The 114352-nt window shown below is 59.2% G+C and carries 110 protein-coding genes and 5 tRNA genes (2 of these 115 only partly in view); 46 read left to right on the top strand and 69 right to left on the bottom strand.

What is annotated here, in order from left to right:
- The 10 genes from JTJ32_RS13330 to JTJ32_RS13285 all read left to right on the top strand — a co-directional run.
- Positions 1-708, top strand: partial view of a KpsF/GutQ family sugar-phosphate isomerase gene (locus JTJ32_RS13330; RefSeq protein WP_099226331.1) — the 3' portion only. The gene continues 267 nt to the left of window position 1, outside the view; the window shows 708 of its 975 coding nt (coding positions 268-975); the start codon falls outside the window, past its left edge; its stop codon occupies positions 706-708.
- Positions 709-1248, top strand: a complete 540-nt coding sequence (locus JTJ32_RS13325; RefSeq protein WP_210042325.1) for a KdsC family phosphatase — start codon at positions 709-711, stop codon at positions 1246-1248.
- 9 nt (positions 1249-1257) lie between these two features.
- Positions 1258-1830: an LPS export ABC transporter periplasmic protein LptC gene (gene lptC / locus JTJ32_RS13320; RefSeq protein ID WP_099226332.1), complete on the top strand. Its 573-nt coding sequence runs from the start codon at positions 1258-1260 to the stop codon at positions 1828-1830.
- Entirely contained in the window at positions 1817-2365 is a 549-nt protein-coding gene (gene lptA / locus JTJ32_RS13315; RefSeq protein WP_099226333.1) for a lipopolysaccharide transport periplasmic protein LptA, read from the top strand. Before lptC ends, lptA begins: the two co-directional genes overlap by 14 nt.
- On the top strand, positions 2365-3090 hold the full coding sequence (gene lptB, locus JTJ32_RS13310) for an LPS export ABC transporter ATP-binding protein (protein ID WP_099226334.1): 726 nt from the start codon (positions 2365-2367) through the stop codon (positions 3088-3090). The genes lptA and lptB overlap by 1 nt, the downstream gene beginning before the upstream one ends.
- A 195-nt stretch (positions 3091-3285) precedes the next feature.
- Positions 3286-4779, top strand: a complete 1494-nt coding sequence (locus JTJ32_RS13305) for an RNA polymerase factor sigma-54 (RefSeq protein WP_025996319.1) — start codon at positions 3286-3288, stop codon at positions 4777-4779.
- A 74-nt stretch (positions 4780-4853) separates the two neighbouring features.
- Positions 4854-5162, top strand: a complete 309-nt coding sequence (hpf, locus tag JTJ32_RS13300) for a ribosome hibernation-promoting factor, HPF/YfiA family (protein WP_004881551.1) — start codon at positions 4854-4856, stop codon at positions 5160-5162.
- 12 nt (positions 5163-5174) lie between these two features.
- Positions 5175-5639, top strand: coding sequence for a PTS IIA-like nitrogen regulatory protein PtsN (gene ptsN / locus JTJ32_RS13295; RefSeq protein ID WP_004881552.1), 465 nt, complete (start codon positions 5175-5177; stop codon positions 5637-5639).
- A 2-nt stretch (positions 5640-5641) separates the two neighbouring features.
- A complete protein-coding gene (gene rapZ / locus JTJ32_RS13290) occupies positions 5642-6499 on the top strand; it encodes an RNase adapter RapZ (RefSeq protein WP_099226335.1) in 858 nt (285 codons plus the stop codon).
- 16 nt (positions 6500-6515) lie between these two features.
- Positions 6516-6788 carry an HPr family phosphocarrier protein gene (locus tag JTJ32_RS13285; protein ID WP_099226336.1) on the top strand — a complete coding sequence of 91 codons (273 nt, stop codon included), beginning with the start codon at positions 6516-6518 and terminating at the stop codon, positions 6786-6788.
- A 28-nt stretch (positions 6789-6816) separates the two neighbouring features.
- Here the strand turns inward: JTJ32_RS13285 and JTJ32_RS13280 are convergent, their stop codons facing one another.
- From JTJ32_RS13280 to pmbA, 6 genes are all read right to left on the bottom strand, one after another.
- Entirely contained in the window at positions 6817-7704 is an 888-nt protein-coding gene (locus JTJ32_RS13280) for a ZIP family metal transporter (protein WP_210042324.1), read from the bottom strand.
- Between the two features lie 28 nt (positions 7705-7732).
- The gene (locus JTJ32_RS13275; RefSeq protein WP_210042323.1) at positions 7733-8344 is read right to left on the bottom strand and encodes a superoxide dismutase; all 612 of its coding nucleotides are present in this window, start codon (positions 8342-8344) and stop codon (positions 7733-7735) included.
- Position 8345: 1 nt separating this feature from the next.
- Positions 8346-8807, bottom strand: a complete 462-nt coding sequence (locus JTJ32_RS13270) for a DUF2753 family protein (RefSeq protein ID WP_099226339.1) — start codon at positions 8805-8807, stop codon at positions 8346-8348.
- A gap of 32 nt (positions 8808-8839) precedes the next feature.
- Positions 8840-10216, bottom strand: a complete 1377-nt coding sequence (locus JTJ32_RS13265; RefSeq protein ID WP_210042322.1) for a class II fumarate hydratase — start codon at positions 10214-10216, stop codon at positions 8840-8842.
- Positions 10209-10604, bottom strand: a complete 396-nt coding sequence (locus JTJ32_RS13260) for a FagA protein (RefSeq protein ID WP_210042321.1) — start codon at positions 10602-10604, stop codon at positions 10209-10211. Before JTJ32_RS13260 ends, JTJ32_RS13265 begins: the two co-directional genes overlap by 8 nt.
- A 334-nt stretch (positions 10605-10938) precedes the next feature.
- Positions 10939-12285: a metalloprotease PmbA gene (gene pmbA, locus JTJ32_RS13255; protein ID WP_099226342.1), complete on the bottom strand. Its 1347-nt coding sequence runs from the start codon at positions 12283-12285 to the stop codon at positions 10939-10941.
- Positions 12286-12392: 107 nt separating this feature from the next.
- Here pmbA and yjgA point away from each other — a divergent pair, with 107 nt between their 5' ends.
- Positions 12393-12914: a ribosome biogenesis factor YjgA gene (gene yjgA / locus JTJ32_RS13250; protein WP_024687484.1), complete on the top strand. Its 522-nt coding sequence runs from the start codon at positions 12393-12395 to the stop codon at positions 12912-12914.
- A 45-nt stretch (positions 12915-12959) separates the two neighbouring features.
- On the opposite strand, the gene tldD is transcribed toward yjgA, so the two are convergent.
- The 8 genes from tldD to mreB form a co-directional block, all read right to left on the bottom strand.
- Complete coding sequence (tldD, locus tag JTJ32_RS13245; RefSeq protein ID WP_099226344.1) at positions 12960-14399, bottom strand: metalloprotease TldD; 1440 nt, start codon at positions 14397-14399, stop codon at positions 12960-12962.
- Between the two features lie 2 nt (positions 14400-14401).
- Entirely contained in the window at positions 14402-15247 is an 846-nt protein-coding gene (locus JTJ32_RS13240) for a carbon-nitrogen hydrolase family protein (protein ID WP_210042320.1), read from the bottom strand.
- Between the two features lie 48 nt (positions 15248-15295).
- Positions 15296-19111, bottom strand: a complete 3816-nt coding sequence (locus tag JTJ32_RS13235; RefSeq protein ID WP_210042319.1) for a YhdP family protein — start codon at positions 19109-19111, stop codon at positions 15296-15298.
- Between the two features lie 196 nt (positions 19112-19307).
- Positions 19308-20765 carry a ribonuclease G gene (gene rng, locus JTJ32_RS13230; RefSeq protein WP_004881565.1) on the bottom strand — a complete coding sequence of 486 codons (1458 nt, stop codon included), beginning with the start codon at positions 20763-20765 and terminating at the stop codon, positions 19308-19310.
- Complete coding sequence (locus JTJ32_RS13225; protein ID WP_210042318.1) at positions 20762-21364, bottom strand: Maf family protein; 603 nt, start codon at positions 21362-21364, stop codon at positions 20762-20764. The genes rng and JTJ32_RS13225 overlap by 4 nt, the downstream gene beginning before the upstream one ends.
- 63 nt (positions 21365-21427) lie before the next feature.
- The gene (gene mreD, locus JTJ32_RS13220) at positions 21428-21919 is read right to left on the bottom strand and encodes a rod shape-determining protein MreD (protein ID WP_004881567.1); all 492 of its coding nucleotides are present in this window, start codon (positions 21917-21919) and stop codon (positions 21428-21430) included.
- Positions 21912-23030: a rod shape-determining protein MreC gene (mreC, locus tag JTJ32_RS13215; RefSeq protein ID WP_210042501.1), complete on the bottom strand. Its 1119-nt coding sequence runs from the start codon at positions 23028-23030 to the stop codon at positions 21912-21914. The genes mreD and mreC overlap by 8 nt, the downstream gene beginning before the upstream one ends.
- A 178-nt stretch (positions 23031-23208) precedes the next feature.
- Entirely contained in the window at positions 23209-24246 is a 1038-nt protein-coding gene (mreB, locus tag JTJ32_RS13210; protein WP_002555108.1) for a rod shape-determining protein MreB, read from the bottom strand.
- Positions 24247-24452: 206 nt separating this feature from the next.
- On the opposite strand from mreB, the gene gatC reads away from it, so the two are divergent.
- From gatC to JTJ32_RS13180, 6 genes are all read left to right on the top strand, one after another.
- Positions 24453-24740 (top strand): Asp-tRNA(Asn)/Glu-tRNA(Gln) amidotransferase subunit GatC, encoded by a 288-nt coding sequence (gene gatC / locus JTJ32_RS13205; RefSeq protein WP_004881569.1) that lies wholly within the window; start codon positions 24453-24455, stop codon positions 24738-24740.
- Between the two features lie 14 nt (positions 24741-24754).
- The gene (gene gatA, locus JTJ32_RS13200; protein WP_099226348.1) at positions 24755-26206 is read left to right on the top strand and encodes an Asp-tRNA(Asn)/Glu-tRNA(Gln) amidotransferase subunit GatA; all 1452 of its coding nucleotides are present in this window, start codon (positions 24755-24757) and stop codon (positions 26204-26206) included.
- Between the two features lie 10 nt (positions 26207-26216).
- Positions 26217-27662: an Asp-tRNA(Asn)/Glu-tRNA(Gln) amidotransferase subunit GatB gene (gatB, locus tag JTJ32_RS13195; protein WP_210042316.1), complete on the top strand. Its 1446-nt coding sequence runs from the start codon at positions 26217-26219 to the stop codon at positions 27660-27662.
- A gap of 187 nt (positions 27663-27849) precedes the next feature.
- On the top strand, positions 27850-28221 hold the full coding sequence (locus tag JTJ32_RS13190; protein ID WP_184321237.1) for a septal ring lytic transglycosylase RlpA family protein: 372 nt from the start codon (positions 27850-27852) through the stop codon (positions 28219-28221).
- 53 nt (positions 28222-28274) lie between these two features.
- The gene (locus JTJ32_RS13185) at positions 28275-29306 is read left to right on the top strand and encodes a calcium/sodium antiporter (RefSeq protein WP_210042315.1); all 1032 of its coding nucleotides are present in this window, start codon (positions 28275-28277) and stop codon (positions 29304-29306) included.
- Positions 29307-29346: 40 nt separating this feature from the next.
- Complete coding sequence (locus JTJ32_RS13180) at positions 29347-29730, top strand: carboxymuconolactone decarboxylase family protein (RefSeq protein ID WP_210042314.1); 384 nt, start codon at positions 29347-29349, stop codon at positions 29728-29730.
- A gap of 13 nt (positions 29731-29743) precedes the next feature.
- On the opposite strand, the gene JTJ32_RS13175 is transcribed toward JTJ32_RS13180, so the two are convergent.
- The 5 genes from JTJ32_RS13175 to ptsP form a co-directional block, all read right to left on the bottom strand.
- The gene (locus JTJ32_RS13175; protein WP_099226353.1) at positions 29744-30685 is read right to left on the bottom strand and encodes an AEC family transporter; all 942 of its coding nucleotides are present in this window, start codon (positions 30683-30685) and stop codon (positions 29744-29746) included.
- A 94-nt stretch (positions 30686-30779) separates the two neighbouring features.
- The gene (locus JTJ32_RS13170; RefSeq protein WP_099226354.1) at positions 30780-32354 is read right to left on the bottom strand and encodes an alkaline phosphatase D family protein; all 1575 of its coding nucleotides are present in this window, start codon (positions 32352-32354) and stop codon (positions 30780-30782) included.
- 140 nt (positions 32355-32494) lie between these two features.
- The gene (locus JTJ32_RS13165; RefSeq protein WP_210042313.1) at positions 32495-34237 is read right to left on the bottom strand and encodes a PTS fructose-like transporter subunit IIB; all 1743 of its coding nucleotides are present in this window, start codon (positions 34235-34237) and stop codon (positions 32495-32497) included.
- A gap of 12 nt (positions 34238-34249) precedes the next feature.
- Positions 34250-35191, bottom strand: a complete 942-nt coding sequence (pfkB, locus tag JTJ32_RS13160) for a 1-phosphofructokinase (protein ID WP_210042312.1) — start codon at positions 35189-35191, stop codon at positions 34250-34252.
- The gene (gene ptsP / locus JTJ32_RS13155) at positions 35191-38058 is read right to left on the bottom strand and encodes a phosphoenolpyruvate--protein phosphotransferase (protein ID WP_210042311.1); all 2868 of its coding nucleotides are present in this window, start codon (positions 38056-38058) and stop codon (positions 35191-35193) included. Before ptsP ends, pfkB begins: the two co-directional genes overlap by 1 nt.
- Positions 38059-38395: 337 nt before the next feature.
- On the opposite strand from ptsP, the gene cra reads away from it, so the two are divergent.
- Both cra and JTJ32_RS13145 read left to right on the top strand, forming a co-directional pair.
- Positions 38396-39391: a catabolite repressor/activator gene (gene cra / locus JTJ32_RS13150; RefSeq protein ID WP_184321257.1), complete on the top strand. Its 996-nt coding sequence runs from the start codon at positions 38396-38398 to the stop codon at positions 39389-39391.
- Positions 39388-40176: a TatD family hydrolase gene (locus tag JTJ32_RS13145; RefSeq protein ID WP_210042500.1), complete on the top strand. Its 789-nt coding sequence runs from the start codon at positions 39388-39390 to the stop codon at positions 40174-40176. Before cra ends, JTJ32_RS13145 begins: the two co-directional genes overlap by 4 nt.
- A 7-nt stretch (positions 40177-40183) precedes the next feature.
- On the opposite strand, the gene ampE is transcribed toward JTJ32_RS13145, so the two are convergent.
- The 3 genes from ampE to JTJ32_RS13130 form a co-directional block, all read right to left on the bottom strand.
- A complete protein-coding gene (ampE, locus tag JTJ32_RS13140; protein ID WP_210042310.1) occupies positions 40184-41020 on the bottom strand; it encodes a regulatory signaling modulator protein AmpE in 837 nt (278 codons plus the stop codon).
- A gap of 15 nt (positions 41021-41035) precedes the next feature.
- A complete protein-coding gene (gene ampD, locus JTJ32_RS13135; RefSeq protein ID WP_099226361.1) occupies positions 41036-41584 on the bottom strand; it encodes a 1,6-anhydro-N-acetylmuramyl-L-alanine amidase AmpD in 549 nt (182 codons plus the stop codon).
- A 165-nt stretch (positions 41585-41749) separates the two neighbouring features.
- Entirely contained in the window at positions 41750-43990 is a 2241-nt protein-coding gene (locus JTJ32_RS13130) for a DUF1631 domain-containing protein (protein WP_210042308.1), read from the bottom strand.
- Positions 43991-44324: 334 nt separating this feature from the next.
- On the opposite strand from JTJ32_RS13130, the gene nadC reads away from it, so the two are divergent.
- Genes nadC through JTJ32_RS13115 form a run of 3 tightly spaced genes read left to right on the top strand, consistent with a single transcriptional unit; the run spans position 44325 to position 47623 of the window.
- On the top strand, positions 44325-45173 hold the full coding sequence (gene nadC, locus JTJ32_RS13125; RefSeq protein ID WP_099226363.1) for a carboxylating nicotinate-nucleotide diphosphorylase: 849 nt from the start codon (positions 44325-44327) through the stop codon (positions 45171-45173).
- Between the two features lie 57 nt (positions 45174-45230).
- Positions 45231-46319, top strand: a complete 1089-nt coding sequence (locus JTJ32_RS13120; protein WP_210042306.1) for an AIM24 family protein — start codon at positions 45231-45233, stop codon at positions 46317-46319.
- Between the two features lie 53 nt (positions 46320-46372).
- The gene (locus JTJ32_RS13115) at positions 46373-47623 is read left to right on the top strand and encodes a VWA domain-containing protein (RefSeq protein ID WP_210042305.1); all 1251 of its coding nucleotides are present in this window, start codon (positions 46373-46375) and stop codon (positions 47621-47623) included.
- Between the two features lie 70 nt (positions 47624-47693).
- Here the strand turns inward: JTJ32_RS13115 and JTJ32_RS13110 are convergent, their stop codons facing one another.
- The 13 genes from JTJ32_RS13110 to JTJ32_RS13050 all read right to left on the bottom strand — a co-directional run bounded on the left by JTJ32_RS13110 (position 47694) and on the right by JTJ32_RS13050 (position 59242).
- Positions 47694-48272, bottom strand: coding sequence for a TerD family protein (locus JTJ32_RS13110; RefSeq protein ID WP_099226365.1), 579 nt, complete (start codon positions 48270-48272; stop codon positions 47694-47696).
- 36 nt (positions 48273-48308) lie between these two features.
- Positions 48309-48884: a TerD family protein gene (locus tag JTJ32_RS13105; RefSeq protein ID WP_099226366.1), complete on the bottom strand. Its 576-nt coding sequence runs from the start codon at positions 48882-48884 to the stop codon at positions 48309-48311.
- A 29-nt stretch (positions 48885-48913) separates the two neighbouring features.
- Positions 48914-49948, bottom strand: coding sequence for a TerC/Alx family metal homeostasis membrane protein (locus tag JTJ32_RS13100; RefSeq protein WP_099226367.1), 1035 nt, complete (start codon positions 49946-49948; stop codon positions 48914-48916).
- 26 nt (positions 49949-49974) lie between these two features.
- Positions 49975-50424 (bottom strand): tellurite resistance TerB family protein, encoded by a 450-nt coding sequence (locus JTJ32_RS13095; RefSeq protein ID WP_099226368.1) that lies wholly within the window; start codon positions 50422-50424, stop codon positions 49975-49977.
- 52 nt (positions 50425-50476) lie between these two features.
- Positions 50477-51706, bottom strand: a complete 1230-nt coding sequence (locus JTJ32_RS13090; RefSeq protein ID WP_210042304.1) for a TerD family protein — start codon at positions 51704-51706, stop codon at positions 50477-50479.
- Complete coding sequence (locus JTJ32_RS13085; protein WP_099226370.1) at positions 51703-52296, bottom strand: TerD family protein; 594 nt, start codon at positions 52294-52296, stop codon at positions 51703-51705. The genes JTJ32_RS13090 and JTJ32_RS13085 overlap by 4 nt, the downstream gene beginning before the upstream one ends.
- Before the next feature lie 47 nt (positions 52297-52343).
- Positions 52344-53048: an HAD family hydrolase gene (locus JTJ32_RS13080; RefSeq protein WP_069145044.1), complete on the bottom strand. Its 705-nt coding sequence runs from the start codon at positions 53046-53048 to the stop codon at positions 52344-52346.
- Entirely contained in the window at positions 53049-53999 is a 951-nt protein-coding gene (locus JTJ32_RS13075; RefSeq protein ID WP_099226371.1) for an HpcH/HpaI aldolase/citrate lyase family protein, read from the bottom strand.
- Positions 53999-55093 (bottom strand): cysteine protease StiP family protein, encoded by a 1095-nt coding sequence (locus tag JTJ32_RS13070; RefSeq protein ID WP_210042296.1) that lies wholly within the window; start codon positions 55091-55093, stop codon positions 53999-54001. Before JTJ32_RS13070 ends, JTJ32_RS13075 begins: the two co-directional genes overlap by 1 nt.
- Positions 55086-55844 carry an HAD family hydrolase gene (locus tag JTJ32_RS13065; protein WP_099226373.1) on the bottom strand — a complete coding sequence of 253 codons (759 nt, stop codon included), beginning with the start codon at positions 55842-55844 and terminating at the stop codon, positions 55086-55088. The genes JTJ32_RS13070 and JTJ32_RS13065 overlap by 8 nt, the downstream gene beginning before the upstream one ends.
- A complete protein-coding gene (locus JTJ32_RS13060; protein ID WP_210042295.1) occupies positions 55837-56970 on the bottom strand; it encodes a phosphoribosyltransferase domain-containing protein in 1134 nt (377 codons plus the stop codon). Before JTJ32_RS13060 ends, JTJ32_RS13065 begins: the two co-directional genes overlap by 8 nt.
- A gap of 76 nt (positions 56971-57046) precedes the next feature.
- Positions 57047-58189 (bottom strand): trypsin-like peptidase domain-containing protein, encoded by a 1143-nt coding sequence (locus JTJ32_RS13055; RefSeq protein WP_210042294.1) that lies wholly within the window; start codon positions 58187-58189, stop codon positions 57047-57049.
- Positions 58190-58243: 54 nt separating this feature from the next.
- On the bottom strand, positions 58244-59242 hold the full coding sequence (locus JTJ32_RS13050) for an ATP-grasp domain-containing protein (RefSeq protein ID WP_099226376.1): 999 nt from the start codon (positions 59240-59242) through the stop codon (positions 58244-58246).
- Between the two features lie 119 nt (positions 59243-59361).
- Here JTJ32_RS13050 and JTJ32_RS13045 point away from each other — a divergent pair, with 119 nt between their 5' ends.
- Positions 59362-59913, top strand: coding sequence for a DUF1523 family protein (locus JTJ32_RS13045; protein WP_210042293.1), 552 nt, complete (start codon positions 59362-59364; stop codon positions 59911-59913).
- Between the two features lie 60 nt (positions 59914-59973).
- Here the strand turns inward: JTJ32_RS13045 and JTJ32_RS13040 are convergent.
- Together JTJ32_RS13040 and JTJ32_RS13035 are read right to left on the bottom strand one after the other, a co-directional pair.
- A tRNA-Thr gene (locus tag JTJ32_RS13040) sits at positions 59974-60050 on the bottom strand.
- A 44-nt stretch (positions 60051-60094) separates the two neighbouring features.
- Entirely contained in the window at positions 60095-60514 is a 420-nt protein-coding gene (locus JTJ32_RS13035; RefSeq protein WP_210042291.1) for a pilin, read from the bottom strand.
- Positions 60515-60740: 226 nt separating this feature from the next.
- Here JTJ32_RS13035 and pilB point away from each other — a divergent pair, with 226 nt between their 5' ends.
- Genes pilB through yacG form a run of 5 tightly spaced genes read left to right on the top strand, consistent with a single transcriptional unit; the run spans position 60741 to position 65361 of the window.
- Positions 60741-62441, top strand: coding sequence for a type IV-A pilus assembly ATPase PilB (gene pilB / locus JTJ32_RS13030; RefSeq protein WP_210042289.1), 1701 nt, complete (start codon positions 60741-60743; stop codon positions 62439-62441).
- A gap of 2 nt (positions 62442-62443) precedes the next feature.
- Positions 62444-63661: a type II secretion system F family protein gene (locus tag JTJ32_RS13025; RefSeq protein ID WP_210042287.1), complete on the top strand. Its 1218-nt coding sequence runs from the start codon at positions 62444-62446 to the stop codon at positions 63659-63661.
- A 1-nt stretch (position 63662) separates the two neighbouring features.
- On the top strand, positions 63663-64535 hold the full coding sequence (locus tag JTJ32_RS13020; protein WP_210042286.1) for a prepilin peptidase: 873 nt from the start codon (positions 63663-63665) through the stop codon (positions 64533-64535).
- Positions 64532-65155: a dephospho-CoA kinase gene (gene coaE, locus JTJ32_RS13015; protein ID WP_210042285.1), complete on the top strand. Its 624-nt coding sequence runs from the start codon at positions 64532-64534 to the stop codon at positions 65153-65155. The genes JTJ32_RS13020 and coaE overlap by 4 nt, the downstream gene beginning before the upstream one ends.
- Complete coding sequence (yacG, locus tag JTJ32_RS13010) at positions 65152-65361, top strand: DNA gyrase inhibitor YacG (protein ID WP_099226382.1); 210 nt, start codon at positions 65152-65154, stop codon at positions 65359-65361. The genes coaE and yacG overlap by 4 nt, the downstream gene beginning before the upstream one ends.
- A gap of 293 nt (positions 65362-65654) precedes the next feature.
- On the opposite strand, the gene JTJ32_RS13005 is transcribed toward yacG, so the two are convergent.
- Complete coding sequence (locus JTJ32_RS13005) at positions 65655-66116, bottom strand: hypothetical protein (RefSeq protein ID WP_180274223.1); 462 nt, start codon at positions 66114-66116, stop codon at positions 65655-65657.
- A gap of 124 nt (positions 66117-66240) precedes the next feature.
- On the opposite strand from JTJ32_RS13005, the gene JTJ32_RS13000 reads away from it, so the two are divergent.
- The 5 genes from JTJ32_RS13000 (at position 66241) to JTJ32_RS12980 (ending at position 70023) form a co-directional block, all read left to right on the top strand.
- Positions 66241-66870 (top strand): DUF1780 domain-containing protein, encoded by a 630-nt coding sequence (locus JTJ32_RS13000; protein WP_004884092.1) that lies wholly within the window; start codon positions 66241-66243, stop codon positions 66868-66870.
- Entirely contained in the window at positions 66867-67412 is a 546-nt protein-coding gene (locus JTJ32_RS12995; protein WP_099226383.1) for an MOSC domain-containing protein, read from the top strand. The genes JTJ32_RS13000 and JTJ32_RS12995 overlap by 4 nt, the downstream gene beginning before the upstream one ends.
- Positions 67413-67425: 13 nt before the next feature.
- The gene (locus tag JTJ32_RS12990) at positions 67426-67599 is read left to right on the top strand and encodes a DUF3094 family protein (protein ID WP_099226384.1); all 174 of its coding nucleotides are present in this window, start codon (positions 67426-67428) and stop codon (positions 67597-67599) included.
- Positions 67600-67662: 63 nt separating this feature from the next.
- The gene (locus JTJ32_RS12985; RefSeq protein ID WP_210042284.1) at positions 67663-68961 is read left to right on the top strand and encodes an NAD(P)/FAD-dependent oxidoreductase; all 1299 of its coding nucleotides are present in this window, start codon (positions 67663-67665) and stop codon (positions 68959-68961) included.
- Between the two features lie 282 nt (positions 68962-69243).
- Positions 69244-70023 carry a substrate-binding domain-containing protein gene (locus JTJ32_RS12980; RefSeq protein WP_210042283.1) on the top strand — a complete coding sequence of 260 codons (780 nt, stop codon included), beginning with the start codon at positions 69244-69246 and terminating at the stop codon, positions 70021-70023.
- Positions 70024-70231: 208 nt separating this feature from the next.
- Here JTJ32_RS12980 and JTJ32_RS12975 read toward each other — a convergent pair.
- The 7 genes from JTJ32_RS12975 to rluD all read right to left on the bottom strand — a co-directional run bounded on the left by JTJ32_RS12975 (position 70232) and on the right by rluD (position 75396).
- A tRNA-Pro gene (locus tag JTJ32_RS12975) sits at positions 70232-70308 on the bottom strand.
- A 97-nt stretch (positions 70309-70405) separates the two neighbouring features.
- Positions 70406-70481 (bottom strand) — tRNA-Lys (locus tag JTJ32_RS12970).
- 5 nt (positions 70482-70486) lie between these two features.
- A tRNA-Pro gene (locus JTJ32_RS12965) sits at positions 70487-70563 on the bottom strand.
- Positions 70564-70592: 29 nt separating this feature from the next.
- Positions 70593-70668, bottom strand: a tRNA-Asn gene (locus tag JTJ32_RS12960).
- Between the two features lie 296 nt (positions 70669-70964).
- Positions 70965-73529, bottom strand: a complete 2565-nt coding sequence (gene clpB, locus JTJ32_RS12955) for an ATP-dependent chaperone ClpB (protein ID WP_099226392.1) — start codon at positions 73527-73529, stop codon at positions 70965-70967.
- Between the two features lie 179 nt (positions 73530-73708).
- Positions 73709-74437, bottom strand: a complete 729-nt coding sequence (pgeF, locus tag JTJ32_RS12950) for a peptidoglycan editing factor PgeF (RefSeq protein ID WP_210042282.1) — start codon at positions 74435-74437, stop codon at positions 73709-73711.
- On the bottom strand, positions 74434-75396 hold the full coding sequence (gene rluD / locus JTJ32_RS12945; protein ID WP_099226394.1) for a 23S rRNA pseudouridine(1911/1915/1917) synthase RluD: 963 nt from the start codon (positions 75394-75396) through the stop codon (positions 74434-74436). The genes pgeF and rluD overlap by 4 nt, the downstream gene beginning before the upstream one ends.
- Before the next feature lie 149 nt (positions 75397-75545).
- On the opposite strand from rluD, the gene JTJ32_RS12940 reads away from it, so the two are divergent.
- The 4 genes from JTJ32_RS12940 (at position 75546) to JTJ32_RS12925 (ending at position 79858) form a co-directional block, all read left to right on the top strand.
- Complete coding sequence (locus JTJ32_RS12940; RefSeq protein WP_099226395.1) at positions 75546-76568, top strand: outer membrane protein assembly factor BamD; 1023 nt, start codon at positions 75546-75548, stop codon at positions 76566-76568.
- 125 nt (positions 76569-76693) lie between these two features.
- Complete coding sequence (locus JTJ32_RS12935; RefSeq protein WP_099226494.1) at positions 76694-76933, top strand: PP0621 family protein; 240 nt, start codon at positions 76694-76696, stop codon at positions 76931-76933.
- Positions 76923-78515, top strand: coding sequence for a sensor histidine kinase (locus tag JTJ32_RS12930; RefSeq protein ID WP_210042280.1), 1593 nt, complete (start codon positions 76923-76925; stop codon positions 78513-78515). The genes JTJ32_RS12935 and JTJ32_RS12930 overlap by 11 nt, the downstream gene beginning before the upstream one ends.
- A gap of 2 nt (positions 78516-78517) precedes the next feature.
- Positions 78518-79858, top strand: a complete 1341-nt coding sequence (locus JTJ32_RS12925) for a sigma-54-dependent transcriptional regulator (RefSeq protein ID WP_099226397.1) — start codon at positions 78518-78520, stop codon at positions 79856-79858.
- A 187-nt stretch (positions 79859-80045) separates the two neighbouring features.
- Here JTJ32_RS12925 and thiO read toward each other — a convergent pair whose 3' ends face one another.
- Genes thiO through JTJ32_RS12890 form a run of 7 tightly spaced genes read right to left on the bottom strand, consistent with a single transcriptional unit; the run spans position 80046 to position 87023 of the window.
- Entirely contained in the window at positions 80046-81158 is a 1113-nt protein-coding gene (thiO, locus tag JTJ32_RS12920; RefSeq protein ID WP_210042278.1) for a glycine oxidase ThiO, read from the bottom strand.
- Positions 81159-81185: 27 nt separating this feature from the next.
- Positions 81186-81587, bottom strand: a complete 402-nt coding sequence (locus tag JTJ32_RS12915) for a type IV pilin protein (RefSeq protein ID WP_210042276.1) — start codon at positions 81585-81587, stop codon at positions 81186-81188.
- Between the two features lie 11 nt (positions 81588-81598).
- On the bottom strand, positions 81599-84814 hold the full coding sequence (locus tag JTJ32_RS12910) for a pilus assembly protein (protein ID WP_210042274.1): 3216 nt from the start codon (positions 84812-84814) through the stop codon (positions 81599-81601).
- Complete coding sequence (locus JTJ32_RS12905; RefSeq protein WP_210042273.1) at positions 84801-85310, bottom strand: pilus assembly PilX family protein; 510 nt, start codon at positions 85308-85310, stop codon at positions 84801-84803. Before JTJ32_RS12905 ends, JTJ32_RS12910 begins: the two co-directional genes overlap by 14 nt.
- Positions 85311-85321: 11 nt before the next feature.
- Positions 85322-86026 (bottom strand): PilW family protein, encoded by a 705-nt coding sequence (locus JTJ32_RS12900; RefSeq protein WP_210042272.1) that lies wholly within the window; start codon positions 86024-86026, stop codon positions 85322-85324.
- Complete coding sequence (gene pilV, locus JTJ32_RS12895; RefSeq protein ID WP_184321330.1) at positions 86023-86541, bottom strand: type IV pilus modification protein PilV; 519 nt, start codon at positions 86539-86541, stop codon at positions 86023-86025. Before pilV ends, JTJ32_RS12900 begins: the two co-directional genes overlap by 4 nt.
- Positions 86541-87023: a GspH/FimT family pseudopilin gene (locus JTJ32_RS12890; protein ID WP_210042271.1), complete on the bottom strand. Its 483-nt coding sequence runs from the start codon at positions 87021-87023 to the stop codon at positions 86541-86543. The genes pilV and JTJ32_RS12890 overlap by 1 nt, the downstream gene beginning before the upstream one ends.
- Positions 87024-87154: 131 nt before the next feature.
- Here JTJ32_RS12890 and JTJ32_RS12885 point away from each other — a divergent pair, with 131 nt between their 5' ends.
- Positions 87155-87655 carry a GspH/FimT family pseudopilin gene (locus tag JTJ32_RS12885; RefSeq protein WP_099226405.1) on the top strand — a complete coding sequence of 167 codons (501 nt, stop codon included), beginning with the start codon at positions 87155-87157 and terminating at the stop codon, positions 87653-87655.
- Between the two features lie 6 nt (positions 87656-87661).
- On the opposite strand, the gene ispH is transcribed toward JTJ32_RS12885, so the two are convergent.
- The 6 genes from ispH to murJ all read right to left on the bottom strand — a co-directional run bounded on the left by ispH (position 87662) and on the right by murJ (position 95094).
- Positions 87662-88609 carry a 4-hydroxy-3-methylbut-2-enyl diphosphate reductase gene (gene ispH, locus JTJ32_RS12880; RefSeq protein ID WP_004884061.1) on the bottom strand — a complete coding sequence of 316 codons (948 nt, stop codon included), beginning with the start codon at positions 88607-88609 and terminating at the stop codon, positions 87662-87664.
- Positions 88610-88667: 58 nt separating this feature from the next.
- Positions 88668-89144 (bottom strand): FKBP-type peptidyl-prolyl cis-trans isomerase, encoded by a 477-nt coding sequence (locus JTJ32_RS12875; RefSeq protein ID WP_004884060.1) that lies wholly within the window; start codon positions 89142-89144, stop codon positions 88668-88670.
- Positions 89137-89652, bottom strand: coding sequence for a signal peptidase II (gene lspA, locus JTJ32_RS12870; protein ID WP_004884059.1), 516 nt, complete (start codon positions 89650-89652; stop codon positions 89137-89139). The genes JTJ32_RS12875 and lspA overlap by 8 nt, the downstream gene beginning before the upstream one ends.
- On the bottom strand, positions 89645-92476 hold the full coding sequence (ileS, locus tag JTJ32_RS12865; protein WP_210042270.1) for an isoleucine--tRNA ligase: 2832 nt from the start codon (positions 92474-92476) through the stop codon (positions 89645-89647). Before ileS ends, lspA begins: the two co-directional genes overlap by 8 nt.
- Complete coding sequence (gene ribF / locus JTJ32_RS12860) at positions 92473-93423, bottom strand: bifunctional riboflavin kinase/FAD synthetase (RefSeq protein ID WP_025995625.1); 951 nt, start codon at positions 93421-93423, stop codon at positions 92473-92475. Before ribF ends, ileS begins: the two co-directional genes overlap by 4 nt.
- Positions 93424-93555: 132 nt before the next feature.
- Positions 93556-95094, bottom strand: coding sequence for a murein biosynthesis integral membrane protein MurJ (gene murJ, locus JTJ32_RS12855; protein WP_210042269.1), 1539 nt, complete (start codon positions 95092-95094; stop codon positions 93556-93558).
- Between the two features lie 251 nt (positions 95095-95345).
- On the opposite strand from murJ, the gene rpsT reads away from it, so the two are divergent.
- Positions 95346-95624: a 30S ribosomal protein S20 gene (gene rpsT / locus JTJ32_RS12850; RefSeq protein ID WP_003344603.1), complete on the top strand. Its 279-nt coding sequence runs from the start codon at positions 95346-95348 to the stop codon at positions 95622-95624.
- Positions 95625-95762: 138 nt separating this feature from the next.
- On the opposite strand, the gene JTJ32_RS12845 is transcribed toward rpsT, so the two are convergent.
- The 5 genes from JTJ32_RS12845 to rplU all read right to left on the bottom strand — a co-directional run bounded on the left by JTJ32_RS12845 (position 95763) and on the right by rplU (position 99533).
- Positions 95763-96233, bottom strand: a complete 471-nt coding sequence (locus JTJ32_RS12845; RefSeq protein ID WP_184321341.1) for a CreA family protein — start codon at positions 96231-96233, stop codon at positions 95763-95765.
- A gap of 30 nt (positions 96234-96263) precedes the next feature.
- Positions 96264-97382, bottom strand: a complete 1119-nt coding sequence (proB, locus tag JTJ32_RS12840; protein ID WP_210042496.1) for a glutamate 5-kinase — start codon at positions 97380-97382, stop codon at positions 96264-96266.
- A gap of 90 nt (positions 97383-97472) precedes the next feature.
- Entirely contained in the window at positions 97473-98696 is a 1224-nt protein-coding gene (gene cgtA, locus JTJ32_RS12835; RefSeq protein WP_004884053.1) for an Obg family GTPase CgtA, read from the bottom strand.
- Between the two features lie 216 nt (positions 98697-98912).
- Positions 98913-99188, bottom strand: coding sequence for a 50S ribosomal protein L27 (rpmA, locus tag JTJ32_RS12830; RefSeq protein ID WP_002551972.1), 276 nt, complete (start codon positions 99186-99188; stop codon positions 98913-98915).
- Between the two features lie 33 nt (positions 99189-99221).
- Entirely contained in the window at positions 99222-99533 is a 312-nt protein-coding gene (gene rplU / locus JTJ32_RS12825) for a 50S ribosomal protein L21 (protein WP_002551971.1), read from the bottom strand.
- Positions 99534-99773: 240 nt separating this feature from the next.
- Between rplU and JTJ32_RS12820 the strand changes: the two genes are divergently transcribed.
- Together JTJ32_RS12820 and JTJ32_RS12815 are read left to right on the top strand one after the other, a co-directional pair.
- Positions 99774-100742 (top strand): polyprenyl synthetase family protein, encoded by a 969-nt coding sequence (locus JTJ32_RS12820; RefSeq protein ID WP_029243818.1) that lies wholly within the window; start codon positions 99774-99776, stop codon positions 100740-100742.
- Between the two features lie 251 nt (positions 100743-100993).
- Positions 100994-101236 carry a PA4570 family protein gene (locus tag JTJ32_RS12815; RefSeq protein ID WP_004884051.1) on the top strand — a complete coding sequence of 81 codons (243 nt, stop codon included), beginning with the start codon at positions 100994-100996 and terminating at the stop codon, positions 101234-101236.
- Positions 101237-101315: 79 nt separating this feature from the next.
- On the opposite strand, the gene JTJ32_RS12810 is transcribed toward JTJ32_RS12815, so the two are convergent.
- From JTJ32_RS12810 to JTJ32_RS12790, 5 genes are all read right to left on the bottom strand, one after another.
- Positions 101316-101933: a BamJ family beta-barrel-assembly machinery protein gene (locus JTJ32_RS12810; protein ID WP_025995629.1), complete on the bottom strand. Its 618-nt coding sequence runs from the start codon at positions 101931-101933 to the stop codon at positions 101316-101318.
- A 152-nt stretch (positions 101934-102085) separates the two neighbouring features.
- Positions 102086-102394, bottom strand: coding sequence for a DUF6482 family protein (locus JTJ32_RS12805; protein WP_004884049.1), 309 nt, complete (start codon positions 102392-102394; stop codon positions 102086-102088).
- Between the two features lie 145 nt (positions 102395-102539).
- Positions 102540-103046, bottom strand: a complete 507-nt coding sequence (locus JTJ32_RS12800; protein WP_099226412.1) for a TIGR00645 family protein — start codon at positions 103044-103046, stop codon at positions 102540-102542.
- Between the two features lie 93 nt (positions 103047-103139).
- Positions 103140-103472 carry a PA4575 family protein gene (locus tag JTJ32_RS12795; protein WP_210042268.1) on the bottom strand — a complete coding sequence of 111 codons (333 nt, stop codon included), beginning with the start codon at positions 103470-103472 and terminating at the stop codon, positions 103140-103142.
- Between the two features lie 173 nt (positions 103473-103645).
- Positions 103646-106081 carry a Lon protease family protein gene (locus JTJ32_RS12790; RefSeq protein WP_210042266.1) on the bottom strand — a complete coding sequence of 812 codons (2436 nt, stop codon included), beginning with the start codon at positions 106079-106081 and terminating at the stop codon, positions 103646-103648.
- Between the two features lie 286 nt (positions 106082-106367).
- Between JTJ32_RS12790 and JTJ32_RS12785 the strand changes: the two genes are divergently transcribed.
- The 4 genes from JTJ32_RS12785 to JTJ32_RS12770 all read left to right on the top strand — a co-directional run bounded on the left by JTJ32_RS12785 (position 106368) and on the right by JTJ32_RS12770 (position 109948).
- A complete protein-coding gene (locus JTJ32_RS12785) occupies positions 106368-106856 on the top strand; it encodes a DUF3015 domain-containing protein (protein WP_099226415.1) in 489 nt (162 codons plus the stop codon).
- A gap of 61 nt (positions 106857-106917) precedes the next feature.
- A complete protein-coding gene (locus tag JTJ32_RS12780; protein WP_210042264.1) occupies positions 106918-108771 on the top strand; it encodes an Lnb N-terminal periplasmic domain-containing protein in 1854 nt (617 codons plus the stop codon).
- Between the two features lie 243 nt (positions 108772-109014).
- Positions 109015-109368: a hypothetical protein gene (locus JTJ32_RS12775; RefSeq protein ID WP_210042262.1), complete on the top strand. Its 354-nt coding sequence runs from the start codon at positions 109015-109017 to the stop codon at positions 109366-109368.
- A gap of 79 nt (positions 109369-109447) precedes the next feature.
- Entirely contained in the window at positions 109448-109948 is a 501-nt protein-coding gene (locus tag JTJ32_RS12770; RefSeq protein WP_210042260.1) for a GreA/GreB family elongation factor, read from the top strand.
- 42 nt (positions 109949-109990) lie between these two features.
- On the opposite strand, the gene ettA is transcribed toward JTJ32_RS12770, so the two are convergent.
- Positions 109991-111655, bottom strand: coding sequence for an energy-dependent translational throttle protein EttA (gene ettA / locus JTJ32_RS12765; RefSeq protein ID WP_004884041.1), 1665 nt, complete (start codon positions 111653-111655; stop codon positions 109991-109993).
- Between the two features lie 383 nt (positions 111656-112038).
- On the opposite strand from ettA, the gene JTJ32_RS12760 reads away from it, so the two are divergent.
- Positions 112039-114352: the 5' portion of a sensor domain-containing protein gene (locus tag JTJ32_RS12760; protein ID WP_210042258.1), read on the top strand. It continues 1523 nt past the right edge of the window; the window shows 2314 of its 3837 coding nt (coding positions 1-2314); it begins with the start codon at positions 112039-112041; the stop codon falls past the right edge of the window.

Raw genomic sequence — 114352 nt, 5'->3', positions numbered from 1 at the left:
ACCCGGGACGATATAATCCTGAGCCTCTCCAACTCAGGGACGACCAGCGAGATCCTCACCCTGCTGCCTTTGATCAAGCGTTTGGGTATCAGCATGATCAGCTTGACCGGCAACCCTGACTCGACGCTTGCCAGGGCCGCTGACGTAAATCTGAATGTCAGCGTACTGCATGAGGCATGCCCGCTGAATCTGGCACCCACCTCATCCACCACCGCCGCCCTTGTGATGGGCGATGCGCTGGCCGTGGCACTGCTTGAAGCCCGTGGTTTTACCGCCGAGGATTTCGCCTTTTCTCATCCAGGCGGCGCACTGGGTCGGCGCTTGCTGCTCAAGGTCGAGCACGTGATGCACTCGGGAGATGCACTGCCTACAGTCAAGCGTGGCATCCCGTTGCGCGATGCGCTTCTGGAGATGACCCGCAAGGGTCTTGGCATGACGGCGGTGCTGGAAACCGACGGTAGACTGGCAGGCATCTTCACCGATGGAGATCTGCGACGCACACTCGATCGTGCCTTCGACATACGTGAAACCACCATAGACGAAGTCATGACGATTCACGGCAAAACGGTGAATGCGGACATGCTCGCTGCAGAAGCGCTGAAAATAATGGAAGATAACAAGATCAGCGCCCTGGTCGTTGTTGACGAAAACGATCACCCGGTCGGGGCATTCAACCTGCAGGATCTCCTGCGCGCGGGAGTGATGTAAATGCAGACCCAGGCAGCGAACAGCGAACTCATGCAACGCGGCAAAGCCATCAGACTGGCGGTCTTCGACGTCGACGGCGTACTGACCGATGGTCGGCTGTACTTTCTTGAAGACGGCAGCGAATTCAAGACATTCAATACACTCGACGGCCAAGGCATCAAAATGCTGATAGCCTCCGGAGTGACCACGGCCATTATCAGCGGCAGAAAGACACCCGTGGTTGAGCGCCGGGCAAAGAATCTGGGCATCGAGCACCTTTATCAGGGTCGCGAAGACAAGCTGGTGGTGCTGGACCAATTGCTGGCCGAATTGAACCTGAGTTACGAACAGGTCGCCTATCTGGGCGATGATCTGCCAGACTTGCCAGTCATACGCCGCGTCGGTCTGGGCATGGCGGTTGCCAATGCGGCCGGTTTTGTCCGTCAACACGCTCACGGCGTTACACAGGCGCGCGGCGGCGAAGGGGCTGCACGCGAATTCTGCGAACTGATCCTGAGCGCGCAAGGCAACCTTGAAGCGGCCAACTCCGCCTATCTATAGAAGCCATTTATGTTCAGCAAAAAAATTCGAAAACTGATGTTTTTCGGAGTCGTGGTACTGTTGTTCGGTGCCGTAGGCTATTGGAACATTAACCCGGAAAGCTTCATGGACCAGCCAGTGAGCCCGGTCGACGAGACCGCCATTGATTACTATGCGGTCAATACGCACACCCATCAGTACCTGCCGGACGGTGGCCTTCAATACGAAATGACGGCTGACAAGGTTGAGCATGTCAAGGCCACTGACGTGACCCTGCTGACCACACCCGACCTGCAGATGTACCGCGGCACCGAGTTCCCCTGGCATGTGCAGAGCAAGCAGGGCGAGGTCTCCCCCGGAGGCGAGCAGGTGGAATTGATCGATTCGGTTCGCGTTGCGCGCACCGACGAAAAACAACGTACGACTATCATCACCAGTAGTCGCATGACCGTATTCCCACAGAAGCAATATGCGCAGACCGACCAAGACGTTAGAATCGACGCCGCTGGCGGTGTCACTACGGCCAAGGGAATGAAAGCATATTTGAAAGACAGCAGGATGGACCTGCTGTCCAACGTCAGAGGACAGTATGAGGCTCGTTAAAACTCTTCCTTTTTTGCTCGGCCTGGGCGCAGCACTGGGAAGCGCGAGCGCCTGGTCCCTGCCAACTGACCGCGATCAGCCGATCCACATTCAGTCCGATGATGCGCAGCTTGATGACAAGAAAGGCGTGGCCACCTACAAGGGCAACGTCATCATCACGCAAGGTTCGATGAAGATCACCGGCAATACGGTGACCATCACGCGCAACGCTCAGGGCGAAGTGGATATCTTCACGTCTGTCGGCAACCTGGCCTACTACGAGCAAAAGCCGGCGGTCGACAAACCGATCGTGCAGGCGTACGCCGTCACCATTCAGTATTACGCCGCTCAGGACCGTATCGTCCTGATCGACAAGGCCAAGGTTGTCAACGACGGCAACACATCCGAGGGCGAGAAGATCGTCTACGACACAGTCAGGCAGGTTGTCAGCGCAGGCCGTGCCAACGGTGGCGCTAAAGTGACCACGCCACGCCCACGGATCGACATGGTTATCCAGCCGAAAAAGAAAACCGATCAACCGCAGAAGGCCCAGTAATGGCAACGCTTAAAGCCCAGCATCTGGCTAAAAGCTACAAAAGCCGTCAGGTCGTGCGCGATGTGAGCATTTCCATCGAAAGCGGCCAGATTGTCGGCCTGCTGGGCCCCAACGGTGCCGGCAAGACCACCTGCTTCTACATGATTGTCGGACTGGTACAGGCTGATCAGGGCCGTGTACTGATCGACGACCTGGACGTCAGCCATCAGCCCATGCATGGCCGCGCTCGTGCAGGCATCGGTTATCTGCCGCAGGAAGCCTCGATCTTCCGCAAGCTGTCGGTGGCCGACAACATCATGGCCATCCTCGAGACCCGCAAGGAACTCGACACCGCTGCCCGGCGCAAGGAACTGGAAGGCCTCCTCCAGGAATTCCACATCACGCATATCCGCGACAACCTCGGCATGAGCCTTTCGGGCGGCGAACGTCGCCGTGTCGAGATTGCACGCGCTCTGGCGACAGCGCCCAAGTTCATCCTTCTGGACGAACCCTTCGCAGGCGTGGACCCTATTTCGGTAGGCGACATCAAGCAGATCATTCATCACCTCAAGGCCAAGGGCATTGGCGTGCTGATCACCGACCACAACGTTCGCGAAACGCTGGATATCTGTGAAACAGCCTACATCGTCAATGACGGACAACTGATCGCAGAAGGCGACTCGCAAACCATTCTGGCAAACCAGTTGGTTAAAGAAGTCTACCTGGGTCACGAATTCCGCCTGTAAAAGCCGCCTTTGAAAAAGCCGCATCCGGCCCTTCAAGGCCGCCAATACCGATGCGGCTTATTGACAAGACATTATTTCTCGTAACGCTCTAGGCAAACGCTGTGCTTTCAGGCATATAATTTGCTTAAGTTGGCGTTTCGGCGCCTGTAGTGGATGGCGCGTGAGCGCCGGCGAATAAGGTGTTTAGCCCCTGCCATGAAACCATCGCTAGTCTTGAGAATGGGCCAGCAGCTGACGATGACACCGCAGCTGCAACAGGCAATCCGCTTACTCCAGCTATCCACACTGGACCTCCAGCAGGAGATCCAGGAGGCGCTGGAATCGAACCCCATGCTGGAACGCCAGGAGGAAGGCGACGACTTCGATAACTCCGACCCGATGGCGGACAACATCGAACAAAAGCCCAATCCCGATGTTCAGGAACCGACCTATCAGGAATCTGCGCCTACCGTAGACAACCTCGAGGAAGGCGAATGGAACGAGCGCATTCCCAATGAGCTGCCTGTCGATACAGCCTGGGAAGACATCTACCAGACCAGCGCCAGCAGCCTGCCCAGCAATGACGATGATGAGTGGGACTTCACCACCCGTACATCCGTCGGAGAAAGCCTGCAAAGTCACCTGCTCTGGCAGCTCAATGTTGCCCCGATGTCCGACAAGGATCGCCTGGTCGCCGTCACGCTGATCGACTGCATCAACAATCAAGGCTATCTCGACGAGACTCTTGAAGAGATTCTCGAATCCTTCGACCCCGAGCTGGATATCGAGCTTGATGAGATCGAAGCCGTCCTGCACCGCATCCAGCAATTCGAACCGGCCGGCATCGGTGCGCGCACTCTGAGCGAATGCCTGCTGCTGCAACTGCGCCAGCTACCGGCAAAGACGCCCTGGCTGAGCGAAGCGCAGCGCCTGGTCACCGATTACATCGACCTGCTGGGCAGCCGTGACTACGGCCAGCTCATGCGTCGCATGAAAATCAAGGAAGACGAACTTCGTCAGGTTATCGAACTGGTGCAGAGCCTGAATCCGCGCCCAGGCTCGCAGATCGAATCCACCGAAGCCGAGTACGTCATTCCAGATGTCATCGTGCGCAAGGACAACGAACGCTGGCTGGTCGAGCTGAACCAGGAATCGGTACCGCGCCTGCGAGTCAATCCGCAGTATGCAGGCTTCGTACGCCGTGCAGACACCAGCGCCGACAACACCTTCATGCGCAATCAGTTGCAGGAAGCCCGCTGGTTCATCAAGAGCCTGCAGAGCCGCAACGAAACGCTGATGAAGGTCGCCACTCAGATCGTCGAGCATCAGCGCGGCTTCCTGGAGTATGGCGATGAGGCCATGAAGCCGCTGGTACTGCACGATATCGCCGAGGCGGTGGGCATGCATGAATCAACGATTTCCCGCGTGACCACGCAGAAGTTCATGCACACGCCACGCGGTATTTACGAGCTGAAATACTTCTTCTCCAGTCACGTCAGCACCTCAGAAGGCGGCGAGTGCTCATCCACGGCAATTCGCGCAATCATCAAAAAACTGGTTGCGGCGGAAAATCAGAAAAAGCCGTTGAGTGATAGCAAGATCGCTGGTTTACTGGAGGCACAAGGCATTCAAGTAGCCCGTCGCACAGTTGCCAAATACCGCGAATCTCTTGGGATTGCACCGTCCAGCGAGCGCAAGCGACTGATGTGATGCAGGCCGAGCCACAGCGTTCCAGTGGCAGGCACTACGCCTGCCTCTTTATGCACTGGCAAAGGAGAAGCTGTATGCAAGTCAACATCAGTGGACACCAACTGGAAGTGACCAAGCCACTTCGTGAATACGTTGAGCTCAAGCTCAAGAAGCTCGAAGGGCATTTTGACAAGATTACAAACGTGCAGGTCACGATGGCGGTCGAGAAACTGAAACAGAAGATCGAAGCCACGCTGCATATCCACGGTGGAGAGGTAGTTGCCAATGCTGAACATGACGACATGTACGCGGCCATCGACCTGCTCACTGACAAGCTCGACAGACAATTGCTCAAGCATAAGGAAAAGCAGCAAAGCATCCTCAAGGGTGCAAACGCTCGCTGACGCTCACCACACATGATCCGACTTGAAGAAATCCTGACCCCCGGCCGTTCCGAAGTGAACGTGCCGGGCGGCAGCAAGAAAAGCGTACTCGAACATATTGCCCGACTGATTGGCCGCGAAGTACCGGGGCTTGATTGGGAAACAGTATTCAAGGCCCTCGTCGCCCGTGAAAAACTTGGCTCTACCGGTTTCGGCAATGGCATTGCCATCCCTCATTGCCGTCTCGCCACCTGTGGCGAACCTGTCAGTGCCGTCATTCATCTCAACGATTCCGTAGACTTCGATGCCATCGACGGCGCGCCTGTCGATCTGCTGTTCGTGCTGCTGGTCCCGGAGGCTGCCACGGACAAGCATCTGGAGCTGCTGCGCCAGATCGCCAGCATGCTTGATTCCAAGGATGTCCGGACACGCCTGCGCAGCGCCAAGACCAATGAAGCGCTCTATCAAGTGGTGCTAGACGTGCAGAACGGCAACTGACCATGCGCATGATCATCGTGAGTGGCCGCTCCGGCTCGGGCAAGAGCACGGCGCTCGATGTACTGGAAGACAGCGGCTTCTACTGTGTCGACAACCTGCCTGCCGGATTGCTTCCGGAGCTTGCCGAACGAGCCTTGATCAACACCGAACTGGCCGAACCGCTGCTGGCGGTTTCCATCGATGCCCGCAATCTGCCCAGTCACCTGACCCGTTTCCCGGCCATGCTCGACGAGGTACGTGCGCGCAATATCCAGTGCGATGTGTTGTATCTGGATGCCGACGAAGCCACCCTGCTGAAGCGCTTTTCCGAGACCCGCCGGCGCCATCCGCTGAGCACATCGGACCGTTCGCTGGCCGAGGCCATACGTGACGAGACCGCGCTGCTGGGGCCGATCATCGATCTGGCCGACCTCAAGATCAACACCACTCACCTCAATCTTTACCAACTGCGCGACACGCTCAAGCTGCGCCTGTTGAACAAGCCGGAACCCGGCACGGCGTTCCTGATCGAGTCGTTCGGTTTCAAGCGCGGCATGCCGGTCGATGCAGACCTGGTCTTCGATGTGCGCTGCCTGCCCAATCCGTACTGGAAGCCTGAGCTGCGTGATCATTCGGGACTCGAACAACCTGTCATCGATTATCTGGCGGCACAGCCCGACGTTGAAGAAATGTTCCAGGACATCTCTTCCTACCTCACCAAGTGGCTGCCTCGTTTCGCTGCAAGCAATCGGTCCTATGTGACCATTGCCATTGGCTGCACGGGCGGGCATCACCGGTCTGTCTATCTGACAGAGCGGCTGGGGCAGGTTCTGCAACCATCACTCAAGAACGTTCAGGTTCGCCACCGCGACCTCAGCTGAAAGGAACACCTCTGCGATGCCCGCTCGTCAAATCACCATCATCAACAAACTGGGCCTGCATGCCCGCGCAGCCGCCAAGTTCGTAGGGGTCGCAGGCAAACACGCTTGCCAGATAAGAGTTGGCCGCTCGCCGGAGAGCATGGTCGACGGCAAAAGCATCATGGCCGTGATGATGCTGGCGGCAGGCAAAGGTACCGAAATTCATCTTTCGACTGAAGGTGAAGATGAGCAGGAAGCACTGGATGGCCTGGTCGAGCTGATCAACAACAAGTTTGACGAAGGCGAGTAAGACACTTCTTACACGCCCCACTCAACTGTCAGACCAGCGCTGTATCCATCACCATCATCAGACAGAACCCGGCAATCAGCCCCAGACTGGCAATCCTGTTGTGTCCGTTGAGACGTGATTCCGGGATGATTTCGTGGGTCACCACCAGCAGCATGGCGCCTGCGGCAAGAGCCAGACCGAATGGCAGCAAAGGCTCGGCGATTGCGACGAGCCAGGCCCCCAGCAATGCGAACAGCGGCTCCACCAGCCCGGACGCGGCGCCGATCAGAAACGCCCTGACCCGCGACATCCCCGCCCCCGCCAGCACCATCGCGATTACCAGTCCTTCAGGCACATCCTGCAAGGCAATACCGATGGCCAGACTGTCAGCTTCCGACAAGCCTCCGCCTGCCGATACACCAATTGCCATGCCCTCTGGAATGTTATGCGCCACGATGGCGATCACGAACAGCCAGATACGCGGCGCAATTGCCGGGTGATCCTGAATGCTTCCAGACTGCGCGCCTTGGGAAACACTGTAATCCACCGCGAACAGGCCTAGGGCACCCAGAACGATCCCAAGACTGATCAGGCCGCCAGCGCCCCACGGCGTGAACCCCAGGCCCTCGGCAGCTGCGAGGCCCGGCACGATGAGTGAGAATGCCGTCGCGGCCAGCATCACCCCGGCGCCGAAGCCCAGCAGACCGTCCGACACCATGATCGGCATCTTGCGGATCACCAACACTGGCACCGCCCCCAGCGCAGTTCCCAGAGCGCAGATCGCGCCACCTTCCAAGGCACGCAGCAGGCGCGGCTCAAGGTTCAGCCAGGCCAGCCCTTGAGCCACCAGTAAAGCCATACCCGCCAAGAGCAGCACGGTGCCTACTGCAAGACGAAACAACCGGACACTGCTGACAGCGAGTATTTCAGAACGCATAGACGGCCTTGGTTCGTGTTGAGGAATATCAGGCCACAGCGGCCTGATAACGCCGGGACACCTCGTCCCAGTTGACGACGTTGTAGAACGCATTGATGTATTCAGGACGACGGTTCTGGTAGCGCAGGTAGTAGGCGTGCTCCCATACGTCGAGACCCAGAATCGGCGTGTTGCCGCTCATCAACGGGCTGTCCTGATTACCGCTGCTTTCCACCACAAGCTTCTTGTCCGGCGTAACGCTCAGCCAGGCCCAGCCGCTGCCAAAGCGAGTCAGCGCCGCCTTGGTGAAGGCTTCCTTGAAACTGTCGAAGCCGCCCAACTGGGCGTCGATGGCTTTAGCGACCTCACCTTTTGGCAGACCACCACCGCCGGGCACCATGACTTCCCAGAACAGCGAATGGTTGGCATGACCGCCGCCCTGATTGATCACTGCGGGGCGAAGGCTCTCGGGTAATTGCTTGACGCTGGCGACCAGCTTTTCGATGGGCCATTCGGCGTATTCGGTACCGTCGACGGCCGCATTGAGGTTGTTGATATAGGTCTGGTGGTGCTTGGTGTAATGGATCTCCATGGTCTGCGCATCAATATGCGGCTCCAGGGCATCGTAGGCGTAAGGCAGTTCGGGCAAGGTGTAAGGCATTTCAATGTGCTCCGTAGAAAAGGCCAGGGTTGGCCGCAGAATCGCGCTGCAATGACGAGCGCGTGTGTTCGCTGCTGCTGTTCAGGAGTCGATGCGTGCGCGGGTATTCGCCGTGTTCACTGATGAAGCCCAACAGCTCGACGTAGGTTTTGCTGCTGTGCCGCAACGCAGCATCGCGCAATGCGGGCTGCAGACGCTGGTCTTGCATGGTCTGCAGCAAATGCTGGTGAATGGCGCACAGGTATTCGGCACTCTCCTCCGGCTGCCCCAGACTCAAATGCAGGTCGGCGAGGTTGTGATGGGAAATTACACAGGCCGCGACGGCTTCGTCGGCATCCGGCCAGCGCTCGAACAGGACCTGTGCCAGCGCCAGCGCCTGGAGGTACAACTCACGGGCCTCGACCCATTCGCCGAGGTTGAAACAGCGATTGGCCTGTTCAATGGTGCGTTTCCAATGCTGCATGACATACCTCCAGATGCGTTGGCCGGACCGAATCAGAGGCCGCCGGCGGTGAGTTTTTCGGGGTTGAGCAACACTTCCAGCTGGCTGCGCTGCAGATCGGTGTGCTCCAGCGCGACGTCAATCACCGGGCGGCCTTCCTGATAGGCTTTCTTGGCGATTTCGGCGGCTTTCTGGTAGCCAATGATCGGGTTGAGCGCAGTGACCAGAATCGGATTGCGCGACAGCGCCTCTTTGAGTTTGGCCTCGTTGACCTTGAAGCTGGCGATCGCCTTGTCAGCCAGCAGCCGGCTGGAGTTGGCAAGCAACTCAAGGCTGCTGAGCAGGTTCTGGGCGATGATCGGCAGCATCACATTCAGCTCGAAGTTGCCGGACTGACCTGCCACGGTGATGGTGGCGTCGTTGCCGATGACCTGCGCGGCTACCATGGCGGTGGCTTCCGGAATCACTGGATTGACCTTGCCCGGCATGATCGAAGAACCCGGTTGTAGCGCCTCCAGCTCGATCTCACCGAGACCGGCCAAAGGGCCGGAATTCATCCAGCGCAAATCATTGGCGATCTTCATGAGCGAAACGGCGGTTGCCTTGAGCTGACCCGAGACAGCAACGGCGGTGTCTTGCGAGCCGATCAGCGCGAACAAGTCCTTGCCCTGCGTAAACGTGACGCCACTCAGTGTGCCGAGGTGCGCGCTGAATCGGGCAGCGAACTCGGGATGCGCATTGATCCCGGTGCCGACTGCCGTACCGCCCTGCGCCAGGGACTGCAGGCTGGGTTGCAGGCCTTCGAGATGTTCGATGTTGGCCCGAATCTGCTGCGACCAGCCGTTGAGCACCTGACTCATGCGCACCGGCATGGCGTCCATCAGGTGCGTGCGGCCAGTCTTGACGAAGGCGTGAACCTGCACAGCCTTGTGCTCGATAACCTGGACCAGGTGATTCAGGGCGGGTAGCAACTGCTCATGCAGCGCCAGCGCAGCGCTGACATGAATCGTCGTCGGAATGATGTCGTTGCTGCTTTGCCCGCAATTGACGTGATCGTTGGGATTGACCGGCTCGCCCAGGATGCGGGTGGCAAGCGTGGCGATCACCTCGTTGGCATTCATGTTGGTGCTGGTGCCGGATCCGGTCTGAAAGATATCCACCGGGAAATGGGTCATGAAGTCGCCACTCAACAATTGCTCGACCGCGGCGACAATCGCCCTGCTCTGCCCTTCGCTGATCTGCTCCAGTTCAAGATTCGCGTGAGCCGCTGCAGCCTTGGCCAGCAACAGTGCACGAACGAATTGCCGGGGCATGCGCTGATGGCTGATCGGAAAGTTATCCACCGCACGCTGAGTCTGTGCGCCATACAGGGCGTCGGCCGGCACCTGCAAAGGGCCCATGCTGTCGCGTTCGATACGGGTATTACTCATCGCAATGTCCTTGCACCAGTTCAGAGGGAGAAATTGAGGGTTGCAGCACGCAGGACGCCAGTTGATGAACACAGGCTTCCCAGCGCTGACGACGGGCAGGCGTGGAGGCAAGCGCCTCGACATCGCGCAGCGGGCGCCAGGCCTGGTCCAGACACAGGCAGCGCCAGTGCCAGGGCAGCATCGTGTCGCGGGCAGTGTCCATCAGCAGACGGAAGGAGGTTTCTGCGATCAGCGCGTGAGGCGTGGCGGTGAAACGCGCCAGATATCGCCCTTCGGCCAGGTAATGCTCGATCAGACGCGGCTCGTCAGGCTCAAGGGCGCAGCGAATCCGGAGACTCAGATCGCGCCAGTTTTCCAGATAAGGCAGCTCGTGCAGAACAGATCCCATGACCGCGACTCATTGTGAAATGAGATTCATTATTGAATGAGATCGAGAATCAAAACAAGAGAAGAGTTGGATCGGGGTGACCAGAGGGGAGGGATATCCCTATCAAACGCTGATCTGATGGGACGTGACTAAGCCTTTATAGCTATATACAAGTCATCTGGCGCTCAGGTGAGACAGCAACGCTTTTGACGCGATAATGCGTACACCACCGATTGCGACTGAGCGACGGCTGAATCAGTGTCAGGACGAAGGAGCCCCGGCGAAGCGTTGCACCACGCAATCCATGCCCACGCGCAGCGATGGGCACGGAACCTCGGCACCTTCAATGATCGGATCAGCTACCCGCAACCGTCATGCGCTCGATCAGCACCGAGCCGGTGCGGATGTTGCTGCGCAACTCGACATCGCTGCCAACGGCGACGATCTGCTTGAACATGTCACGCATATTGCCGGCAATGGTCACTTCCTGGACCGGAAATTGAATCTCGCCGTTCTCGACCCAGAAGCCCGCAGCGCCGCGTGAGTAATCGCCTGTCACCATGTTCAGGCCGCTGCCCATCAGCTCGGTCACCAGCAGGCCACGGCCCATGCGCCGGATCAGCGCGTCCTGATCTTCCGTGCCATGGGTCACGAACAGATTGTGCACGCCGCCTGCGTTGGCGGTGCTCGGCAGGCCAAGTTTGCGTCCCGAGTACGTACTGAGGATGTAGGAGACCAGATCGCCGTTCTCCACGAATGGCTTGGCGTAGGTCGCCAGGCCATCGCTGTCGAACGCCGAACTGCCCATGGCGCGCATCAGGTGGGGACGCTCGTCAATGGTCATCCATTCCGGGAACAGTCGCTGGCCTAGCGAGTCCTGCAGGAAGGAGGATTTGCGGTACAGCGTGCCGCCGGAAATCGCGCCCAGCAGGCTGCCAAACAGACCGCCAGCCAGCTCTGCTGAAAACAGCACGGGCACTTCGCAGGTCGGCACGGGACGTGCGCCCAGACGACTCGCGGCCCGCTGCGCAGCCTTGCGGCCGATGCTCTCGGCGTCCGCGAGCAATTGGCCCTGACGGTTCACGTCGTACCAGTAATCGCGCTGCATCTGGCCTTCGCCTTCAGCAATCATCACGCAACTGAGGCTGTGCCGGGTCGACGCGTAGCCGCCGATGAAGCCGTTGCTGTTGCCGTAGACGCGACAACCCTGGTGAGTATTGAGCGTGGTGCCGTCGGCGTTCTTGATGCGAGGATCTGCGTCAAAGGCGGCCGCCTCACAGAGCAGCGCTTTCTCGATGGATTGCTCGGGCGTGATGTCCCAGGCGTGGTAAAGATCGAAATCCTGAATGTCTCTGGCCATCAACGCAGCGTCAGCAAGACCCGAGCTTTTATCTTCCGACGTATGCTCGGCAATCGCCAAGGCTGCAGCGACCGTTTCGCGAATCGCGTCAGCGCCGGTGGCCGAGGTACTGGCCGAACCTTTGCGCTGACCGACGTACAAGGTGATGCCGAACCCCTGATCGCGGTTGAACTCGACCGTTTCAACTTCGCGCTGACGCACCGAGGTCGACAGTCCCTGCTCCAGCGACACCGCGACTTCACAGGCGCTGGCGCCCTGACGTCTGGCTTCGGCAATGATCTGTTCGACCTGCTCCTGCAGTTCAGGCAAGGCCTGTGGGCCGACGCTTTGGGTTGCACTCATGATTTTCTCCATCAAATTCTGCTTTCGGCACAGGCCGAATACCGACCGGGCCGGACAAGCGGCCCTCGACTGGTTATCATGGCGGCGTTTCTTTGCGGACTGCCCCCATGGTTGATTCTTACGACGACTCCCTCGACGGGGAGAAAAGCAAAACCCAGGTCAAACGAGAGCTGCACGCTCTGGTTGATCTCGGCGAGCGACTGACGACACTCAAAGCCGATGTGCTGGCCAAGCTGCCGTTGACCGATGCCTTGCGCAAGGCTCTGGCCGAAGCGCCCAAGCACACGGCCAACATTGCGCGAAAGCGGCACATCCTGTTCATCGGCAAGCTGATGCGCGATCAGGATCAGGAAGCCATTCTGGTTTTGCTGGACCAACTCGATGCCTCCACTCGCCAGTACAACGAACGTTTTCACGGTCTGGAGCGCTGGCGAGATCGCCTGATCGCGGGCGATGACAGCGACCTCGAAAAATTCGTGGTCGAATACCCGGATGCCGACCGCCAGCAACTGCGCTCCTTGATCCGTCAGGCTCAACACGAAGTTGCACGCAACAAACCGCCGGCTACCAGCCGCAAAATCTTCAAATACATTCGTGAGCTGGACGAAATTCAACGCGGTCTGCGTTGATCTCGACCTCGGGGCTGGCCAGCATCGGCCAGTCCCGGCTCATGTTCAGTTACCCGTACCGCCAACCGTGATCGCGTCGATTTTCAGCGTAGGCTGACCCACGCCAACCGGCACCGATTGCCCGTCCTTGCCGCAGGTCCCGACACCGCTGTCCAGCGACAGGTCGTTACCCACCATCGAAACCCTGCTCATGGCTTCCGGCCCATTGCCGATCAAGGTGGCACCTTTGACAGGCGCGGTGATCTTGCCGTCTTCGATCAGATAGGCCTCACTGGTCGAGAACACGAACTTGCCGCTGGTGATGTCCACCTGACCGCCGCCCAGATTCGCGCAGTAGATACCGCGCTTGACCGACGCAATGATTTCCTGCGGATCGCTCTGGCCGCCCAGCATGTAAGTGTTGGTCATGCGTGGCATCGGAAGATGCGCATAGGATTCGCGACGACCGTTGCCGGTGCGCGCCACACCCATCAGGCGAGCGTTCAATTTGTCCTGCATATAGCCCTTGAGCACGCCGTTTTCGATCAGGGTCGTGCATTCGGTCGGAGTGCCCTCGTCATCGACACTCAACGAGCCGCGACGGCCAGCCAGCGTGCCGTCATCGACGATCGTGCACAGTTTGGACGCCACCCTCTCGCCCATCCGGCCACTGTAGGCCGAACTGCCTTTACGATTGAAGTCACCTTCCAGGCCATGTCCCACGGCCTCATGCAGCAGAACGCCCGACCAGCCGGAACCCAGCACGACTGGCAACGTGCCTGCAGGTGCAGGAATGGCTTCAAGATTGACCAGCGCCTGACGCAACGCTTCGCGGGCATAACCCATGGCGCGGTCATCGGTCAGGAAATAACGGTAGTCGGTACGACCGCCACCACCATGGCCGCCGCGCTCGCGACGACCGTTCTGTTCGACGATGACGCTGACGTTGAAACGCACCAGCGGTCGTACATCGGCGGCCAGGCTGCCGTCAGCCGCAGCCACCAGAATCCGCTCCCAGACGCCGGCCATGTTGACCGAAACCTGCTGAATGCGTGGGTCCAGCGCGCGGGTCGCTACATCGATACGCTTGAGCAACTCGACCTTCTCGGCGCGAGTCAGTACTTCAAGCGGGTTATCTGGCGCATAAAGCTGAGCCACGTCCTGCGACGTGAAGGCCTGCACGCTGCCGTTCTGACCGGCACGAGAGATGGAGCGTGCCGCGCGCGCGGCGGTGAGCAACGCTTCCTCGGTGATTGCATTGCTGTAGGCAAAACCGGTTTTCTCACCGGACTGGGCACGCACGCCCACACCCTGATCAAGGTTGAAGCTGCCTTCCTTGACGATGCCGTCTTCGAGCGCCCAGGACTCGGAGATCATCCCCTGAAAATACAGATCAGCGGCATCGATACCCGGCCCGGCCAGCTCGCCCAGCACCGATTGCAGGCTGTCCAGACTCAGGCCGCCGGGGGCCAGAAGGTGTTCACTGACTGAGGACACGTCACTCATATTCACTCCGAAGCAGGCCGCAAGGCGTCCTGCGAAAAAAAGCGCCGGTGACTGGACACCGGCATCCGCGCCCGTATGGACGCCTGTTCTTCACTGTCACGCGTGGCCAGCAGCACGGCTTCACCCTGCGCCTGCTGAGCCAGGACCCGCCCCCATGGATCGATGATGGCCGCGTGTCCGTATGTTTCCCGAGGCCCGGGATGCACCCCGCCTTGTGCGGCTGCCAGCAGATAGCACTGGGTTTCGATGGCACGCGCCCGGATCAGGATGTCCCAGTGCGCGGCACCCGTCACCGCCGTGAAGGCTGATGGCGCAGTGATCAGCTCAGCGCCGGCTTCACGCAGTGCGGTGTAAAGCTCCGGAAAGCGCAGGTCATAACAGACGCTCAGTCCGAGCCGTCCGACCGGAGTGTCGGCCACCACCACGTTGTTTCCATGATCATAGTCATCCGATTCCCGGTAGCGACCTCGATTGTCTGCGACGTCCACATCGAACAGGTGAAGCTTGTCGTAACGCGCAACCTGCTGGCCATGCTCATCGATCAGTAACGAGCAGGCCGTGACCTTGCCATGGGGCTGATCATCGGGCGGGAGGGGAATCGTTCCGGCAACTATCCATAACTTGAGGTCACACGCGGCCTGTTTCAACCACGGAAGGATCAATCCCTGACCTGCGGCTTCGGCGCGACCGATGTCGGCAGCGTCCCGACGGCCCATGGCGGCAAAGTTCTCGGGCAGCACCGCAAGCCGGGCGCCGCCCTCGGCGGCCTGTTCCAACAAGGCGCGTGCACGGGTCAGGTTACCCGCGACGTCGCTCTGGCTGACCATCTGAATCACTGCAAAAGACATGGCGACCCTTTTTTGAATGGCATGGGCACCACTGTACTCCATGACGCGCTATTGAGGCTTTTCAAAAGGCTTGTCGAAGGTAATCTTCGGCTCTTTCCACGGCCCCTCGACTTTGTATTGCACGCTGGCGAACCGAGCCACCTTGTCACCCAGCAGCTTGTCCACCAGAAACAGCGCACCTCCGATGGCTGGCGCGCCAACGATCAGCGCAGCAATCGGCAGGTTGTTGGTTACCGGCAGTGTCACCAGCAACTTGGCGTCGACCCGGTCCTTGACCATGTCCAGCGTACCGTTGAGTTCGAGGTTACTGGACGGCCCAGTCAACGTGATCGGGTTGCGGGTGACATACACACCCTCACTCGCCACCAGCAGCCCCTTGACCCGGTCGTAGCTGAGCCCTTTGCCCAGCAGGTCAGAGAAATCCAGACGCAGACGGCGGCCGATGGAGTTGAAGTTCAACAATCCGAACACCCGCAGCGCCTGCGCGCCGCCTTCGACCTCGACGAACTGACCGTTGCGCAAGGTGGCATCGAGGCTGCCGGAGTAGCGCTTGAGTCCCACCCACGCCGGAGAGCCTGGCCAGCGACCGTCGAAATTCATCTCGAACGTCTCACTGGTGACGGTAGGCGCAAAATTCCATGCTTTCAGCACATCGGCGAGATTCTTGCCTCCCAGCTGCCCTTTGAACCAACTGCTGCTCGATCCGGGAGCGCCCTCCCAGACACCCTCGCCTTCCAGCAGAATGCCTTTGAGCCCCAGGCTCATATCGGTCATGCGAATGCCGGTTGCGGTAGGCCGAATTTTCAGTGCCCATGCACCCAACAGTTGATCACCCTGGAACAGTTGGGAAATCTTTACGTCCAGCGCAGGAATCTTGCTGGGATCTATGTCGGCCAGCGGATCTGGCGCGTTCTCGACCACGACTGCTTTCGGGTCGGTCGCGGGCAGTTTCACGTAAAGCAGGTTGATGCCGATCGGTGCGGACTTGGCGTCAGGCAGGGAGGCGCTGCCCTTGACCAGCGCACTGTCCAGCGACAGCAGCCATGCAGCGGCACTGCGTTGCAGTTGAACGCGCACATCGTCCAGCGTGGTCCCCATGGCTGTGAGCTTGCCGATCTGCAGATCCACGCTGCTGAGCAACTGTCGAGCGTTACCGCCCGGGTCGCCGCCGGAATAACGATCGACAATCGCCTGCCAGGGCGCCACGTCCAGCTCGTTCAGACTGCCGCTGACCCGTAACCCTTTGGCGTCCGGCACGATTGCACCGCCCTGCCCCAGAAACAGTTCACCACGTCCGTCGGCAAATTTTCCCGCCGGTGCAGTGAATGCGAGGTTGGCGATTTCACTGTAAGCAGCGCCAAAGCGGCGTTCCGCGCCCTGCAGGGTCATGCGGAACTCACTGTCGCGCTCCTGCTCGGCCGTCTTGCCGAACGGGGCTGGCAGGTCGATCGCAACGCCTTTCAGGGCGGACGTGATCAACAGCGGACTGTCCTTGCCGTCCAGCGTCAGTTGCAGTTGGAACGGAAGGTCGCCAGAGACGGGCAATGCCTGTTTGATATCCAGCCAGTCGGTCAGCTTCTTGATCGTGATCTGCGCGTTGGCCACGATACGGGTCACATTGGCTCCCGGCTTGCCTTCGGCAGCAATCTGCGCCGTGACAGGCCGGTCGAATGCCTGGGCGCGAATGTCTTTGCCGCTGAGGCCCTTGTCGCTGTCGAACCGGAAGTCGCCCTTGAGCTTCGTCAGCTCCAGCACCGGATCGACCAGTTTCAGACGCGCATCACGGGTGCTGAAGTCCACCACGACCTTTGGCTCCACACCCTTGGCCAGCGGAATATCCAGTTTAAGCTTGCCCTCCAGCGGCCCCTCGCCCTGCCACCCGGCAAAGGTGCTGCCGGTGCCGATCGGCGCTTCCTGAAGAATCTTCAGGCCATCGGCCACGGTGCCGGAAACGTTGCCATCCACCAGCAGATGGCTGTCCTTGCCGGACTCGACGTGAGGAATATTGACCAGCACGTTGCTGACCTTTGTATTCAGAATCTGCCCTTTGCTGGCCTTGACCCGCACGCCGCTGTTCTCGACATACACCTTGCCATCGACACCGGTCAGCGAAGGCCAGCCTGGCTGAAAGGCGAGCGTTGCGTTGCTCACGTCGAAAAACAGGCTGATGACTCGCGCCGTATCCGGAGAGCTTTTGTTCAACGAGCCCTGATACTGGAAGAAGCCCTGATTGACCGCGCCGCTGACAATCGCCGTGCGCAGCCAGTGGTCCAGTTCCGGGCTCAGCACTGCAGGCAGGTACTTGCTGGTGTAGCGGCCATCCCCGTCGACCATGCCGACCCGCAAGTCCATGTAATCTTCCTGGTCGTGCTTGAGGTGGATACGAATGAGAAAGTCCGCCGCGATTTTACCTTCATCGCCCTGCACCTTGATGTATGGGGCGATCAGGGTGAATGCCTGATCGTCCAGCTTCCAGGTCAGACGCGCATTGGCTTTCTGATAGCGCCAGGGTTTGGCGAAGATCGGGTCCAGGTGCAGCATGAAATCGCTGGTATCCAGACGCAGTTCGCCCTGCCCCAGATCGCCGCTGATCGCGCCACTGACGTTCGCCGCAGCAGGTGCGTCGTGATAGGCATTGAAGCTTACTTTGTCGAGGTTGGCGGCAAAGCCCAGACGCTTGTCGCCTTCGGCCTGGGGTCGGTAATCGAGTAGAACGTTACGCAACCCGCCCTTCACCTTCAAACCATCGACAACGGCCATCACCTTGTCCGGCAGGGGTGCCAGCGAGTCGATCAGCGGGGTCAATGGCGTCAGGTCCAGACGGTCGGCCTGCACGTGCCACAGCTCTTCATTGTCGGGCGTTGCGGCTGTCTGCGTGGCCTGCAGACGGCTTTCCCAGCGATTGCTGCCAAGGCTCATGGCCAGCGAATCCAGTTTCAGGTCCATGCCCTTGTCGGTGCGCTCGAACCAGGCATTCAGAGCAAGATCATCGATGGTCGACGGCTTGCGTCCTGCATACACACCCTTGAGTTGTGGCGCATGCAGCCGGGCGACCGCGCTCTTCACGCCGCCCCGGCTCCAGCTCAGCCAGAACTCGCCACCCGCTTTCAACGTGGAAACGGTCCATTCCCGGGTCAGGCTCTTGGGCAGCCACTTGGCCCAATCGCTCTGGGGCAGGCTGGCATAGAGATCGGCTTCGCCTTCTTTCCAGCGACTGGCCTCGATACGCGTATTCAGGTTCAACGCCAGCGGCTGACCATCAGGCAGCGTCAGGCGCGCGTCCAGGCGCTGGTGATAACTGCCTGTGGCCAGGCTCAGATTGACGTACGTCAGGGTCAGCGGAGATTCATCAAACGGGTGAAGAGTGACCTGACTGTTGAGCAATGACAGGCGCGAGACCCTCTGCAGTTGCGTGAGGATCTGCTGCGGATCGACCGGGCTGTCATCTTTGACCGGCAGACCCTGCACCGACCATTTGCCGTCCTGAGCCTGTCGAATGATGACCTGCAAGCCATCGACTTCAAGGTGGGCAAGCCGCACATCGCGCGCCAGCAGGCTCTCCCACAGGTCGGGGACCACCCTGACGTTGTCCAGACGCAACGCACTGCTGCCTTCACCGAGCATGACGTCGTGAGCCTGCACCACTGGCGCAAAACCGCTCCAGTTGCCCTCCAGGCTGCCAATGCTGACAGGCATGCCCAACGCCGTGCTGACGCGGGTTTCGACATCGACACGGTATTCCGCAACCATCGGGGCCAACTGACGACCCAGGCTCACATAAAGCGCGGCCAGCACCAGCAACAGCGCGCAGAGGCCCAGGCTCCAGCGGGTGATGCCGGCAACGACACGTGGAAGACGCTGCATATCAGCATGTCCTCCGCAGCACACATGGCCCATGACGATGCACGGCGAGAACCCGACTCAAACAGCCTGGCAGGATCAGGTACAGGTTTTGCTCATTCGCCACGCATCATTCTCGATATAAGGGTAGACCTGCCAGAACCCCGCCGGGCGCTTGTTGCAAACGGTCGAACGGTCGAACGGTCGAACGGTGACAATCTCAGAGCAATACGACGTCGTATTGTTCCTGCGAGTACATGGTTTCTACCTGAAAACGGATGGTGCGACCGATAAAACTCTCGAGTTCCGCCACATTGCCGGATTCTTCATCAAGCAGACGGTCAACCACACGCTGGTTGGCCAGCACTCGGTAACCTACCGCCTGATAGGCGCGGGCTTCGCGCAGAATCTCACGGAATATCTCGTAGCACACGGTTTCAGGCGTCTTCAGCTTGCCGCGACCCTGACAGCAGTGGCATGGCTCGCACAGCACTTGCTCCAGGCTTTCGCGGGTGCGCTTGCGCGTCATCTGTACCAGCCCCAACTCGGTGATGCCAATGATGTTGGTCTTGGCGTGGTCGCGCTCCAGCTGTTTTTCCAGCGTACGCAGCACCTGCCGCTGATGCTCGGCGTCTTCCATGTCGATGAAATCGATGATGATGATGCCGCCCAGATTACGCAGGCGCAGCTGCCTGGCGATGGCTGTCGCCGCCTCCAGGTTGGTCTTGAAAATGGTCTCTTCCAGATTGCGATGACCGACGAACGCGCCCGTATTGACGTCGATGGTACTCATCGCCTCCGCAGGGTCGACCACCAGATAACCGCCCGACTTGAGCGGCACCTTGCGCTCCAGCGCTTTCTGGATTTCGTCCTCGACGCCATAGAGGTCGAAGATCGGTCGCTCGCCGGGATAATGCTCAAGCCGGTCGGCTATTTCCGGCATCAGTTCGGCAACGAACTGCGTGGTTTTCTGGAAGGTCTCCCGCGAGTCGATACGGATCTTCTCGATGCGCGGGCTGACCAGATCGCGCAAGGTACGCAGGGCCAGCCCCAGGTCTTCGTAGATGACCGTCGGCGGACTGACCGTCTTGATCTGCTCGCCGATCTGATCCCACAGCCTGCGCAGGTAACGGATGTCCATGAGGATTTCGTCAGCGCCAGCGCCTTCTGCCGCGGTGCGCAGGATGAAACCGCCCGCTTCCTTGATGCCTTCCAGCGCTACGCAATCGCTGACGACCTTTTTCAGACGCTCGCGCTCGGCCTCGTCTTCGATCTTCAGGGAAATGCCCACATGCGCCGTGCGCGGCATGTAGACCAGGTAACGGGACGGGATCGACAACTGAGTGGTCAGCCGCGCGCCCTTGCTGCCGATCGGGTCCTTGGTGACTTGCACCACCAGACTTTGACCGTCATGCACCAGCGAAGCGATGCTTTCGACGGCAGGCCCTTCACGCATGGATATTTCCGAAGCATGAATGAACGCTGCGCGGTCGAGGCCGATATCGATGAACGCGGCCTGCATGCCGGGCAATACGCGCACCACCTTGCCTTTGTAGATATTGCCCACGATGCCACGACGCTGGGTCCGCTCGACGTGGACCTCCTGCAGCACACCGTTCTCCACTACCGCTACCCGTGATTCCATCGGGGTGATGTTGATCAGAATCTCTTCACTCATGGCTCGTTACCTTCCAGGTATTGCCAACAGGGTATGCCGAAACCAGCGAGCAATTCTGCGGTTTCGCACAGAGGCAGACCAACCACTCCAGAATAGCTGCCGTGCAGATCGGCCACGAAGATGGCCGCCAGGCCCTGAATGGCGTAGCCGCCCGCCTTATCCTGCGGCTCGCCGCTGGCCCAGTAGGCCTGGGCTTCGTGTGGCTGAATGGGGCGAAAACGTACGCGACTGGTGACGATGCGGGTTTCGCTGCGCTGCTGATCGACCAGCGCGACGGCGGTCAATACTTCATGTTCGGTGTCCGACAACGCCGCCAGCATGCCCAGCGCGTCGGCTTCATCCAACGGCTTGCCGAGAATCCGGCCGCCCAGCACCACCGCCGTATCGGCTCCCATCACGCACACCGGCTGATCGGGCGCCAGCAGCGCGAGCCCGGCCTGCGCCTTGCCCAGCGCGAGGCGTTCAACGTAGGCGGCAGGAGATTCGGAATCCAGGGGGGTTTCGTCGATCTGCGCACTCAGCACCGTGAAGGGAACACCGATCTGAGTGAGCAATTCTCGGCGGCGCGGTGAGCCAGAAGCCAGATAGAGCGAGGGCATAAGGACATCTCCGTGTCGGTGACGGCGAACGCGTACGCTTCAGGCGCCGCGATCGCGTTGCGCTTAATTGATTTTCAAACGTATGCGCAATCCACGCAGGCCGTAACTGACCCAGGGCCATAGCAAGGCACTGACCAGAGCCGGCAGAACCAGCGCCAGTGTGGGCTGACGGTTGCCGGTCAAAGCGCTGAGCCACAGCTGTGCAAGCTGCGCCAGACCGAAGACCACCAGCAACACCAGGCATTGCTGCCACATGGGGAACATTCGCAAACGCTGCTGCAACGACATGACCAGGAACGTAATGAGGGTCAGGATCAGCGCGTTCTGGCCCAGCAGCGTGCCATACAGCACGTCTTCCATGAGACCCAGAATCCAGGCGGTGGCCATGCCGTATTTATGAGGCAGCGCCAGCACCCAGAACGTTAGCAGCAAGGCCAGCCAGAGCGGACGAAAGATTTCCATGAACTGCGGCAGCGGTGAAATGCTCAACAGCAAACCGATGGCGAAGGTCAGCCAGACGACCCAGCCATTGCGTCCGGAAACATGACTAACCATCGATACGCTCCCGAATGCTGGAAGGTGAAGAAGCCGAGGGCTGCGAAGCGGCAGGACGCGAGGCAGGACGCGCAGCAGGCGTTGCCGGTGTGGCGGCAGGTGCCGGTGCAGTACTTTGAGATGCCGGCTTGTGCGTGGTCGTGCCGACCGGGAATACCGGAGCAACGGGTTGCGGCCACATTGGAAACGCCGGCGTCGGTGGCGGCAGGGTCGGGATCGCAGCAGGCTCGAGTCCCTTGTCGAACGACTCCTGAGCCTGTGCGGCATCGGCGGCACGCTCTTCCGGCGTGCGGCTGTCGGAGAACACCAGCAGCAGGTTGCGACTGCGATTCAAGGCAGCGGTCGGCACAGCACGCACGATCGCGAACGGCTGACCAGAGTCATGAATGACTTCCTTGACCGTCGCCACCGGATAACCGGCCGGGAAACGCTGCCCCAGACCTGAACTGACCAGCAGGTCGCCTTCCTTGATGTCTGCGGTGTCGGCTACGTGCCGCAACTCCAGACGCTCCGGGTTGCCGGTGCCGCTGGCAATGGCGCGCAAACCGTTGCGGTTGACCTGAACGGGAATGCTGTGGGTGGTGTCGGTGAGCAGCAGGACACGCGAGGTGTAAGGCATCAGCTCGACCACCTGCCCCATCAGGCCACGCGCATCGAGCACCGGTTGACCCAGCACGACACCGTCACGCTCCCCCTTGTTGATGATGATGCGGTGGGTGAACGGATTCGGGTCCATGCCGATCAGCTCGGCGACCTCGACTTTCTCGTTGACCAGCGCAGAAGAATTCAGCAACTCGCGCAGACGCACGTTCTGCTCGGTCAACGCCGCCAGTTTTTGCAGGCGACCTTGCAGGAGGAGGGCTTCGGTCTTGAGTTTTTCGTTTTCGGCGATCAGTTCGGTGCGGCTGCCGAACTGGCTGGCAACACCCTGATAGAGACGCTGTGGCAGATCGACGATCCAGTAGGACTGCATCAACACCAGTGACATCTGACTGCGCACGGGCTTGAGGACCGTGAAGCGGGCGTCAACCACCATCAACGCCACAGACAACACAGCCAGCACCAACAGACGTACGCCCAGCGATGGGCCTTTTGCGAAAAGCGGTTTAATAGGCCGCTCCTCCCGGGCATGCAATCGACGGATCAAGCTTCAATTGGCTGTTATTCATGCGGTATGGAACCGGCCTGGACAGATGAAAGAAATAGGCACCATTTTAATCAGCCTCACGCATACAGGTAGCACAAGTGCTACCCGTATACAAAAAGCCAATGAGCGGCACCCCGGCGAATTACTCGCTGGAGAGCAGATCCATGGTGTGCTTATCCATCATTTCCAGCGCACGGCCACCGCCACGCGCCACACAGGTCAGCGGGTCTTCGGCAACAATGACCGGCAGACCGGTTTCCTGAGCCAGCAGCTTGTCCAGATCGCGCAGCAGCGCACCACCACCGGTCAGCACCAGACCACGCTCGGCGATATCCGAAGCCAGTTCCGGCGGCGACTGTTCCAGGGCGCTTTTCACGGCCTGAACGATGGTCGCCAGCGATTCCTGCAAGGCTTCAAGTACTTCATTGGAATTCAGCGTGAAGGCACGCGGAACGCCTTCAGCGAGGTTACGGCCACGCACGTCGACTTCACGCACTTCACCACCTGGATAGGCCGTACCGATTTCCTGCTTGATGCGCTCGGCAGTGGATTCGCCGATCAGGCTGCCGTAGTTGCGACGCACGTAAGTGATGATTGCTTCGTCGAAACGGTCACCGCCTACACGTACTGATTCGGCATAGACAACGCCATTCAGGGAGATCAGCGCAATTTCAGTGGTACCGCCGCCGATGTCGACAACCATCGAACCGCGTGCCTCTTCAACCGGCAGACCGGCACCGATGGCAGCAGCCATGGGCTCTTCGATCAGGAATACTTCACGGGCGCCTGCACCCAGGGCCGACTCGCGAATGGCGCGGCGCTCAACCTGAGTGGATTTACACGGAACGCAGATCAGCACACGAGGGCTGGGCTGCAGAAAGCTGTTTTCGTGGACCTTGTTGATGAAGTACTGAAGCATCTTCTCGCAGACGCTGAAGTCGGCGATGACGCCGTCCTTCATGGGGCGGATGGCCGCGATGTTGCCTGGAGTACGGCCCAGCATGCGCTTGGCTTCTGTACCGACGGCCACGACGCTCTTCTGGTTGCCGTGAGTACGAATGGCAACGACAGAGGGCTCATTCAGAACGATACCGCGCTCACGCACGTAAATAAGGGTGTTGGCAGTGCCCAGGTCGATGGATAGATCACTGGAAAACATGCCACGCAGTTTCTTGAACATGGGAAAGGGACCCTAGGGAACGCGTGGGTAAAAAAGTGCGGCAAACTCTAACAACGACAGGGATTTTGGGCAAGGAGCCAATATGTTAAATTGGCGCTTTTACAAACACGACCCTCGACGTTAGCGGCTTGAGACCGCAGAAACACGATAGTGTTCCGCATCTGGTCACAAAGCAAATTCGCTCGTATTCCACAGGAGATCCCCCCATGGCGCTTGAACGCTCCGACGTGGAAAAGATCGCTCATCTGGCCCGACTGGGCCTCAATGACGCCGATATCCCACGTACCACTGAAGCCCTCAACAGTATTCTCGGGCTGGTCGATCAGATGCAGGCGGTCGATACCACCGGCATCGAACCCCTGGCCCACCCGCTGGAAGCCTCTCAGCGCCTGCGTGATGACGCCGTAACCGAACGAAATCGTCGCGACACTTACCAAGCCATCGCACCAGCCGTCCAGGACGGGCTTTATCTGGTTCCGAAAGTCATCGAGTAAGGGAAAGAGCCTGCATGCATCAAATGACTCTGGCCGAGATCGCCCGCGGACTCGCCGAAAAGAAGTTTTCCTCTGAAGAACTGACCCGAGTCCTGCTGTCGCGCATCGCGCAGCTCGACCCTCAGCTCAACAGCTTCATCAGCCTCACCGAAGACCTGGCCATTACTCAGGCCCAGGCCGCGGACGCACGCCGTGCCGCCGGTGAGCATGGCGCCCTGCTCGGTGCCCCGCTGGCTCACAAGGACCTGTTCTGCACGCAAGGCATCCGCACCAGCTGCGGCTCGCTGATGCTCGACAATTTCAAGGCTCCGTACGACGCCACCGTGGTTTCCCGACTGGCTTCGGCCGGTACGGTGACGCTGGGCAAGACCAACATGGACGAATTCGCCATGGGTTCTGCCAACGAGTCGAGCCACTATGGCGCCGTGAAGAACCCCTGGAACCTTGAATGCGTGCCTGGCGGCTCGTCCGGCGGTTCCGCTGCGGCCGTTGCCGCGCGCCTGTTGCCTGCCGCGACTGGCACTGACACCGGCGGCTCGATTCGCCAGCCTGCCGCACTGACGAACCTGACGGGTCTGAAGCCGACCTACGGCCGCGTGTCGCGCTGGGGCATGATCGCCTACGCGTCCAGCCTCGATCAGGCTGGCCCGATGGCCCGTACCGCTGAAGACTGCGCCCTGCTGCTGCAAGGCATGGCCGGTTTCGACGCACAGGATTCCACCAGCATCGACGAGCCTGTTCCGGATTACTCGGCAACCCTCAACGCCTCGCTCAAGGGCCTGCGTATCGGTTTGCCCAAAGAGTATTTCAGTGCAGGTCTTGACCCGCGAATTGCGCAACTGGTCCACGAAAGCGTCAAGGAGCTTGAAAAGCTCGGCGCCATCGTCAAGGAAATCAGCCTGCCCAACCTGCAGCACGGCATCCCGGCCTATTACGTCATCGCACCGGCAGAGGCATCGTCCAACCTGTCGCGCTTCGACGGCGTGCGTTTCGGCTATCGCTGCGAAAACCCGAAAGACCTGACCGATCTGTACAAGCGTTCGCGCGCCGAAGGCTTCGGTCCGGAAGTGCAACGTCGCATCATGGTCGGTGCCTACGCCCTGTCGGCAGGCTATTACGACGCCTACTACCTGCAGGCACAGAAGATCCGTCGCCTGATCAAGAACGACTTCATGAGCGCTTTCGCCGAAGTGGACGTGATCCTCGGCCCGACCACGCCTAACCCGGCCTGGAAAATCGGCGCCAAGACCAACGATCCGATTGCCGAATACCTGGAAGACTTCTACACCATCACCGCCAACCTCGCGGGCCTGCCGGGCCTGTCGATGCCAGCGGGCTTCGTCGAAGGTCTGCCGGTGGGCGTGCAACTGCTCGCACCGTATTTCCAGGAAGGCCGTCTGCTCAACGTCGCGCACCAGTATCAACAGGTCACCGACTGGCACACTCGCGCACCTGAAGGCTTCTGAGGAGAAACACATGCAATGGGAAGTCGTCATCGGGCTGGAGATTCATACCCAGCTTTCGACCCAATCGAAGATTTTTTCCGGCAGCTCCACGACGTTCGGTTCCGAGCCTAATACCCAGGCCAGCCTCGTCGATCTGGGCATGCCGGGCGTATTGCCGGTCCTGAACAAGGAAGCCGTGCGCATGGCCGTCAAGTTCGGCCTGGCGGTGGATGCTGAAATCGGCCAGCACAACGTGTTCGCCCGCAAAAATTACTTCTACCCTGACCTGCCCAAGGGCTATCAGATCAGCCAGATGGAACTGCCTATCGTCGGCAAGGGCCACCTGGACATCACCCTGGAAGACGGCACGGTCAAGCGCATCGGCATCACGCGCGCGCACCTTGAAGAAGACGCGGGCAAAAGCCTGCACGAAGATTTTCAGGGCATGACCGGCATCGACCTGAACCGTGCCGGTACGCCGCTGCTGGAAATCGTTTCCGAGCCGGACATGCGCAGCGCCAAGGAAGCCGTGGCTTACGTCAAGGCGATCCATGCGATGGTTCGCTACTTGGGCATCTGCGACGGCAACATGGCTGAAGGCTCGCTGCGCTGCGACTGCAACGTGTCGATCCGCCCGAAAGGTCAGGTCGAGTTCGGTACCCGCTGCGAGATCAAGAACGTCAACTCGTTCCGCTTCATCGAGAAGGCGATCAACAGCGAGATCCAGCGCCAGATCGACCTGATCGAAGACGGTGGCAAGGTTATCCAGCAAACCCGCCTGTATGACCCGAACACCAACGAAACCCGCGCCATGCGCAGCAAGGAAGAAGCCAACGACTACCGTTACTTCCCCGACCCTGACCTGCTGCCGGTGATCATCGAAGACTCGTTTCTGGAAGAAACCCGCGCCACCCTGCCGGAATTGCCGCCGCAGAAACGCGAACGCTTCCAGAGCCAGTTCGGCCTGTCGACCTACGACGCCAGCGTGCTGGCTTCCAGTCGCGAGCAGGCGGACTATTTCGAACAGGTGGTCCACATCAGCGGCGACGCCAAACTGGCCGCCAACTGGGTCATGGTCGAACTGGGCAGCCTGCTGAACAAGCAAGGTGTCGAGATCGAGCAGTCGCCGGTCAGCGCCGAACAACTGGGTGGCATGCTCAAGCGCATCACTGACAACACGATCTCGGGCAAGATTGCCAAGATGGTGTTCGAAGCGATGGCCAATGGCGAAGGCAGTGCCGATGAAGTCATCGAGAAACGCGGCCTGAAGCAGGTGACTGACAGCGGCGCCATCGAGTCGATGCTGGACGAGATGCTCGCTGCCAACGCCGAACAGGTCGAACAGTACCGCGCCGCAGACGAAGCGAAACGCGGCAAGATGTTCGGTTTCTTCGTCGGCCAGGCGATGAAAGCCTCCAAAGGCAAAGCCAACCCGCAGCAGGTGAACGAACTGCTCAAGGCCAAGCTGGAAGGTTGATACCTGCGAAAGATGCGCAGCCGCCTCGCACAGATTGTGGGAGGCGGCTTGCCGGCGATGCATCTTTCAGGCGACAACCTGGTGACTGGCCTGACGCCTTCGCCGGCAAGCCGCCTCCGACAAATAGCCGGGCCACATGGAATTGCGTTACAGCCGCGCTCACCCACAGGCACTCAGGACCCGACCCATGCGCCGACTTCTCTCCGCCTGCAGTCTGCTGACCTTACTGGCCGGTTGCTCCAGCAACAGCCTCATCGACCCCCACGGTTACGACGAAACCGGACGCGCCTCGTATTACGGCTCGCAGCATCACGGCAACCGCACTGCCAGCGGCGAACCTTTCAACCAAAACGCCTTGACCGCCGCTCACCGACGACTGCCCTTCGGCACGCGTGTCAAAGTGACCAATCTCGACAATGATGAATCCGTCGTTGTGCGCATCAACGATCGCGGCCCGCATACCCGGGGTCGATTGATCGATGTGTCTCGCAAGGCAGCCGAACAACTGGGTATGCTGCGCAGCGGCACCGCCCCCGTACGCATTCAGGCCCTCGACTAAGGACGCCCGCAATTCTCCAGCTATCGACACTGCCCGCCCCTGCCCTGATCCAGTTGGTCTTCGGCCTTCTTTTGCTGCTGATTGGCGCTGAGCTGTCGGTTCGATCAGCCGTCCACCTTGCAGCCCTGTTCAAGATCAGACCTCTGATCATTGGCCTGACCGTCGTGGCGATGGGCACCAGCGCACCGCAAATGGCGGTCAGCCTGCAGGCCGCATTCTCCGACAACACCGACATCGCCGTGGGCAGCGTGATCGGCGGCAACATCTTCAACGTACTGGTCATTCTGGGCCTGTGCGCGCTGGTGACTCCGCTGCGGGTGGCGCGCCAGGTACTGCGTGTCGACATTCCACTCATGATCGGCGCCTGCCTGCTGGTGATCGCCCTGTCATTGACCGGTGAGTTCAGTAAGCTCGACGGCGTCCTGCTGATCGCGGGTCTGCTGGCCTGCCTGTTCGTCGTGGTTCGTCAGGGCGGCCACGTACCTCGCCACGGCCACGCAGAAACGATAGAAAAGCCACGCACCCTGACGCGTATCGCCATGCTTGCAGGCGGCTTGCTGCTGTTGACGTCAGGCGGGCACCTGCTGGTTGACGCATCAGTCGTGATCGCCATCAACCTGGGGCTGTCCGAGCGCATCATCGGCCTGACGGTGATCGCCATCGGCACCTCGCTACCCGCCCTCATGACTTCGCTGATCGCAGCAATGCGTGGCGAGCGTGACATTGCCGTGGGTAACGTGATCGGCAGCAACCTGTTCAATCTGCTCGGTGTGCTGGGGCTGACCGCGCTGGTCGCGCCGGTGCCGCTGACCATTTCGCCCAACGCACTGGTTTTCGACCTGCCGATCATGCTGGGCGTCGCAGTGCTGTGCGTGCCGCTGTTCTATTCCGGCTACCGGATAGACCGCATCGAAGGCCTGTTTCTGTTGTCGCTGTACCTGACCTACGGCCTGCATATCGTATCGATCAGCACCGGCATGCTGCTGGCCGAACGACTTGAAGGCATGATGCTCAGGTTCATTGTGCCGCTGCTCGGGGTTATCGTTGCCTTTGGCGTGGTTCGCGCATGGCGACGGCAGCACTGACTCACAGACGTCCGCCCACAAACGCCACAGGAGAAATGCCATGACAGACAAAACGATCAGCGATGGCGAGCAGATTCGTCGCCAGGTGATGGGCGATGCCTACGTTGACCGCGCACTGGGCAACGCTACCGACTTCAGCCAGCCGTTGCAGGACTTCGTCAACGAGCACGCGTGGGGCAGCGTCTGGAGCCGGGAAGGCCTGCCGCTGAAAACCCGCAGCCTGATCACCCTAGCGACCCTGACCGCTCTCAAATGCTCGCAGGAACTGAAGGGCCATGTACGGGGCGCGCTGAATAATGGCTGCACGGTGGAAGAGATTCGCGAAGCGCTGCTGCACTGCGCCGTGTACGCAGGCGTACCGGCTGCCATCGAAGCTTTCCGCGCCGCGCAGGAAGTGATCGACAGCTACGTGAAGCTTGAATGACGCCGTAAAGCGGCTAGATCCAACCGCCCCACTGCAGAACGAATATCCCGATGTTGGTCGTCACGGCGGCGGCCAGCGTCGTGAGCACAATGATTGCCGCAGCCAGCTCATAGTTGCCATTGGCGGTGCGCGCCATGATGTAGCTGGCGGCGGCCGTCGGGCTGCCGAAGTATAAAAACAGAATCCCCAGTTCCGCACCGCGAAAGCCCACCAGCCACGCCGCGAAGGTGCACAGCACCGGCAGCCAGACCATCTTCACCAGACTGGCGCTGACCGCCAGTTTTCCGCTCTTGCGCAGCGAGGCCAGCGACAGCGTGCCACCGATACAGATCAGCGCCAGCGGCAAAGTCATCTGCGCCAGAAGAGAGCCGGAAGTCTCCAGCCACTTGGGCAGGCCGATGCTGAAGTAGGCGAACGGCGAGGCGACGAGCACGCTGATGATCAGCGGGTTGGCCAGCACGCTCTTGAACACACTCCACGGGTCGGATTTGATCACCGGGCTGTAGACCGCGAGCACCACAGTGGACAGCGTGTTGTAAAAGACGATGACCAGCGCCGCGAGAATCGCGCCCAGGGAAATGCCGTAAGAGCCATACATGCTGGCGGCCAGCGCCAGACCGATTACCCCGTTGTTGCCACGAAATGCGCCCTGGACATAGACCCCGCGATCTTCATGCGGGCAGCGCCAGATGGCCCAACCCCAAGTGGCCGCGAAACTCAGAAGCGTGGCGACACCAAAAAAGATCAGCAGTCTGGGTTGCAGCGCTGCGCGCAGATCGGCGTGAATGATGCCCAGAAACAGCAGCGCAGGCATCGTGACGTTAAACACCAGCCCCGATGCGGCAACGATGAACGCATCGTTGATTGCACGAATGCGCTTGAGGAACACGCCAAGAAACAGCATGGCGAACACCGGGGCGGTGATGTTCAGTGTTTCAAGAAAGATAGCCAGCATGCAACGCACCCGGTCCCGTCGATAGGTAGCTAATGATAAGCCACCCATACCGGGTGTGTTGCAAGGATTTTCGGAAAACCGCCGGTGCGAGGCGTCAGACGAGACGACTGACCTCCACCACCGGCTGCAATTTACGCTCGAACACCGACACGCCATCCAGGTCGCGCAGGTTTACGGTCATTTCGCCGCTTTGACCATCGATATTCACTTCGCCGAAAAACTGGAAACCGGCGAACGGTGAAGTGTTCTGCGCGGGCGGGGCTTTCTGAAACACCAGCTCGGGACCAAAGGTCTTGTCCAATACGTTTGGCCCGAAGCTGCCTGCGTTCAATGGCCCTGCGACAAACTCCCAGAACGGGTCGAAGTCCTGAAACACCGCACGATCCGGCTGGTAGTGATGCGCGGCGCAGTAATGCACGTCGGCCGTCAGCCACACGCAGTCGCGAATCTTCTGCGCGTGCAGATACGCCAACAACTCAGCGACCTCCAGCTCACGCCCCAGCGCAGGGCCGTCGTTGCCATTGGCAATCGCTTCCCAGCGCGCAACGCCGGGGCTCACTTCGCCGTCCGGCACGCCGAGGCCGACCGGCATGTCGGCGGCGATGATTTTCCATTGTGCCCTCGACCCCTTGAGTTCGCGCTTGAGCCAGTCCAGCTGTTCGCGCCCGAGGAAGGCCGTGGTTGGACCCGGCTTGTCGGCCAGATTGGCATCGTTGCCATCGCGATAGCTGCGCATGTCCAGAACGAACACATCCAGCATCGGACCGTAGGGAATCTTGCGATAGATCCGCCCGCCGTTGTCGGCTTCCTGCAGACGCAGCGGCGCGTATTCCAGATAGGCCTGACGGGCGCGAGAGGACAGCAGTTGAATGTCCTTGACCTTGTAACGGTCATCCAGCTGTTTGCTTGGCGACCAGTTATTGGTCACTTCGTGGTCGTCCCATTGCCAGATCTGCGGCACCTCGGCGTTGAATCGGCGCAGGTTTTCATCCATCAGGTTGTAACGATAATTGCCGCGGTATTCGTCCAGCGTTTCGGCGACTTTGCTTTTCGCCTCGGTGGTGAGGTTGCGCCAGATGCGCCCATCCTCGACCGTCATCTGTGCCGGGACCGGGCCGTCGGCGTAAATGGTGTCGCCGCTGTGGATAAAAAAGTCCGGCAGGCGCAGGCGCATGGCCTCGTAGATGCGCATGCCACCCACGTCCGGGTTGATACCGAAGCCCTGCCCGACCGTGTCACCGCTCCACACAAAGCGAATATTGCGACGCTGTTGCGGCATGCTGCGCAAATGGCCGAACCAGGGTTCGCTGGCAACACCGCTCTGCGCATCTTCGAACGACACGCGATAGAAAATCGTTTGATCCACCGGCAAACCGGTGAGCTCGACGCGAGCGGTGAAATCAGTACGTTGATCGGCCAGCGCCGACACCACACGCCGGGGCTGAGTGAACATGCTGCGCGTGTCCCACTCGACAATCATGCGCGAAGGGCGGTCGCTTCGACTCCAGACCATTGCGCGGTCGCCCAGCACATCGCCCGACTGCACACCGTCAGTCATCTTCGGGCGATCCTGCACCGACGCAATGACCGCCGGCGCAAGCCCCGGCAACAACAACCCGGCCCCGACGGCCTGAATGACACGACGACGCTTGAGATCGAACTGGCTCACGGTAATCCCCTCGCAGACAGGCAAAAGAGCAACCTAGCAGGGGAATGTTGGGGGAGTGTGACAGTGATGCCGATCAGCGGACGCAGAGCGGCAAGAACGGGCTACCACGCCGGAGCGTGGCAGCCATCATCTTCAGGGCTTCAAGCGCTGGCCGGGGCGACATCCAGTTCGACGGCTTCCGGCCGCTTGAGCACCGCATACACCACGCCCGTCACCACGCTGCCTACTGCGATTGCCAACAGATACAGCAGCGCATGGTTGATGGCGTTGGGGATCAGCATGACGAACAGGCCGCCGTGCGGGGCCATGAGTTTGCAGCCGAAGTACATCGACAGCGCGCCGGTCAGCGCTCCACCAACGACGCTCGCCGGAATCACGCGCAACGGGTCCTTGGCCGCGAACGGAATCGCACCCTCGGAGATGAAGCACAACCCCAGTACAAACGCGGCCTTGCCTGCCTCTCGCTCACTCTGGGCGAACTTGCGACGCGCCAGAATCGTGGCAATGCCCATGCCGATGGGTGGAACCATGCCCGCGGCCATCGCAGTGGCCATTGGCGCGTAGCTCTGCGAGGCCAGCAGGCCAACCGAGAATGCATAAGACGCCTTGTTGATCGGCCCACCCAGGTCAACACACATCATCGCACCCAGCACCACACCCAACAGAATGGCGTTGGTGGTCCCCATGCTGTCGAGGAACTGGGTCAGGGCTTCGAGCATGCCTGCAACTGGCTTGCCGACCACATAGATCATCACCAGACCGGTGAACAGGCTAGACAGCAACGGGATGATCAGGATTGGCTTGAGCGCTTCGACACTGGCGGGCAGGCGTGCGTAGCGATTGATCGCTGCGGCGCTGTAGCCCGCCAGAAAGCCTGCCACGATACCGCCGATGAAACCGGCACCCAGCGTGCTCGCCAGCAAGCCGCCGATCATGCCCGGCGCAAGGCCCGGACGGTCAGCGATGGAGTATGCAATGTAACCGGCCAGCAACGGCACCATCAGTTTGAACGCTGCTTCACCCCCGATCTGCATCAACGCAGCCGCCAGCGTGCCCTGCTCCTTGAACGCCGTGATGCCGAACACGAACGACAGCGCAATCAGCAGACCGCCGGCTACGACCATCGGCAGCATGAACGACACGCCGGTCAGCAGGTGCTTGTAAACACCGGTCTTCTCCTGCCTTGCAGGCGACTTGGCCGCCGCTGCGTCGGATTCGACCTGACCTTCTGCCAGCGCTTTCTTCAGCGTGGCGTCGGACTGCTTGAGCGCGATGCCTGTGCCGCAACGATAGATTTTCTTGCCGACAAAACGATCGGTGTTGACCTCGATATCCGCTGCCAGCAACACCACATCAGCGTCCGCAATGGCCTGCGGACTCAGCGGATTGCGAGCGCCGACCGAGCCCTGGGTCTCGACCTGCAGGTCATAGTTCAAACGTTTTGCGGCCTGCTGGATGGCTTCGGCGGCCATGAACGTATGCGCCACACCCGTCGGGCACGCGGTGATCGCGACAATACGCGGCTGACCACCGGCACTGCCTGCCGCTTCAGGCTCGGCGGCCTCTTGTGCAACGTGAACCTGTGCTTCCTTGTCGGCGCGTTGCAGGAAGCCATCGACATCCTGCAAGGCGTGAGACGGAGAATCCTGAAACAGGCGCTTGCCGACAAAACGACTCAGGTCCACAGGCCCGGTGTTGACGACCAGCACCAGGTCGGCGGCCTCGATGTCCTGGGCCGACAGTTGTCGATCCGGCTTGTTGGGGTCGATGATCTCGACGCTGGTTTCCCAGCCCTGACGCATCGCAGCCGCTTCGAGCAATCGTGCACTGAGTACGCTGCTGACCTTGCCGTTCGGGCAGGCCGTTACTATGGCTAACTTCATGACGATCCTCTCTTATTGTTCTGTCAGGTTGCGCACGGAGACGCCGCCTTCGAGCCGTTTGAGTTGCGCGGTATCGGTGATGCCGAAACCGATCTGGGTAACGGCCATGGCAGCGATCGCCGTGGCGGTGCGCAGTGTCGTGTGCGGCCCATCGCCGCTGATCAGGCCGTGAACCATGCCCGCCAGCAGTGAGTCGCCCGCACCCACGGTGCTGGCCACAGTGACCTTGGGTGGCAGCGAGTGCAGCGCCAGATTCGGGCTGAACCAGTGCACACCTTCCGAACCCTGTGAAATCACTACATGCTCTATGCCTTGCGTGTGCAGACGCGCCGCCACTTCGGCCTGAGCGGCGATGGAGATGATTGGCGCGTCCAGCGCATCAGCCAGCTCTTCAGTATTGGGTTTGATCAGCCACGGGCCTGCTGCCAGACCGGCACGCAGGGCAAGACCGCTGCTGTCCAGAGCGACTTTCAGGCCCAGGTCCTTGAGCATCACCAACAGTTTTTGCAGCCATTCAGGCGTCACGCCACGTGGCAGACTGCCCGCAACGACCACCACATCAAAGTCCGAGGCAATCTGCTGCACGCGGACGAACAGTGCCTGCTGCGCTTCGTCGCTGACCTGCGGGCCCGGGCCGTTCAGGTCGGTGATACGACCGTTGCCTTCAGCCAGTTTGATATTACTGCGGGTTTCGCCGGGCACGCGCACGAACTCGTCGACAAAGCCGCGACGCTCGAACAACGCTTCGAACGCCTGCTGATTGTCGATGCCCAGAAAACCGGCGACGGTCAGGTCATGCCCAAGGTCAGCCAATACCTGCGCCACGTTCAGGCCCTTGCCAGCAGCATGAGTCAACATCGCATTGCTGCGATTGACCTGGCCCAGTTCGATCTGACCCAACTGCACTGTCAAATCGAGCGCCGGGTTCATGGTCAGAGTGAGAATCTTTGCCATTACAAGGCCTCCACGAGCGCACGTACTTCAGCGGCGCTGCCCACTGTGAGCGCATTTTGCGCCAGTTGCCGAGCGGTGCTCAGCGTCAGTTCACGAACACAGGCTTTGACCTCGCCAATACTGCGCGCTGAAACGCTCAACTCATCAACACCCAGGCCGACCAGCACCGGCACTGCCAGCGGATCTGCCGCCAGCTCGCCGCAAACGCCCACCCACTTGCCATTGGCATGCGCGGCGCGCACGGTCATGTCGATCAGTTGCAGCACCGAGGGGTGCAAACCATCGGCCTGAGCCGACAGGGTGGGGTGACCGCGGTCGATGGCCATGGTGTATTGAGTGAGATCGTTGGTGCCGATGCTGAAGAAGTCGACCTCTCTGGCCAGCACAGGCGCGATCAGCGCGGCGGATGGCACTTCGATCATGATCCCCAGTTGCAGGTCGCTGACCGGAATGTCTTCGCGCAGACGCTGTGTCATGTCTCGCGCCTGACGCCACTCTTCAACGGTCCCGACCATCGGGAACATGATCCGCAGCGGCCCGCTGTTGGCCGCTCGCAGCAATGCACGAAGCTGGCTTTCCATTACATCGGGACGCTGCAAGGTCAGACGGATGCCACGCACTCCGAGGAAAGGGTTCTCTTCCTTATCGATGGGCCAGTACGGCAGCGGCTTGTCACCACCGACATCCAGCGTACGCACCACCAGCGGACGTCCGCCCAGGTCTTCGAGTACGCGGCGGTATTCGGCTTCCTGCGTCGCTTCGTCCGGCGCCTGCGAGTGCGCCATGAACAGCAACTCGGTGCGCAGCAGGCCGACGCCTTCCGCGCCCTGCTCCACTGCTGCCGGCGTGCCGGTGCTGTCGCCGATGTTGGCGAACACTTCAACCGCGTGACCGTCGCGAGTCACCGCTGGCTCCATGCGCAACGCGGCGGCTTCCTTGAGGCGCTGCTCGCGGGCATCCCGGTCTTGAACCGCGCGCTGCAAGGTGATTTCGTCCGGCGCAACCGTCAGACGGCCGCGCTGGCTGTCCAGCAGCAATACGGTACCCGGCTTGAGCAGCAGCACTTCTTCACCGGCACCGACCAGCGCGGGAATACCCAGCGCGCGGGCAACAATGGCGCTGTGCGCGGTCGCGCCGCCGCGTGCGGTCAGAATGCCCGCGACTTGCGCCGGGTCCAGACGCGCCACGTCGGACGGACCGACTTCGTCCATCACCAGAATGTAGGGTTCGTCCGGGGCGGCGATGGTTTCGACGCCACATATCTGCGCCAGCACGCGACGACCAACGTCGCGCAGGTCCGCTGCACGCTCGGCCAGCAAGGCATCCTGCAATTGTTCCTGCTGAACGGCAGCCGCTTCGATCACGCTTGCCCAGGCAGCGGCAGCGCTTTCGTTCTTGTTCAGGCGCAGCTCCACTTCGCGGGTAAGCTCCGGGTCATCAAGCATCTCCTGGTGGGTGATGAAGATTTCGCGGATGGCCTTGGACTTGCTGCGCTGGATCAGGTTTTCGATGTCGCGGCGTACTTCGGCCAGCGCCTGTTGCAGGCGCTCGCGCTCAGCAGCGACAGACTCGCCTTGCTGTGGGTACTCAAACGCCTGCAAAACTTGAACGTGCGCGGGGCCCATGGCGATGCCGGGCGAGGCAGGAACAGCCTGCAGCACGCTGCCTGCGGCCGGTGCATTGACGGGCCTGACAACGGCGGCGGGAGCGGGTGCAACCTGGGTTTCGGACACAACCGGAAGCGGCTCGACTTCTTCGCCCAACCCCTGCTCCACAGCTGCAAGCAGCGCAGGCAGCGCGTCGGAAGCGATGGTCGGTTCAGCGATGAATTCCAGCGTCTGACCACGACGAGCCCCCAGGCTGAGCAGTTTGCTCAGGCTCTTGGCCGAGACAGCGGTATCGCCGGTTTCCACGATACGCACACGAATCTCGCCGTCGAACTCCTTGGCCAGTTGCGCAAGGATCTTCGCCGGACGGGCGTGCAGGCCATGGGCGTTGGCCAGCTTGATTTGCCGGGTCGGCCACTCGGCGGGCAATTCGCCGCCCAGGGCCTGCAGCACCACACGGCTGTTGGTGGCATGACCCAGTTCGTGGCCACGGCCTTCGATCAACAAAAGGCACAAGCGCTCAAGCAAGGCCTGATGAGCCTCACCGAGACTGGCCAGACAAAACAGGCCTGTCAGCGGCTGGCCCAGATAGCGAATAGGTTTGTCGGGTGTAACGAATGCAAGACCAGGACGCTTGACGGTCTGCTCGCTGTGCAGCCACCACAGGCCATCGCCCAGCGACAGGGCTTCGACTTGCTGCAGCACGGCGGCAAAGCCGTTACTCACACAGTCAGCCTTGCGCAGCAGGCGGGCGCCGCGCCAAACCAGCTCTTCGAAATCATCCGCCGACACGCCCAGGCTGATCATTTGTGCGTCAAGCGCCAGCTCCTGAGGTGCACCCTGCAGGAGCTTGAGCAGGTCTTCGGGCGTCTGCGCCTCACGCAGGGCCTGACCGAGGTCTTCTTCGCCCAGCGCGCGGGTCAGCAGTTGCAGCAGGCGCAGGTGCTCGTCGGACTTGGCTGCGATGCCGATGGCCAGATAGACCATCTGACCGTCGCCCCAGTCCACCCCTTCGGGGAACTGCATCAGGCGTACGCCGGTGGTGGATACGAGGTCGCGGGTTTCAGGGGTCCCGTGAGGGATGGCGATGCCCTGACCGAGAAACGTGGAACCCTGTTGTTCGCGATTCATCAACCCGGTGAGATAGCCTTCTGCAACCAGACCATCAGCGACCAGGTGGTCGGCAATCAATTCAAGTGCGGCATTTTTATCCACAGCCGACTGGGCCATGGATATTTGCTCCAGAGTGAGTTCGAGCATTGCCTTGACTCCTGTGCAGCGCCAAGGCGCCACCTGATTCTTGTTTTAATGACGATCGACTCGATCGACAGCTTGGGGGATGAAGTGCTATCCATCGGACATCGCTTTCATCTCGATTGCAGCAGACAATGCGACTGCTGAAACGTTTAATCTACAATTGCTCGGCACGTTACTCGATTCTGTGGATTCATTGAAGCCCAGTCGGTCCGATCCTGTAGGAGAAGTCCCAAAATACTTGCAGTAGTTGGGGTTGTGCCACGGTATCGTGTAAAGATGACCGTCATACAAAAAGTTTTCGACTGTCGTAAGCCACGCCAATAACAAAAGGAAATTTGCGGTGAAACTGAGCGATATTGCGCGTCTGGCAGGTGTTTCCGTCACCACGGCCAGTTACGTGATCAACGGCAAGGCTGAACAACAGCGCATCAGCCCCGCCACGGTCGAGCGAGTGCGGGCCGTGGTGGAAGAACATGACTTTCGACCCAACCCACAAGCAGCAGGCTTGCGCAGTCGGCACAGCAAGACGCTGGGCTTTATCCTGCCGGATCTGGAAAACCCCAGTTATGCACGCATTGCCAAGTTGCTGGAGCAAGGCGCGCGGGCACTGGGCTATCAGTTGCTGATCGCCAGTTCCGATGATGACCCCGTCAGTGAACTGCAATTGCTGCAGGTATTTCGCGCACGCCGCTGCGATGCGTTACTGGTCGCCAGCTGCCTGCCGCCCAGTGATGACAGCTATCGCGAACTGCAGCTCAAGGGCCTGCCGATCATCGCCATCGACCGGGAAATGAACCCGGAGTTTTTCTGCTCGGTGGTCAGCGACGATCATGACGCCAGCCTGCAACTGACCCACAGCCTGCTGGAAACCAACCCTCGGCACATCGCCCTGCTCGGCGCTCGGCCGGAGTTGAGCATCAGTCGTGCCCGTGCGGCCGGCTTCGAACATGCTCTCAATGGCTTTGCCGGAACCACCATCGTGGAACATGGCGAAGCGTTCAGCAGACAGTGCGGCCAGCGCTTGATGTCGGAAATGCTGCAGCGTCTCGGACATTTCCCTGATGCGCTCATCACCACCTCGTATGTATTGCTGCAAGGTGTGTTCGACGTTCTGCAAAGCCAGACGCTGAACTCCACCTCGCTTCACCTGGGCACTTTCGGTGACACCCAGTTGCTGGATTTCCTGCCGCTTCCGGTCAACGCCATGGCGCAGCAGCATCAGAAAATTGCCGAAACGGCTCTGCAACTGGCGCTGGCAGCCATTCAGAAAAATGAATATCAGCCCGGCGTGCATGCCATCGTGCGCACCTTCAAGCAACGCATTCACAAGGAATAAGCATGGCGCTGATCGACACCCACACCCACCTGGATTTTCCGGACTTCGACGCAGATCGCAGGCAGGTTCTGGATCGCTGTCGGTCGCTGGGTGTGCAGCGCATGGTCGTACTCGGTGTCTACCAACGTAACTGGCAGCGACTGTGGGACCTGACCCTCGAAAATCCGGCGCTGCACGCGGCCTTCGGGCTGCACCCGGTCTACATCGACGAACACCGACCCGAGCACCTGACGGAACTGGGCGACTGGCTGACGCGCCACAAGGGCCATCCTCAGCTTTGCGCAGTAGGCGAAATCGGGCTGGATTATTACGTTGAAGGTCTGGACAAGGCGCGCCAGCAGCAGGTCTTCGAGGCGCAGTTACAACTGGCGGCTGAATTCGACCTACCCGTCTTGCTGCATGTGAGGCGCAGCCACGCCGATGTGATCGCAACACTCAAGCGTCACACGCTCAAGCGCAGCGGTGTCATTCATGCCTTTGCAGGCAGCCGGGAAGAAGCGCGGGAATACATCAAACTGGGTTTCAAGCTGGGTCTGGGTGGCGCAGCGACCTGGCCTCAGGCATTGCGCATGCACCGGGTCATTGCCGAACTGCCGCTGGACAGCGTGGTGCTTGAAACGGACTCGCCGGACATGGCGCCCGCCATGTTTCCCAATCAGCGCAACAGCCCCGAGCATTTGCCCAACATCTGCACCGCGCTGGCCGCGTTGATGAACGTCAGCCCGGAGCACCTGGCTCAGGCCAGTACGCGAAACGCGCACGACCTGTTCGGCTGGCCACGTTAAGGCCTCATCAGACCAGCAGCGTCCACAGTGCAAAACCCGCATACCACACGATGGCGGCACGGATCAGCAACTCCCAGAGCATATCGAGACTGCTGACACCCTCGGCACCCAATACCGGCGAAGGAACCTCACTGGCCGCGCATCCGATACGCGTGATCAGTTGCGCTGCGCTGATGTTCCAGTTGAGCAGCTCGTGCAGCATCAGGCGGCTGACCGCCACGAAATTACCCACCAGAGCGAAGCTGGCCGCCAGCAACCTGACCGGCACCCAGTCGAAAGCGTGACGCAATTGCGCGGCCCGCTCGACCAGTGCCGGAGTGGTACCGTGTTCGGCGGCAAGTGCCAGCAGGCGATACGCCAGCGCCGCCACCGGGCCCAACAGGAAATACCAGAAGATGACCGCGAAGAAACTCTGATGAGCCTGCCAGAGCATGTAGCTCTGCACGCCCTGCAGCAGTTGCTGACTGTCATCGGCCTGCACGCCCATGTCCCGCTCGGCAACATGCACGGCCGCCTGGGCATCGCCGCGCCGACAGGCATCACGAAACGGACCCAGGGCCGCAATAAGATCGCCACGCCCCAGGCTGTAGATCAGCACCAGCAGATGAATCGGCAGGGCCAGCCAGCCGTAGGCCACCGACCCCACGACAGTCAGCACCAGTTGCAGCACGACAACCGGCAACAGCACCAACAGGGCCAGGATCAGCCAGGGTCGCAACGCGGTTCGCGGCCCGGCTTCAAGTCGCGCCATCTGCTTCAGAAAAGGACCATCACGCTGCACGCGCTGACGCAGCGCAGAAAACTTCTCCACCAGAACAGCCAGCAGTAACACCAGAAAACTCATTGCTCGTCCCTCACTTCAATCCTGCAAAGCCGCTTGAAATCTGCCCCAGTCAAAACAGGGCCCCGGATCGGTCTTGCGTCCCGGCGCTATGTCACTGTGGCCACAAATACGCTCAAGGGTGATGGCGGTAAAGGCCCGTTGCAACTGGCGTGTCAATTCGATCAACGCGGCGTACTGCGCATCGGTGAAAGGCTGGTCATCCGTCCCTTCAAGCTCGATGCCGATGGAGAAATCATTGCAGCCTTCACGTCCCTGAAAACTGGAAACGCCTGCGTGCCACGCCCGATCAAGGCAAGAGACGAACTGAATGACGTCGCCATCACGTTCAATCAGAAAATGAGCTGAAACCGTCAGATGGGCAATGCCTTCGAAGTAAGGATGCTCGGTGGTGTCCAGCTGATTCTGGAAGAACGCCTGAACCTTACCGGTCTTGAACTGAGCAGGCGGCAGGCTGATGTTGTGGATCACCAGCAACGAGATTTCGCCCTCGGGACGCGAATTGAAGTTGGGCGAAGGGCAGTGCTCAACACCCTGGCACCAGCCACTGGCGCAATCGAGCTGCATGAAAGCTCCTTGAGCAGACACATGAATGGCGCTCAGTATGCCCGCGATAAAAAAGGATGTGGGAATTGAACAGCCCTGTATGCCATAAGAAATGGCTGTTTGGCGTGAAGCTCGAGCCCTACAGGACGACGGTACGCCCGCCCGCAACGGGCTGGGTCGCAGGAATCAGGCGCCCTTGAGCTTGCGCAGGTTGCTGATCACGGACTCCAGCGCCCGGTCGAACAGCAGCGCATCGTCCAGAACGCGCACAGCGCCGCGACGAAACTCGACAGCAAGGCCCATGCGAGTCTTTTCCAGTACCTTCATGCCAGTACGGTTGACGAAGACATAACGCCCGCTCGGCTCGACGATTGCGGTCAGCTTGCAGCGCAGCTTGTGCTCTTCGTCTTCCTGGATCTCGACCCAGCACCCCACGCGCAACGTCTCCACCATGCGCAGACCGTCATCATCGGCGGGCAACTGGACGGCGGGCTCGGCCAGACCTGCTTCCTCTGGCGCGATCAGAACGATTTCTTCCATGACTTCCATCATGGTCGGTCGTTCGGCCACCAACACGGAAGGCGGGTCGGTCTGGACGTCTGCGTCCTGCAAGCGGGAAAAATGCTGGAATGCCTGCACGTGCAGCGATTCCAGCTGGCTGAAGAATTCGCTGGTGGCAAACGGATCGAATGCCGCACTGCTCAGACCGTCGCGCAGTGCCTTGAGCAGGCCGGGCACCAGATCCAGCAATTGCTGACGCGCCTCAGGATCGTTATGCAGTTCGACGCTCCAGACCAACTCATCCATGGTCGCCAGTCCGGCCTGCCATTCAGCCGAGCCGTCACCGTGCTTGAGGCAGGTCAGCAACAGCACCTTGCTCCAGGCTTCCTGAAGCAGACGTACTACCGCCTCCGGCAGGGTCTTGCCCAGCAGACGCTGATTCAGCTCCTGCTGAACACGCTGACGCGCCAGTTCAGCTCGCGCCCGCCCTTCCTCGGCGTCGCGGGTACGCTGCTCGAGCAGTTCGCTACGGCGACGCTCGTCGCTGGTAAACGCGAGAAAATCCGCCAGCAACTCGGAGAAGATCGCCGGATCGTCGACAAAATCGTTGAGCAGGCGCTGGACGATATGCTCGACGCGCAGGTAGAGCGAATCGCGCTGGTAATCATCACGCCCACCCCAACCGAGCGCCGCAGTGGCAATCTCGTTGAGCAGACGACGGGCAGGATGGCTGCCACGGCTGAAGAAGCTTTTGTCGAGCACCGCGACCTTGAGCATTGGAATCTGCAGGCGCCCAATCAAGGCGCGCAGTGAGGGCGGCAGGTTGCGATCATCGAGGATGAACTCGAACAGCATCGCAATCAGGTTGATGACATCCTCGTCGCCCGAGCCCACGCTGCGGGATTTTCCGCTCCTGACACTGACCCGCGTCAGCAACTGCTCCAACTGGTTGCGCAGATCGAACTCGTCGGTGGTTTCCTGTGAAGGCACGTACTGCTGCAAATGGGAAAGCAGGCGCAACAGGTCCTTGCTGGAGATCGGTCTTACGTCATCATCGAGCTTGTGGCGTGGCGCGAGGCTGCCCCGCACCTGCAGCAGCAGCTCCTGGAGCGCCGAAAATACTTCCTGCACGCCCTTGTCGAGCTTGTCGGCGGCCTGCGCCAGAGCAGGATCGGACAGTTCCGAGGCCATCGGCCTTGATGCCGGGCGATCAGAGGAGCGGCGTGCCGGCAGCGCTTTCATGTCGGGCAGAATACCCGTGGCAATCAGCAGCTGGTTGGCCTCGCCGTAGAGGTGATCAGTGTTGCTGAGCACGTAACGCTCGAACAGCTTGAGAATGATCAGCTTGACCTTGATCTCGACACCCAGATTGCGCGCGGCCTCAAGAAAGAGCCGACACAGGACCGCCGGACCGACCGGATTGGTTTCGTCGGTTACCGGCTGAGTCAACAATGCATTGAGACGTGCCGTAAGCTGACCGAGCGCGAGACTGTCGCGGCTCATGACCTTGGCGACCATGGCATCGACCGCAACGGTCTTCTCCAGATCGTCGTTCTGAACCAGTGCCAGCTTGTCGAACGAAACCGCAGCAGGAAGGACAGGCTCGGTGATCCGGTACTGACCCAGAGAGAGGAATGACTCGTAAAATTTGTCGAGAAAGCCGCGTTCTATGCTTTTACGCTTGAGACGAAGGTCGCGCATCGCTTCGAAAAAGATGCCCTGTTCGGTGTTGCTCCTGGCACGGTCGGCCATCTCGAAAAGTGTGTCGTCAGCATTGTCGAACAGCGCCTGCAGCGCTTCCTTGAGTTGCTGTGCGGCCTTGTCGCGCACTTGCAGCAACACAACGGGCAGCCGGGCAAGAGGTGCATTCGCCCCCAGCGCAGATGACATCTTGCTCAACGGCACTACTTTTTCGTCGTTCGGCATTACACCCTCTACAGGAAACTACCTGAACCTCGCACAGACCTTGATCTGGAAAAAGATTCCGATGGTCAGGCGCCACGTCAAAGCTCTGACGTCAAATACTGGTCGGATTATCTTTCAAAACATGTATTCAACGCCAGCAGTCTCTTTCGCACCCGAAAGGGCGGAGCACCTGAACCGCTATGCGTGGGTAGACCGCGTGTTTTGCGTTACATCGCAAAGCTTTTTACAAAACCGACCAACAGCATGTCTCGACAGGCAGACATCGCACCTGGCACGGGTGGGTTACACGAGAGCCGTGCCTTATACTCGTTCGACTTTGTGAGTGGAGCCCGCTATGCCGAATTTACGCCTTGCCGCCCTGACCGCCGAAATCGAAGCCAATGTGCGTCGCGCATTGCTTGAGGACGTCGGCAGCGGCGACATTACTGCCCAACTGATCCCGGCAGAGCGACTGGCCAAGGCCACGATCATCTCGCGCGATGCTGCCGTGATTGCAGGGACCGCCTGGGTCGATGCCGTCTTCCGTCAACTGGACCCTCGCGTCGCCGTGCATTGGCAGGTCAGCGACGGCGATCGTGTCAGCCCCGATCAGGCACTGTTTCACCTGGAAGGCCCGGCCCGCTCGCTGCTGACCGGCGAGCGCAGTGCGCTCAACTTTCTGCAGCTGCTGTCAGGCGTGGCCACGCGGGCGCAGTACTTTGCAGACAGGGTTTCCGGCACTCAGGTCAAACTGCTCGATACGCGCAAGACCCTGCCCGGCCTGCGTCTGGCGCAGAAATATGCGGTCACCTGTGGCGGCTGCCATAACCACCGCATCGGCCTGTACGATGCGTTCCTGATCAAGGAAAACCACATCGCAGCCTGCGGCGGTATTGCACAGTCCGTCGAAGCCGCTCACAGGATTGCGCCCGGCAAGCCGGTGGAGGTCGAGGTGGAAAGCCTGGCCGAACTCAAGCAGGCGCTGGATGCCGGAGCGGACATCATCATGCTCGACGAACTGAGCCTGGATGACATGCGTGAAGCGGTCCGACTGAACGCAGGCCGCGCCAAGCTCGAAGCCAGCGGGGGAATCAACGAAGACACCCTGCGGGTCATCGCCGAGACCGGCGTGGATTACATTTCCATCGGCGCGATGACCAAAGACGTCAAAGCCGTGGACCTGTCAATGCGCCTGAGCATCTGACAGCCCGCCCGCGACTACGATTTTTCATCACTCATCAGGCCGGAAGGAGCAAACGCCTTGGAAGACTGGTATGTCATGAACGCGGGCAAGCAACTCGGCCCGCTGGATTCAGCGGCCGCGCGGCTCATCGCTCGCGAATCGCCGGGCGCCTGGTGCTGGAAACAGGGCATGGCGGACTGGAAGCCCATTTATCAGGTCGCAGAAGTGCGCGCCCTGAAGAAGGATGGCGTCACGCCGTTCCCCGACCCGACGCCGGACATGATTCAGCCCAAGCCTTCGGCGCTGCCTGCACAGGCAACGCCCGCCACCGTTTCGGCACCGCCACAGAGCGGAGCGCCGCTTAAGCGTCCGTCCTTCACACCCGACCCGAATGCCTCGGGTGGTTACGGCTCGGGCAGCACGACCGATGGCGTAGACTTCAAGTTGTTCGGCACGGAAACCCAGTTCGTCGAACTGGAACTCGATCGCGGTGAAAGCGCAGTCGCCGAGGCCGGGGCATTGATGTACAAAACCTGTGACGTGCAGATGGAAACCATCTTCGGCGACGGCAGCCATCAGTCATCGGGGCTGCTGGGCTCGCTGTTCGGCGCAGGCAAACGCATGCTGACCGGCGAAAGTCTGTTCACTACCGTCTTCTCGCAACAGGGCTCCGGCAAAGGTCGCGTCGCGTTCGCGGCCCCCTACCCCGGCACCATTCTTCCGCTGAATCTGGGCGAATTCGGCGGCAAGCTGATCTGCCAGAAAGACAGCTTTCTGGCCGGTGCCAAAGGCGTCTCCATTGGCATCCAGTTCCAGAAGAAAATCCTCACCGGCCTGTTTGGCGGCGAAGGCTTCGTGCTGCAAAAACTTGAAGGCGACGGCTGGGTATTCGTGCACATGGGCGGCACCGTGCGCAAGATCGAACTGGCTGCCGGCGAAGGACTGGACGTAGACACTGGCTGTCTGGCGGCCATGACCCAGACGGTCGATTACGACATCCGCATGGTGGGCGGCGGCATCAAATCGATGCTGTTCGGCGGCGAAGGCATGTTCTTCGCCAGACTCACCGGCCCCGGCACCGTGTGGCTGCAAAGCCTGCCTTTCTCGCGCCTGGCCGGGCGCATGCTGGCAGCCGGACCTGCGGGCGTGGGCAGAAGCGAACGCTAACCTCGAACATGTCACCCAGGGCGCATGGGCGCCCTCATCGCCAAGGAAGAAACATGCTTATCTCTCAAGGTCAACGCATCCCTCTTTCGACACTGATTCAAGACACTGACCTTACGCTGTCCATCGACATCAAGTCGGCACATGTCATCGACTATGTCTGTTTCGGCGTCGATGCCAACGGCAAGCTGTCGGATGATCGCTACATGATCTTCTTCAATCAGCCGGCCAGCCCCTGCAACAGCGTCAAGCAAGTAAATGGCGGCGACTTCCAACTCGCACTGTCCAACCTGCCCGCCTCCATCGACCGCCTGGTGTTTACCGCATCGATTGATGGCGCTGGCGCCATGAGCGACATTCAGGCCAGTCAGTTCAGCATCAGGAAAAACGGCATTGAGGTCGCACGATGCGAATTCTCCGGCGCGACCTTCGCCGCCGAGAAGGCGATCATGGTCGCGGACATCTATCGCAAGAACGGGGAGTGGCGCATCGCTTCGAACCTGCAGGGCTACAACGCCGGGCTCGACGCGCTGGTGGTGCATTTTGGTGGCGAGGTTGCTGAGGCTCCCGCGCCTGTACCCGCTGCACCCGTTGCGCCCGCGAAAATCTCCCTGGAAAAGAAAATCGCCGCTGCGGCACCTCAACTGGTGAGCCTTGCCAAGAAAGCGCAGGTCAGCCTGGAAAAAGCAAACCTGACCAACACCAGGGCTCGGGTCGGCCTGGTGCTGGATGCATCGGGCTCCATGAACCCTCAGTACACCCGTGGACACGTACAGGAAGTGGTGGATCGGCTGATTCCCCTTGCCGTGCACTTCGATGACGACGGCGCGCTGGACTGCTGGGCGTTCGGTGCCAAACCCCAGCAACTGTCGGCCGTCACGCTGACCAACTTCAAGGACTTCATCAAGACCGATCACGGCGGATGGAAGAACTGGGAGTTGGGCGCTCGCGTCAACGACGAGCCCAAGGCGATGCGCAAGGTCATCGACTACTACAAGCAGTCAGGTGACAGGACACCGATTTATATTCTGTTCATCAGTGACGGTGGCGTGCATCAGGATCGCGAGATCAGCAAACTGATGGTCGAAGCCGCCAGACTGCCGATCTTCTGGCAGTTCGTTGGCCTTGGTGGACGCGGTTACGGGATTCTGGAAAAGCTCGACGATATGGACGGTCGAGTGGTCGACAACTGCAATTTCTTCGCCCTTGACCGACTGGACGAAGTGCCGGAAGAAAAGCTGTATGACTTGCTGATGGAAGAATTCCCGGACTGGCTCAAGACAGCCAAGGGCGCGGGGATTCTGTAACACCTGATAGAACGCCAATAAAAAACCCCCGCCATCGCTGGCGGGGGTTTTTAGTGGGCGATGTTCGGGCTTAGCCGATCGACACACCATGTGCTTCTGCCAGCGACTTGAGACCGCCTGCAAAGCCTTGGCCGATGGCCTTGAACTTGAACTCTTCACCATTGCGATACAGTTCGCCGAAGATCATCGCCGTTTCGGTCGACGCGTCTTCCGACAGGTCGTAGCGAGCGATTTCCTTGCCATCAGCCTTGTTCAGAACGCGGATGTAAGCGTTCTGGACCTGACCGAAGTTCTGCTTGCGCTCGTCGGCCGAGTGAATCGTCACTGCGAACACCAGCTTCTTGACGGTGGCCGCCAGGCCACCCAGCTTGACCACAGCAGACTCGTCGTCGCCTTCGCCAGCGCCGGAGCGGTTATCGCCCAAGTGCTCGACAGAACCGTCGGCAGACTTCTTGTTGTTGTAGAAAATGAAGCCGGTTTCGTCCAGAACCTTGCCGTTTTCACCGACGATGAAAATGGAAGCGTCCAGGTCGAACTCGGTACCGTCGGTAACGCGCGGATCCCAGCCCAGACCCACGGTCACTTCCGTCAGACCAGGCGCTTCCTTGGACAGGGAAACGTTACCGCCTTTACTCAGACTTACAGCCATGTGCTTGATCCTTTTCTAAAAGAATGGGGGGACGAATCAGAAGTTCATGCCATACGAATTGGCGACGGCCTTGAGGCCACCTGCGTAGCCTTGGCCAATCGCGCGGAATTTCCACTCGCCAGCGTTGCGGTAGAGCTCGGCGAAGACCATTGCCGTCTCGGTCGAAGCATCTTCTGCCAGGTCGTAGCGAACGACTTCGGCAGCGCTCTTTTCATTCACCACGCGGATGAACGAACCGCCTACCTGACCGAAGTTCTGCTTGCGGGCATCGGCTTCATGAATGGTCACGACAAACACGATTTTATCGACATCGGCAGGTACACGTGCCAGATCGACCTTGACCACTTCGTCGTCGCCGTCGCCGGCGCCAGTGCGGTTGTCACCGGTGTGCTCGACTGAACCGTCGGCGCTTTTGAGCTGGTTGTAGAAAATGAAGTCAGCTTCACTGCGGACCTTGCCATTGGCGCCCAACAGGAATGCGCTGGCGTCCAGGTCAAAGTCCTGGCCATCAGTGGCACGCGGATCCCAGCCCAGACCAATGAGAACATTGGTCAGGGTAGGGTCGGTTTTCGACAGCGAAAGGTTGCCACCTTTTTGCAGAGTCAAAGCCATGATTCGGTTATCTCCTATATCCAGTGTTTTTACGCTTTTTCTTCAGCCGGCTCTTCTTTACCCGGGAAAAGCAGGCTGGCGACGATACCGATTACCAGAACAACCACTACAACCAGCAGACTGGTATTGGCGCTGATCTCGTAACCGTGATGGAAAATGTGGTTTGTCGCGTTCAGGCCCAGCTTGATGGCGATGAAGAACAGCAGTGCGATGACTGCCTTTTCCAGATGCACCAGGTAGCGCTTGAGGGCTTCAAGTACGAAGTACAGGGTACGCAGACCAAGAATCGCGAACAGCATCGCCGAGAATACGATCAGAGGCTCACGGCTGACGGCGATGATGGCCGGCACGGAGTCGAATGCGAACAGTACGTCGGAGATTTCAGCCACGACCAGACACAGGAACAGCGGCGTTGCGAACAGAGCACCCTTGGCAGCCAGGGTAATACCGGCGTTCTCAGGCTTCTTGACCTCCTCTTCCAACACCGAGCGGCGGACGAAGAAATTGCTGCCATGCAGCTTTGGCCACACCGGGAACAGCTTCTTGGCGAAGCGATAAGCCATGTGCTGGGAGTAGTCGATTTCTTCGTCGTCGTCATCACCGGCACGCAGCATCATGATGGCGGTCCAGGCAACGATGATTGCGAACACCACTTCGACCCAAGGGCCCAGAGCCAGCAGGCCGGTACCAATGGCGACGAAAATGCCGCGGAAGACGATGGCACCGATGATGCCCCAGTACAGGACACGGTGGCGCAGGCCGTCCGGGATCTTGAACCAGGTGAACAAGGCCATGAACACGAACAGGTTGTCGACGCTCAGTACTTTTTCCAGCGCGTAACCGGTGACGAACAGCGTGGCAACTTCAGAGCCGTGCTGAACATACAGAAAACCGGCGAACGCCAGCGAAATGGCGACCCAGAAGATCGACCAGGCGGAGGCCTGAGCGAGCGTGATCGGCTTGTTCCCGCGGTGGGAAAACATGTCGATGGCCATGGCCGTAATGGCCAGGCCAATGAATACGGCCATCGTGAGTGGAGGGAAGCCTAGAGAGGTGCTTTCCATTTAACTGCGTTCCTTAGGGTAAAAAATTACAGGTCGAAATCGGACGGGGTCAGGCCAAGCTCACGACAGATCGTGCGGCAGACTTCCCGCTCTTTCTCGTCGAAGCTGCCGTCTGCACCACCGATGGCACAGCAGACACGCACCAGCAAACGGGAGGCATCTTCTTTCTTTTTGATCTTGCCGATGGTTTTCAACGCTTCGGCGCGACCAATCTCAAAGTCGAACTCGAACTTGGAGCACGCTTCCTGGAAGCCCTGGATGACGTCCTTCATGTCGAAAACTTTCAGTTCCTGAGAGTTCTGGATGAAGCCCGCCATCTTCTGCTTTTCGCTGGAACTGATATCGCCATCGGCGGCAGATACCAGAGCGCAACCGGAAACCACGGCGTCCATGAATTCACGGTTCTTGAATTTCGAGACTTCGGTGGCCAGTTTTTCACGAGCCGCTGTTGCGTTAGTTTTCAACCAGTCCAGCATGTCCATCTCCTGTGAAGCGGCACGGCCAGCTTCAGAAATATCAAAATGTTGTTTACTTGGAACCGGCAGCCCAGCGCATGCCCCAGCCGTAGGCTTTGTCCATGTTGCTGTGACCGTTGTGGAAATCCACACGACGCGTCACCTTGACGGCACCGTTGTCATTTTCCAGCAAGGCAATCGCACACATGCCCTGACGACCACCCTCTTCATTGAGGCGAACCTCGATGGGCGGCTGGCCCGGGGCATGGATAGTGACAACTCCGTCGGTCTCTTTCCAGTTTGGCGCGCCTTCATAGATGAATGCGTAAACCAGAATCCGCCGAATCCTGCTCCAGTGAGCACCGTTGATGTGCAACCACTCGCCATCGCTGACAGAGCCGGTGCGGTCGTCACCCATCAATTTGATGAAAGGCTCGGTGTTGAGCGAGCCGAACGAATTGCCCAGCGCCTGAACGGCACCTTTGAGGCCGTCCTGCAATTCGAACAGGCAGCCTACATCAAGGTCGATGGCATTGCTCTTCTTCATCGAGAAGAAGCCGCTGCTCTTGGCCTCGCTGCGACGGTTCCAGTTCAGGTTGACGCGGATCTCGCCAAACCCTGCACTGGTCTTTTCCAGACTCACCGAGGCGCGCGTCTTGTCCAGCGTGATCTTGCTCAGGCTCACAGTCGATTTCACTGGAGGCGGCGCTGCAGGTGCAGGTGCAGGTGCAGGTGCAGGTGCAGGTGCAGGTGCAGGTGCAGGTGCAGGTGCAGGTGCAGGTGCAGGCTGATCCTGAGGGGCTGCGACGTCAACGCCAAAGTTCTTTGCCAGCGGCTCAAGACCGCCTGCAAAACCCTGCGCCACACAACGAAATTTCCAGGCACCCTGCCGCAGGTAGAACTCGCCAAGAATCAGTGCAGTTTCTTTCATGCCGCCGGTGGGAATGTCGGCTTCGATACCGCCAGTGATGGTCAATGCCAGACGCGAGACGCTGTCGAAGCGGGCCTTGTTCTCATAAATGGTCGCGGTCAGGGCGACTTTCTCGATGACCGCATCCAGACGGCTGGGGTCAAGGGTGAACACGGCACGGCCAGCCGACGTTTCCGTCAACTGGACCGCACCACCGTTCACGCTTTTCTGGCCGTAAAAGCACATGTCCTGATCACCACGGACCTTGCCTGAGCCGGTCAGCAGAAAGGCGGACACGTCGATGTCCGCGCCCGCCAGAGGGGAGTAGCTGACGTCAACCGTCAAAGGCCCGGCAGCTACTGGCGCATTGGCGCCTGGGACAAGTTGGGTCATGCGCGTACGGCTCCGATGGCCAGATCGACCAGGTCATCGGCGGTACGACCATTGGTCGCCTGCCCCACGGCAGTGAAGTCCCAGCCGCTCGGTGTACGCGACAGGTAGGACATCACGACACCGGTGTGCTGACCTTTTTCGGACAGGTCGAAGCGGCCGAGTTCGTTACGCGAGCCCAGATCGACGATGCGGCAGTAAGCGTTCGCGACTTTCTCGAAGTTCTGTCCAGTGAAGGAGTTGACCGTGAAAACCAGATATTTCACGGTGGCAGGCAGTTTCTCAAGATCCACACTGATGGTTTCGTCATCGCCCGCGCCTTCACCGGTGCGGTTGTCGCCAGAGTGCTGAATGGCACCATCACGCGATTGCAGCTGACGGAACCACACCAGGTCCAGTGGCTTCCTGTCGGCGTCGAGCATGATGCAGGAAGCGTCCAGATCGATGTCGCCACCGCCGCCGCCCAACAGTTTGCCGAAGAATCCACTGGCCTTTTCCGGGTCCCATCCCAGGCCCATGCTGACTTTCTTGAGGCCTGTACCAGCGGTTTTCTCAAGCGAGATCGTCTGGTTTTTCGCCAAAGTGAGTGCCATTTTTCGCTCCATGTGGACTACGGAAATCGGATAAAAGTGTTACAGCCTTACCGTGTTGGCCCATCTTTGCCATCTGGATTGTGTAACTTGGCGTTAATGGGACCTTTGTAACGCCCTTTTCGCCACGTCGGATGGAAGTGACGCCAGTGTGCATCCTGCGCTGCAGCGAGCAATTCATGATCACCTCGCGTATCGCCCCAGGCGCGCAGGCGGAATTTGTTGAGCGGGCCGTAAACACTTTCCAGTCGCGCAACCTTGGAGTCGCAGCGGCAATTGCTGCCTTCGATCAAACCGGTCAGTTTGCCGTCGATCACTTCAAGATTAGTTCCGATCAGCTCTACTTTCAGCCGATCGGCGAACGGTTGCAGGACCATAGCAGGCGAAGCTGAACAAAGCGTGACAATGGCCCCCTTCTCCAGCTCGGCCGCAATCGACTCCAGAGCCGCAGGACGCATCAGGCGTTTCCAGTAGAGTTCGCAGAAGGCCTCGGCTTTCTGCTGAAGCCATTGCGCGTCGACGCCGGTCAGAAAAGCCTTGATCAGACGGCCCTTGAGCTCGTCGCGCGTCACGCGTTTGGTCAGGTAACCGATACTGGGCAATACCAGTCTGGCCATGCGCACGGAAAAGGCGCGCTGCCCAAAAGCGAATTTGAGAAAAGGAACGAAGCTGTCGTGTCGGGTAATGGTCCCGTCGAAGTCGAACACCGCCAGCAGGCGCTGTTCCACTTCGATTTCAAGGTCAGGTTCTATCATCTAGCTAACTGCCTCAGCGAGTCGAATGCTGGCATCCATGATCGAAGCGGGTGCGGGTAACACTCCATGCCATTTGGCGCGCTCCATGATGTGGGTTGCCCATTTGTAATGGGTCGCCGGTTCACACATCGCGTCGTTGTACTTGAACACGGCCGGCGCAACAGAGTTCAAAATCATCCGGGCCGAATTCATGTCTTCCAGGCTGACGCGAAGTGCATTCTGAATGATATTGACCTGCGATGGGTGGATTGCGGTCTTGCCGACCAGACCATTGGCAATATCCAGGGTCAATTCCTGCTGCAGGATATCCGGCGTGGCCAGCTGCTCGAACACGGGAGCGGTGAGCGCAAACCCTTGCGAGCCCATCACACCGGCCAGCATCGGAATGACATACCCCATCGGTGTTCCGTACAACGTCATTGCCGGGTTGCGGCGCAGCCCCAGGCAGCCCATCAGGTCGTTGCCGCCAATGCGCAAGGCAATGATCCGCTCGTCGAGATTGGCTTTCAGCGCCTGCCCCAGTTCGACCATCGCCGTCGGGTTGAACACTTCCGGCGTCTCCAGGGTCGGCATCAGTGCCAGCGCCGGGTTGGTCACGGCCTGCTCCCAGCTACTCAAGGTTTTCAACGAGAGCTTGGGTACGACAAAGCCGTCGACATGAATCATCAATGGCCAGTCATTGAGAATGCGCGCCATCGCTGCATCGCGGGGACGAACGAACAGCAAGGGACCATTGGCCGGACGGCCGCCGCGATCCTGGATGCGGGTCAGTACCTGACGGAGGTTGACCAGCGCAGTCTCGATGTCAATCAGCGCAACGGCGTCCTCCAGACAAACGACCAGCGAGCGCAGCTCGGGCAGCTTTTCAGCGAACACCACATCCAGAATGTCGTCGCGGGTAGCGGGCATGTACAAAGTCGCGCCCAGCGCGTAAGGCGAGAATAAGGCCATTAGCTCAGACTCCGGATGATGGTTACCGCCCTGTAGGGCCCAAGGGCACTGCCGACCTGCTCGACAGGAATGCCCGCTTTCTCGGTCAGGTGCATGAGCAATTGCACGTCGCTGTCGGAGGTGTCGCGAACCAGCACGTGGTCCGGCACACGGCGCATGACCGCACGCGTCGCTTCGGCAATGCCCGGTTTCACGCGATTCAGATTGCTGATTTCAAAACGTTCGGCCAGACGCTGGACCACCTCGGACGCTGCCGCCTTGAGTTCGAACTGCTGCTCGGGCGTCCATGGTGTCACCGAGACAGTAGCACTCAGGTTCCGCCGATGATTCTCGATCTCTTCGATGAACGACCGGGTGACGTCATGAGCCTGCAAGTGATCGTAGACCACGCAGCCATGCAGCCCACCCTCGGCAGGCCAGATCGAGCGCGACACCAGCCCGGAAACGGTAGCGCCCAGAATGCCGGACGGGATCACCCAGTCTTCACAGGACGCCGCCAGCCAGGCACTGCCGCAAGGATCGGCCAGCACGACAAGCCGCGGCTGGTCGGGAAACCGGACATCCCCCGCCAGACTGCGCTTGATTTCGCCCGAGATCGCGCCCTTGCCGGTCCAGCCATCGACGAAGACGATGTTCTGAGCACCATGAGCCTTGATGATGGCCTCGAGTGCCACTTCGTCGATTCCACGGTCGCGAATGATACTGATGCCGTAGTGATGCGCTTCACGCCCCAGATCAATCAAGGCACGACGCAGCAGCACGCCGAGCGGCAGGCCTGCTCGCACGAACGACACCAGAACGATCTCCGGTCCCGGGCATTCGAGGTCCAGCGCCTGCGCCAGAGACTGAACGTCTGCGGCCATACGGGCGCCATTCTGCGCCAGCGTGCGCTGAAACAAGGCCTGATGCGCCGCGCTCGGGGCCGCTTCCTCGCTGATCATTTCCGAGTAATGCTTTTGCTGCGTCTGGATCAGACGCTCCTTTTCCTGCACATCCGTGGTCTGCATCTCGACACGACGCAGCAGGAAATGCACATCGCCTTCCAGATAACTGCCGCTCCCCACGGTATCCAGCCCGTGAACCGGATTACTCATGCGCAGCCCCGACAAACATTCTGGCCAACTGACTGCGCGCGGGCGTCGCCCACCAGTGGCACTCGTCCATGAAACCCAGGTCGGTAATGCTGTCGCCAAAACCGAGCACCGGACGTTCGCCATTTATTGCCTTGTCGCGACGCAGCCATTCCTGAACGGCATAGCGCTTGGCCAGACCGTTGGGCAGAAACGCAAGATTGTTGCCATTGCCATGGACATGCATGTCGTCAAGCAAGCCGCGCGCCTGTACCTCAGCCAGCACTCGGGTAAGGATGCTGTCGTCGTTTTCATTGTGCTTGGTGACCACGTAATGAAACAGTCGGGCTTCCTCGACGACCCAGCCGCGCAGTGACACACCCATGTCCTGACCAATGGCCAGCGTGGCGGCCGACAATTCATGGAGACGCGATTGATAAGCCGCGAGCGTCTGCTTCATCTGCTCGTTCCAGTCCTTATCGACGCGCCCCACCACGTCGAGCATGACGCCGCCGTGCGAGCAGATGGCGCCCGCGGTGAACGGCAGCTTGACCCGACTGAAGGCCTCGACACTGCGGGCGGTGACCGGCACGACATCGGAGTGCGCCAGCAACCAGTGAGAGAACGACTTCTGCACGTTGGTCATATAACCGTTGGCATGACCGCTGATGTCGAGCGTGGCGACATGTTTTTCGATATCGGCGGGGGTTTTGCGAGCGGTCTGAAACAAGGTGTCGTCCAGATCGACGAAGATCAACGGGCGGACATCATTCATCGCAGATCACCTCGGCATTCAACGCTTGAATCAGTTCGGCAGGCACGGCCTGGCTCGGCGTTTCGGTACAGATCAGCACCCGGTCGAACTGCCCGGGGCGCACGTTGTAAAGGAAGTTGGGAATGCCCAGCCCATAGTTGTCGGAGAACGACAGCGCGTGATCGATGGCGTGCCCCAGCGCAATCGGCGAACGGCTGGTCGAACTGAAATGCACATCGGCACCGGCTTTTTCCAGGCGCTCGGCCAACAGGAACGGACGCCAGACGAACTCGCTGGTGCCCACCACCAGAACCCGCTCGCCTTTGGCAACCTGAATGTCCGGGGCCAGCGTGTCGTTCACCGACAGCACGCCCAATCGCCCCCAGTCATTGGCCGTCACCAGCGGCCAGTCACCCATGGCGACGGTGCCGACTTCAGGCATGTCAGGCATGGGGGCGCTCAGGTCTTCATCGAACGAGTAGGAACCCTGCAACAGCGAGACCTGCTCGGCCAATGCGCCCATCGACGTGCTGACCGCACCTGCCGACCAATCGGTCAGCACGCAGGTCACAACGCGTTCGAGCTTGTCGAGCCCGGCATCAACAAGCGCGCGATGAAGGTTGATAAACGTCTTGCCGGTGGATGCCTCGTCATCGACCAGCACCAGCGAACGGGCATTGAGCATCATGTCGCGCAGCGCAGGGTCGGTCGGCAGATGGATCAGGTGAGCACTGGCGTGGCTGTGTTCTTCCTCGAAGCGCGCAAACAGGTCAGTACCTGTCGGGTGACGCGTGCTGACCAGATATAACGCATCCGGACGCGTGGCACTGTAGGCGCGGTGCACGCCGGCACCCAGACCGACAGCAGTCTCCGCCATACCGATGACCAGCACCGGGCCGGGAAGATCGGCAGGAATCTTGTGCGCGAGATCCTGAAAGCTTTTGAGCATCAGACTCGGACGAACCGGTATGTGCCGCCCCAGCACGCGCGAAACGAACAGAAACGCACGCTTGGGGTTACGCCGTTCAGCGAAGCCGAACAGTGAATCCGGGGCAATCGTGGACGCATTGACGCTCACATTAAGGGAGCCCCGAAGCAGATCAGCACGAAGCCTGACGGGTGTGGAAGAAGCTGCGCTGCTGTCCATCGATAATTCCTGATTAACGGGGTCGCAACCCCTGGCGCCTGCAGATCGAAACGTCTCCTCAAGAGACATTCCGACGTCAGTCGCGTGAGGCTTCGACGAGCCACAGCGACGACTGGGCAGCACGCGTGATTTCTGTAGTGGTGTAAGTCCTTTCCGATCTGGCATGCGGCGCATCGATGCGGCACGCCTGCAAAAAGGACAGAAGCAGAGCGGACTTCACCGCGAAGTTCATGTTTTGCCCGTCCGGCACCGTGGACGTCACCATCCCGATGACCGCCCCGCCGCTGTCAAACAAAGGACTGCCGCTGGAGCCCGGTTGAATGGGCGCCGTGAACTGGAACAGGCTGGCGTCGCTGTGCAGGCCAAAAAGCCCGGATATACCGCCCTGCGTCACCTGCAAACCGCCGCCGGAAATAGAAGCCAGTGGATAACCCAGCACCACGACGTTATCACCTGGCTCGCAGCCAGGGCCGTCGCGAAACGTAACCGCAGATAACGGTGAGGCTCCCTGCACGCGCAGCAGCGCGATGTCATTACGACGATCAATCACCACCGGCTCGGCCTTGTAACGGCCTTCCAGCGAGTTGATATGGAAGACGTTCATGTCTTCGATAACGTGTGCACAGGTCATCACGTGCGCAGGCCCTACAACGAACGCCGTTCCGGTCGCCGACTGATGGTGCGAACCGCCGCCGTTCGGAGCGCCCGCCGGACGCCGTGGATGACGATCATCGACCTCCAGCCCGATCTTGCGCCCGAAAGCAGACAGGCCGTACGCCGAGCCTTCACTCAACGCCCGGAATTTCCATTGTTCGTTGCGCTTGTAAAACTCGCCGATGATGATCGCCGCTTCGCCGTTGTCCCGCAGGTCAACCCGATGCTCGATATCGTTATCCACCTGCAGATGCAGGCTGCCGATCTCGCGAATCGGCCCCGTGGCCGAGAACACATACACCATCAGCAGCACCCGGTCACTGCCAGCCGGGAGGCGATCCAGCTTCAGCGTACAACCCACATTCTGCGGGCCGCCGCTCCATTCCATCCAGCTCTGTTCCTGATGCAGCAGCGCCGGATCACCCATGGGCTGACGCTTTTCATCGACAGCGAGCAGAGCGACTGCTGCGTATTCGCCAAAAATCGAAGATCGGCCACTCTCCAGATTCCAGGTGCACAGGGAGTTTGCCAAAGCGGTATTTGCACCGGGTGCCAGAACCTTCATGCCCGATCCTCCCTGATAAGAGCGATTAGTAATAGCAAAAATCTATGGTGCGGATCATACAGTGGCCCGCACAGCAACGGTGATGGCCTTGACCCGAATATCGTCGAGCCAATGTGTTTCCGGTTCTTTCAAGCCCAGACGCCGTGTGGCGAAAATGCCCGGCAGATTGATGCCGGTTTCGCGTGTATAGCCAATACCGCCCGAGTAGCGCGGATTGATCTCCAGCAAACGCGGCTTGCCGTCCGCATCGTCGCGGGTCTGGACGTTGATCAGTCCGTCACAGGCAAAATACTCTGCGGCGCGGACCGCCAGACGGACCGCCTCGCTGTCGCGCTCGAAGGTCTGGTTCAGGCCCAGCTTGCGCCGCCCGACAAACGCCACTGCCTTGCCCTGCTCGCAGACCATGTCCACCGAACACTCGCTGCCGGGCATGTACGGCATCAGCAACATCGGTGGACGGTCTTCGGACTGGCGATAAGCGTTCAGGTACGCGCTGAAGGTCGTCTCGCGCGAATCGGGATTGGCGAAGCAACGAAAGTCGTCAACGCCCTCCTTGAAACGCCAGAAGCCCTGACCATAAATCCCGACCGTAGGCTTGATACAGACCTCGCCCGAACCGGACAACGCGTCGTAGGCATCCTGTAATTCCCGAGCATTGCTTGCCAGGATGCCTGGAATGCAGGCCAGACCGGCCGATTCGGCCGCAGCCGTGAAACGGTTCTTGTCGTCCACATCCTGAAAGGTCTTCAGTGACGTTCCGCCGGTGACGAGGTCCAAGCCTTCAGCGACAAAGCGCTCACGCTGCTCTTCGTAACGGCTGCCGACGCGTCCGGCCACGATCACCTTGACGCCGAGCGTCCGGGCCGTCTCGATGACCCAATCGATGCGTTCATCGTTATCGGCCGGTTCCTGCAGGGCCACATCGGCCTGCCCGGTAATCTCCGACCGCAACTGGCGATGGGATGCGACAATCTGCACCGAGGCGGGCAAGGCATCGCGAGCGCCCATGATCACTTCACGCTGGCTGGACTGCCCTTCAAGGAACCAAATCATGTAAATCTCCGGAAGACAGGTCCGCCTCAAACGGCCTTGTCGAATTTTGTAATAACTGTTTTGCTTCGAAATGTTCGGATTAAGGCAAAGTCACGCAATTTTAAACAGAGGACGCTGGTATGAAGTGGCTTAAAAGGTCGATTTGGCTTGTAGTATTCGTAGCATTAGGGATCGGCGCATTAAGCCTCTATTACGTCCTGCCGCGCCATGATGTCGTGATGATTACCGGCGTGGAAGTCAAAAGAATGGACGCCGACGGTGTCATCAACGCCGAAAACCCGGCCGACGGCCCGACCCGGGACGTGTACTTCATCAACACCGAGCACCCGGACAACAAAAACGTTGTGGTCTACCGCAACGAAGACACCGGCTGGAGCTTCCCGTGGTACTTCAAGTTCGACTCCGCCGACATCCAGGCCAAAGCCCAGGGCTATTCACGTGACGCCCAGCAACTGGCCCTGATCCGCTACTACGGCTGGCGCATCCAGATTCTCTCGATGTTTCCCAACGTGACCCAGGTCGAAGCCGTCAGCACCCGTGACGAACCGTTCCCGGTGTTCAACGCGATCTTCTTTGGCGTGCTGATTGTGCTGCTGGTAATGATCGTCGTCGTAATCCGCCGCCGCTTCCGCAGGCCGCCGCAGCCGCGAGTGGATCAGGTGGTGAGGTAAAGCAGAGGCTTGCCCTGAAACAAAAAATCCCGATCAGTGATGATCGGGATTTTTAGTTTCTGGTGCCGAAAACAGGAATCGAACCTGCGACCTTCGCGTTACGAGTGCGCTGCTCTACCGGGCTGAGCTATTTCGGCATTGCAGCTTCTTACTAACTCAATCAATAAAAATCAGACTAGATTTAGTTAGCTCTGCACAAAATAGGCGCCGGAGCTTGAGCGGTCAAGCATCCGCCACTCAAAGCCCAAGAGGTAGAGCCAGCGTTCAGCGTAGGCGTCAATACATAGGTAGAAGCAGCTGGAATCCCACCTTGAGGAGTAACTGTAATAGCCCCGTTAGTTACGCCGACGCTTGCAACATAAGTGGTTGAAGTTGTTGCAGGAATATCATTCGTACCAAGATTACAGCCTGTGACAGTTCCTAGCTGCTGCACACAAAGCGATACTGCAGTTTTGTATGTATCAGCAACGGATACAACCTCAGTGAATCGAGCGCGCATTGTGTAATTTTGATAAGCTGGCAACGCTACCGCCGCCAAAATACCAACGATCGCTACCACGATCATCAATTCGATCAACGTAAAACCTTTTTGTGCTTTCATCGCGTACTTCTCCGAGGCGTCAATTTTGGGTGCCTTGCGGGGAGTAAAGCACACGTCATGCCAATGTGACACACCGCACAGTTTGCGGGTTGAAACACACGCCAACTTGCTCGGAAGCATTCTGAAATCAGCAGAAACTGACAATTTTTGTCATATGCCATCATCCCATTTGGCAGCACTCTCTGACTGCGCTATAAACCTCACACTGTCTGCGTCTGGTGGTTTTATGAGTGATGTCGTTGTCCTAACCGGCCTGGCCAAGCAATTGGTCGTCGCTGAGCTCCTTTCCGAAAAAGCTGCCCAACAGGCATTCCAACAGGCGCGACGCGACAAGATTTCGCTGGTCACCTATCTGGTCCAGAACAAACTGGTCAAGAGTCTGACTCTCGCAGAAATGGCCTCCGAGCAGTTCGGTGTGCCCTTCATGGACCTCTCCAGCCTTGATAAAGAAAGCCAGCCTAAAGGTTTGGTCAGCGAGAAGCTCGCTCGTCAGCATCACGCGTTGCCGTTATGGCGTCGCGGCAACCGACTCTTTATTGGCATCTCGGACCCGACCAACCATCAGGCTGTGACCGACATTCAGTTCAGCACTGGCCTGAACACTGAAGCGATTCTGGTCGAAGATGACAAACTCAGTGTTGCCATCGACAGATTCTTCGACAGCGACAGTGGCTTGGGCTCACTGGCAGACATCGACTTGGATCTGGATATTGAGCCGGGCGAAAGTGCCAAAGAAACGTCAATTACGAGCCGCGATGACGCCGATGACGCGCCTGTCGTCCGTTTCGTCAATAAAATGCTGCTGGATGCAATTCGGCTGGGCTCGTCCGATTTGCACTTCGAACCCTATGAAAAGGTGTTCCGCGTACGTTTCCGTACTGACGGAATTTTGCACGAAGCTGCCCGGCCACCGATCAATCTGGCCAATCGTATTGCGGCACGCCTGAAGGTCATGGCCAGCCTGGATATTTCGGAGCGGCGCAAGCCTCAGGATGGCCGGGTCAAGTTGCGTGTGTCCAAAACCAAGTCCATCGACTTCCGTATGAACACGCTCCCAACCCTGTGGGGCGAGAAGATCGTGATGCGGATTCTCGACCCGACCAGCGCCCAGATGGGCATTGATGCGCTGGGCTACGAGCCAGATCAGAAAGAGCTGTATCTGGAAGCGCTCAAGCAGCCGCAGGGCATGATTCTGGTAACCGGCCCGACAGGCTCGGGCAAAACCGTTTCGTTGTACACGGGCCTCAATATTCTCAACACCGTGAATATCAACATTTCGACCGCCGAAGACCCGGTGGAGATCAACCTGGAAGGCGTCAATCAGGTCAACGTCAACCCGCGCCAGGGCATGGACTTCTCCCAGGCGTTGCGCGCGTTTCTGCGTCAGGATCCGGATGTGATCATGGTTGGTGAGATTCGAGACCTGGAAACAGCCGAGATCGCGATCAAGGCGTCTCAAACCGGTCACATGGTGTTGTCGACGCTGCACACCAACAGCGCGGCGGAGACCCTGACCCGCTTGCACCACATGGGCGTTGCGGCGTTCAACATCGCCACAGCGATCAATCTGATTATTGCCCAACGACTGGCGCGCAAGCTGTGCAGCCATTGCAAGAAAGAGGTCGATGTGCCCCATGAAACGCTGATCAAGGAAGGCTTCCCGGAGTCGAAAGTCGGCACCTTCAAGCTCTACGGGCCGGTCGGATGCGAACACTGCAACGGCGGTTATCGAGGCCGAGTCGGCATTTACGAGGTCGTGAAAAAAACGCCGGAACTGGAACGCATCATCATGGAAGAAGGCAACTCGCTGGAGATTTCCAGGCAGATGCGCAAGGATGGTTTCAATGACCTGCGAACATCCGGCTTGTCGAAAGCCATGCAGGGCATTACCAGCCTGGAAGAAGTCAATCGCGTGACCAAGGATTAAGCATGGCCAGTAAAGCAGTCAAAGTCAGCATCTTCACTTGGGAAGGCGTAGACAAGAAAGGCACCAAGATCAGCGGTGAGTTGAGTGGCCACAATCCGGCGCTGATCAAGGCTCAACTTCGCAAGCAGGGCATCAACCCGACCAAAGTGCGGAAGAAGACAGTTTCGATTTTTGGCAAAGGCAAAAAGATTAAGCCTCTGGACATCGCATTCTTTGCCCGGCAGATGGCGACCATGATGAAAGCGGGCGTTCCGCTGTTGCAATCCTTTGACATTATCAGCGAGGGCGCGGAAAACCCGAACATGCGCTCGCTGGTGGATTCTCTTAAACAGGAAGTGTCTGCCGGTAACAGTTTTGCGACAGCATTGCGGCAGAAACCCGAGCAGTTCGATGAGCTTTTTTGCAATCTAGTGGACGCGGGCGAGCAGGCAGGAGCGCTCGAAAGCTTGCTTGACCGGGTGGCAACCTATAAAGAAAAAACCGAAAGGCTTAAGGCTAAAATTAAGAAAGCCATGACTTACCCTATCGCGGTAATAGTCGTCGCGTTCATAGTCTCTGGCATTCTACTCATAAAAGTAGTACCGCAATTTCAGGCAGTTTTTGCTAGCTTCGGCGCCAAACTTCCTGCCTTTACACTAATGGTCATCGGACTTTCAGAGCTTGTCCAAACATGGTGGCTAGCCATTCTAGCGTTCCTAATCTTGAGCTTTTTTCTGTCCAAACGTTTTTATAAAAGGTCACAAAAATTTCGGGACAGTCTCGACCGATTTTTACTAAAGGTCCCTATTATAGGCCCCTTGATTTTCAAGTCATCGGTGGCACGATATGCCCGCACACTCTCCACTACTTTTGCCGCAGGCGTCCCGCTAGTCGAAGCCCTGGACTCGGTTGCGGGCGCAACCGGTAATGTCGTATTCAGAAATGCGGTTATGAAGATCAAGCAAGATGTCTCGACGGGCATGCAACTGAACTTCTCGATGCGATCCACCGCCGTCTTCCCAAGCCTTGCAATACAGATGACCGCAATCGGAGAGGAGTCCGGAGCACTGGACAGTATGCTCGACAAAGTCGCCACCTATTACGAAGATGAAGTCGATAACATGGTCGACAGCCTGACCAGCCTCATGGAGCCCATGATCATGGCGGTACTGGGTGTCATCGTCGGAGGCTTGGTAATAGCGATGTATCTGCCCATCTTCCAACTCGGAAACGTTGTCTGACATGCCCCTCCTCGACTTCCTGGCCAGCTCAACGCTGGCCTTCGTTATTTTCATCGGTGTGCTCGGCCTGCTGGTCGGAAGCTTCCTCAACGTCCTGATTTACCGCCTACCCAAGATGATGGAGAACGACTGGAAAGCCCAGTCGCGGGAAATGCTCGGCTTACCCGCCGAGCCTGAGCAGCCCACCTTCAACCTGATCCTCCCTCACTCCCGCTGCCCACACTGCGCTCACCAGATCCGCCCGTGGGAAAATCTGCCGGTGGTCAGCTACCTGATGCTTGGCGGCAAGTGTTCGCAATGCAAGGCTCCGATCAGCAAGCGCTACCCGCTGGTCGAGCTGGCCTGCGCGCTGTTGTCGGCCTATGTGGCTTGGCATTTCGGCTTTGGCTGGCAGACGGCGGCAATGCTGGTACTGAGCTGGGGCTTGCTGGCGATGAGCCTGATCGACGCCGATACGCAGTTGCTGCCTGATTCACTGGTACTACCGTTGATGTGGCTGGGCCTGATCGCCAACGCGTTTGGCCTGTTTACTTCGTTAAGCGATGCCTTGTGGGGCGCCGTGGCGGGATACCTGTCGTTGTGGTCGGTGTTCTGGCTGTTCAAGCTGATAACGGGCAAGGAAGGCATGGGCTACGGCGACTTCAAGCTGCTGGCCATGCTCGGCGCCTGGGGCGGCTGGCATATCCTGCCACTGACGATTCTGCTCTCGTCACTGGTGGGTGCCATTCTTGGCGTGATCATGATGCGATTGCGCAACGTCGAATCCGGCACACCGATCCCCTTCGGTCCTTATCTGGCCATCGCGGGGTGGATCGCTTTGCTCTGGGGTGGTCAAATAACCGACTCCTATTTGCAGTTTGCCGGTTTCAAATGACCCACCCTGATCAAAAACCCTGGATTCTCGGCCTGACTGGCGGTATCGGCAGCGGTAAAAGTGCAGCGGCACAGTGCTTTATCGACCTGGGTATTCAAACGGTGGATGCCGATCACGCTGCGCGCTGGGTCGTGGAACCTGGCCGGCCGGCGCTGGAACAGATCGTCGAGCACTTTGGCACTGGCGTGCTACAGGCCAGCGGTGAACTGGATCGGGGTGCGCTGCGCAAGCTGATTTTCGAACAGCCCGAAGAACGACGCTGGCTTGAGTCACTGCTGCATCCGCTGATCAATCAGGAGATCAGCCGCTATCTGGCGCGCGCCACGTCACCCTACGCCATTCTGGTATCACCGTTACTGATCGAATCCGGTCAGTACCGCACGGTCCAGCGACTGCTGGTGATCGATGCACCTCAGGCACTGCAGATAGAGCGCACCATGCTGCGCGACCGTTCAAGCCAGGAGCAGGTCCAGGCCATCCTCAAGGCTCAGGTGCAGCGCGAAGAACGCTTACGCCATGCCGACGATGTGCTGGTCAACGACCAGAATACTGCCTGGCTGAAAAGCGAAGTCGAGCGACTGCACCACTTTTACCTTACTTTGCGTGGAGGCCAATCATGAGCCAACCAATGACCGTTCAATGTCCAACCTGCGGCGCGCCCGTGGAATGGAGCGCGGCCAGCCCCAACCGTCCGTTCTGCTCGGACCGCTGCAAACTGATCGACCTCGGTGCCTGGGCATCGGAAGAACACGCCATTCCGGTGAGCCCGGATGCAGAAGACGACCTGTTTTCGGGCGATCTGGAAGTACCGCACAGAGGCCACTGAGGCTGACTGATTCTTTTCGCGAGCAACTCCATCGCCTGATGATCGTTACCACGCTCTGCGTCCGCTCTCGAATGCGACGTGGAGCGTGGGCACGATCAGCGTGGGGTAGACACTGATCCTTCCCAGGCTCCAGCGATCATCGTTAACCACAAGTCTCATTGCAACCAATGGACGGTGGGAGGCGGCTTGCCGGCGATGCGTTTCTGAAGCGTCCTATCAGCGACTGAACTGACGCCATCGCCGGCAAGCCGCCTCCCACAAGGTGTTGCCCCTACAGGATCACACCCCCTCCGTTACGGCCTTTCCAGCGCCGCACGCAACGCCTCGGCACTCCCGAACTGCTGCTGGCTCACCAACTGCCCGTCGCGCAATTGCAACCACAGGACTTTATCCTCATCACCCGCGTACTGCGGCACGATACGGGCGTCGCGGTCGAGCATGACGCGGTAGGTGTAGTCACGCATCTTGGGGATGGCGAACATCTTGGCGATGACAGTCGGCATCTTCTGAATGTCGGCGACGAAGACAGTATGGCGCGCGTCGAGAAAGCCTTTGGGTTTATCCGCAAGCGCGGCATTGACCAGTTTGGCGGCGTCCATGCTTCTGGCGACCAGCAGGGTTTGCGTCTGGTTGTTGAGGGTGTAGGGCTGATCGTATTGGTCGAGCAGTGTCCACGGCGCGAGGCGCTCGCCGGTTTGCAGGGCATTGGCCGTCAGCGGCAACAGGGCCAGAAGCAGTATGGGCAGAAATTTCAACGGGGCACTCCTCGAAAAGGTACTGTTTGCCAAAAGGCAGTTACGGCCAGCCAAAATGAAAGCCAGTTTACACCCGCACATTCTCTCTTCCAGTGACAGCGATTAGAACGCTAAGCTTGGGCCCATGGATGACTCAGACTACTTACGCCTGTTGACGATCCAGGCCGAACAAGCCAACGCCTTTCTTTCCAATGCGCGAAAGTGGGAGCGTGAGCGATGGGTTTGTCAGCGCCTGCTACAGGGCCTGAACATCCCGCATCGCAACGAAGACTTCACGCCGGCAGGCCAGGAGCCGCCGGACGTGCTGTTTCGTGACGCCTGCTTCGAGGTGTTTTTCGTTCTGGACGAGGGTCGCCGTCTCAATGACGAGTGGCGCGAGGAACTGGAGCGACGACGCAGTGCCTTCTCCCTCAGCCAGCTGGTGCGCCGTGAGGCCAAGCCCAAGCGCATCCCGGCTTCAGAACTGCTTCGACGCCTCGCCCCTACTCTGCGCAAGAAATCCCATAACTACCGCGAACGGGGCCTGGACCTCGGCGAGCTGGACATCATTGCCTTCGCCAGCCTCAAGCGCGAAGTGCTGGACCTCAACAGCCATTTCCCGCCGCCCACCGAGTACCTGCGTCAGGGCTGGCGCTCGCTGTCACTGGTAGGGCCGACCTTTGCCCGTGTATTGTTCGCGCACCCGGATGCTCCGGACTTTCTGCGTACCAATCTGGGCCGCAGTGTCGTTTTCGATGTTGGAATCAGTTTATGAGCCCGTTACAGGAACTGCTGGCCGACGTCCCGCAGCTCGGTCGTGTGCGCTGGATCGGCGTGCGCCCCGAATCACGTGTCGACATGATCGAGCTGGACGCCGTGGAAGCGCGGCGCGAAGCTGGGTTGACCGGTGACCACTCCCGCCCAGGGCCGCGCAATGCCCGGCAGGTCACGCTGATCCAGTGGGAACATCTGGCCGTGGTCAGCTCTCTCCTGAACCGGCCGACGGAAAACCCCATCGTGCCTCAGGACCTGCGCCGTAACCTGGCGATCAGCGGCATCAATCTGTTCAGCCTGAAGGGACGACGATTCAGGATCGGCCAGGCGATTTTCGAAACCACGGGCTGGTGTCAGCCTTGCGCGCGCCTCGAGCAACGGCTCGGCCACGGAACCTTTCAGGCGGTGCGGGGGCATGGCGGAATTACCGCCCGAGTGATACAAAGCGGAATCATCCGGCTGGACGACACGCTTCAGGTCGAACCGCTGGAAAGCACCGATTCATGGCCTCCTGCCAGGCAGTACACGCGAAACGAAACGTAACACGAGACATAAAATGAGCAGCCGTCTGAACCCGGACGACCAACGGCGTGTCGAAGAATACCTTCAGTCACCCCAGCATCAAGTCGAGCGCAGGCCTTTCCGGCCATGGCTGCTCCTGATCATGCTGGTAGTCGTAGTCATCGGACTGGGCCTGCTGAGCCGTTTTCTGAGCCATCTGACGCTATGAGCTGCCTTGCGCTCGCGAAGATCAAGCTCCCCCCGAATTCCTTAAACCTTCTGAGTAATCCTTATGACTCATCGTATTGTCATCGTTGGCGGAGGCGCCGGCGGTCTGGAGCTGGCCACCCGTCTGGGTAAAACCCTGGGCAAGAAAGGTACAGCCAGCGTCACGCTGGTGGACGCCAACCTCACCCACATCTGGAAACCACTGCTGCACGAAGTGGCGGCCGGTTCACTGAACTCGTACGAAGACGAGCTCAATTACGTGGCGCAAGCCAAATGGAACAATTTTCAGTTCCAGCTGGGGCGTATGACTGGGCTTGATCGCACCAGCAAACAGGTGCATCTGGCTGCCACGCTGGATGAAAACGGTGCTGAACTGGTCCCGGCCCGCAGCCTGGGTTACGACTCACTGGTTTTGGCAGTCGGCAGCACCACCAATGATTTTGGCACCAAGGGCGCGGCGGAACACTGCCTGTTCCTCGACACCCGCAAGCAGGCCGAGCGTTTCCATCAGCAATTGTTGAATCACTACCTGCGTGCGCATGCCGGTCAGGCTGACGCAACCCAGGAGATCACGGTTGCCATCGTAGGTGCCGGTGCCACGGGCGTGGAGCTGGCGGCCGAGCTGCACAACGCAGCTCATGAACTGGCTGCTTACGGGCTGGGGCAGATCAAACCGGAAAACCTGCGCATCACTGTGATCGAGGCAGGCCCGCGGGTTCTGCCGGCACTGCCCGAGCGCATCGGCGGCCCGGTCCACAAGACGCTCAGCAAGCTCGGCGTGACGGTGCTGACCAACGCGGCCGTCAGCGAGGTCACAGCCGACAGCCTGATCACGGCGACCGGTGAAGTCATTCCTGCAACCCTTAAAGTCTGGGCGGCAGGCATTCGAGCCCCGGCGTTCCTGCACGAGTTGGACGGACTGGAGAGCAACCGTATCAACCAGCTGCAGGTGTTGCCGACACTGCAAACCACTCGCGACGAGAACATCTTTGCCTTCGGTGACTGCGCTGCCTGCCCGCAAAAAGGCACTGATCGCAACGTCCCGCCTCGCGCCCAGGCGGCACACCAGCAGGCTTCACTGTTGGTCAAATCCCTGCGTCTGCGGATCGAAGGCAAGGCATTGCCGGAATACACCTACAAGGACTACGGCTCGCTGATCTCACTGTCGAGTTTTTCGGCGGTGGGCAACCTGATGGGTAACCTGACAGGCAGCGTCATGCTCGAAGGCTGGCTGGCGCGGATGTTTTACGTGTCGCTGTACCGCATGCACCAGATGGCACTTTACGGCATGTTCCGCACGCTGATGCTGATGCTGGGCAGTCGCATCGGCAAGGGCACCGAGCCACGGATGAAGCTGCACTAAAAGACTGTGGTCGAGCATGCCAGTGTTCTGCATTGGCATGTCTGCGCCATGACCGAGCAGGCGTTAAGCTGGTAGACATCAGGATTCTGATCATCCTTCACCAGGATGGAAGGGTCACGAACCAGACGCTGGCTGACTATATTGACTGGCATGTCGACCTCACCCTGCTGGCGCTGAACCAAGCTCCTGCCCGGGCTTCTGATGCGGGTACGGTGTGCATTGCGGGCAACCAGGATGTTCGATGCTCGCTTCGACCGGCTTTGTAATCAAGGAACATGAACGATGAAATGGCTACAGACACATCGCCTCGCACCGCTTTTCGCAGCATGCGTCGCACTGAGCGCTGCCGCTCAAGCCGAAGAACTCAACGTAATGACCTCTGGCGGCTTTACCGCTGCATATAAGTTGCTGGGACCTCAATACACGGCTTCCAGCGGCGACACGCTGACAACGATCCTCGGCCCTTCGATGGGCAAGGCACCTGAAGCCATCCCCAATCGGCTGGCACATGGCGAACACGCCGATGTGGTCATCATGGTCGGCTACGCACTGGATGAGCTGATCAAACAGGGCAAGGTCGACCCTGCCTCGCGTGTGGAGCTGGCGGATTCGCGCATCGGGATGTCAGTCAAGGCAGGTGCGCCAAAACCGTCGATCAGCACCGATACCGAGCTGAAACATGTGCTTCTTAACGCCAAATCTGTCGCGTATTCGGACAGCGCTAGCGGGGTTTATATCGAAAAAGAGCTGTTCAAGAAACTGGGTATCCAGGAGCAGCTCGTGCCCAAAAGCAAAATGATCGAGCGCATTCCAGTTGCCTCGGTGGTCGCCAACGGAGAATACGAACTGGGCTTCCAGCAAGTTGCCGAATTGATGCCTGTATCGGGTGCCACCTTCGTCGCCAAGATCCCGGAGGACGTGCAGTCGGTCACTCGTTACGCCGCAGGCATTCCGGTCAATGCCGATCATCCCGAGCAGGCGAAGGCGCTTCTCGCTTATCTCTCATCGCCCAAGGCGCAACCGGCCGTACAGTCCACCGGGCTGGATTCAGTGCCCCGCTAAACGCGAAGGGATTTTTCTGAACGGATGACGGCTTGACCGGTGTTCTGACGCTGGTGTGGCCGTCACATGAGAGAGCTGGCCAGCGTTGAGCCGTCAGATCGGTTTTACGAAGAAACAAAAAAGGCGTCCCGAAGGACGCCTTTTTTGTTGGACTCAAGACCACTGTTCTTGAGTCCTGATCTTCAACCCTGATACAACTGGGCGAAAATGGTCGGGGTAAGGGGATTCGAACTCCTGACATCCTGCTCCCAAAGCAGGCGCGCTACCGGACTGCGCTATACCCCGATGATGCTAAAAAGCACCTCAGAAGAGGCGCTTTTTATTTGGATGATGCTTGTGGCATCACTCCCTAAGATCCAGCCAGATACAAACTGGCCAAAAATGGTGGGTCGTGTGGGATTCGAACCTACGACCAATTGGTTAAAAGCCAACTGCTCTACCAACTGAGCTAACGACCCAAATGTGGTCGGGGTAAGGGGATTCGAACTCCTGACATCCTGCTCCCAAAGCAGGCGCGCTACCGGACTGCGCTATACCCCGACTGAAACATCATTGAACCTTGTGAAATCTGGCTCCACGACCTGGACTCGAACCAGGGACCCAGTGATTAACAGTCACTTGCTCTACCAACTGAGCTATCGCGGAACTATCGATTTCAGATTCAACGTTACCACTTGCCGCATTGAAATCACATCGCTGTTAACTCTTTGATTTCAATCTCAATGACGTTTGCACTTCGTTTGTATCGTTGCGTTCACGTCTCTGAGGCGCGCTATTCTACAATTTTAAAAACACCTGTCAACCCTCTAAATTGCTTTTTAAGACAATGATTTGCGATTTTTTTTCAGATCGCCTTTCAGGGCTGATTTTGCCGCGGACATCGTCCTCAACAAAAAGGGCTCCCACTCGGGGAGCCCTCCTTTATAAGGCAACGGACCTCATCAGGCAAATACGATCTCGTCGTCGACCACCCGACCAGTGATGCCAGTACCAGGTACGAAGCTGCCCGAGAGGATGAGTTGCGCCAGCGGGTTTTCGATCCATCGCTGAATGGCTCGCTTCAGTGGGCGTGCGCCATAGACCGGGTCGTAGCCAACGGCAATCAGCTTGTCCAGCGCTTCGGGGCTAAGCGTCAGAGAGAGCTCGCGCTCGGTCAGACGCTTGCGCAGACGATCCAGCTGGATGTCGGTGATACCGGCAATCTGATCACGCGCCAACGGTTCGAAGATCACCACTTCGTCGATCCGGTTGATGAACTCCGGCCGGAAGTGCGTGCTGACGGCATCCATCACCGCTGCGCGCTGCGCTTCACGATCTCCCACCAGCTCCTGAATCTGCGCCGAGCCCAGATTGGAGGTCATGACGATCACAGTATTGCGGAAATCCACCGTACGGCCATGGCTGTCGGTCAGGCGACCGTCTTCCAGTACCTGCAACAGAATGTTGAACACATCCGAATGCGCTTTCTCGACCTCGTCGAGCAGGATCACCGAGTACGGTTTGCGACGTACGGCCTCGGTCAGGTAGCCGCCTTCCTCGTACCCGACATAACCCGGTGGTGCACCGATGAGCCGCGCCACAGAATGCTTCTCCATGAACTCGGACATGTCGATCCGCACCATGGCCTCTTCGGTGTCGAACAGGAACTCGGCCAGCGCCTTGCACAGCTCGGTCTTGCCCACGCCGGTCGGGCCGAGGAACATGAACGAACCGCTTGGCCGGTTGGGATCGGACAGGCCCGCACGCGAACGGCGCACAGCGTTCGATACCGCGACCACCGCCTCTTCCTGGCCGATTACGCGGTTGTGCAACAGGGTTTCCATTTTCAACAGCTTTTCGCGTTCGCCTTCCAGCATCTTGGAGACCGGAATACCGGTCCACTTGGACACCACCTCAGCGATTTCTTCCTCGGTCACTTTACTGCGCAGCAACTGGTTCTCCGGCTTGCCGTGCTGGTCGACCATCTGCAGGCTGCGTTCCAGGTCCGGGATGATCCCATATTGCAATTCAGCCATGCGGTTCAGGTCGCCACGACGGCGCGCCGCTTCCAGTTCCTGACGCGACTGCTCGATTTTCTGCTGGATCTGCGCGGAGCCGGTGACTTCGGCTTTTTCCGACGTCCAGATTTCTTCCAGATCCGCATATTCCAGCTCCAGACGCTGGATATCGTCCTGAAGTTTGCCCAGACGCTTTATGGCTGCCTCGTCCTTCTCTTTCTTGAGCGCCTGAGCTTCCACCTTCAACTGGATCAGGCGGCGCTCGAGGCGGTCGAGCACTTCCGGCTTGGAGTCGATTTCCATGCGAATGCGGCTGGCCGCTTCGTCGATCAGGTCGATGGCCTTGTCCGGCAGCTGACGATCAGTGATGTAGCGATGGCTCAATTTCGCCGCTGCGATGATCGCACCATCGGTGATAGCAACCTTGTGGTGGACTTCATAGCGCTCTTTCAGGCCGCGCAGAATCGCGATGGTGTCTTCTTCGCTTGGCTCGTCCACCAGCACTTTCTGGAAACGACGCTCCAGCGCGGCATCCTTCTCTATATATTGGCGGTACTCGTTGAGCGTGGTCGCGCCGACGCAGTGCAGCTCGCCGCGCGCCAGAGCCGGCTTGAGCATGTTTCCCGCATCCATCGAGCCTTCGCCTTTACCCGCGCCGACCATGGTGTGCAGTTCGTCGATGAACAGGATGATCTGGCCTTCTTGCTTGGACAGCTCGTTGAGCAGCGATTTCAGGCGCTCTTCGAACTCGCCGCGGTATTTGGCACCGGCAATCAGCGCGCCCATGTCCAGCGACAGCAGACGCTTGCCACGCAAACCGTCAGGCACTTCACCGTTGATAATACGCTGCGCCAAGCCTTCGGCTATGGCGGTCTTGCCCACACCCGGCTCACCGATCAACACCGGATTGTTCTTGGTGCGGCGCTGCAAAACCTGAATTGTGCGACGGATCTCGTCGTCACGACCAATCACCGGGTCGAGCTTGCCTTCTTCGGCACGCTTGGTCAGGTCAACGGTGTACTTGTCCAGCGCCTGACGCGATTCTTCGACATTGGGATCATTGACCGCCCCGCCGCCGCGCAGGTTATTGATGGCATTTTCCAGCGCCTTCTTGCTGACACCCTGCCCCAGCAGCAACTTGCCGAGCTTGCTGTTCTCGTCCATGGCGGCGAGCAGCACCAACTCACTGGAAATGAACTGGTCACCCTTTTGCTGGGCCAGGCGATCAGCCTGATTGAGCAGACGCGCCAGCTCCTGCGACATGTTGACGTCGCCGGTCGGGTTCTGGATTTTTGGCAGTTGATCGAGCTCTTTGCTCAACTCCTTGCGCAGGCTGTTCACGTCGAAACCTACCTGCAGCAGCAACGGTTTGATTGAGCCGCCTTGTTGCTCTAGCAATGCCTGCATCAAATGCGCAGGCTCAATGGCTGGGTGGTCGAGGCCCACTGCCAGCGATTGTGAATCTGATAACGCTAACTGTAATTTGCTGGTCAATCTGTCGATACGCATAGTCACCTTCCTTTAGAGCAGGCCGGAGCAATGAACACACCTGTGACGAAAACCTGCTGAAACACTTATGGATGCGCAATAGATGCGGGCAATTCTGCGTGTTTCAAGACTGACATCGCTTGATGTGGATCAGCCTCACGCTCAGGCAAGACTAGCTGGCTTGAGCGAAAGAGCAGGAGTCAGGCGTGATCGATCCAGATCAGCGAGGCAAATCGGCCGGTGCGGGCTGCACGGCGATAGGAGAAGAAGCGCGGGTCGGTGAAGGTGTCAAAGCCGCCACCATAGACAGAGGAGATGCCATGCGCCGCCAGCCGCAGGCGCGCCAGGGTATAGATGTCGGCCATGAATCGACCGGCGTTGGAGCTGGCGATGAATGCTTCGACCGTTTCAGGGTGCTGACTCACGAAGGCCTCGCGAACCTCCGGCCCTACTTCGAACGAAGGCTGACCGATCGCAGGACCCAGCCAGACCATCACGTCATCGGGAGCAACCTGCAAGCTGTCGGCCGTCGCTTCCAGCACACCTGCCGCCAGACCACGCCAGCCGGCATGCGCGGCAGCGACTCGGGTGCCGTCACGGCGACAGAACAGCGCAGGCAGGCAATCGGCGGTCATGATAGTGCAGGCGACGCCGGGCGTATCCGTCCAGCTGGCATCGGCTTCCATGACGCGCGAAGGATCAGCCTGTGCAACGACCACACCATGCACCTGGCGCAGCCAGGCGGGTTGAACGTTGAGGCTGGCGGTCAGAACAGAACGATTGCTGGCAACAGCCTGGGGGCTATCGTCAACGTGATCGCCGAGATTGAAGGTGTCGAACGGAGCCTGACTGGCCCCGCCCGAGCCGGTGGTGACGCAAGACTTGATATGCGCTGGCGCGGGCCAGTCAGGTATCAGCCAGTCATTCACCCGATAAACGCCTCGCGGTCCTGCTTGAGCAGCGACAGCAGCCAGACGAAGTCGTCGGGCAGAGGCGATTCCCAGCTCATGCGCTTGCCAGTGGTCGGGTGATCCAGTTCCAGGAAGCGCGCATGCAGCGCCTGACGCGGGAAGGTCTTGAGCGAATCGACCATGGTCAGGCTGGCAGCAGGCGGAATACGGAAACGACCGCCGTAGGCAGGGTCGCCGACCAACGGATAATTGATGTGCGCCATGTGCACACGAATCTGGTGCGTACGACCGGTTTCCAGCTTGACCCGCACATGGGTGTGCGACCGGAAGCGCTCCAGCACACGGTAATGACTCACCGCCTGCTTGCCGCCTTCCATCACTGCCATGCGCTGACGCTGCTGGCCGTGACGGCCGATCGGCGCGTCGATCTTGCCGCCTGCGGTCACGACACCAATCACGATGCACTCGTAGATGCGGCTCACGCTGCGACTCTGCAACTGAGTGACCAGCTGGGTCTGCGCCTGAATCGTCTTGGCGACCACCATCAGACCGGTGGTGTCCTTGTCCAGACGATGCACGATGCCGGCGCGCGGAACATTGATGATGTCCGGCACATGGTGCAGCAGGGCATTGAGCAGCGTGCCGTCGGCGTGACCGGCAGCCGGGTGCACCACCAGGCCCGCAGGCTTGTTGATGACCAGGATCTGGTCGTCCTCGTAGACGATATCCAGTTCGATGTCCTGAGCGACCCATTCACCCTGGGCCTCCTGCTCGGCAATCAGCTCGAGAATGGCACCACCATGCACGATGTCACGCGGGCGCAGAACGCCACCGTCCACAGTCAGGCGGCCGTCCTTGATCCAGGCGGAAAGGCGCGAGCGCGAGTGCTCAGCGAATAATTGTGCGGCGACTTGATCGAGGCGTTGACCGCCCAATTCGGACGGCACCTCTGCGCGGAGTTCTATATTTTCGGACATGACCAGACTAGGTGGCGGCTAGCCTTTGGTTTCGGCAGCGCGCTTGTGGTTAAATACGGCGTCTTTTGTCCCGCCGGTATCGCGGGGCGCTCATCATAACAGGACGGCCCCGCCCAAGACAGCAGGCCGTTATAGGGACGCAAGCCGCCATGCAAGTGAAACACCTGCTGCTGATCGCCATCCTCGCATTGACTGCGGCCTGTTCGTCGAAGGAAGTCATCGACGAAAACCTCAGCGAAGTCGAGCTGTACCAGCAGGCGCAGGCCGACCTGGGCAATAACAGCTATAACAGTGCCACTGAGAAGCTCAAGGCGCTGGAATCTCGCTATCCGTTCGGTCGCTATGCCGACCAGGCCCAGCTTGAGCTGATCTACTCGAACTACAAGAACGGTGAACCGGAGGCCGCGAAATCTGCCGCCGAACGTTTCATTCGCCTGCACCCGCAGCACCCGAACGTCGATTACGCCTACTACATGAAAGGCCTGACCTCGTTCGACCAGGACGTCGGCCTGCTGGCCCGCTTCCTGCCACTGGACCAGACCAAGCGTGACCCGGGCGCCGCCCGTGACTCATTCAACGAGTTCGCGCAACTGACCAGCCGTTTCCCGAACAGCCGTTACTCGCCCGACGCCAAGCAGCGCATGATCTACCTGCGCAACCTGCTGGCTTCGTACGAAATTCACGTGGCTGACTATTACCTGACCCGTCAGGCCTACGTGGCCGCCGCCAACCGCGGTCGTTATGTGGTCGAAAACTTCCAGGAAACACCGTCCGTCGGTGACGGCCTGGCAGTCATGGTGGAGTCTTACCAGCGTCTGCACCTCGACGATCTGGCAGCGACCAGCCTCGAAGTACTGAAAGCCAACTACCCGAACCATCCACAGCTGGATAACGGCGAGTTCACGCCTCGTCAGGCCGAAGCGGACAACCGTTCGTGGCTGTCCAAGGCGACTTTGGGCCTGATCAGCGGCAGCGCACCGCTGCCACCGGGTGAAACCCGTGCCGATCAGGACATGAAAAAGCAATATCAGGAAGCCAAGGACGCCATCCCTAAAGAGCTGCTGCCGGAAAATCAGGCAGAGCTGGATGAGCAGGCCGAGAAAGAGGCCGAAGAGAAAGGCACCAAGAGCCGTTCGTGGTTCAGCTACATGACGCTGGGTCTGTTCGACTGATTCGGACACGACTCACGAAAAAAAGAGGCCTTTGCAAGGCCTCTTTTTTTTATGCTCATTCACCTCTGTCCGCCCGCCTGCTCCTTGGCTACACTGCGCAGACTCAACTCACTAAGCTGGTAGTCATGCTTCGGTTATTAATGTGGGCCGCGTTGATCGCGGCGGTGGTCTGGTTTATCAAGCGGCTGCTCAATCCCCCGAAACCAAAATCACGTCCGGCGCCGCCCGACACCACCGCAGCCCCCATGGTGCGTTGCGCCCATTGCGGCGTTCATCTTCCTCGTGACCGTGCATTAAGCCAGGAAAAACAATGGTACTGCAGCGAGGCGCACAGGCTAGAAGGCCCGGCGGCACGTGACCGCTGAGCCCCTTTCGCTCGGCACTGCCCAAGCGCAACGGATCCTGCGGCTTTATCATCTTTATCGCCTCGTCATCGGTGTCCTGCTGGTATCGCTGATTTCCAGCAGCCTGGACACTGAACTGTTGCAGATGGCCAACCCGAACCTGTTCCGCGCAGGCTGCTGGCTGTATCTGGTGTCCAATATCCTGGTAGTGGTGCTGCTGGAGCGGCCGAGTCGCCAGTCTCATCTCTTCAGCCTGGCACTGGCAGACGCGATCATGCTGTCCGGCCTTTTCTACGCAGCCGGGGGCCCTTCGAGCGGTATCGGCAACCTGTTGATCGCCTCGGTCGCGATCAGTAATGTGCTGCTGCGCGGTCGCATCGGGCTGCTGATCGCTGCAGTCTCGGCCATCGGGATCATCTACCTGACCTTCTACATCAGCCTCGGGACGCCATCGGTTTCCAGCGACTACGTGCAGGCCGGCCTGCTGGGTGCCATGTGCTTCGCTGCCGCCATGCTGGTGCAGGCACTCACCGCGCGCATGCTCAATAGCGAAGTGCTGGCCAAGCAGCGTGCTGCCGATGTCGATAACCTCGAAGAACTCAACGCCCTGATTCTGCAACGCATGCGCACCGGCATTCTGGTGCTGGATGCGCGGCGTCAGGTGCTGCTGGCCAATCAGGGCGCGCTGAACCTGCTGGGGCATGAGCAACTGGTCGGCCAGGTGATCGATCATTACTGCCCGCAATTGGTGGATCGCCTTCGCCACTGGCTGATCAATCCGGTCATGGTGCCGCGCAGTCTCTCGACTTCCGCCATCGGCCCGGAGCTGCAACCCAGCTTTGCAGCAGTCAACCGAGGTGATCAGCTCCAGACCCTGATTTTCCTGGAGGACCTGTCGCAGGTCGCCCATCAGGCCCAGCAGCTTAAACTCGCTGCACTGGGTCGTCTGACGGCCGGTATCGCCCACGAAATCCGCAACCCGCTGGGGGCTGTCAGCCATGCGGCGCAGTTGCTGAACGAGTCGGAAGAATTGACCGCGCCAGACAGGCGTCTTGGACAGATCATTCATGATCAGTCACGACGCATCAATCTGGTCATCGAGAACGTGCTGCAACTGTCCAGACGACGTGAAGCCCAGCGCGAACTGCTTGATCTGAAAAACTGGCTGGAAGACTTTGTTGCGGAATTTCGCAGCACCGCCCTGCCTGACCAACGACTCGAGACCGAGATTGGTGTCGGCATGCTGACCACGCGCATGGACCCCGAGCAGTTGAATCAGGTGGTCACCAACCTGCTGCAGAACGGCCTGCGCTACAGTCGTCAGGACCACCCTACCGCAGAGGTACTACTGAGGCTGTATCACGACCGGAAAAGCGATCTGCCGACACTGGAAGTTCTGGATAACGGCTCCGGCGTCAGCGAGAAGCACCTGAGCAGGTTGTTCGAACCGTTCTTCACCACCGAAAGCAAAGGGACGGGGCTTGGCCTCTACCTGTCGCGCGAGTTATGCGAAAGCAATCAGGCCCATCTGGACTACGCCCCTCGGGAAGGCGGCGGCAGTTGCATGCGGATTACCTTCGCCCACCCGTTCAAACCGAGCTGAACATGACCCCACGGCAAAAGATCCTGATCGTCGATGATGAGCCGGACATTCGCGAACTCCTGGAGATCACTCTGGGCCGGATGAAGCTGGAGACCCGCAGCGCCTGCAACGTCGCCGAGGCACGCCAGTGTCTGGCTCGCGAAGCATTCGACCTCTGCCTGACGGACATGCGCCTGCCGGACGGCAACGGACTGGAACTGGTGCAGCATATCCAGCAAAGCTTTGCTCACGTCCCGGTGGCGATGATCACGGCGCATGGCAGCCTGGACACCGCCATCCACGCGCTCAAGGCCGGTGCGTTCGATTTCCTGACCAAGCCGGTGGACCTCGGTCGACTGCGTGAACTGGTCAACAGCGCGTTGCGCCTCACACCCGTCGTGCAGCCGGTGAGAACTCTGGACAACCGCCTGCTGGGCGATTCGCCGCCCATGCGCACGTTGCGCAGCCAGATCGCCAAACTGTCGCGCAGTCAGGCCCCCGTTTACATCAGCGGCGAGTCGGGCAGCGGAAAAGAGCTGGTGGCGAAGCTGATTCACGAACAAGGCCCGCGCGGAGAAAAACCGTTCGTGCCGGTCAACTGCGGCGCCATTCCGTCCGACCTGATGGAAAGCGAGTTCTTCGGACACCGCAAAGGCAGCTTCACCGGCGCCCATGAAGACAAGCCCGGACTGTTCCAGGCGGCGCAGAACGGCACGCTGTTTCTGGACGAGGTGGCCGATCTGCCGCTGGCCATGCAGGTCAAACTGCTGCGCGCGATACAGGAGAAGTCCATTCGCAGCGTCGGCGGTCAGCAGGAACAGGTGGTCGATGTACGGATTCTTTGTGCGACCCACAAGGACCTGAACGTGGAGGTGGCCGCAGGACGCTTCCGACAGGATTTGTATTACCGTTTGAACGTTATCGAGTTGCGCGTACCGTCGCTGCGCGAACGTCGTGAAGACATCGACCAGTTGGCGGCCATCGTCCTTCAGCGACTGGCGACCAACAGCGGCCTGCCCGCCGCCACCCTCGACGCTCAGGCACTGGATACGCTGAAAAACTATCGTTTCCCCGGCAACGTCCGTGAGCTGGAGAACATGCTGGAGCGTGCCTACACGCTGTGCGAGAACGACGAAATCCATGCGTCTGACCTGCGTCTGGCCGAGTCTGCCAGACCTCAGGAAAGCGATGGCCCCAACCTGGCCGACATCGACAATCTGGAAGATTATCTTGAAGGCATCGAGCGCAAGTTGATTCTGCAGGCCCTGGAAGAGACCCGCTGGAACCGGACAGCGGCAGCCCAGCGACTCAGCCTGTCATTCAGGTCGATGCGTTATCGGTTGAAAAAGCTGGGGCTGGATTGAGCGGGAAGGCATTGGCCCTTGAGGCTTTCAGCGCTCTAGCCGCCAATACAATCCCACCGGAGGCGGCTCGCCGGCGATGGCGTCATTGCAGTCACCAGCGTGGCGCTTGGAAAATCGCTTCGCCGGCAAGCCTCCCACAAAAACCGCATTTATTCAGCACGTTATAGTTTATTGATGAAGGTGCAGTTCATATCCGGGCGGGCGTGATGCGGCCTTGCGGCGCGTAGGGCGCAGGATCAATGATCGGCTCATGCTCCAGCAATAAATCAGCGAGCAACTGACACGACGCGGGTGCCAGCACCAGGCCGTTGCGGTAATGACCGCAGTTGAGCCACAGCCCTTCGAAGCCGGGCACCGGGCCAATGAACGGAATGCCTTCAGGCGACCCCGGACGCAGCCCCGCCCACTGAGCGACAGGCTCGGCCTCCGCCAATGCGGGAATCAGTTCGATAGCCGAGGCCTTGAGGCTTTCAAGCGCTACCTCGGTCGTGCTCTTGTCGAAACCTGCGTGCTCCAGCGTACTGCCAATCAGGATATGCCCGTCACGCCGAGGAATTGCGTAGCGCCCTTTGGCCAGCACCATGCTGGGCAGGAAATCCGATGCGCACTTGTAGAGGATCATCTGCCCTTTGACAGGCTCGACTGGCAGCTCCAGGCCAAGTTGTTTCAACAGCTCACCACTCCAGGCACCCGCAGCGAGAATCACGCGGTCGGCGAGCACATCGCCCGAAGCCGTCTTCACGCCTTCGATTCCATCGTTGCGACGCAGGAAGCCAGTGACCTCGCACTGCTCGCGAATCTCGACACCGGGCATCGCCAGCAAGGCAGCCTTGAGGGATTTGACCAGTCGGGGGTTACGCACATTGGCCACGTCGGCCATGTAGATCGCCCGCGAATACCCCTGTCCGAGCACTGGCACAGCATCATGCACCGCTGAAATATCAACGCCACTCAGCGGCCGGTTTTCCCGTACCGCCCAGTCGAGCGCCTGCTGTTCATCCTCCAGATCCAGCCAGTACAAGCCGGTGGTGTGGACCTCGGGATCAAGGCCAGTCTGCCTGAAAAGCCGTTCGCCCAGATGCGGATAGAAATCCTGGGACCAGTGCGCCAGCGCTGTCACTGCCGGGCTGTAGCGCCAAGGGTATAGCGGAGAGACGATTCCCCCACCCGCCCACGAAGACTCAAGCCCAACGCCCGACCTGTCCAGCAGTACAACGCTCATGTGCGCCGATGCCAGATTGAAGGCGGTCAGCAAACCGATGACACCACCGCCGACGATCACTACATGTTGCTTGGGCATTTTGCTCTCTGGGCAAGTTGAAAAAGGTTATCGGCCCCAGCAGTCTTTCTTCGTCACGCCGCTGGACGCGCCTGTGTTGCTGTACTCACCCGTATTCTTGATGACGAAACTGCCGCACTTGTCGCCATTCATCATCGCGTTGCCGCTGGGTGTCGCCGTCAAGGTGAAGTCGGAGGCGTTCAGCACAGGAACGATGCCGTAATAGGTGTTTCCCTGGCTCAGACCTTGTGCCCCCACGTAAGTACCGCTCCGGGAATAAAAACGCTCCAGCGCCTGGGTCTGCTCGGACAGCAGACTGGCAATTTCAGCACGATGGGTGCGCTTCACGTACTCGGTGTAACTGGGGTAAGCCACCGCCGCAAGGATACCGACAATTGCCACGACGATCATGAGTTCGATCAGCGTAAAGCCTCTGGTTGTTGCTCGCATGGTCAGCTTCCCTATTGGATTTGTCGCCACATGATGCGTTGAAAAATATTGGCTGGCACCCAGCCCTTCAGCGGGTCGTAGTCGTCACCATTGCCGCTGCTGGTGGTGACATAAGTAACATCAAGCCCATCCTTGGAAACCGCGTACGCAGAAATGACAGGTATGCCGCTGCCGTACCCGATACCGGAAAAAAGCTGATCCCTCGCATCGAGCACGTTGTCCCCGTTGGTATCGATAAACGGAGAACTGAGCATTCCGCCTGATGCCGCATCCAGCTCGAAAAGTCGCCCGACACCCCTGCTTTCACAAGGATCCGAAGAGTTGACCGCTGCCGTCGTGAAAGCAATTCGGGTCTGAATGGGCTGAGGAGGAAATATTATTCGCTCCCCTACATAGGGATCGACAGTGGTCAAAGGCATGTACCACCCTTTCTTTGTTGACCAATCGACGGTATTAGTGGTGGATGTGTAGTAAGTCCGACCGCTTACAATAACGGGGGACGTATTGATCGTCTGAATTTGCAAATTGCCTTCTACGGTATTGCCTGTGCCGGAATCGGCGTCCCAAATGGCATAGAAATCCTGCAATGCCGCAGTTTGTTTGTCCGCGGTCTCGAGAAATTTACCGGTCCCGAAATAGATGATTTTGCCATTCAACGGATGATCCAGAATCAACGGCTGCACTGTAATTGGCTGGCTGGCACCACGCGGCGCGGTAAACAGCGGAGCACCGTTGAATGCCACCTTCCAGCCGCTGGCCGCCGCGGAACTGAGGTCGAACTTCCAAAGACGGCCCTTCAGATCACCAGCATAAGCAGCCTGGACCACATTCTGTGAGTTGACGCGCAGCCTGACCGACGACAAACCATTGTCCGTTTCATTATTGAGGACAGGCGTTGGAATTTCAGCAATCAAGGCACCCGTATTCGCATTCAGAACGAACAGAGACGCCCTCCCGGTAAAACTGCCATACCCATTACCTACCACCACAATGCCGGTGCCATCGCTCATACGCGCCGAGTCGGGCCTGGAGTAGGTAAAGCCCAGATTATTGAATAAGTTATTCGTATTTGAAGTGGTCGGCGCTCCAACCTCCCAAAGGGCACTTACGTTGTTGGCAGTGCCTTCAAAAAGCTTTACGGCGAACAGTGCCTTACCGCCCGCGCCCAGCCCGCTCACGGCCACCGTTCGCCAAGCCGAAGCGGAACCGGCCTGAGTATCGAAAACAGATATCTGCCCGTCGACGTTAAACCTGTGCACGCCAGAACCGTAATTCGTCGACGCAATCGTTGCCAGCGACGTCAGCGCAGTCGATGGCATGTACGCATAGCTTCGCGCACCTGTAGCGGCACTGATCACGTTGAAGAACCCATCGTTCGCGTTGACCAGCACATTGGAATTCATGTTGCTGGCTTTGGCACTCAGGTAAGCGGAGTAGGACGTACTGGTGCCGAAATCGGTCGAGGTTTTGTCCGAAGGAATTGCGACCACAAGGTTGGTGTTGATCAGATCACCCAACAGCCTTGTACGACTACGCAACGCCGCGTTAGCAGAACCCTTGGCCCACGCGATCATCTGGGCACCGTTAACGCCTGTGGGCAGCGTGGCGTTCAATGCGGTCTGCTGGGGCGCAGATAATGCAGTGAAGTCCAGTGCAATTCGAGCGAGCGATTGCGTATTCCAGGTCTCGAAAGCAGGGGCCGTAGAACTGGCAGTTATTGTTGTATCCGTATTCCAGGCAACGGCGCCAATATCACCGGTCGTGCTGTCAATATCATAAGCTTTGATCGTGCCGTGCCAGTCAGTTGGGTCATACAACGTCTGAAACAGTCGTGTACCTGTCTGCAGACTCGCAGAGCTCGCAGCCGCACCACCTCCTGAACCAGCTTTCGCATAAATATCACTCAGCGCAAGGTTCAACGCTGCATCCAGGGCTGAACTATCGTTCGCCTGAAAGTATTTCCCGCGGCCGTGAGCGTCGTTCGCCGCATCGACCAGCATCTGGTTGTTGGCTGTGAAGCCAATGGTGTAAGTACTCAGGTTTTGTTTAGGGAAACCTGCGGTGTCCCAGCTCTTCCCGGTCAGATCGCCCCCGGCAGCCGAAGCATCGCGACGCAGGTCGATGTCGTAGGCGAACTTGGCCAGGTCATCCAGATACAGCGTGTCGCCCTCTCCATCACCCGACAGATTGTTTCCGTCGTTGGCTGCATTCAGATCCCAGTTGGGCAATGAACGTGTGGTGTCAGCGACATCTTCCGGATCATTGGTGGGGAACGTGCGGTCGTAGGTCGGCAAACCATCGGTGACCACCACGCCGTAGTTCTTCTGACAGCGGTATTGAATGGGGCTCACATAGTTGGCAGCACTCTGATAAAAGGGCGCCATACCACGGAAATAACGGGTGATCTCGTAATAGGTTTCCGCCAGCGGCGTGTTGGCGGAAGGCGTCAGGTTGGCGATGGCCTGCTTGAGCGCGTTAACGTTGGCGGTGGCCTGCGTCTGAGTGACTGCTGGCTGAAACGTCGAGGCTGCGACCGGAGACAGATCGGTGACCACTCTGGAAATCCTGCCACCCGGCCCGAGATCGAAGTTGTTCGGCTCGTTGAAGGTCGCCAGTCCGATCCTGAGCGTAAGGTTGTTGGAAACCAGATTGGTCGCCACGGTCTTCGCAACATTCATGCGGAAATCGTTGGGGATCACACCGTTGGTGTAATTTCGCACACCGAAATCGAAGAAGCCAGGCGTGACCAGATCGATCAGATACGACAGGTAGTCTGCGGTATAACGCGTCAGGCCATTCCCGGCAGGATCAGGCAAAACGACGCAGTAACGAATACCGTTGCGAAAGATCGTGCGCCCACCGAACAGGCATGACAGTGAAATGCCGGCTACACCTGTCGCGTTGATGTCGCCCACTGAGAGCGTTTCTCCGCCCGAGATGGTGCTTATGAACGGACACGGAACCGTAATCAGACCACTCACACACTGCGTGGAGTAATACTGGATATCAGGGCGATTGACGTTCGGATCAAACCCGGACGCCCAGATGATGTTGTACATACTCCCAGAGTTGTCCACGAGCAGCATCAGGTTGGGCGGTACCACCGATGAGCTGAGCAACGGCACCTGTGCCGGTGTGAAGGCATAGACCGGCGCCGCAAGGTAAAGCGTCAACAGCACGCCATACACATATTTCAGAGCATGACGAAGCGCCTTAACAGTTGGCATAAATGCTCTCCAGCACGGTTCGTGAAGTGCCATTCTGGATAGCCACGGAGGTTACTCGGTAAAGGGTGACGGCACGGTTAACGGCACAATTTGTCGGACGTTTTACCGGCGTCATCGTCTTACCCAAATTCTGAACGGCATAAAAGCCTCCTCCAGCCGCTGCCGTCCAGGTCACACCGGAAGCCCCCACACCGGCAGCGGTTACCGTAGTGGACTCGGCAGGCGGTGCACACGCAGCTCCCGAACAGGCAGCCGGTGAAACAGTGCCTGCCTTGAGGGCAGACTCACCCAGGCGCAGCGCGCTTTCTGCCATCTGAAACGATTGATTGCGGACCACTACGCTGCCTGCCATTTTTTCCTGCAGGGTTGCGTTCTGCATTGAAGAAATCCCCAGCAACGTCAGCAACAGCAGAAACACCAGGCTCACCAGCAACACCATGCCGCCCTGATGGTGAGGGAAGGCAATGATCGAATTGAATCGCACGGTCTTTTTCATGCTGGGCCTGTTCAAAAGCGGTTACGCAAATAGGCGACAACGCTGTATTGCTGCTCTTCGACCCGGTTGTCGGGGTCACGCAACGTGAGGCTGATGCGCACACTGCGGATGTCGAGAGCATTGCCAGCGGTGATCGCCGTTTTGTAGGACATGGGATTACCGACCATGCCAAAGGAAACAGAAAAACTGGCCACATTCTGCAAGAGCGGTTGCGGATCAGCCGTCGCGCCGAATCTGATGCTCAGATCGGTCCCGGAAAGGCTGTAAACCAGTTGCCGCAATGGAAAGGCCGTCTCCCCGGCTGCGGGGGCTCTTGCGCCGTTGTAAAGCTGCGTCGTGCTTCTGCAGTCTGAGATGATGGTCCAGGTCGGCGTGCTACCCGTGCTCCCCACGTCAGCGGTCACCAGCGTGAGCTTCGCGTTCGCGTTGTCCCAGAGAATAGGATTATCGAGCGCGGCAGGCAGGGCAATGGCAGGTGCCACAGGCGTCACGTTGGAAAGATTCAGGCATCCATACATGCCGGTCATGCGAATTTCCTGAATCATCTTGCTCAACACAAAGCGCGCATCTTCCTGCATGCGTGCCGACGCATTCTGACTCTGGTACGTGCCTCTGGATGCGGTGAATATCTGGACGATACCCAGGCTGACAACAAGCCCGAGCACCAGAGCGACCATGATTTCGACCAGGCCGAAGCCTCTGGACAGCCTTCTCATGGATTCACCCCGATACGCGAAGTAAGCGTGAACGTCCGGGTCGTGGGGCTGGCGGGTGCAGTCCCCGTGTTCGCTACGGTATTGGCGCTCGCGGCACGCGTGTCGTCCCAGGTGATGGTGATGGTCACTTCAGGCGCATTGGCAACGTTGATCACCCCTGTCCCGGTCGCGCCTGCAAAATTGTTGATGTTGTTTTTGAAATCGAACAGATCCTGATCCCGCGCGACGTTGATATTGGCCCCCGGAGCCGCTGCCAGACTGTTCAGACCATAGGTTGCCAGGACGTTTTGTCCGCCGGTACTGGCCGCGTTGCCATCCACATTCGCCCGAATGCGATCCATCATGTCGTAGGCAATGAAACTGGCCTGACTGGTCATCGCCGCACTGTCCGTGTACTTCAAGGCGTTCAGCTGGATTGCCGCCGCGCCCAGCAGGCCGATGGCAAGGATCAACACCGAAACCAGTACTTCGATAAGGGTCATGCCGGTCTGGCGATGTCGGGGTTTATTGGGCATCAGCAGCTTCCACCGAGGACGATCCGGCCGGTCAGGCAAATATTCATGGTTCTGGTGACGGAGCCTCGGGTGTAAGTCATGGCCACCGCCGTAGCAGGCGCGATGAGTCCGCCCAGATTATTGAAATCAATGGCATTCACGTTGGCCGCCACGAGCGTGCCGCCGCTGCTCATGGCCGCCACCTTGCGCAAGACCTTGGTCGAGTCGGAAGCGACCGTGGCCGCATCGGCGACTCGATACACCTGCAACTCGGTATTCCATGCAGTCCCGGTGGTGGGCGCGATTCGCACACTCACTCCTCTGTTTATCGCCTCGAGCCGCGCATAGTTGAGGGCGCGCTGCAAATCATTGAGCTCGGTATCGGCCTTGTTGCTCTGCAGAGTGCTGGTGAAGTTCGGGATCGCGATAGCTGCCAGGATGCCCACCAGGGACACAGTGACTAACAATTCGATGAGGCTGAATCCCTTGGCTATATGACGCATTGAGTGTCTCCTAGACGTTACGACTATAAGGCAGCAATGCCGTCGGAAAATCTATAGCGGGACGTACGGTTGTTTTGCAATGACGAACGCCCGGACGCGTTTGAAGCGGTCTTTCCAGGGAAGGAAAACAGATGAAGCAGGCAGGATTTACGCTGATCGAACTGCTGGTGGTCGTCGCACTGGTTGCCATTCTTGCTCATGTCGCCATGCCTTCTCTTACGGACGTGATCGACAGCAACCGCAGACTCGTCGCTGCCCAGGAACTGGCCAGCGGAATACGGTCGGCACGAGTAGCGGCCATCACGCGCAACCAATGGACGACGATCCATGCAATAGACGGCGACTGGAGTAACGGTTGGCGGATTATTCTCGACTCGGACGGCAAAGGCCCCGACGATCAGGACGTGTTGCTCATCGAACGCGCAAGGTCGACCGACACCAGAATCGTCGGCAACAGGAAAGTGGCTGAACATCTGACATTCACCGGGCTGGGCGGCCTGCGTAACTCGGCCAACGGGACGATACATGTGTGCGTCAAAGACCAGCCGGTCAGCCACTATCGCGTGATAGTGGCCAGGACCGGGCGGGTCAGGATCGACGACAAGAAAGCTGATGCGCCACTGTGCGGCTGAGCCGACTCAGAGCAGCGACTTGACCCGCAATTCCTTGGGCATGGAGAACGTAATGTTCTCTTCGCGACCGGCCAGTTCATCGGCACCGGTGGCGCCCCAGGCCTGCAGTTGCTGGATCACACCGCGCACCAGCACTTCCGGCGCCGAGGCACCTGCGGTGATACCAATGCGCTCGACTCCATCAAACCAGCTACGTTGCATGTCTTCGGCACCATCGATGAGATAGGCAGGTGTCGACATGCGCTCGGCCAGTTCACGCAGGCGATTGGAATTGGAGCTGTTCGGGCTGCCCACTACCAGCACGACATCGCACTCGTCGGCCAGTTGCTTGACCGCATCCTGACGGTTTTGGGTGGCGTAGCAGATGTCATCCTTGCGCGGGCCGCCGATGGCCGGGAATTTCTGACGCAATGCATCGATGACGCGACTGGTGTCATCCATGGACAACGTGGTCTGGGTCACGAACGCCAGCGAATCCGGGTTACGCACCTGCAGGCTTGCAACGTCGGCTTCGTCCTCGACCAGATAGATCGCACCACCGTTGGCGGCATCGTATTGCCCCATGGTGCCTTCCACTTCCGGATGGCCTTCATGACCGATCAGGATGCATTCGCGACCATCGCGGCTGTAACGGGCGACTTCGATGTGGACCTTGGTCACCAGCGGGCAGGTAGCGTCGAACACCTTCAAGCCACGCCCGGCCGCTTCGGTACGTACGGCCTGGGAAACGCCGTGGGCACTGAAGATGACAATGACGTCGTCCGGCACCTGCTCCAGCTCTTCGACGAAGATCGCACCACGGGAGCGCAGGTCTTCGACGACGAATTTGTTATGAACCACTTCATGGCGCACATAGATCGGCGGACCAAACACTTCCAGAGCGCGATTGACGATTTCGATCGCGCGGTCCACACCGGCACAAAAGCCGCGGGGGTTGGCGAGTTTGATTTGCATGCTGTGCCTCATGGTTACGTGCGAAGCAGCCCGGCCGAAGCCGGGCTCGATATCGGGATCAGGACGCCAGAATCGCTTTCACTTCGAAGATCTGCACTTCAAAGCTCAGCGTCTTGCCTGCCAGCGGGTGATTGAAGTCGATAGTGACCTGTTCGTCATCGAATACCTTCACCACGCCGGGCAACTCGGTGTTGGCCGCATCATTGAAGATCACCAGCAACCCTTCGGACAGTTCCATACCCGCGAACTGCGAGCGTGGCATGATCTGCACGTTTTGTGGGTTGGGCTGACCAAAGGCGTTTTCCGGCAGGATCTGCACGGTCTTCCGATCGCCTGCCTTGAAGCCGAAAATGGCGGCTTCAAAGCCCGGTAGCAGGTTGCCGTCACCGACCTTGAAGGTGGCCGGAGCCTTTTCGAAGGTGCTGTCGACGGTGTCGCCGTTTTCCAGACGCAGGGCAAAATGCAGCGTGACCTGCGTGTTCTGACCGATGCGCAGCTCGTCGGACGAGCCTTGGGTCGAAGACTGTTCAGTCATGGGCAGGCTCTCCGGTTTTCTTGCTCTTGAACATATCCAGCGCCAGCATGATCGCACCAACGGTGATGCCGCTGTCGGCCACGTTGAAGGCCGGGAAGTGCCAACGGTTCTGCCAGTGGACCAGAATGAAGTCGATCACGTGGCCCAGCACGATGCGGTCATACAGGTTGCCCAGTGCGCCGCCCAGCACCAGTGCCAGCGCGATGGCCAGCCAGGTGTCGTCGCGCCCCAGACGCTTGAGCCAGACCACCAGCACCGCGCTGACCACAACGGCGATCAGGGCGAACAACCAGCGCTGCCAACCGGCACCGTCAGCCAGAAAGCTGAAGGCTGCACCGGTGTTGTACGCCAGCATCCAGCTGAAGTAGTCGGGAATCACCACGATCTGTTCGTACAGGTCCAGGCGGTTTTCGAAGTAGAACTTGCTGGCCTGGTCAATGACCAGCACCAGCACGCTCAACCACAACCAGCTCAGACGGCCGAAACGGCCCGGAGCGGAATCACGCATAGTGACGCACCTCGCCGACACCGCTGATGTTGTCCACGCAACGACCGCAGATTTCCGGATGCTCAGGGTTCACGCCTACATCCTCACGGTGATGCCAGCAACGGGCGCACTTGGCATGACTGGACTTGACGACCTTCAGCTTCAAACCGGCAACCTCGGTCACCACTGCATCAGCCGGAGCCGCTGCCAAAGGCGCGACGCTGGCGGTGGAGGTGATCAGCACGAAACGCAGTTCGTTGCTCAGCTTCGACAGATCCGCCACCAGCGAGTCTTCGGCATACAGGGTCACTTCAGCCTGCAGGTTGCCGCCAATAGCCTTGGCAGCGCGCAGGTTTTCCATTTCCTTGTTAACCGAAGTCTTCACCGCCATGATCCGCTCCCAGTAGGCACGGTCCATTTCGAAGTCGGCAGGCATTTCGGTCAGGCCTTCGTACCAGGTGTTGAGCATCACGGATTCGTTGCGCTCGCCCGGCAGGAACTGCCACAACTCATCGGCGGTAAACGCCAGGATCGGCGCGATCCAGCGAACCAGCGCTTCGGAGATGTGGAACAGCGCGGTCTGGCACGAGCGACGTGCCGTGCTGTTCGCGCCCGTGGTGTACTGGCGATCCTTGATGATGTCCAGGTAAAACCCACCCAACTCCTGCACGCAGAAGTTGTGGACCTTGGAGTACACGTTCCAGAAACGGTATTCGCTGTAGTTCTCTTGCAGCTCGCGCTGCAGCAGCAAGGTGCGATCCACCGCCCAACGGTCCAGCGCAAGCATTTCATCGGCTGGCAGCAGGTCGGTCGCCGGATTGAAGCCGGACAGGTTGGAGAGCAGGAAACGGGCCGTGTTGCGAATACGACGGTAGGCATCGGCGCTACGCTGCAGGATCTGGTCAGACACGGCCATTTCGCCGGAATAGTCAGTCGCAGAAACCCACAGACGCATGATGTCGGCGCCCAGCGAATCGTTGACCTTCTGCGGCGCAACCACGTTGTTCAGTGACTTGGACATCTTGCGACCGTTCTCGTCGACCACGAATCCGTGGGTCAGCAGTTCGCGATACGGCGCATGGTTGTCGATGGCGCAACCGGTCAGCAGCGAAGAGTGGAACCAGCCGCGATGCTGGTCGGAGCCTTCGAGGTACAGGTCGGCACGCGGACCGCTTTCGTGGCCCATCGGGTGCGAGCCGCGCAGCACATGCCAGTGCGTGGTGCCGGAGTCGAACCAGACGTCCAGTGTGTCGGAGATCTTGTCGTACTTGGCCGCCTCGTCACCCAGCAGTTCGCTGGCGTCCAGCTTGAACCAGGCCTCGATGCCTTCTTTCTCGACCCGCTGCGCCACTTCTTCCATCAGTTCGACGGTGCGTGGGTGCAGTTCGCCGCTTTCCTTGTGCAGGAAGAACGGAATCGGCACGCCCCAGTTGCGCTGACGCGAGATGCACCAGTCGGGACGGTTGGCGATCATCGAGTGCAGACGCGCCTGACCCCAGGCCGGAACGAACTGAGTGTCTTCGATGGCCTTGACCGCACGTTCACGCAGCGTGTCGCCAGTGGCGGGCTGCTTGTCCATGCCCACAAACCACTGCGCAGTGGCGCGGTAGATCAGTGGCGACTTGTGACGCCAGCAGTGCATGTAACTATGGCTGATGGTTTCGGTGTCCATCAGGCTGCCGACTTCGGCGAGCTTGTCGATGATGTTCTGGTTGGCCTTGAAGATGAACTGGCCACCGAAGAACTCCAGCGATTCGACATACACGCCGTTGCTCTGCACTGGGCTGATGATGTCGTCGTTGCTCAGGCCATAAGCCTTGCAGATATTGAAGTCGTCCACGCCGTAGGCGGGCGAGCAGTGAACGATACCCGTACCGGCACCCAGCTCGACGTAGTCAGCCAGATAGACCGGCGACAGACGGTCGTAGAGCGGATGACGGAAGTTGATCAGTTCCAGCGACTGGCCGGTGGTAGTCGCGATCACCGAACCTTCCAGCTTGTAGCGGGACAGGCAGGACTCGACCAGTTCTTCAGCCAGCACCAAGAGCCTGTCGCCGATATCGACCAGCGCGTAGTTGAACTCGGGATGGACGTTCAGCGCCTGGTTGGCCGGTATGGTCCAAGGGGTGGTGGTCCAGATGACGATGGAGGCCGGCTTGTCCAGCGAGGCCAGGCCGAATGCAGCAGCCAGCTTCGCTTCGTCAGCGATCGGGAACGCGACGTCGATGGTTGAGGACTTCTTGTCCTGATATTCGACTTCTGCTTCAGCCAGTGCCGAACCGCAGTCGAAACACCAGTTGACCGGCTTCAGGCCCTTGAATACGAAACCGCCCTTGACCATCTCGGCCAGCGCGCGGATTTCCCCGGCTTCGTTGGCGAAATTCATGGTCAGATACGGATTGCTCCAGTCACCCAGCACACCCAGACGGATGAACTCGGATTTCTGGCCTTCGATCTGCTCGGCAGCGTAGGCACGGCACAGCTCGCGGGTCTTGTCCGCGGACAGGTTCTTGCCGTGGGTCACTTCGACCTTGTGCTCGATCGGCAGGCCATGACAGTCCCAACCCGGCACATACGGGGCATCGAAGCCCGCCAGGGTCTTGGAACGCAGGATCATGTCCTTGAGAATCTTGTTGACGGCATGACCGATGTGAATATTGCCGTTGGCGTATGGAGGGCCGTCGTGCAGGACGAACTTCGGACGATCCTTGCCAATTTCGCGCAGCTTCTGGTACAGGCCAATGCTGTCCCAGCGCTGCAGAGTTTGCGGCTCGCGCTGGGGCAGGCCGGCCTTCATAGGGAAGGCGGTGTCCGGAAGGTTTAGCGTGGCTTTATAGTCGGTCATTTCAGGCTCTTGGTTAGCGGTTGACCATGCCAATGGGCACGGGCGGCGGCGACGTCCGCATTGATCGCCGTCTTGAGCGCCTCCAGAGAGGCAAAACGCTGCTCATCACGCAGCTTGTGGTGGAAAGCCACCGTCAAACGCCGGTCGTAAAGGTCGCCGGCAAAATCCAGAAGATGCACTTCAAGGTGGGCACTGCCATCACCCGCCACGGTAGGACGCACGCCGATGTTGGCGACACCCGCCCAAGCCTTGCCATCGATGTCCACGCTGACCAGGTAAACCCCGCTCAACGGCACACGACGACGCTTGAGTTGCACGTTGGCGGTGGGCGTACCCAACTGACGCGCCAGCTTCTGGCCATGCAAGACCCGTCCGGTGATCTGGAACGGGCGGCCGAGCATACGTTCGGCCAAGGCAAAATCCGCGGCAGCCAGGGCTTTACGCACCTTGGTACTGCTGACGCGGAGGCCATCGATTTCAACGGTCTGCGCCGCTTCCACCGTAAATCCGTAAGTCGTTCCGGCCTGCTGCAGGAAGTCGAAATCCCCGAGCCGGTCGCAGCCAAAACGAAAATCATCGCCCACTTCAAGATGCTGAATGCCCAGCCCGTCGATCAGCACGGTTTCCACGAAGCTGGCTGCACTGAGTTTCCTCAGGCGCTGGTTGAAGGACAGGCACAGAACCCGGTCCACACCCTCGGCGCTCAACAGTTCGAGCTTGTCGCGCAGACGTGCCAGTCGTGCCGGAGCAGTCTCTGGCGCAAAAAACTCACGAGGCTGGGGTTCAAAGATGACCACGCAGCTGGGCACACCCAATTCGACAGCCCGCTCACGCAGACGCGCCAGAATAGCCTGGTGGCCGCGGTGAACACCGTCGAAATTGCCAATCGTGGCGACGCAGCCCCGATGCTGGGGACGCAGGTTGTGAAGACCTCTAACCAGCTGCATAACGCACTTCTTGCTCATAAAGTGGCCGATTATAACCACACACGGCCCTGGACGACAGGCAACACGCCAGGACCCGATCAAAGCAGCCGGCGCGCAATGCACAAATCCGACAGCTCACCTTTGAATTACCGCTTACATGATGGCTTTGCGGGCAAAATCCCGAAGTCGGAAACCCAGCAACAAAAGCATCGCAAAATACGTCACCACACCGGCTGCCACCAGCGCGCCCAGACGCAGGAAACGCTCCAGCATGTGTCCTTCATCCCACGCGGGCATGACATGCATCATCCCCAGCAGAACGCCTGACATGGCCGCCACAGCGATCACCAGCTTGAACAGAAACTTCGCCCAGCCCGGCTGCGGCTGAAACAGGGCCTGCTTGCGCAACTGCCAGAACAACAGGCCGGCATTGATGCACGCCCCGACACTGATCGCCAGCGCCAGCCCCGCATGCTGCAACGGCACAATGAAGGCCAGGTTGAGCAACTGAGTCACAATGAGGGTAAAGATCGCGATTTTCACCGGGGTACGAATATTCTGCTGCGCATAAAAGCCGGGGGCCAGGACCTTGATCAGGATAATCCCCAGCAGGCCGACCGAATAAGCGACCAGCGCCCGTTGCGTCATCGCGGCATCCAGTGCATCGAACTTGCCGTATTGAAACAGAGAAACGGTCAGCGGTTCAGCCAGCAGACCCAAGGCCAGCGTGCAAGGCAGGACCAGCACGAAGCACAGACGCAGGCCCCAGTCGAGAATGCGCGAATACTCCTGACGATCCCGCTGGGCGTAGGTCTTAGACAGGATCGGCAGCAGAATCGTACCCAACGCAACTCCCAGAACACCAGACGGCAGCTCCATGAGGCGGTCGGCATAGTACATCCACGACACCGACCCGGCGACGAGGAATGAGGCAAATATCGTGTTGATGATCAGAGAAATCTGACTGACCGAGACGCCGAGGATGGCAGGAAGCATCTGCTTCATCACACGCCAGACACCTGAATCACGCAGATTCAGGCGCGGCAGTACCAGCATGCCGATTTTTTTCAGGTGTGGCAGTTGATACAGCAACTGCAGCAGACCGCCCGCCAGCACGGCCCAGCCCAGCGCCATGACCGGCGGATCGAAATACGGGGTCAGAAACAACGCAAAAAAGATCATGCTGACATTGAGCAGGGTCGGCACGAAGGCTGGTACGGAAAAGCGGTTCCAGGTATTGAGGATCGCGCCCGCCAGCGATGACAGCGAGATCAGCAATATATAAGGAAATGTCACCCGCAGCATATCCGAGGTCAGCGCGAATTTTTCAGGCGTGTCGACAAAGCCCGGCGCAGTGGCCCAGATCACCCAGGGCGCGAAGATCACACCCAGCAAGGTCACCAGTGCCAGAACGAGCGTCAGCAGTCCTGTGACGTAAGCCACGAACGTGCGAGTCGCCTCTTCGCCCTGCTGGCTCTTGTATTCGGCCAGGATCGGCACGAATGCCTGGGAAAAAGCGCCCTCGGCAAAGATGCGCCGCAGCAGGTTGGGCAATTTGAAGGCAATGAAGAAGGCGTCGGTCGCCATTCCGGCCCCGAAAGTGCGCGCAATGATGGTGTCCCGTATGAAGCCCAGGACCCGGGAAACCATTGTGATAGAGCTGACGGCGGCGAGTGACTTGAGTAGATTCATTGAAAGACTTGTATGCCTTGGCAAAGGATGGGCGATTAAGCCGTCCATTTATGCGATACTTCGCGCCGCTAAAAAGCCCGAAGCCAAAGGCCGCGAGTTTACAGGTCGCACGCCGGAAATAAATCATCCGGATAAAAGCAGCGACCACTCAGCGGAACACCTTAACTGCCCTTGACAAGACTTCAACTCATCGGCATGATTCGCGGCCTATTTTGTTTGCTATTTCACAAAGTCTTTCGAGGAGCTCGACGGTGGCCAACACACCTTCCGCCAAAAAACGTGCAAAACAGGCTGAGAAGCGTCGCAGCCACAACGCCAGCCTGCGTTCCATGGTTCGTACCTACATCAAGAATGTAGTTAAAGCCATCGACGCAAAAGACGCTGAAAAAGCGCAAGCTGCTTATGTTCTGGCTGTACCTGTTATCGACCGTATGGCCGATAAAGGCATCATCCACAAGAACAAGGCTGCTCGCCATAAAGGTCGCCTGAACGGTCACATCAAGGCCCTGAGCCTTGCTGCTGCAGCCTAAGCGATCCGCTTGTTGAAAAACCGACCCCAGGGTCGGTTTTTTATTGCCTGTGAGAAAGCGAGCGCACCCGGACGCAGAGCACCCCGAGACGCATCCCCACGCAGAGCGTGAGGAACGATCAGCTCGAGCGGTGTGCAATCAGGGGGCAGGCGCAGGCGACCATGGCAGGATCGGAATGGCGGTAACCGCATTCTGCGGACTGCCTTCGATGATTCGGTCGCTGTAGACCAGATACACCAGCGAGTTACGTTTCTTGTCGAAGAACCTCACCACCTGCATGGTCTTGAACACCAGCGACGTGCGCTCCTTGAAAACCTCATCACCATCCTTGAGGCTTTCCTTGAAGTGGATCGGACCGACCTGACGACAGGCAATCGACGCCTCCGCCCGATCCTCGGCCAACCCCAGACCACCCTTGATGCCGCCCGTCTTGGCACGCGACAGGTAGCACGTCACGCCATCAACCTTCGGATCATCGAAGGCCTCCACCACGATCCGGTCGTTCGGCCCGACCATCTTGAACACCGTCGACACCTGACCAATCTCTTCTGCCGAGACCAGCACAGGCACGAACAGCAAAGCAGTCAACAAACCTTTCATGACGCGCATCGAGCCTTCCCTTCCAGTTAATAACCCGACTCAGACGAGAATCAGGTTGTCGCGGTGAATCAATTCAGGCTCGGCCATGTAGCCCAGCTCGCGCACGATAGCCTCTGACGACTGACCGATGATCTTCTGCGCCTCCACTGCACTGTAGTTGCTCAAGCCCCGCGCCACTTCACGCCCGTCTTGCGCAACGCAAACCACCATCTCACCGCGCCGGAAACTGCCCTGCACCAGCTTGACGCCGACCGGCAGCAGACTCTTGTGATCCCGAGCCAGGGCCGACACCGCACCGTCATCCAGCACCAGCGTACCGCGAGTCTGCAAATGCCCCGCCAGCCACTGCTTGCGCGCAGCCAGCATGCCGCGCTCAGGCGACAGCAGCGTACCCAGCCGCTCACCCCCCTTGAGCCGCGCCAGAACGCGCTCGATGCGACCACCGACAATCACGGTGTGCGCCCCTGAACGAGCCGCCAGACGTGCAGCACGCAGCTTGGTTTGCATCCCGCCACGCCCCAGCGCCCCGCCCGTGCCGCCCGCCACCGCATCCAGAGCAGGATCATCAGCGCGAGCCTCGAAAATCAGCTGCGCATCGGGGTTGTTGCGCGGATCAGCATCAAACATGCCGTCACGATCCGTAAGAATGACCAGCAGATCAGCCTCGACCAGATTGGCCACCAGGGCCGCGAGCGTGTCGTTGTCGCCGAAGCGGATCTCATCAGTGACCACGGTATCGTTTTCGTTGATGACCGGCACCACGCCCAGCTCGACCAGAGTGCGCAGCGTGCTGCGGGCATTCAGATAGCGCTTGCGATCAGACAGGTCGTCGTGAGTCAGGAGGATCTGCGCAGTGCGCCGATCATGCTCGGCAAAGCTCGACTCCCACGCCTGCACCAACCCCATCTGACCGATGGCGGCCGCAGCCTGCAGCTCGTGCATCGCACTGGGTCGAACAGTCCAGCCCAGGCGACTCATACCGGCAGCGACCGCCCCGGAGGAAACCAGCACCAGCTCGACGCCTGCCTCGTGCAGCGCCACCATCTGCTCGACCCACACACCCATGGCCGCACGATCCAGACCCTTGCCATCTGCCGTCAGCAAGGCACTGCCGATCTTCACGACCCAGCGCTGGGCACCCGTCACTTTGCTGCGCATCATCTTCCAACCTTAGCCAGAGAGTTTTCAAATTCGAGATACAAAAACGCCGCTGACAAACGTAGCGGCGTTCAAGTTTACTTCAAGCGATCAGTCACGGACGTAAATGATTTCCGGACCATCTTCATCGTCCACATCTTCTTCATCCCAGTCATCGTCGCCGATGTCATGCACGCTCTTCACGCCACTGCGGCGCAACGCACGCTGATCATCCAGCGCCTGCAGCTGTGCACGCGCCTCATCTTCGATGCGCTGATCCAGCTCGGCAAGCTCTTCGGCGTAGCCAGGCTCCTCAGCGATGCGCAGGCTGCGCTCTTCGAGATAGCGCATGATGTCGCGCGTCAGTTGCTCGGTGCCTTCTTTGGCAATGGCAGAAATCACGTAAACCGGACCGGTCCATTCCAGACGATCAACGATTTCCTGCTTGCGCGCCTCATGCTCTTCTTCAAGCAGTTGATCGCACTTGTTCAGCACCAGCCAGCGATCACGATCCGCCAGGGACGGGCTGAACTTGACCAACTCGTTGACAATGATTTCAGCCGAATCCGCAGCGCTGGTTTCATCCAGCGGCGCCATGTCGACGAGGTGCAACAGCAAACGAGTACGCGCCAGGTGCTTGAGGAAGCGAATCCCCAGACCTGCACCATCGGATGCGCCTTCGATCAGACCTGGAATGTCGGCAACGACGAAGCTTTTCCAGCGATCGACACTGACCACACCCAGGTTCGGCACCAGCGTTGTGAACGGATAGTCGGCCACTTTCGGCTTGGCAGCAGACACCGAGCGAATGAAGGTACTTTTGCCTGCGTTCGGCAAGCCAAGCAGACCAACGTCCGCCAGCACTTTCAATTCCAGCTTTAGATCACGCTGATCGCCAGGCTTGCCCGGCGTGGTCTGGCGTGGAGCACGGTTGGTACTGGATTTGAAGCGCGTATTGCCCAGACCGTGCCAGCCACCCTGGGCAACCATGATGCGCTGACCATCCTTAGTCAGGTCACCGATGATTTCCTGAGTGGTGGCGTCGATGATCGTGGTGCCGACCGGCACGCGCAGCACCAGCTCTTCACCCTTGCGACCGGTGCAGTCAGTGCTGCCACCATTGGAACCGCGCTCGGCATCGAAGTGGCGCGTATAGCGATAGTCGACCAGGGTGTTCAGGTTGACGTCGGCCATCATGTAGACCGAACCGCCATCGCCGCCGTCACCACCGTTAGGGCCACCATTTTCGATGAATTTTTCGCGACGGAAGCTCATGCAACCGTTGCCGCCGTCACCGGCCTTTACTCGAATGGATACTTCATCTACAAATTTCATAACGCACGCCTCCCGCCACAGGGACGAGCAGAACCACATAAATTACATAAGACTCTTGCAAAAATGAGCGTTGCGATACCGATCAGAAACCAGCGACCCCAAGGGTCAACATCACAACAGCCCGCACAAACAGTTTTGCAAGAGACTCACCTGACTCTCTACCTCTACAAACGAAAAAGCCCCGTCGCAAGACAGGGCTTTTAAGCTACTGCGTGATTACGCTGCGGAGACTTCAGTCTTCGGAACGATGCTCACGTAGCGGCGACCGAAGGCGCCCTTGACTTGAAACTTGATCACGCCTTCCACTTTCGCGAACAGGGTGTGATCTTTACCCATGCCAACGCCGTAGCCAGCGTGGAATTGGGTGCCGCGCTGACGCACGATGATGTTGCCCGGAATGATAGCCTGGCCGCCATACATCTTCACGCCAAGGCGTTTGGCTTCTGAGTCGCGCCCGTTACGGGTACTACCACCAGCTTTTTTGTGTGCCATGAGTCAATTCTCCAAATGAGGATTAGGCTGAAATTAAGCCTGAATACCTGTGATTTTGATCTCGGTGTACCACTGGCGGTGGCCCATGCGCTTCATGTGGTGCTTACGACGACGGAACTTGATGATGCGAACCTTATCGTGACGACCTTGCGAAACCACTTCTGCCACGACAGTAGCGCCAGCAACAACCGGAGCACCGATATTGACGTCGTCGCCATTGCCAACCAGCAGAACGCGGTCGAAAGTGACGGATTCGCCAGTAGCGATTTCCAGTTTTTCAATTTTCAGGTATTCACCTGGGGCGACTTTGTACTGCTTGCCACCGGTAACAATTACTGCGTACATGGTATTTCTCCGAAAATCCTGCTCACCCAGCTCTTTATAAGAAGAGTATCGGCTGGCATGGCTGCATAAGGCTGGAACGGCCCGTTTGCAATTGCGTAAGGCAGGTGCTGCCCAGGAAAGTTAGGGTGCGCGATTGTACGCAAGCCCAGGATGGGTTGCAAGAGGCCGCTCGTCATACCTTGACACGCTCTACCCCGCGACCTAGCATGCGGCGCAACCTTTCCGGAGCACGTGTCGCTGATGCAACCCCAAGCCTTCTACCGCGCGGTGGCGGACGACTTTAGTGCCGTTGACGTTATCATCAAAAAGCAACTGACGTCACGCGTACCGCTGGTCTCGAAAATCGGCGACTACATCACGTCCGCTGGCGGCAAACGCCTGCGTCCTCTGCTGGTATTGCTCTGTGGCAAGGCACTGGGCCGCGAAGGTGACGATGTACGCCTGCTGGCCGCCACCATCGAATTCCTGCATACCGCCACCCTGCTGCACGACGATGTCGTCGACATGTCCGGCATGCGCCGCGGCCGCTCGACGGCCAACGCCCTCTGGGGCAATGCGCCAAGCGTGCTGGTCGGTGACTTCCTTTATTCGCGCTCCTTCGAAATGATGGTCGAACTTGGCTCGATGGATGTGATGAGAATCCTGTCCAAGGCCACTCGCGTCATTGCCGAAGGCGAAGTGTTGCAATTGTCCAAGGTTCGCGACGCCAGCACCACTGAAGAAACTTACATGGAAGTGATTCGCGGCAAGACCGCCATGCTGTTCGAAGCCTCGACCCACAGCGCTGCTGCGCTGTGCAGCGCTTCTGCCGAGCAGACCGAGGCGCTGCGCACCTTTGGTGATCACCTGGGTGTCGCCTTCCAGTTGGTGGACGACCTGCTGGACTACCGCGGCGATGCCGAAACACTGGGCAAGAACGTCGGCGACGACCTTGCCGAAGGCAAACCCACCCTGCCGCTTATCTACACCATGCGCGAAGGTACGCCCGAGCAGGCTGCTCTGGTTCGTCAGGCCATTCAGAAAGGCGGCCTTGAAGATCTGGAAAGCATCCGCAACGCCGTCGAAAGCGCTGGCGCTCTGGATTACACCGCTCAGCTGGCCCGTGACTACGCCGCCAAGGCCATCGCCTGCCTGGACGCCCTGCCGCCCAGCGAGTACCGCGATGCGCTGGTCGAACTGAGCGAGTTTGCAGTCGCGCGTACGCACTGATTGCATCAGCAGCACGAAAAAGCCCGTCCATGTGACGGGCTTTTTGTTTCACTGAATGTACCCAGCGCTCTGATCCACCTCCCGGTAATCGGACACCGCCTTTGATCGCTCCTACGCTCCGGGTGCGCGTGTCTTTCATCATTCACTGACCCACATCAACCACCCGGCACAAAATGAGAATTAATCTCAATAGAGCCTTGCTATTATCTCAATAAGAATTATTCTCATCAAACCGATACAGGAGATGGAACATGACTTATTTGATCGATGCATGGCTGGACCGTCCACACCCGTACCTGCGGATTCTTCATCGGGAAACCGGGGAAGTGTGTGCCGTACTGGAAGAGGAAGCGCTGGAGGAGTTGCGTGATCAGGGCGATCTGGATGTTTACAGCCTCAGTTCCAGCGAGCCGGTGGTGCTCAAGGAGCTGGTGCGCAATCTGTTTCTGTTCTGCTATGCGCGGGCGTTGCGCCCGATAGGCGAGTTGCACTGAGCATGAAGCATCAGCACAACCCCGTTGCTGAACGGATCAAGACGACTCGTTCAGCAACCTTGCGTACCGCCTGAATCCGTTACAGAACGGCCAGCAGTTCCACGTCAAATACCAGCACGCTGTGCGGTGCGATGCTGCCAACGCCTTGCGCGCCGTAAGCCAGCTCGCTCGGCACGTACAGACGCCATTTGCTGCCGGTGTTCATCAGTTGCAGCGCCTCGGTCCAGCCAGCGATCACGCCGCCAACCGGGAATTCGGCTGGTTCGCCACGATCGTACGAGCTGTCGAACACGGTGCCATCGATCAGCGTACCGTGGTAGTGAGTACGAACCTGATCTTCACGCGTCGGCTTTGGACCGGTGCCAGCGGTCAGAACTTCGAACTGCAGACCCGAAGCCAGTGTGGTCACGCCTTCACGCTTGGCGTTTTCCGCCAGATAGGCCAGACCGGCGCCTGCCGCTTTCTCGGCCTTGGCAGCCGCTTCAGCCTGCATGATTTCGCGGATGACCTTGAAGCTGGCGGACATTTCTTCCTGACCTACGCGGCTCGGCAGGCTGTTGAACGCATCGGTCAGGCCAGCCAGGATGGCGTCCAGATTGACGCCAGGTGGCGGGTTGTCGCGCAGTTGGTCGCCCAACTGACGGCCAATACCGTAGCTGACGCGTGTTTCGTCGGTGGACAGATTGACTTCGGACATGACACTGCTCCGCAAAGGGGCGCGCTGTCGGCGGACATGAGAACCTGTGTGGCAATCACGACCCGCTCGGTGGCACCCCGAACCAAAAGGGCAAACAGCCTAGCACAATTGGCCTGACAGGCCCTACCACCGTGGCAAAGCGCTACGTTGCGTCAGGACCAGGATGAGTGAAAGGAGATCGGCATGCGCATCTCGGAACGGTCGTTGACCGGCATGCCACACAGCTCGTCATGCACCACGCAGTGGACCAGATAGAAAGGCACCACCGGGAGGTTCTTGAGCAGGTCGCGTGCATGTTCGACAGAGCGCAGATGCAAGGTCTTGCCCGCTTGATCCTTGAGCATCCCGGAGCTGCCGTTCATCAGCACCTCCAGCAGATAAATGCCGCCCTCGATCGAGATCAGATTCAGCTCATTGACCCGGCCAGCCTGAGCATGGTCGGTAAATTCCTGATAATTCATGATCGAACCTCTTTCGTCGTTTGCTGAAAGCATCGCAGCGGACTTTTTACAGCACGCCGAAACAACAATCCAGAAACGAAACCGCCCGCCCCTCGTTCGTTTCAAGCGCGGGGCAGGCGGAGATGAGCCTGAAGCAGCGAAGGGTTTACTGCTTGGTCAGCTTGTCCAGTTTGGTCAGCTTGTCCAGATAGCCCATTGCGAACGCCGAGATCACGAAGGTCATGTGGATGATCACGTACCACATCAGGTATTCAGTCTTGATGTTGGTGGCGTCCATGAACACGCGCAGCAGGTGGATGGACGAAATCGCCACGATGGACGCTGCGACTTTCATCTTCAGCGACGAGGAATCCATGGTGCCCAGCCAGTTGAGCTTTTCTTTGTCTTCATCGATATCCAGCTGCGAAACGAAGTTCTCGTAGCCGGAGATCATGACCATGACCAACAGACCGCCCACCAGCGCCATGTCGATCAGCGACAGCAGCACCAGGATCAGATCGGCTTCGGCCAGGCTGAAGATATTGGGGAGGACGTGAAAGATTTCCTGAAAGAACTTCAGGCAGAGCGCCAGCAACCCAAGGGACAAACCGAAATAGATCGGCGCCAGCAACCAGCGCGATGCATACATGGCATTTTCGAAGAAACGTTCCATTGAGACTCGCAAGTGTTTTGAAAAAGACGCGCGAGTATATCAGCGGGAACGCAAGGCTCTAGGTGTGCGACAAAATAACGCAGAAGCCACGATCTAGAATTTGAACGGAGAAGAACGCTGATAGCTGGAACTGTCGCTGTTGATCCGGCGCAGTTCAGCCTGCATGTGCAGCGTCCAGATGGGCACATCGGCAGTATGGTAGCCGCCCAACAGCAGATTTTCGGCAATGCTGCTCAGAACGGACTCGGCAGCAGCGAGACTGTTGAACGGTCCCTGGGAGCGAAGCGCAGAAGGTTGCTCGCCAGACATTCCGGCAGCAAACAGCAGCATCCACAGGCCATCTTGGCCAGGCATCGGCCGGATGACGCATTCGATACGGGTGATGAGCCCGAGGCATTCACGGTTGAGGCAGAGGCTGCGCGACATGGCGAGCTCCTTTTCAGCAGCGGTATCACCCTCCTCCACGGCAGGAAAATGCGCCAGTCCATTTGGCCACCACGATCACCTGAGAGGATAGAAGAAAAGTCGGATTGCAAAACCTTGCCTGATGAACGGGCACCGGGTGTTCAGGAGAACACCCGGTGCCCTTCAGTCCGGCATCAGACCTTGAGTTCCGGTTGCAGCTGGGCAGGCTCCTTTTCCAGCTCTTCCTTCAGGTCTTCATCGCTGAGCATTTCGGCGATGTCGCGCAGACGCTCGACCACGCGCGCATTGACGCTGCCTTCGGGGAATTCGCCCTGCTCATTCGGCGAACCGGCCGGCTCGCCCACCAGCAGGCTCAAGGCTTCATCAGCCTGGCGCACCGCGTAGATGTGGAACTGACCGTCACGCACGGCCTGCACTACGCGCTCATCAAGCATGAGTGTGGTCACGTTGGCGTGCGGGATGATTGCACCCTGCTCGCCCGTCAGACCGCGCGCCTCGCACAACCGGAAGAAGCCTTCGATCTTCTCGTTGACCCCGCCGACCGCCTGCACTTCACCAAACTGGTTGATGGAGCCTGTGATCGCGAAACACTGCTTGAGCGGCCTGCGGGACAACGCCGAAATCAGCGTGCACACCTCGCCCAGCGAGGCGCTGTCGCCGTCGACGTAACCGTAGGATTGCTCAAGCGCGATGCTGGCCGAGATCGCGAGCGGAAATTCCTGCGCATAACGGCTGCCCAGGTAACCGGTCAGAATCATCACGCCCTTGGAGTGGATCGGCTGCCCGAGGTTGACCTCACGCTCGATATCGACGATGCCGCTGCCCCCCGGATAGACGGTGGCGGAAATACGCGCCGGCACGCCGAACGCCGAATCCCCCACTTCCAGAACCGTCAGGCCGTTGCACTTGCCGACAGCCGCACCGTCGGTGTCGATCAGAATGACCCCGGCCATCATGTCATCGAGAATCCGCGCCGAAACGCGCCCGGTGCGCGTGGCCTTGGCCTTGAGCGCGCGCTCGATGTGACCTGCGTCGGTCCTGTCATCGCTGGCCAGTTGACGAATGAAATCCGCTTCGCTGACCAGCTGGAACAGATCACCGATACGCGCCGAGAGACGCCCCTGATGCTCGGCCAGACGCGCGCTGTAGGTCGCCAGACGCGCAACGGCGTCGGCAGTCAGCGGTGCCATGCCCTCTTCCGAGGTGCGGGTTTTCAGCAACTGGGCAAATTGCTCCAGGGTTTCGTCGACCATCGGAATTTCTTCGTCGAAGTCGACCAGCACCCGGAACATCTCCTGGAAGTCAGGATCCAGATCCTGCAGCGTGTAATACAGCGAGCGCGATCCGATGATGACGATCTTGACGTTCCAGGGAATGACCTGCGGCGTGAGGGTCACCGTTGCGACACGGCCCAGCTCGCCCAGCGGCGATTCCATTTTCAGCTTGCGCGACTGCAGAGTGCGCTTGAGCGCGTCCCACACGAAGGGCTCGCCGAGCATTTTCTCCGCTTCCAGAATCAGGAAGCCGCCATTGGCACGGTGCAGTGCGCCCGGGCGCAGTTGACGATAGGTCGTGTAGAGCGCGCCCTGATCGGTGCTGTATTCAATGCGGCCGAACAGGTTGTCGTAGGTCGGATGCGGCTCAAACACCACCGGTGCGCCGCCATCGTGTGTATGACCGACCACCAGGCTCGGGCTGTAATGCTCTTCAAGCAGCTTGCGGGCCTGAGCATCGGTCTTGCTGTCGTCGACCAGTTGCTCGACCAGTGTCTTGAGCAGGTACACCTGCATCGCCTGCAGATACGCGCAGACGGCAGCGTTCTCGGCGTACTTTTCCGACAACGGTGCCAGCAAAGGCTGCAGGGTCAGGGTGATGGTTTCCTCGTTGAGCTGACGCAGTTGATTGCTCGACTCACGCTTCCACTGCGGCAGGCTGGCAAGCTCTTCATTCAGGCGCTCTTCAAGCGCGGAAATGTCTTCATGAAAACGCTCGCGATCCGCTTCCGGCAGTTGCGAGAATTCGGCTTCGTCCAGTGCCTTGCCGTCTGCCATCGGCGTGAAGGCGATGTTGCTGCTGTCGCGGTACAGCGCGATGTCCTTTTCCAGCGACAGGCGCTCGATCACGTCCAGCGCGCGGTCGTAGCGCTGATTGAAGGCACGATCGATCGAGCTCTTCTTTTGCTGATACGAGGGGTGCTCGAACACGGCCGGAAAGGTCACCAGCAGGTTATCGATCAGGCCGCCGATGTCGGCAATGAATGCTTGCGCGCTGCCCGGCGGCAGCTCCAGCGCACGCGGCTCGCGAGGTTCGTCGAAATTGTTGACGTACACCCAGTCCGACGGCGTATGCATACGCTTGCCTTCGGCCCTGAGGTAGCGCTTCACGAACGAGAACCGGCCGGTGCCGGGCTCGCCCATGACAAATACGTTGTAACCGGGACGCGGCATCGCGACCCCGAACTGCAAGGCTTCTACCGCTCGCTCCTGGCCGAGCACACCGCGAAAGGGTTCCAGATCGTTGGTGGTCGTAAAGCTGAACTGCTCAGCGGAAAACGGACGGGTCAGCGCGTGTGGCGCCAGGCGTAGGTTGGCTGCGACAGAATCGGGCATCAGTGTTCCTTACATCAGGCGGGGCAGATGCAGGCATTCTGGCGCTCGCTGCACACGACTTGCAAGACAGGCTTTCAAGGCAGCAGACGTCTGAAAGACTTTACATCCATGAAAGACGTTTCATCTGCAATAAAAAACGCGGTTTTACGCAATATTCTGCAATAGCTCACGGAACCCTTGAAGCCTGCCTAAACTCAAAACGTCGCGGATCGCTGAAAACAGCTTTCCGGCATGGTGTGACACGAAAGAAACTCGACCCTTGGCTGACCATAAAGAGAAAAAAGCTATGAAACGGATTCTTCTAGGAACGCTCTTCGCCGCTGTATCCATCAACGCCATGGCCCAAGCGCCAGGCGGCCCGGATTGTGGCTGGGGCAACATGCTGTTTGAAGGTCAACGCGGCACTCCCGCTCACTTCCTGGCTTCTACTACCAACGGTACTTCGGGCAACGCCACGTTCGGCATGACGTCCGGCACCAACGGCTGCTCTACCAACAGCGCCCTCACTTATGGCGGCAAATCCTGGCTGGCCATGAACGGCATGATGGATGAGCTTTCCAAAGATATGGCCATGGGCCAAGGCGAAGCACTGACCACTTACGCGGTCGTGCTCGGTGTCGCCCCGGAAGATCGCGCGCATTTCGCCGCTGTCACTCACGAGCACTTCTCGCAAATCTTCAGCAAGGCTGACGCCACTGCCGAAGACGTTCACGCCAACACCGTCAACGTTCTGAAAAACGATCCAACCCTGGCCAAGTACGCTACCCAGGCTTAAAGTCGTTCGCCCGCCCCTCTTCATGAGGGGCGGGACTCTTCTCCCTGACTAGTTGCCCTCTATGCTCAAACGTCTTGCCTTGCTGGCGCTGTTTGTCTGTGCCCCCTTGTCTGCCGCGCCGCGTGTGGCTGCCGACCGTTTGCAGCAACTGGCCAACGAGCCATTCTGGATTTCACTGGGCCATTACGAGGCGGGCAAGCTCGGCGGCTGGCGCAGTTACGTAGACGACCCCAAATTCTTTCTCGCGGCCGATGGCGCGCATGACCCGACGGCTGAACTGAGCGCGACGCTCGACGCCATTTATGCGCCCGTCACCAACGAGCAGACCCACGCACAGTGCGTCTACCCTGCAAGGACCCGCTGGCTGCGCGATCAGTTGAAACTGACCGATCTGCCGGTGCTGGACTGCAAGGAATTCAAGACCTGGTACAAGGACGTCGCGCCGGACAGCACCGTGCTGATCTTCCCGGCGGCCTACCTCAACAGCCCGTCGTCCATGTTCGGCCACACGCTGCTGCGCATCGATCCGGCCAGCGCGAAGGCGAACAGCACCACGTTGTTGAGCTACGCGATCAACTTCGGCGCCTACATCGAAGGTATGGACAACAGCATTCTCTATGCCTGGAAAGGCCTGATGGGCGGCTACCCCGGTCTTTTTGCACTGGTGCCGTATCAGGAAAAACTGTCGGAATACCGCAGTCTGGAGAACCGCGATCTGTGGGAGTACCGGCTGAACCTGACGCCCGAAGAAACCGGACGCATGGTCGAGCACGTCTGGGAGCTGAAACAGATTCGTTTCAGCTACTTCTTCTTCGATGAAAACTGCTCGTATCGTCTACTGGAACTGTTGCAGGTTGCCCGCCCCGGCCTGCACCTGACCGAACAGTTTGGCCTGACGGCCATCCCGACCGACACCGTCAAAGCCATCAAGGCCGCTGGACTGGTGGAGAGTATCGATTACCGGCCTTCTCGCGAACGCGAACTGCTCAGCCGTGCCGAACCGCTGAACGCTGACGAACAACAATGGGTATTGAAGGTCAGCGCGGACCAGAAACAACTGCAGGACCGTCAGTACCTGGCCCAGCCCAAGGAGCGCCGCGCGTTGATTCAGGACGCGGCCTATCGCCTCGAACGCTATCGTGCCAACGGACTGGAACGTGACACCGCGCGCTCCCAACGCAGTTTCGAACTGTTGCAGGCCATCAACCAGAACCCACCGCCGCAATTGGATATCCAGCGACCCGGCCTGCCGGAAGACGGACATGAATCACGTACCTGGCAGCTGGGTGTCGGCACACGGGGCGACCGGGCGTTCGGTGAGTACGGCCTGCGCATGGCGTATCACGACCTGAACGACAATGCCTACGGTTTCCCACTCGGCGCTCAGATCGAGATTCTGCAACTCAAGGTACGCCAATACGAAGGTAACGACTGGCAGGTCCAGCAACTGGATCTGGCGACCATTCGCTCGTTGACACCACGTACCGAACTGCTCAAGCCGTGGTCATGGCAAGTCACCGGCGGCCTCGAGCGGGTGCTGGGCAAACATGGCGATGAAAATCTGGTCAGCCACGTCAATGGCGGCGCAGGCGGCACCTGGCAGTTGGGTGACGAAGTGCTGGGCTTCGTGCTGGGCACAGTGCGCGTCGAGCACAACAATGACTTTTCGGCATTCATCTCGCCAGCTGCAGGTTTCAACACCGGCCTGCTGTGGCGCAACCCATTGGGCAACCTGAGCCTGGAAGCCAAGGGCGACTACTTCACCAACGGCGAAGTACGCCGCAGCGTCAGTCTCAACCAGCAATGGGAACTGTCCCGAAACGTAGGCCTGCGCCTGAGTGCCCAGCGTGAATTCAGCCAGATGAGTTCGCCACAGAACGAAGTGATGCTCGAAGTGAAGTGGTATCACTACTGATCCCGTTGGACAGCGATCCCTTGCGCCCTTGAAAGGGCGCGGACCCGCAGCATCAAGAACAAGCAACGCAAAGGGTGCCAGGTCTGTGGAGGTCATTAAAAACTGCAGCGGATGCGTGAGACCAGCGACTCAGCGTAAATCGTTCATCGGCTGGCACAGCGCTACTACCTATTCCCTACATCGTTTTTACAAATAACTCACACATTCGCTTCTAGACTCACCTCATACGTCGAGGAAGTCACCATGAAGCTGCATTGGGTGTTGTTGTCGCTGGCCATCGGGCTGGCAGGTTGTCAGTCCGCCCGTGACCAGATGCTGGCTGAAGGGTACCCGCCAGGCTTCGCCGACGGGTATCAGGATGGATGCGTCAGTGGCAAGGCGGCAGCGGGCTCGTTTTCCGGACAGTTCAGAAAAAACGTCCCCCGCTACCTGAAGGATCGCCTCTACGCCCAAGGCTGGAGCGATGGATTTCGCCAGTGCCAGGCGTCCGAGGACCGTCGTGACCGACTCAGCCCCGGCCAGATATTCAATGACCGGGACCGCGACTGGGAGCGGGAAAAGACTCGCAGCGCCGCAAAAGCCTACCGCCCGAACTGATTGAAACGCAGCATCCGGCATTTCAACGAAACCAATCACGCCTCACCGTGGCCCAACCCCAATTGAGGGAGGACACTTCATGAGTCGCGCATTTGTAAACGAAGACAACGCCGCCGCAGATGCCAACCAGCCGGTCGAGCGAACGGTCAGCGAGCAGCCCAATTACGTCACCGCTCACGGTCTGGTATTACTGCAACAGCAGGTGAGTGATCTTCAGTCGCAGCATAGCGCCCAGACGACGTTAGGCGACAACGCCGACAAGCAGCGTCTGGCAGACCTGGAGCGCGACCTGCGTTACTTCAACCAGCGCCTGCAAAGCGCACAGGTGGTCACACCCGCCCTTTCGACCGAAAAGGTGCAGATTGGCAGTTGGGTGACATTTGCCGATGAAGACGATCGCCAGCAGCGTGTGCAACTGGTTGGGGAAGATCAGGCCGATGCGGCCAATGGGTTGATCAATTGGGGCTCGCCGCTGGGCCGTGCGTTGCTGGGCGCGCAGTTGGGCGATGAGGTGTTATGGAAACGACCGGCGGGCGATCAGGTGATCGAGGTGGTGCTGATCGAGACGGACGAAGGCTGATACAACGGGAGCGCCAGAAACGGCGCTCCTGTTGTCTCAGTATTACGCCAGCTTCTTGTGGCGTACGCGGTGCGGCTGGGCAGCAGCATCGCCAAGACGCTTTTTGCGGTCAGCTTCGTATTCGGTGTAATTGCCTTCGAAGAATACGGCTTGCGAGTCGTCTTCGTACGCCAGAATGTGGGTCGCCACACGATCAAGGAACCACCGATCGTGGGAGATCACAATGGCCGCGCCCGGGAAGTCCAGCAGTGCCTCTTCAAGCGAACGCAAGGTCTCTACGTCAAGGTCGTTGGACGGTTCGTCGAGCAGCAGCACGTTGCCGCCTTCTTTCAGGGTCAACGCCAGGTGCAGACGACCGCGCTCACCACCGGACAGGTCCTTGACGAACTTCTGTTGATCACCGCCCTTGAAGTTGAAGCGGCCGACATAGGTGCGCGACGGGATTTCGTAGTTGCCGATACGGATCACATCCGAACCATCCGAGACCGCCTGGAACACCGACTTGCTGCCATCCAGATCGTCACGGCTCTGGTCAACGCAGGCCAGTTGCACGGTTTCACCGATTTCGATGCTGCCCGAATCCGGTTGCTCCTTGCCCATCAGCATGCGGAACAGGGTCGATTTACCCGCACCGTTACCGCCGATCACGCCGACGATGGCGCCTTTGGGCATGGCGAATGACAGGTTGTCGATCAGAACGCGATCGCCATAGCCTTTGGTGACGTTCTTGAACTCGATGACCTTGTCGCCCAGACGCGGACCGGCCGGGATGTAGATCTCGTTGGTCTCGCTGCGCTTCTGGAATTCCTGCGATTGCATCTCTTCGAAGCGTTGCAGACGGGCCTTGGATTTGGACTGGCGCGCCTTGGCACCTTTGCGAACCCATTCCAGCTCGTCTTTCATGGCCTTTTCATGAGCCGACTGCTGCTTGGATTCCTGGGCCAGACGATCGGACTTGGCTTCCAGCCAACCCGAATAGTTGCCTTCGTAAGGAATACCGGCGCCGCGGTCGAGTTCCAGAATCCAGCCGGCGACGTTGTCGAGGAAGTACCGGTCGTGCGTGATCGCAACCACGGTGCCCGGGAAGTCGTGCAGGAAGTGCTCCAGCCAGGCGACGGAGTCGGCGTCCAGGTGGTTGGTCGGCTCGTCGAGCAGCAGCATGTCGGGTGCGGACAGCAGCAGGCGGCACAGTGCGACGCGGCGCTTCTCGCCACCGGACAATACGGAAATCTTTGCGTCCCACGCCGGCAAACGCAACGCATCGGCGGCGACTTCCAGCTGGCGCTCCAGGTTGTGACCGTCGCTGGCCTGCAGGATGGCTTCGAGCTTGGCCTGTTCAGCAGCTAGCTTGTCGAAATCGGCATCCGGGTCGGCGTATTCGGCGTAGACCTGATCCAGGCGCGCCTGGGCGTCCTTGATGACGCTGACCGCTTCCTCGACCACTTCACGCACGGTCTTGGTGGGATCAAGTTGCGGTTCCTGCGGCAGATAACCTACGTTCAGATCAGGCATCGGGCGCGCTTCGCCGTCGAATTCGGTATCGACACCGGCCATGATCTTCAACAGTGTGGACTTACCCGAACCGTTGAGGCCCAGAACGCCGATCTTGGCGCCCGGGAAGAAAGAGAGGGAGATGTTCTTGAGGATTTCCCGCTTCGGCGGCACAACTTTGCTCAGCCGATGCATGGTGAAGACGTATTGAGCCATGGAATGAAAACCTGGTGTCTGTGATAAGGACCGATCTGGGACGCGAGCTTAAAGCCCCGACCGAAAAAAAGCTTTTATTTGTCTTTCAGACTTGCCGCATGAGCGTTCCACGCCTTGAATCAGAACAGGCAGAGAACAGACTCGAGTGCCTGGGCAGCTATGAAGCTGGATCTTGTTTGCACACAGTGGAGTCACTCATGCAGGAGTCGGGCTGTAATCGCGCGTTGCGCAAAGCTACCCGAATGCGGCCTGCAGGGCAAACCATCCAGCCCAGCGGGACTGGCACTCTGCCACAACTCAAGGCATGCTAGCCGCCCTTTTGGGTGGCCAGCTTATATTGCATAGTGCATCGCTGCTTCAGTCCAGTAGTCAGGAACAACGACTTGCCCACATCAACGACCTCTTCGCCATCGAGTATCGCCAAAAGCAGTACCGTCAGGCCTCTGCGCGGCTCACTGAAGGGTGTCCTGGCGGCGCTGGTGTTGCTGATGATCGCGCTGCTGCTCTGGCAACTCATCGAACAATTCCATCAGACCCAGGAACGTCAGCGCCAGCGCAGCCTCGACTACGCGACGCAGCTTTCCGACCGCATCAGTCTGAACATGGCGCTCAACGCCCAGATTGCGATGAATCTGCTGGAAGAAATCCAGTCAGGCGAAGACAAGCCGGAGCAGGCAACGCCAATAAGCGCACTGCGCGCGGCCTTGCCGACATTACGCAGCGTTGTCAGCCTCTCCCCCGGCGGAGAAGTCATCAGGGACAGTGCCGACATGAGCAGCGACGCAGGCCTGCTTAAAGGTGCGCTGAAGCACGCCATGGGGCGGCCTTTCTACTACACCAGCAACGAGGACGGGTCGCAGATCTACCTGCTGATGCGTCAGGGCGGCAGCACGACCGGCGACTACTGGGCCGTGCGCATGCTGCCCGAAGCGCTCAAGGGCTTCATCCAGCAGCCAACACAGGATTTCCAGCACCTGTGGCGGCTGGAAAAACGTGGCACACAGCAGGTGATCCTGCGCGAGCCCATGCCTGACAACGTGACAGATACCGGCCACGCAGAGACCGTTCTGCTCCAGCCTCTGGGCAACAGCGACTGGCAGCTTCGCGGGCTTTTCGACGCGCACAAGGCTCGCCAGGATTTACTCGCGCCACTCGTGGGCAAATGCATCGTCGGCCTGCTGTTTTCAATTCTGCCACTGATCGCCCTCATGAGCCTGCGCGGCAGGCAGCGTCAATTGCTGGAAAGCCGCCGCCGCTATCGCGATATTTTCGAAGGGGCTGGCGTTGCCATCTGTGTGCTGGACATGTCCAGCCTGCCGGACCGCCTGGAAACCCTGCAGATCCGGACCTGCGAAGACCTCGATCTGCTGCTGAAGAACCAGCCGGGACTGCTTGACCGGCTGCTGCAACAACTGCGGATCAACGAGGTGAACGACGTTGCTCTGGGCCTGCTGAACGTCGAATGCGGCGAGCAGGCATGGCAGCAATTGATCGAAGGCGAGTCGCGTACGCGCCCCGGCATCGGCATTCAAGTAATCCGCGCGGTGCTCGACAGACAGCCGCGACTGGAACTGGAAATCCGCCGCACCCGTGAAGACGGCCAGGATCAGCACCTGTGGCTGGTGCTCAGGCTGCCGGAAAGCCCCGCCGACTTCGACGCCGTGATTCTCAGCATTGGCGATATCACCAGCCGCAAACAGATCGAACTGTCGTTGCTGGACCGTGAAAGCTTCTGGTCCGACGTGGTCCGCACCGTGCCGGATCACCTCTACGTGCAGGATGTGCTCAGCCAGCGGATGATCTACAGCAACCACCACCTCGGCAAGACGTTGGGTTACAGCAAGTCGGAACTGCACGGGATGGGTGAGTTTTTCTGGGAAATCCTGCTGCACCCGGAAGACGCCAAACCCTATCAGGACATGCGTCTGCGCCAGCGTCATCACGGGCACAACGAACTGCTGCAATGTGTCCTGCGCTTCCGCGACCGTGATAACCAGTGGCGCTGTTTCGACATTCGCGAGCAGGCGCTGGCGCGGGATAGCCAGGACCTGGTGACACGCATCATCGGCGTTGCCAAGGACATTACCGATCAGGTGACGTCCAGTCAGTCCTTGCGTGACAGCGAACAGCGCTACCGCATGCTCGCAGAGAGCATCAGCGACGTGATCTTCTCCACCGACAATCAGCTCGAGCCCAACTACGTGAGCCCTTCGGTCCAGAGCGTTCTGGGCTACACCGCCGAATGGATTCTCACCCATGGCTGGGGCGTGACCGTTGCCAACCCGCAACAGTTGACGGGGTTCGATGCGCTGATCCGCAACATCCGCAAAGTCCTCGACAAGCCGGAAGAACTGGCAAAGTTGCGCAGCGACGCCACGCCGCGTCTGTTTGTGTTCGACTGCCTGCGTGCCGATGGCCGCAAGGTGCCGGTCGAACTGCGCATGGTCCTGGTCTGGGACGAGCACGACCATTTCGAGGGTCTTCTTGGCGTCGGCCGTGACATCAGCCAGCAACGCCGCGCGGAAAAAGACCTGCGCATGGCGGCCACGGTATTCGAGCACTCCACATCGGCCATTCTGATCACCGACCCTGCGGGCTACATCGTGCAGGCCAACGAAGCGTTCACCCGGGTCAGCGGCTACGAAGTGGCTCAGGTGCTCGATCAGTTACCCGGCATGCTGACGGTGGAAGCGGAAC

Source organism: Pseudomonas alliivorans, assembly GCF_017826695.1.
GTDB lineage: Bacteria > Pseudomonadota > Gammaproteobacteria > Pseudomonadales > Pseudomonadaceae > Aquipseudomonas > Aquipseudomonas alliivorans.
The sequence above is the reverse complement of the archived record's forward strand: the minus strand, read 5'-3'. Positions and strand labels throughout refer to the sequence as shown.

Bases quoted from the DNA above. Each gene is read 5' to 3' on its own strand.
- JTJ32_RS13165 (WP_210042313.1), bottom strand. From the start codon at position 34,237: ATGAAGTTAGCCATAGTAACGGCCTGCCCGAACGGCAAGGTCAGCAGC.
- JTJ32_RS12915 (WP_210042276.1), bottom strand. From the start codon at position 81,587: ATGCGAGCAACAACCAGAGGCTTTACGCTGATCGAACTCATGATCGTC.
- rapZ (WP_099226335.1), top strand. From the start codon at position 5,642: ATGCGCATGATCATCGTGAGTGGCCGCTCCGGCTCGGGCAAGAGCACG.
- thiO (WP_210042278.1), bottom strand. From the start codon at position 81,158: ATGCCCAAGCAACATGTAGTGATCGTCGGCGGTGGTGTCATCGGTTTG.
- JTJ32_RS13225 (WP_210042318.1), bottom strand. From the start codon at position 21,364: ATGCCCTCGCTCTATCTGGCTTCTGGCTCACCGCGCCGCCGAGAATTG.
- rplU (WP_002551971.1), bottom strand. From the start codon at position 99,533: ATGTACGCAGTAATTGTTACCGGTGGCAAGCAGTACAAAGTCGCCCCA.
- JTJ32_RS13105 (WP_099226366.1), bottom strand. From the start codon at position 48,884: ATGGCTTTGACTCTGCAAAAAGGTGGCAACCTTTCGCTGTCGAAAACC.
- JTJ32_RS13275 (WP_210042323.1), bottom strand. From the start codon at position 8,344: ATGCCTTACACCTTGCCCGAACTGCCTTACGCCTACGATGCCCTGGAG.
- JTJ32_RS12995 (WP_099226383.1), top strand. From the start codon at position 66,867: ATGAGCCCGTTACAGGAACTGCTGGCCGACGTCCCGCAGCTCGGTCGT.
- JTJ32_RS13175 (WP_099226353.1), bottom strand. From the start codon at position 30,685: ATGCTGGCTATCTTTCTTGAAACACTGAACATCACCGCCCCGGTGTTC.
- JTJ32_RS13285 (WP_099226336.1), top strand. From the start codon at position 6,516: ATGCCCGCTCGTCAAATCACCATCATCAACAAACTGGGCCTGCATGCC.
- JTJ32_RS13095 (WP_099226368.1), bottom strand. From the start codon at position 50,424: ATGCTGGACTGGTTGAAAACTAACGCAACAGCGGCTCGTGAAAAACTG.
- ribF (WP_025995625.1), bottom strand. From the start codon at position 93,423: ATGCAGCTGGTTAGAGGTCTTCACAACCTGCGTCCCCAGCATCGGGGC.
- ileS (WP_210042270.1), bottom strand. From the start codon at position 92,476: ATGACCGACTATAAAGCCACGCTAAACCTTCCGGACACCGCCTTCCCT.
- ampD (WP_099226361.1), bottom strand. From the start codon at position 41,584: ATGCAGCTCGATTGCGCCAGTGGCTGGTGCCAGGGTGTTGAGCACTGC.
- JTJ32_RS12980 (WP_210042283.1), top strand. From the start codon at position 69,244: ATGAAATGGCTACAGACACATCGCCTCGCACCGCTTTTCGCAGCATGC.
- gatC (WP_004881569.1), top strand. From the start codon at position 24,453: ATGGCGCTTGAACGCTCCGACGTGGAAAAGATCGCTCATCTGGCCCGA.
- ptsN (WP_004881552.1), top strand. From the start codon at position 5,175: ATGATCCGACTTGAAGAAATCCTGACCCCCGGCCGTTCCGAAGTGAAC.
- JTJ32_RS13065 (WP_099226373.1), bottom strand. From the start codon at position 55,844: ATGAATGATGTCCGCCCGTTGATCTTCGTCGATCTGGACGACACCTTG.
- JTJ32_RS12790 (WP_210042266.1), bottom strand. From the start codon at position 106,081: ATGCCCGATTCTGTCGCAGCCAACCTACGCCTGGCGCCACACGCGCTG.
- JTJ32_RS13190 (WP_184321237.1), top strand. From the start codon at position 27,850: ATGCGCCGACTTCTCTCCGCCTGCAGTCTGCTGACCTTACTGGCCGGT.
- JTJ32_RS12885 (WP_099226405.1), top strand. From the start codon at position 87,155: ATGAAGCAGGCAGGATTTACGCTGATCGAACTGCTGGTGGTCGTCGCA.
- JTJ32_RS13050 (WP_099226376.1), bottom strand. From the start codon at position 59,242: ATGATTTGGTTCCTTGAAGGGCAGTCCAGCCAGCGTGAAGTGATCATG.
- JTJ32_RS13130 (WP_210042308.1), bottom strand. From the start codon at position 43,990: ATGCCGAACGACGAAAAAGTAGTGCCGTTGAGCAAGATGTCATCTGCG.
- rluD (WP_099226394.1), bottom strand. From the start codon at position 75,396: ATGTCCGAAAATATAGAACTCCGCGCAGAGGTGCCGTCCGAATTGGGC.
- JTJ32_RS13035 (WP_210042291.1), bottom strand. From the start codon at position 60,514: ATGAAAGCACAAAAAGGTTTTACGTTGATCGAATTGATGATCGTGGTA.
- clpB (WP_099226392.1), bottom strand. From the start codon at position 73,529: ATGCGTATCGACAGATTGACCAGCAAATTACAGTTAGCGTTATCAGAT.
- JTJ32_RS13020 (WP_210042286.1), top strand. From the start codon at position 63,663: ATGCCCCTCCTCGACTTCCTGGCCAGCTCAACGCTGGCCTTCGTTATT.
- JTJ32_RS13260 (WP_210042321.1), bottom strand. From the start codon at position 10,604: ATGGGATCTGTTCTGCACGAGCTGCCTTATCTGGAAAACTGGCGCGAT.
- JTJ32_RS12800 (WP_099226412.1), bottom strand. From the start codon at position 103,046: ATGGAACGTTTCTTCGAAAATGCCATGTATGCATCGCGCTGGTTGCTG.
- JTJ32_RS13075 (WP_099226371.1), bottom strand. From the start codon at position 53,999: ATGGCCTTATTCTCGCCTTACGCGCTGGGCGCGACTTTGTACATGCCC.
- proB (WP_210042496.1), bottom strand. From the start codon at position 97,382: ATGCGCAGCAAAGTGACGGGTGCCCAGCGCTGGGTCGTGAAGATCGGC.
- JTJ32_RS12990 (WP_099226384.1), top strand. From the start codon at position 67,426: ATGAGCAGCCGTCTGAACCCGGACGACCAACGGCGTGTCGAAGAATAC.
- JTJ32_RS12905 (WP_210042273.1), bottom strand. From the start codon at position 85,310: ATGAAAAAGACCGTGCGATTCAATTCGATCATTGCCTTCCCTCACCAT.
- pmbA (WP_099226342.1), bottom strand. From the start codon at position 12,285: ATGAGTGCAACCCAAAGCGTCGGCCCACAGGCCTTGCCTGAACTGCAG.
- JTJ32_RS12900 (WP_210042272.1), bottom strand. From the start codon at position 86,026: ATGAGAAGGCTGTCCAGAGGCTTCGGCCTGGTCGAAATCATGGTCGCT.
- JTJ32_RS12785 (WP_099226415.1), top strand. From the start codon at position 106,368: ATGAAACGGATTCTTCTAGGAACGCTCTTCGCCGCTGTATCCATCAAC.
- JTJ32_RS13045 (WP_210042293.1), top strand. From the start codon at position 59,362: ATGAAGTGGCTTAAAAGGTCGATTTGGCTTGTAGTATTCGTAGCATTA.
- JTJ32_RS13070 (WP_210042296.1), bottom strand. From the start codon at position 55,093: ATGAGTAATCCGGTTCACGGGCTGGATACCGTGGGGAGCGGCAGTTAT.
- JTJ32_RS13280 (WP_210042324.1), bottom strand. From the start codon at position 7,704: ATGCGTTCTGAAATACTCGCTGTCAGCAGTGTCCGGTTGTTTCGTCTT.
- JTJ32_RS13115 (WP_210042305.1), top strand. From the start codon at position 46,373: ATGCTTATCTCTCAAGGTCAACGCATCCCTCTTTCGACACTGATTCAA.
- gatB (WP_210042316.1), top strand. From the start codon at position 26,217: ATGCAATGGGAAGTCGTCATCGGGCTGGAGATTCATACCCAGCTTTCG.
- coaE (WP_210042285.1), top strand. From the start codon at position 64,532: ATGACCCACCCTGATCAAAAACCCTGGATTCTCGGCCTGACTGGCGGT.
- rpmA (WP_002551972.1), bottom strand. From the start codon at position 99,188: ATGGCACACAAAAAAGCTGGTGGTAGTACCCGTAACGGGCGCGACTCA.
- hpf (WP_004881551.1), top strand. From the start codon at position 4,854: ATGCAAGTCAACATCAGTGGACACCAACTGGAAGTGACCAAGCCACTT.
- JTJ32_RS13060 (WP_210042295.1), bottom strand. From the start codon at position 56,970: ATGGACAGCAGCGCAGCTTCTTCCACACCCGTCAGGCTTCGTGCTGAT.
- yacG (WP_099226382.1), top strand. From the start codon at position 65,152: ATGAGCCAACCAATGACCGTTCAATGTCCAACCTGCGGCGCGCCCGTG.
- JTJ32_RS12770 (WP_210042260.1), top strand. From the start codon at position 109,448: ATGAGTCGCGCATTTGTAAACGAAGACAACGCCGCCGCAGATGCCAAC.
- JTJ32_RS12890 (WP_210042271.1), bottom strand. From the start codon at position 87,023: ATGCGTCATATAGCCAAGGGATTCAGCCTCATCGAATTGTTAGTCACT.
- lptC (WP_099226332.1), top strand. From the start codon at position 1,258: ATGTTCAGCAAAAAAATTCGAAAACTGATGTTTTTCGGAGTCGTGGTA.
- pfkB (WP_210042312.1), bottom strand. From the start codon at position 35,191: ATGGCAAAGATTCTCACTCTGACCATGAACCCGGCGCTCGATTTGACA.
- yjgA (WP_024687484.1), top strand. From the start codon at position 12,393: ATGGTTGATTCTTACGACGACTCCCTCGACGGGGAGAAAAGCAAAACC.
- gatA (WP_099226348.1), top strand. From the start codon at position 24,755: ATGCATCAAATGACTCTGGCCGAGATCGCCCGCGGACTCGCCGAAAAG.
- JTJ32_RS13270 (WP_099226339.1), bottom strand. From the start codon at position 8,807: ATGCAGCATTGGAAACGCACCATTGAACAGGCCAATCGCTGTTTCAAC.
- ettA (WP_004884041.1), bottom strand. From the start codon at position 111,655: ATGGCTCAATACGTCTTCACCATGCATCGGCTGAGCAAAGTTGTGCCG.
- JTJ32_RS13100 (WP_099226367.1), bottom strand. From the start codon at position 49,948: ATGGAAAGCACCTCTCTAGGCTTCCCTCCACTCACGATGGCCGTATTC.
- ptsP (WP_210042311.1), bottom strand. From the start codon at position 38,058: ATGCTCGAACTCACTCTGGAGCAAATATCCATGGCCCAGTCGGCTGTG.
- JTJ32_RS13025 (WP_210042287.1), top strand. From the start codon at position 62,444: ATGGCCAGTAAAGCAGTCAAAGTCAGCATCTTCACTTGGGAAGGCGTA.
- ampE (WP_210042310.1), bottom strand. From the start codon at position 41,020: ATGAGTTTTCTGGTGTTACTGCTGGCTGTTCTGGTGGAGAAGTTTTCT.
- lptB (WP_099226334.1), top strand. From the start codon at position 2,365: ATGGCAACGCTTAAAGCCCAGCATCTGGCTAAAAGCTACAAAAGCCGT.
- nadC (WP_099226363.1), top strand. From the start codon at position 44,325: ATGCCGAATTTACGCCTTGCCGCCCTGACCGCCGAAATCGAAGCCAAT.
- JTJ32_RS12815 (WP_004884051.1), top strand. From the start codon at position 100,994: ATGACTTATTTGATCGATGCATGGCTGGACCGTCCACACCCGTACCTG.
- JTJ32_RS12875 (WP_004884060.1), bottom strand. From the start codon at position 89,144: ATGACTGAACAGTCTTCGACCCAAGGCTCGTCCGACGAGCTGCGCATC.
- JTJ32_RS12845 (WP_184321341.1), bottom strand. From the start codon at position 96,233: ATGCGCGTCATGAAAGGTTTGTTGACTGCTTTGCTGTTCGTGCCTGTG.
- cgtA (WP_004884053.1), bottom strand. From the start codon at position 98,696: ATGAAATTTGTAGATGAAGTATCCATTCGAGTAAAGGCCGGTGACGGC.
- JTJ32_RS12910 (WP_210042274.1), bottom strand. From the start codon at position 84,814: ATGCCAACTGTTAAGGCGCTTCGTCATGCTCTGAAATATGTGTATGGC.
- lspA (WP_004884059.1), bottom strand. From the start codon at position 89,652: ATGCGTGATTCCGCTCCGGGCCGTTTCGGCCGTCTGAGCTGGTTGTGG.
- mreB (WP_002555108.1), bottom strand. From the start codon at position 24,246: ATGTTCAAGAAACTGCGTGGCATGTTTTCCAGTGATCTATCCATCGAC.
- JTJ32_RS13080 (WP_069145044.1), bottom strand. From the start codon at position 53,048: ATGATAGAACCTGACCTTGAAATCGAAGTGGAACAGCGCCTGCTGGCG.
- JTJ32_RS13235 (WP_210042319.1), bottom strand. From the start codon at position 19,111: ATGCAGCGTCTTCCACGTGTCGTTGCCGGCATCACCCGCTGGAGCCTG.
- JTJ32_RS12935 (WP_099226494.1), top strand. From the start codon at position 76,694: ATGCTTCGGTTATTAATGTGGGCCGCGTTGATCGCGGCGGTGGTCTGG.
- JTJ32_RS12925 (WP_099226397.1), top strand. From the start codon at position 78,518: ATGACCCCACGGCAAAAGATCCTGATCGTCGATGATGAGCCGGACATT.
- JTJ32_RS12780 (WP_210042264.1), top strand. From the start codon at position 106,918: ATGCTCAAACGTCTTGCCTTGCTGGCGCTGTTTGTCTGTGCCCCCTTG.
- JTJ32_RS13000 (WP_004884092.1), top strand. From the start codon at position 66,241: ATGGATGACTCAGACTACTTACGCCTGTTGACGATCCAGGCCGAACAA.
- JTJ32_RS13325 (WP_210042325.1), top strand. From the start codon at position 709: ATGCAGACCCAGGCAGCGAACAGCGAACTCATGCAACGCGGCAAAGCC.
- lptA (WP_099226333.1), top strand. From the start codon at position 1,817: ATGAGGCTCGTTAAAACTCTTCCTTTTTTGCTCGGCCTGGGCGCAGCA.
- pilB (WP_210042289.1), top strand. From the start codon at position 60,741: ATGAGTGATGTCGTTGTCCTAACCGGCCTGGCCAAGCAATTGGTCGTC.
- JTJ32_RS12985 (WP_210042284.1), top strand. From the start codon at position 67,663: ATGACTCATCGTATTGTCATCGTTGGCGGAGGCGCCGGCGGTCTGGAG.
- tldD (WP_099226344.1), bottom strand. From the start codon at position 14,399: ATGAGTGACGTGTCCTCAGTCAGTGAACACCTTCTGGCCCCCGGCGGC.
- JTJ32_RS12810 (WP_025995629.1), bottom strand. From the start codon at position 101,933: ATGTCCGAAGTCAATCTGTCCACCGACGAAACACGCGTCAGCTACGGT.
- JTJ32_RS13110 (WP_099226365.1), bottom strand. From the start codon at position 48,272: ATGGCTGTAAGTCTGAGTAAAGGCGGTAACGTTTCCCTGTCCAAGGAA.
- JTJ32_RS12820 (WP_029243818.1), top strand. From the start codon at position 99,774: ATGCAACCCCAAGCCTTCTACCGCGCGGTGGCGGACGACTTTAGTGCC.
- JTJ32_RS13180 (WP_210042314.1), top strand. From the start codon at position 29,347: ATGACAGACAAAACGATCAGCGATGGCGAGCAGATTCGTCGCCAGGTG.
- JTJ32_RS12775 (WP_210042262.1), top strand. From the start codon at position 109,015: ATGAAGCTGCATTGGGTGTTGTTGTCGCTGGCCATCGGGCTGGCAGGT.
- rng (WP_004881565.1), bottom strand. From the start codon at position 20,765: ATGAGTGAAGAGATTCTGATCAACATCACCCCGATGGAATCACGGGTA.
- JTJ32_RS12795 (WP_210042268.1), bottom strand. From the start codon at position 103,472: ATGTCGCGCAGCCTCTGCCTCAACCGTGAATGCCTCGGGCTCATCACC.
- JTJ32_RS12940 (WP_099226395.1), top strand. From the start codon at position 75,546: ATGCAAGTGAAACACCTGCTGCTGATCGCCATCCTCGCATTGACTGCG.
- pilV (WP_184321330.1), bottom strand. From the start codon at position 86,541: ATGCCCAATAAACCCCGACATCGCCAGACCGGCATGACCCTTATCGAA.
- JTJ32_RS12805 (WP_004884049.1), bottom strand. From the start codon at position 102,394: ATGAATTATCAGGAATTTACCGACCATGCTCAGGCTGGCCGGGTCAAT.
- JTJ32_RS13240 (WP_210042320.1), bottom strand. From the start codon at position 15,247: ATGTCTTTTGCAGTGATTCAGATGGTCAGCCAGAGCGACGTCGCGGGT.
- murJ (WP_210042269.1), bottom strand. From the start codon at position 95,094: ATGAATCTACTCAAGTCACTCGCCGCCGTCAGCTCTATCACAATGGTT.
- JTJ32_RS13085 (WP_099226370.1), bottom strand. From the start codon at position 52,296: ATGGCACTCACTTTGGCGAAAAACCAGACGATCTCGCTTGAGAAAACC.
- JTJ32_RS13305 (WP_025996319.1), top strand. From the start codon at position 3,286: ATGAAACCATCGCTAGTCTTGAGAATGGGCCAGCAGCTGACGATGACA.
- mreD (WP_004881567.1), bottom strand. From the start codon at position 21,919: ATGGTTAGTCATGTTTCCGGACGCAATGGCTGGGTCGTCTGGCTGACC.
- JTJ32_RS13265 (WP_210042322.1), bottom strand. From the start codon at position 10,216: ATGAGTAATACCCGTATCGAACGCGACAGCATGGGCCCTTTGCAGGTG.
- JTJ32_RS13055 (WP_210042294.1), bottom strand. From the start codon at position 58,189: ATGAAGGTTCTGGCACCCGGTGCAAATACCGCTTTGGCAAACTCCCTG.
- ispH (WP_004884061.1), bottom strand. From the start codon at position 88,609: ATGCAAATCAAACTCGCCAACCCCCGCGGCTTTTGTGCCGGTGTGGAC.
- JTJ32_RS13090 (WP_210042304.1), bottom strand. From the start codon at position 51,706: ATGACCCAACTTGTCCCAGGCGCCAATGCGCCAGTAGCTGCCGGGCCT.